The sequence below is a fragment of the Mycobacterium sp. UM_CSW genome (assembly GCF_000455205.1).
Classification (GTDB): domain Bacteria; phylum Actinomycetota; class Actinomycetes; order Mycobacteriales; family Mycobacteriaceae; genus Mycobacterium.
In genome coordinates this window covers 1-96,519 of record NZ_AUWQ01000028.1, presented here as the reverse complement: position 1 = coordinate 96,519, position 96,519 = coordinate 1, and the positions used below count along the sequence as shown (strand labels likewise).

Here is a 96,519-nt window from a genome sequence, read left to right as displayed (position 1 = left end):
ACCCGTGCCGATCAGCCCCGCGGGCCCGCCAGGTCCGCCGGCGTTACCGGCCGCCCCGGAACCGCCGGCCCCGCCGGAACCGAGCAACCAGCCGCCGGGCCCTCCGGCGCCGCTGGTTCCGGGGGCGGCGTTGGCGCCGTTGCCGATCAGCGGCCGGCCGGTAAACGTCAGTGCGTAGGCATTGAACGTGTCCAGCAGGTTCCGCTCCACGGCCCGCAGGCCGGGGAGCCCGAGGATCGCTGCGCTGGTGGCCTCAGCGGCCGCGTATGTGCCGGCGCCGCCGCTCAGGGCCTGCATGAACTGCTGCTGAAACGCGACCGCTTGGGCGCCTAACGTCTGATACGTCTGCGCGTAGTTGCCGAACAGCCGCGCAATCGCGGCGGACACCTCGTCGGCAGCAGCCGGCGCAATCCCCGTGGTCGGCGGGGCCCACGACGCCGTAGCCTCTTTGATCGCCTCCCCGATTCCGTTCAAATCCGCCGAGGCCGCGGCCAACGCCTCCGGTGCTGCGATCAAGTAACTCGACATCTGCGGCTCCCCTCAACGTCATCGGGGTGACTCGAACCGGCAAACTGTATTTAACAAGACCCGGGTCTGTATAGCCCAGGTATTTCCGTATAGAGGTGGGGTTTCTTTGCGCCACGCGGCTGCGATGACCGCTCGACGAGACGCGCTTATGAGCCCGCCGCGTGGGCCAGATCGATGGCGTACTGGCTCACGAAGGTGCCCGCCGGGGGATCACCTTTGTCGCATGTTCCGTCGGACTCGCCGGGACGTTTGATCCACAGATAGGCGTCGGCGTGCGCGCCCGCGGTCGCGGTGGTCGGGGGAGCGCCGAGCCCGCGGCCGCTGGGGTTGCACCAGTTGAGCCCGGAGTCGGGCGCCGGCCCGGCGCCGTTGCGCGACGTGTCGATCACGTAGTGCGAACCGTTCGTCAGCCCCGAAATCGCTTCTCCGTAACCGATTTCGTCCCCGGTGGTGTAGAAGTTGGCGGTGTTGAGGCTGAAACCCCGCGCGCGGGCGACATCGACCTTGTTGAGCCGGGCGGCCATGTCCTCGGCGCTGTGCCAGCGCAAGTGACCACCGTCGACGTACACGGCCGTCGCCGGACTGCGCGTCAGCGTGTCGACGGCATAGCGAATCAAGTCGTAGCGTTCCTGGCGCTGGTCGGCCGACAGGCAGTCGGCCATGGCCAGCGCGTCGGGCTCGAGGATGATCGCCGTCCGCGTACCACCCACCTGGGATGCGATCCCGTCGATCCAGCCGCGGTAGTCGTCGGCCGTCGCCATGCCGCCCGCGGCGAAGCTGCCGCAGTCGCGGTGCGGAATTCCGTAGATCGCCAGGACCGGGATGGCGCCGGCGGCCGCCGCGTCGCCGGTGTACTTCGCGACCGTCGACGCGGACGAGCCCGGGACGATCCAGTACGTCTGCGGCGTGTTGGCGATGGCGGTCAATTCGGAACTCGGCGGATCGGCATGCTGTGCCGCACGCATGGCTGCCGAGTTCGGATTGACGTGAAAGGGCATGCCGGCCAACGGATTGGCGTCATCGACCAACCGCACCGCCGGGGCCCGGTCCCCGAGAAAACCGATTCCGGCAACCGTCGCAACCGTTAGGAGAGGGGCGATCCAGCGCGCGACTGCGCCAGTAGCTGAGAACGTCACCCGAGGAAAATTAGTGCATTGAACGCCGGTCGCCGACGGCAGGTGATGGTGCGGTCGGCGCTTGGCGCGGTGGCGACCCGCCGGGCGGCGGCCGGCGGCGGGCTAAATTACCGGTATGCGCGCTGTTCGCCTGTTCGGTGTGGTCCTGACGATCCTCACGGCGGGGCTGCTGTGGGCGACGCCCGTCGTGGCGCAGCCGCCGTCCAGGCTCACCGAGCACATCACCGACAACACGGGGGCGCTGACGGACTCGGACCGGGCGGCGGTCAGCTCGGCGATCGACCGGCTATACCGCGATCGGCACATTCAACTGTGGGTGGTCTACGTCGACAACTTTTCTAGGTTCAAGCCCGAGAACTGGGCCGACCGAACCCGCAGCACGAGCGCGATGGGCGACTACGACGCCCTGCTTGCGGTGGCAACGAACACCAAGCTGTACGCGTTCACCGCCCCGCCGAACATGGAGGGCCTCACGGCGGCCGAGCTGAACAGCTTGCGCAGCAACAAGATTGAACCAGCGGTGAACGCGAAAGACTGGCGCGGTGCCGCCGTCGCCGCGGCTGACGGGTTGAACAAAGCGCCAAGCTCGTCCAAACGGATCTGGCTGCTGATCGCGATCGGCGTCATCGTCGCTGTGATCGTCGTCGTGGTGGTTCTCGTGCTCTATCGCCGTCGTCGGCGCCGGCGCGCCGTGCAGCGGGTCGACGCCGGCGACGGGCAGGCGAGCATCGAAGCGAGCTCGTTGGCGCAAGCCTTGTCCACCGCGGACGCCAGGATGCGCCAGATCACCGACTACGTGGGCAGGCACCGCCAGAGCGTCGGCACCGAGGCGCAGCGCCGGTTGGAAGAGGCGCAACGGCATTTGCACGCGGCGCACGGCAAGGAAACGACGAACGAACCCGAGGCAATCGCGCATGCCAACAGGGCGTCGACGTTGGCCGCTCAGGCGCAGACGCTGGCCAACGCCGACGTGCAAGCGGCGCATCGCCCGCCACGGCGTCGAGCGTCGACGCGCTGATCCGGGCCGGGCTAACCGTTGCCTGAATAAAGCGCACGTTCCCAGATCGTGGCCAATGTATCTACGAGCGCATGCATTTCCGCGTCGGAGGTGTCGGGCGTCAACGTCAGCAGCCGGTGAACGTTCATGGTCACCAGCGCCGTCGCGACCGCGCGGGGATCGTCAAGCTTGCTGTTCGCGCCGTCAATGATCGCTTCGGCGACGTCGATTACCGGGTCGATCAGCGCCGAGCGGGCCGCGGCCACCTCGGGATCAGTGCCCGACGACCAGAACACCGCACGCAGAATTGACCCGTGCCGGCGGTAGGTGTGCGCCGCGCTCAGCAGCGCCTCACGCCCGGCCGCGACCGGATCCTCAGCCCGGCGCCATTGGGCCAGGGCCGCGTCCGCCTCGAGCCGCAGGGGCCGCACCAGTGCGCCGATCAGTTCGGCGCGGTCGCGGAAATAGACATAAAAGGACTTGCGCGACAGCGTGGTTCGATCCATGATCGCGGCCACGCTGACCGCGTGGGCAGGCTGCTCGGCCAGCAACGCGGCCGCCGCCTCGAGGATTTCGCGGCGGGCCTCCGCTGGAGCGCGACGGCGCCGTCGCGGGGGACCGGAGTCCCGGCCACTCGCCACTCCCGTTACTGCCACAGTGGCAGTATAGTCAAATCCGTTACTGCCGCCGTGGCAGTAACGGATTTGAAAGGAGCTCCCGATGAGCTCTGGCTGGACGGGCACGACGAGCGCACCGCGCTGGTACTGCGTCGTTGTTGGGCTATTTCTCGGGGTGCGCGCCACCTCAACGCTGGTGGCGGGGGCCAGTTTCAACCTGCCCGGAGACGGCTGGCGATCGGTCTGGCAGCTGGCGATGGTCGTCGTGCTCGCGGTCGGTATCGCATACCCCCGAGCCGCCTCCGCGGCAGCGCTGACGGTCGGACTCGTCTATGCCGTGGCGACCGGGCTTGAGGCATTTCATGGCACGGACCTGATGGGCGTGGTGCCGGTCGACATGCGCGACCGCATCGTTCACCCGCTGCTGGCGGGGCTCGCCTTGTTCTGCGTGCTGCTGGGACGCCGGCGCAGCACCAACCGGCAGCCGTCGCGTCGCTGACAGCAACGCCCACAATAATTTTCGTCTGTCCCTGCACCGCTTGGCATTTCGTCCCGGTCCACCGCAGCCGGGACCCGCAAAGTCCGCAGGGGCACGGGTCGATCCGCCATCTACCTCACAGGGCCCGAGTGCCGGTTTGTGATTGGCTTGTAGCAAGTAGGTCATCGCGGGCAAGCCTTGCCGCAACAACACTTTCCTACGGTGCTCGCATGCCGCTACTGACGCGCCAACACACGATCGATGACTGGGACGCCGAAGACGTCGACGCCTGGAACAACGGCGGAGCGAAGATCGCGCGCCGCAACCTGATCTGGTCCATCTTCGCCGAGCACGTCGGGTTTTCGGTCTGGTCGATCTGGTCGGTGATGGTCCTATTCATGCCCCAGAGCGTCTACCACATCGATGCCGCCGGAAAGTTCTTTCTGGTCGCGATGCCGACGCTGGTCGGAGCGATTCTGCGCCTGCCCTACACGTTCGCGACCGCAACATTTGGCGGACGAAACTGGACCGTGTTCTCCGCGATAGTGCTCGTGATCCCAACGGCGTTGACGCTGTATTTCATGGCCCACCCGCACACGTCCTACACCACGTTCATGGTCGTGGCGGCGGTCGCCGGGCTGGGCGGGGGCAACTTCGCGTCGTCGATGACCAACATCAATGCCTTCTATCCCCAGCGGCTCAAGGGGTGGGCGCTGGGTCTGAACGCCGGTGGCGGAAACATCGGCGTCGCGATGATCCAAGTCGTCGGACTGTTGGTGATCGCGACCGCGGGCAACCGTTCCCCGCACTGGGTGTGCGCGGTGTATTTGGTGCTCCTGTCCGTCGCGGCGGTTGGCGCCGCGCTGTTCATGGACAACCTGACCAACCAGCGCACCAACGGCCGCTCGATGATCGACGTGATGGCATACCGCGATTCGTGGCTGATCGCCGTGCTCTACATCGGCACGTTCGGATCGTTCATCGGCTTCTCGTTCGCGTTCGGTCAGGTTCTGCAAATCAGCTTTCTGGCCAACCTCAGTCACGGCGCCAAAGTGACCCCGGCCATGACGGCGCAGGCGGCGTTGCATGCGGCGCAGATCGCGTTCATCGGGCCTCTGCTGGGTTCGATCGTGCGGCCGGTCGGCGGCTGGCTGTCCGATCGCATCGGCGGCAGCAAGGTCACGCTGTACACCTTCGCCACGATGATCGCTGCGGCCGGCTGGCTGGTGGCGTTCGGCGCGATGGGCGACGCCAAACATCGCGCCCCCTCCGGCGGCGTGCTGCTCGCCTATGTTGCGGGGTTCGTCGCGCTGTTCATCCTGTCCGGGATCGGAAATGGGTCGGTATACAAGATGATTCCGTCGATCTTCGACGCCAAGGCGCAGAGCCTCGACGGTCTCAGCCCGGGGGAGAAGGCCGACTGGTCGCGCCGGATGTCGGGCGCGCTGATCGGAATCGCCGGGGCCATCGGCGCGCTCGGCGGCGTCGGCATCAACGTCGTGCTGCGCGCGTCATACCTCTCGCCGGCGAAATCGGCGACGACGGCGTTCTGGGTATTTCTGGGCTTCTACGTGCTGTGTGCGGTGATCACGTGGTTCGCCTATGTGCGCACGCCCGCCGCGCGGCGCGCGGCCAAGACCGCTGTTGGGGCGGAAGCGCTTGTGCAGGCGGCGTGAACTGATTGGTATTCCAACGGGATTGAGCGACCGGCTACAGGAACGGCTTGATCGGCTCCATCCAGATCGGTGAGAGCAGGACGGGGTCGGTCCAGGCCGGCCACAGCAGCGCCGGGTTCGCGCCGGGCGGCGGCCAGTTGTTGTCGTTGGCGTAGGCCCATACCTCCCAAGGATTGTCGTAATACGACGCCGTCTCGACCAGGCTGAACCAGTCCAGGTTCGGGTGCAGTAACCAGTAGCCCGTCCCCACGAAGTAGCCGCCGACCGCCCAAGCGGCGTAACTGGTTTGGAACAGCGGGCCGAAGAGCCTGCTCTGCCAGACGTGGACCTCTTCGTGGTTGACCATGACGTCGTTGGCACCCGGACCGGTTCCGAGATGGGTGGTGACGTTGCCCATCGTGGTGGCAAAGCCGGGCAGCCCGATGCCGCCACGGTAGACGTGGGAACCCACCAGCGCGCTGAAGGCGGCGTCGTAGCCGCCCCCGTTGGGCGTGAACGCATTGAGGGCTTGCACGCCGTAGCCCAGTGCCGTGCCCTCGAAGCCCCACGTGTAGTCCAACAAAAACGCGGCCCATCCGCGCCAGTCGCGAAAGTTGTAGATGCCGAACTCGCGCTGGGCGAGCAGGTTCAGGTCGTTGATCGCCGCGTCGGCCACGCCCGTCCCGGCGGCACCTCCGACGCCGATCAGCGGGCGGCCCAACACCGCCTCGGCGGACGCGTTGACCGCATTAAGCAGTGACGCGCCCGCTTCGTCCGCGGCGACATACGAGCCGGCCGCCGTGTTGAGAGCCTGCGCAAACTGCTGTTGAAACGCGCCGGCCCGGGCGCTGAGCGCCTGATACTCCTGCCCGCAGGCGGCGAATAGCGCCGCCACCGCTTGCGAGACCTCGTCGGCGGCAGCTGCCGCCATCCCCGTCGTCGGAACGGCGGCCGCCAGATGCGCCGCGCTCACCGACGAGCCGATGCTCTCCAAATCCGCGGCGGCCGACGTCAACAACTCCGGGGCCACGATCAGAAGCGACACGCCGTTCCTCCCTTGTCCCTGTGCGGATGAAGCGTATTCACGTCTTGATCCGGCAGACGCGTTTTCGCTGCATCGGTAATCGAGCTGTAGCCAAAACCTTGACAGTGTCATCGTGACAGTGTCAATATCGACTTATGGCCGACGTGGCGTCCTGGACGCTGGACGAGCTGGTTCGGCGGGTGGCCGCCGGGCTGGCCGATCCCGCGTATCCGGGCGCGCCCAACGGGCGGGTCCGGGGGCTGCCCGATCGGCGAGCTGTCCGGTGGTACACGACGACCGGTCTCGTCGACCGGCCGACCACGCAAGGACGTACGGCGCTTTACGGCCCGCGGCACCTGCTGCAGATTGTTGCGGTGAAACGGCGCCAGGCCGAGGGCCGCTCGCTCGCCGACATCCAGGCCGAGTTCGCCGGCGCGACGGACGAGACGCTGCGCAAAGTCGCCGCCGTGCCCGATGAACTCATCGCGGCGGAGGCGACGGAGCCGGCGGAGCCGGTGCGGACTCCCGTTCGCCGACAGCGCTTCTGGGCCGAGCCACCCGCCGCCGCCGAACCGGTGGCCAACGGCGACGGCGCTGACAGTGTCACGAAGCTGGCGGCCGTGAGCCTGCCGGGCGGAGCGCTGTTGCTGCTGCCGACCGGATCGGGGGGCGGCGGCAGACCCGACGACGACGACATCGACGCCATCCGTGCGGCCGCCCGGCCGCTGCTCGAACTGCTGGCCGAGCGTGGCCTGCTGACCCCTGATGAACGGAGCCCCTCATGACCGTCCGCATCACGTCGATGAGCGACGCCGAAACCGATCGGGTGGCCGCCCCGGACGACGAGGCCGGGTTTGGCGCTCTGAGCACCGAGCGCGGCAACCTACCGCTGGAGCGCATCGACGTACGCGCCGAGATCACCGGGCTCACCAGCCTGGTCGAGCTGACGCAGGACTTCGTCAATGCCTTTGACGTACCCCTGGAGGCCAGCTACGTGTTCCCGCTGCCAGATCGAGGGGCGCTCACGCGGATGCAGATGACGGCCGACGGGCGGGTCGTCGAGGCCGAGCTGAGGGAGCGGGAGGCCGCCCGCCAGGCCTACGACGACGCCATCGCGTCGGGCCGGCGCGCGTCCATCGCCGAGGAGGAGCGGCCGGATGTTTTCACCATGCGTGTCGGCAATATCCTGCCCGGCGAACGGGTCAGCATCGCCCTGACGCTCGTCATCCCCCTGGCCTATGCGGACGGCGAGGCGACGTTCCGCTTCCCGCTTGTGGTTGCGCCGCGGTACATTCCGGGCCGCGCGCTCGCGGACATCGCGGTCGGCGACGGGCATGCCGACGACACCGACGCGGTGCCCGACGCGTCGCGCATCACGCCACCCGTGCTGCTGCCCGGTTTCCCACACCCGGTTCCGCTGTCCATCGAGGTCGGCATCGACCCCGCCGGTCTCACGCTGTCCGAGGTGCGTTCGAGCCTGCACGCCGTTTCCAGCGACGACGGGCGGATACGGGTACACCCCGGTGAGCGGGCCAACCGGGATTTTGTCCTGCGGCTGCGGTACGGCGTCGACGACGTCACCGATTCGCTTGTGCTGGTGCCCGATTCGGAGGGCGACGAGGGAACCTATCAGCTGACCGTGTTGCCGCCGGCGTCCAGCGCGCCGCCGCGCCCGCGCGACCTGGTGCTGGTGCTCGACCGCTCCGGCAGTATGGCCGGCTGGAAGATGGTGGCGGCCCGCCGTGCCGCGGCGCGCATCGTCGACACGCTCACCACCGGAGATCGGTTCGCGGTACTGACATTTGACGATCGGATCGACGGAACCGCGGGGCTGCCCGACGGGCTGGTCGAGGCCAGCGATAAGCACCGGTACCGCGCCGTCGAGCATCTGTCCCGCGTCGACGCGCGCGGCGGCACCGAGATGGTCGCGCCGTTGCGGCAGGCCCTCGCGTTGCTGGGCGGGTCGCGCAACGGCGAAGCGCGGGACGCCGTCGTCGTCCTCGTCACCGACGGCCAGGTCGGCAACGAGGACCAACTCCTACACGAGCTTTCCGGCGACCTGCACCGGGTGCGCGTGCACGCGGTCGGTGTCGACCAGGCCGTCAACGCCGGATTCCTTTGGCGCCTGGCCAGTGTCGGGGGCGGACGCTGCGAGCTGGTGGAAAGCGAGGACCGCCTCGACGAGGCGATGGACGCCATCCACCGCCGCATCGGCGCGCCGCTTGCGCACTCGCTGTCGCTGCGCGCGGAGGGGCTGGCAGTCATCGAGGACACCGTGACCCCCGCTCGGCTGCCCGACCTGTTCCCGGGGGTGCCGCTCGTCGTGAGCGGGCGGTACCGGGGGAGCGCGTCCGGTTCCCTGACGCTGCGCGGCACGACGGGGGAGGGCGGGGACTCGTCAGTCACCGTCGCCGGACGGCGCGTTGACGCCCCGGCCGTTACGGCGCAGTGGGCCCGCGCCCATCTACGTGATCTCGAGGACCGCTATGCTTCGGCCCCCACGGAGGACTTGGAGAAGCGAATTGTCGAGACGTCGTTGCGGTTTGGTGTGTTGTGCAGGTTTACGGCGTTCGTTGCGGTGGACAGCCGCGTCGTTGCCGACGGTGAAGTGCCGCACCGCGTGATGCAACCCGTCGAGGCGCCGGCCGGCTGGGAGCCGGTCCGGGCGCCAGACCATGCCGTGTTTGCAGCGGCCCTCCCCCCACCGCCGTTGGCCGGGGCCGCCGTGATGCCGAGCCAACCCGCACCGTCCACGAGGGCGCCGGCGTCGGGGCAATCACAGGCACGAACCGTCAAGCTGCGCAACGTGATTGCGGCGGCGGTGGTCGGTGCGCTGCTCATCGGCGGTGGCTGGACGTGGTCGGCTAGTCGGGACGGTCACCCCGCCCCGACGGCCGACGGCATTGTGAACGGCAAGATTCCAGCATCAGAGGATAGGGGCGCCGCGGGCCAGACGTCCGGGACGAGGGCCGGCGTCCCCGAGAACACCGTCTCGCTACCGGAAGCACCGCCACCACCGCAGGCGCCCGCGGACGCCACCTTCAAACGCGACATCATCACGACGGGCTCGATGCAGATGATCGTCTCCGAGCCTGCCCAGGCGGCCGACCGGCTCGTCGCCGCGGTCACCGATGCCAGCGGGCGAGTGGACTCGCGATCGGAGCGATCAGGATCTTCCTCGCCGACAGTGGATCTCGTGTTGCGCGTTCCCGCCGACAAACTCGATGGTGTTCTGGCAGACGCCAAGAAACTGGGGACCGTCGACTCGATGTCGATCGGGCACAACGACGTGACGTCGCAGCGCGTCGACCTCGATGCCCGCATCGAGGCGTTGCAGACCTCGGTCAATCGACTGCTGCAACTGATGGGCCGGGCCGGGAACGTCGCCGACCTGCTCGCGGCGGAGTCATCGCTGACCCAGCGACAAGCCGAGTTGGACTCGCTGCGGGCGCAGCGTGCCACGCTTGGCGACCAGGTTTCCTACGCGACGATCAACGTCAGCCTCTCGACCAAACCGGCGGCGGTTCCTCAGCCAGGTTTCCTGAACGCACTCCAGCACGGGTGGCAGTCGCTGCTCTTCGCTGTCCACGGCGTCGTGATGGCTGTCGGATTCCTCATCCCGTGGATACCAGTGCTGGCCGTGGTGGCCTTAGCTCTCGTCTTGGTGGTGCGGCGCAGGGCCGTTTCGGCGATCGCCAGGCGTCGCTAGCCAGGCCGATTGAGCTCGTCGAACCTGGCGAGCGCGGCGTCGATGTCTGCCTCGTCGAACAGTTCGCAGCGGCTGATCAGCTCGCCATCTACCGTCAGAATGCCGATCTCGCGCCACTCGGCGTCGAAGCCTTCTTGCGAGGTTCCCTTCATCACGTGGGTGAGGACGACTCCAAAGTCGCTCAGCCGATGCACAGTCTCGATGTAGGTGGGGGTGTCGGGGGTTAGATCCATCCCTGCACGGAGATACGCGGTCATGCCGCCGGGCGCAAACGCTATCCCTTGCCTGTGGTCGGCGTTCACCCAATCAGCCGTTGTCGGATACAGTTCATGCCGGTTGAACGCGGCGAAGATGCGAACGATAGCCGACCACGTGTGCGAGTGGGCGGCCGCTTCGCCGGCGAGGTAGCGCGAATTGAGTTCCTCGAAGGCTGCATCGACCTCGTCGGTATCGAAGCTCACGCCATAGCGCATCAGGCCGTCGTCGTCGACTTCCGCGACTTGCAAGAACTCGACGGTGACCGGGCGATCGGAGTAATCGGTGTCGCGGTAACAGACATGGATCAGCGAAAGGCGAGATCCCCTGATTGCGATAGGGTCTGCCGTCACCCGCACGCTGATTGGTATGGAATCGAACATCGCTTGCACGGCCTTTTGCCGTGCTGGGCCACGGAATTCATCGCGCAGGCCTTTTCGTCGGTCTTCATATCGCAGGTCCGCAGCGGTCAGGGCCAGGAAACCCTCCATGTCGCGGTGGTTGGTTGCGTCGGCCATGCGAGACCATGTACGTGTGGCCTTGTTCTCAAGTGGTGGTGGCCGATTGAGCTCGTCGAATCTCGCCAGAGCTGCGTCGAGATCATCCTCGTCGAACAGCTCCGTCCGTTTGATTTTGTCGCCGTCGTAGATCGAAAGGTCGATGGTGCGCCACTCGGCCTCAAAACCGTGGTGTGAGGTCCCTTTCACAACCTGGGTGACGACAGCTCCTACCTTGCTCAACCGATGCACAGCCTCGATCCGGATGCCGGATTGCGGTGAGAGATCCCATGTCGCGAGGAGGTATGCGCTCAGACCACCGGCCGGGATTGGTGCGAGTCGGCGGTGATCGATATTCACCCAGTCGGCGGCCGCCTCGGGGAGTTGGCGTCTGTTGAGCGCTGCGTATGCGCGTGTGACTAGCCCCAATGTGTGTGCGTGGGTAGCCGCTTCGCCGGCGAGGTAGCGGGCATCGAGTTCCTCGAATGCGGCGTCGGTATCGTCCGGGTCGAACATGATGATGGCCGCGATCCGATTGTCGGCCTCGATCTCGGTGACGCACAGCGCCTCACTGGGGAACGCCTCTGGCCCCTCGTCGTTGGCTGACCATCGGACACAACTGAGGACGAGGCGCCGCCCCCGGGTAGCGATGATTCCTGAAATTGCGATCGCGACACCGTAGTCGGTGGTCTCACGCAATTTTGCGATCACAATGTCGCGGCTTTGCCAGAGCCCGGCGTTCACCACGCGACGGCGATCATCGCTGAAACTGTCGTCGGCCAGGATGTCGGCCATCGGCGCCCAGTTGTGGGTCGCCAAGTATGCAAAGAAGCGCTCAGCCGCTTGGCTCGCGGCGTTCTCCGGCCGTGGGGTCTGCGGTTGCAATTCCTCAAAGTGGGTGAGCGCGGCGCCCAGGTTTTCCTCGTCGAACACCTCGACGCCGCTGATTAGGTCGCCTTCGACTGTGAACATCATGATCATCCGCATTTCCGCGTCGAAGCCCTCTCGCGAGGTCATGTTCAGGACCTCGGTGAAGACGGCTCCGCGTTCGCTCAGCTGATGCACGGCCTCGATGCGGACGGTGGCCTTCGAAGTGAGGTCCCACACGGCACGGATAGATGCGGCAAGATCAGCCCCCTCGATCGATACGAGCGGTCGATGATCGATGTAAATCGGGTCTGGAGTTGTCGCGAAAAGTTCTTTCCGATTGAACGCCGCGCAGATCGGGGCGATAACCGACCACGTGTGCGCGTACGCAGCCGCTTCGCCGGCGAGGTACCGAGTATCGAGTTCCTCGAAGGCAGCGTCGGTGTCGTCCGGGTCGAACATGACCATTGCCACGATCCGTTCGTCCACGTCGATCTCGGCGATACCGAGCGCCTCGGCACCCACCTCGCCGGTCATGCCGCGGTTGAAGGTACGGACGTGGGCGAGGGCGAGGCGCGCCCCGCGGGTCGCGATGACGCTCGAAGAAAAGGTCGGCGCGCTGACCTCGACGGTGGCTTCATTGTCCGCGATGTGCACATCTCGGCCACGCCGAACCCCCGCGTTGACGACATGACGGCGATCGTCCGCGACGATGTCGTCGGCCAGTAGCTCCGCCATGGCGGCCCAATCGCGTGCCGTGAAGCACGCCTGGTACCGCGCGATGATTCGGGTTGCCGCGTTTTCCAGCCGCGGCGCCTGCGGTTGGAGTTCCTCAAATCGGGCGAGGACGGCGTCGAGGTCTGCCTCATCGAAGATTTCGCTGCGGCTGAGCCGTTCGCCGTCCACCGTCAGAATGCCGATCTGCCGCCACTCGACGTGGGAGCCCTGTTGCGAGATCCCTTGCACCGCATGGGTGACGACTGCTCCGAGGTTATTCAGCCGGTGCACCGCCTCGATGTAGATGCTGGCATGCGGCATGAGGTCCCATGTGGCACTGAGGAATGCGGCCAGATCACCCGCCTCAAACGTGGCGACGGGCCGATGATCGACGGTGACCCAGTCCGGCGTCGTCGCGGGAAGTTCGTGCCGGTTGAACCTCGCGCAGGCTCGTGCGATGGCCGACCAAGTCTGCGCGTGGGCGCCCGCTTCGCCTGCGAGGTAACGGCTATCGAGTTCGGCGAAGGCGGCGTCGATGTCCTCGGCGTCGAATATGCCACCGCCGGTGAGCCGGTTGTCGGCGTCGATCTCAAACACGCCAAGCATCTCCGCGCTGATCTCGCCGGCTTCAAGGCCCTCGGCTGAGGACCGAATACGGCTGAGGGCGAGTCGCTCCCCGCGGGTGGCGATGACTGTCGACGTCAGGCCCTCGAACCCGACCTCGTCGACCGCTCGCATGTTTGCGATATTGACATCACGGCCACGCAGAACACCCGCGTTCACAACCCGGCGGTGGTCATGGGATGAAAAATCGTCGGCCATTGTCTCGGCCATCGCTTCCCAGTCACGGGTCGCGAGACAGGTCCAAAATCGTTGAACTACTTGGCTTGCCGCGTTTTCCACGAGCCGTGCTTGGGGTTGCAGTTCGTCAAAGCGGGCGAGCGCGGCGTCGAGGTCTGCCTCATCGAACACTTCGTAGCGGCAAAGCAGGTCACCTTCGACCATGCAGACGGCGATCATCCGCCACTCGGCGGTAAAGCCCTCTCGCGAGGTACCCGTCACCGCCTGTGTGATGACGGTTCCGAGTTCGCTCAGCCGATGCACCACCTCGACGTAGCCCGTGGCGTTCGGCGTGAGATCCCACACGGCGCGCTGAGCGGCGGATAGTTCGACCCCTTCGAGTGACACGACCGGTCGACGATCGATGTAAACCACATCCGGCGTCGTCGCGGCAGCTTCTTGCCCATTGAACCCGGCGTGGCCCCCTGCAATCACCGACCACGTGCGCGAGTACGCGGCCGCTTCGCCGGCGAGGTACCGGGCATCTAGTTCCGCGAACGCCGCATCGATGTCTTCCAGATCGAACACGACGGCAGCCGAGATTCGTCCATCGGAATCGAGCTCGACGACGTTGGGGGCGTCGTTTGCAATCGTATCCGGGTCGCGACCCGACGCTCGCACACGCATAAGGGCAAGTCGCCCGCCACGAGTTGCTATGACGTTCAACATCTTATATGTGAAGCCAATCTGGGCGGCCACCTGCAAATCTGCCACGGCGGCATCTCGACCGGTTCTGAGCCCGGCGTTCACCACCCGCCGACGGTCATCGACGGTGACGTCTTCCGTGCACAAATCGGCGACGGCGTCCCAGTCGCGGGCGTCCAAGTATCTACAAATGCGCTCGTAAGCTTCGCTTGCCGGGTTTTTCAGCGCCGGCCGACTCAGCTCATCGAACCGCTCCAGCGCGGCGTCGAGGTCGGCCTCGTCGAATAGCTCGTTGCGACTGATCAGGTCACCGTCGACCGTGAACATGTCAACCATCCGCCACTCGGCGTCGAAGCCGTTCTGCGAAATTCCGCTTGCGGTTAGGGTGACGACCGCTCCGAGGTCGCGCAGGCTGTGCACGGCCTCGATATGGATGCGGACGCCGGGAGCGAGATCCCGAGTCGCACGGGTAAATTCGTCTAGATCGACCGCCTCGATCGTTACGACCGGTCGATGATCGATGTAAATGGAATCTGGCGTCGTCGCGGGAAGTTCGTGGTGGTTGAACGCTGCACAGGCCCGAGTGATCAGCGACCACGTTTGCGCGTGGGCGGCCGCTTCGCCGGCGAGGTATCGGACCTCGAGTTCTTCGAAGGCGGCATCGATGTCGTCGAGGTCGAACAGGATTCCCGCCGCGATCCGATTGTCGGTGTCAATCTCAATGACGCTCAGCAGCTCGGAGCCGAATGCCTCGGGCCGCTCGTCGCCCGATACGCGAGCACGGGTCAGCACGAGGCGCTCGCCCCGGGTCGCGATGACCGAGGACTCGAAGTTCTTGACCCCGACATCGACAATGGCCCGCAGATTCGCAGTTTGGGCATCCCGACCGCGTTGGATGCCGGCGCTTACCACCCGCCGTCGATCGTCACTCAAAATATCGTCGGTGATCATCTCCGCCATGGCGTCCCAGTCGCGCGCCGCGAGGTACGTGTTGAAGCGGACGTACATTCGGCTAGCCGCGTTTGCCAGTCGTGGCGCGTGCAGTTCCTCGAACCGCGCGAGCGCGGCCTCGAGATCGGCCTCGTCGAAGATCTCGCTGTGGCTGAACTGGTCGCCGTCGACCATCGTGAGGTGAATCTCGCGCCACTCCGCCTCGAAGCCCTCTCGCGAGGTCCCACGCAGCGCTTGAGTGACGACCGCTCCGAGGTTGCTCAGCCGGTGCACGGCTTCGATGCGGAAGGAGATGTCCGGAAGTTGATCAAAGGCGGTACGGGCGAATTCGACCATGTCGCCCGGAGCGAACGCTGCCAGCCGCCGATGGTCGATGTCAACGAAGTCGGGCGTCGTCTGGGGAAGCTCGTGTCGGTTGAGTGTGGCGTAAAGGCCCGCGACGAGCGTCCATGTGTGCGCATGCGGGGCTGCTTCGCCGGCGAGGTATCGTGCGTCGAGCTCCGCGACGGCTGCGTTGGTGGCGTCGAGATCCAACACGACAACCCCCACGATTCGCTCGTCGGCGTCGATCTCGACGATGCTGAGAGAATCGTTTTGAATCGCCTCGGGTTCACGGCCCGAGACGCGAACACGTGTGAGCGCAAGGCGCGTCCCGCGGATTGCCAGGACGCCCACCATCGTCATCGTGAAGCCGACCTCAACCGTCGCCTGCGCAGCTTTGATATTGGCATCTCGACCGTGCAGGATCCCGGCGTTCACCACTCGCCGGCGATCGTCGACGGAGGCGTTCTCGCACGTTAATTGAGTGACGGCGTGCCAGTCGCCGGCCGCCATGTACGAGTAGAGGCGCTCCCACACCCGCGTCGCAACGTTCTCCAGCCGTGGCGCCTGTTGGGTGAGTTCGTCGAACCTCGCGAGCGCGACGTCCAGGTCAGCCTCGTCGAATACCTCGGTGCGGCTGAGCATGTCGCCTTCCACCGTCCCAATGGTGATCACCCTCCACTCGGCGTCGAAGCCATCGTGCGAGGTCTCATGCGATGTGTTGGTGACGACGGCTCCGAGATCGTTCAGCCGATGCACAGCCTCGATGGAATGCCTGAGGTCAGTCGTGAGGTTCCACGCGGCGTCAAGTAACGCAGGCATTTCACCGGACGCGAACGATGCTCCTCGGCGGTGGTCAATGTTCACCCAATCTGGCGTCGTCGAAGGCATTTCATGCTTATTGAGTGCGGCGTAGGCCTGCAAGAGGACAGACCACGTGCGTGCGTGAGCCGCCGCCTCCCCGGTGAGATACCTAGCATCGAGCTCGGCGAAGGCGGCTTCGATGTCTTCTGGGTCATATGCGGCGCGTGCCAGTATCCGTTTGTCGGGGGAGGTCTCGACGATAATGAGCATCTCGATGCGGAATCCCTCAGCGTGGTTGTCTTCGCTCGAGATACACGTGCGGCACAGGACAAGGCGTTCGCCTCGTGTGGCAATAACCGTGGCCGTACTTGTCTTTGCCCCGATGTCGGCGAAGGCGCGCATGTTTGCGATTTCGACATCCCGACCACGCCGGGTTTCGGCGTTGACGACCCGTCGATGGTCGTCGACCGACGTATCGGCGGTCAGTAGCTCCGCCATTGCGGCCCAGTCGCGTGCGGCGAAGTACGTGCGGAAGCGCTCGTACGCTCGGCTTGCCTCGTTTTCCAGCTGCGGTGCCGGCCGGTTGAGCTGATCGAACCTTGCGAGGGCGGAATCCAGGTCCGCCTCGTCGAATACCTCCATGCGGGAGAGCATTTCGCCGTCGACCGTCATCAGCGTAACGCCCCGCCACTCGGCGTCGAAGCCCTCGCGCGAAGTCCCATGTCCCGTCCAAGTGAAAACCGCGCCCAGGTCGTTTAACCGATGTGCTGTCTCGATGTAGATGTTGAGGTTTTGGTCGAGATCCCATCCCGCACGTATGTATTCGAAACCTTCACCGGGCGCGAACGCCGCCCCGCGGCGGTGGTCGATACTCACCGCATCCGGTGTCGTCGCAGGGAGCTCGCGACGGTTGTGCGCCACGAAAACACCCGCGATCACCGACCAGCTGCGAGCGTGGGCGGCCGCTTCGCCGGTGAGGTAGCGGGCGTCGAGTTCGGCGAAGGCTGCGTCGGTGTCATCGAGGTCGAACACGACGATCGCCACGATCCGGTCATCGGCGTCGATCTCGACGATGCTGAGGGCGTCGTTTTGAACCGCCTCGGGGTCGCGGCCCGAAACGCGGACACGCGTAAGGGCGATGCGGTCACCGCGGGTTGCCAGCGCGCCCACCACCGTCATCGTGAAGCCGATATCAACGGTCGCCTGGGTGGCTTCGATCGCGTCATCTCGACCGAGTCGGACCCCGGCGTTGACCACGCGCCGACGATCGTCGACGGAAACGTTCTCGGCCGACGTTTGACCCACCGCGTCCCACTCGTGGGCCGCAATGTCCGCGTAGAGGCGCTCGAATACACGCGTTGCGGTGTTCTCCAGCTGCGGTGTCGAGGGGTGCAGTTGCTCGAACCGCGTGATCGCGGTATCGAGGTCTGACTCGTCGAACATCTCAGAGCGCCTGATCAGGTCGTCGTCGACCGTGAGCAGAACGACTTCCCGCCATTCGGCCTCGAAGCCGTCTTGCGAAGTTCCATGCACCACATGCGTTAAAACGGCACCGAGGTTGTTCAGCCTATGCACGGTCTCGATATGCGTACGGCCGTCCTGTGCGAGATCCCAGCTGGCACGGACATACGCGATGAGATCACCGGGCGCGAACTTTGGTCCCCGGCGGTGGTCGATGCTCACGAAGTCAGCTGTCGTCGCTGCGATCTCACGTCTGTTGAGCGCGGCGTAAACGCCCGTGATGATCGACCACGTGCGGGCATAGGCGCTCGCTTCGCCGGCGAGGTAGCGCGCATCGAGTTCCTGGATGGCGGCTTCGGACTGACTAGAGTCGAATGCGACCAGCGCCGAAATCCGCTCGTCGGCATTGATCTCGACTACATATAGGACGTCCACGCGGAACGCATCGGGTCCGTCGTCGATGCGCGAGAAGAGGGTATGGGTGAGGGCGACGCGATTCCCGCGGGTGGCGACGACGTCTGACGCCGCTCGCGTGACGTCCAGGTCGGCGGCGGTCTTGAACTGCCTGACCATGACATCCCCACCGCGCTGGATTCCGGCGCCAAAAACAGGACGGCGATCGTCGCCGTAGTAGTCGTCGGCAACTAGCGCCGCCATCGCGTCCCAGTCGCGAGTCGCGAAGTGCGCTAACCATTGCTCGAGCGCGTGGCTTGCGGCGTTGTCAAGCCGCGGTGCCGGCCGGCTGAGCTGTTCGAATCTCGCGAGCGCGGCGTCCAGCTCTGCCTCGTCGAATAATTCGGAGCGGTTGATAAGGTCGCCGTCGATGGTGAGCACAATAACTTCCCGCCATTCGGCGTCGAAGCCCTCTTTCGAAGTTCCATGCGCGGCATGGGTGACGACCGCTCCGAGGCTGTTCAGCCGATGCACGGCCTCGACGTGAGTCCTTACCCCCGGCGCGAGGTCCCAGGTGGCCCGCATGTATTCGGTCAGTTCACCGGGCGCGAACGCTCTTGTTCGGCGGTGATCGATGGTTATGCAGTCCGGTGTCAACCGGAGTTCGTGCTCGTTGGCCGCGGCGTACGCCCCTGCGATGACCGACCATGTCTGGCCGTTGGCGGCCGCTTCGCCGGCGAGGTACCGGGTATCGAGCTCGGCGATGGCGGCATCAATGTCGTTGGCGTCGAACATAACGTGGGCAGAAATCTGGGTGTCGGTGATCTCGACAACGCTGATCACGTCGTAAGCCTCGGCCCAGTCGCGGAAAGACACATCGTGACGACAGAGGACGAGGCGCTCTCCACGGGTCGCGATCGTGGTCGGCGCGATGTTTACGATCCCAATGTCGGCAAATGACTGCATGTTCGCGATCTCGGCGTCCCGCCCGCGCCGAACCCCCGCGTTAACCACTCGTCGACGGTCGTCGGTCAGAAAGTCGTCGGTCAGCGTTTCGGCCATGACGTCCCAGTCGCGGGCGGCAAAGCGGGCAAAGTAGCGCTCGAGCATTCGGCTTGCCGTGTTTTCCAGGCGCGGAGCCGGTTGGGTGAGCTGTTCGAACCTCGTGAGTGCAGCGTCCAGGTCTTCCTCGTCGAACAGCTCGACGCGACTGAGCAGATCACCGTCGAAAGTCAGAAGATTGACGTTCTGCCACTCGGCGTTGAGGCCCTCGTGGGACGTCGCGTGCGACGCGTGGGTGACGACCGCTCCGAGCTCGGTCAACCGATGCACAGCGGTGATGTACACGCTGACGTAATCGGTGACGTCCCAGATGGCACGGAGGTATGCCTCGAAACCGCCGGTTTCGACCGCGAGCCGTCGTCGGTCGACGTCCACGAAATCCGATGTCGTCGGCGACATCTCGTGCCGCTTCAGCGCAGCAAATACCGCCGAGACGACGGACCAGGTGTGTGCGTGGGGGGCCGCTTCGCCGGCGAGGTACAGGGTATCGAGTTCCTGGAAGGCAGCGTCCATGTTCTCGGGCTCGAACACGACGCGCGCCGCGATTCGATTGTCGGTGTTGATTTCCACGACGGCGAGGGAATCGACGAGGAAGCCCTCGGGCGCTTGGTCTGGGCCCGAGTGGCGCGTACGTGTGAGGATGAGGCGCGCGCCGCGGGTCGCAATGGTGGTCGACGTCATGTTCGTCCCGCCGAGGTCGTAACCGGCGCGGATGCTTGCGATTTCGACATCTCGGCCGTGTCGGATACCAGCGCCCACCACGCGACGGCGGTCCTCACTGACAAAGTCGTCCGCGAATATCTCTGTCATGGCGTCCCAGTCGCGGTCCGCGAACCGTTCTAGAAAGCGTTCGGCCACTTTGCTTGCCGCATTTTCCAGCCGCCGCGTCGGCCGGCTGAGGTGTTCGAACCGCGCGATTGCGGTGTCCACGTCTGATTCATCGAAAAGTTCACAGCGGCTGAGTAAGTCCCCTTGGACCGCGAGTAGGAAAGCTTCCCGCCACTCGGCTTCGAAGCCCTCTCGCGAGGTCCCGCGCGTCACATGAGTGACAACCGCTCCGAGGTTATCCAGTTGGTGTACGGCCTCGATATAGGTGCTGCCGTCCTGTGCCAGTTCCCAGGTTGCACGGACATATGCGACCAAGTCACCGGGCATAAACTTCGTCCCGCGGCGGTGGTCGATGCTGGCGAAGTCTGTTGTTGTTGCGGCGATCTCGTGTCGGTTGAGCGCGGCGTAGGCACCTGTAATTACTGACCAGGTGCGCGAGTATGCGGCTGCCTCACCGGCGCAGTAGCGTGCGTCGAGTTCCTTGATCGCGGCATCGAAGTCGTCGGAGTCGAAATGTGTCCTTGCAAGGATCAGACCGTCAGCGTCGACCTGGGTGATCGACAGTGCCTCAACCAACAGCTCGTCGGCACCTTGTGCCTCTGACCGGGCATCTTGCCCCTCAAACCGTAGGCGATTCAGACACAGGCGATCACCTCGTATCGCAAGCGGTGTTGCGTCGATCCTTACTGCGCCAAGGTCGGCGATCGCCCGCAAATTCGCGACCTCTGTTGCGCGGTCGTTGCTCTCTCGGCCGAATCCACGCCGACGGTCATCGACTCGGATTTCGTCGGCTAACAGTGCGCCCAACTCTTCCCAGCAGCGGCTGGCGAACAGCGCAATGATCCGATCGTCGGCTCGACTCGCGGCATTCTCGAGTGGTGATCGAGGATGTGCTGCTTCGAACCGGGCGGCCGCGGCATCGAGTTCCGCGAGCGCCGCGTCCATGTCTTCGACGTCGAAGAACATTTGCAGTGCGACCCGACCCTGTTCGTCGATGGCATACAGGTGAAGCAATTCATCGTACGGGGCCCCAGGGCCCACGTCTTCGGTGCCGGCCTGCATTCGAGCGAGCGCCAGGCGCTCGCCTCGCGCCGCGACCATGACGTGTTTGACCCGCATGCCGCTCGTCTCGACTTCGCGCCTCCACCCACGTCGCCACTCCTCGGATGGCAGCGTAAGACCGACGACCTTCCGGCGATTTTCGATCGAGATATCGGGTGCGAAAAGCTGCTCGACCTCGTCCCAGGCCCCGCGGTGAACCGCGGCCATCACGCGTTCGCCCACTCGCACGGCGGCGTTGTCTATTTCGACGCTCGGAGGTTCTGGGGGAGCCTCGGCCACCGGCGGGACGCGCTCGTAAGCTCTGGTCGCCGCATTTTCCAACCGCGGCGCACTCGGCTGCTCCTCCCCAAACCGTGCGTGCGCGACGTCGAGTTCGGTGACCGCGGCATCCATGTCGTCGACGTCGAACCACACCTGCAGGTCAAATCGGCCTTCCTCGTCGATGCCGTAGAGGGAGAGAAATTCGTCATACGGCGCTCCTGGGCTCAGGTCGGCGCTCTCTACCCTGAGTCGGGACAGAGTCAGCAGGTTGCCTCGCACGGCGATAACCGTTTGGCTGATCCGCATGTCGCCGGCTTCGACAAGGGGCCTTTGCGCTGGTACCCAGTCGCCAGACGTGAACCGAGCAAACCCGACTATCTTCCGGCGACTCTCTATGACTGCGTTGGGTGAATACAGCTGCGCGATTTCGTCCCAGGCTTGGCGAGCAATGGCATCGATCATGTGCTCTCCCGCACGCACGCACGCATTGTCCAGCTCGACCGTGGGCGGTTCAGGCGGAGAGAGGGTGGTCGGCCGGCCGCGTTCACCGAGAATGCCACGCGCCTTCTCGGCAAGCGCCGCAGCGCCTTTCCGCTCGTACAGACCGAGGGCGCGCTCGGCTGCGGCGCGCGCACCCGCCGCATCACCGCCAACGCCCAGAACCGTCGCCAGGGAAAGGCACGCGTCCCCGTGATCGACCAAAGCGTCGGTCCGTTCGGCCAGGCTGACGGCTTCCTCGGCGACGCGCCGAGCCTCGCCGTGATGCCCGGCACGCGACAACAGACGCGCCCGCAGCGTTCGCCACGCGATCGATGCTTTCAGCGCATGCCCGGCGAGACGTTCACTCTCCGTACACAATTCGTCGGCTTCGGCCTCTCGATCGAGCAACAGACACGCGCGGCCCAGCAGCGCGGCAGTTTCGGCGGTGTCGGCGTCCAGGCCCATGCGGCGAAAGCCGTTGCAGGCCTTACGCAGATGTGGCTCGGCGGCGGCAGGATCGTCGACGACCAGCTCGACGATGCCAGCGAACTGCTCGACCTCGAGGAGGGCGTGACGGAGGCCGAGCTCGGTAACCGTGCGCCGGGCCGAGTCGATCATCCGCCGGGCCGCCGCGGCGCGTCCTCGGAAGGCCTCCAACACGGCCTGGCACCGCGTCGACGTCGCCTCGACCGCAGGCGAGTCGGTCGTGATTCGCAGCAGTCGTACCACATCAAGGCACCGCCCGCCCGCGCGCGGAACGGGGTTGGGTCCCCAGAGCGCCGCGAGGGGCGCGTTCGCCAAGACCGCGTTCACCCTGCGGTGTTCGCGTGCCCGGCGCGCCGCGGTCAGGGCGTCGTCCAGGGCAATTTCGCAGTCGCCGATTCTCCCGAGGCGGGCGAGGCATCCGGCACGGACGGTGTGCGCCGTGGCTTCCCCTGCGGCATCACCTAACTGGGCCAGCGTGGCGGCGGCCGTACCGACCGCGGTCTCGATCTCGTCCAACCGCTCCGGATCGGTCAGCATCGACAGCTGTCCGTCGAAGCACGTCGCCCAGGCCGCGAGCCGCGCCGAATCGACGGTGGCGCTTTGTAATTGAGAGACCGCACCAGCCGCGGAAGCCACGTCACCTGCGGCCAGCAGGGCCTCGCAGCGCGCGATCAGCAGCTCGGCGATCTGATCGTCGCGGTCGGGCAACTCGTCGTCAATCTCCTCCAGAGCATGCAGCGCCCGATCGTAAAGGTCGGCCGCGCCCTCGTACGCGAGGCGCGCCATCGCCTGGTCTGCCGCACGCCGGCAGTACTCGACGGCCTTGACCGCGTTTCCGGCCCAAGCACATTCGAAGTAGTGGTGGGCCAGCTCGGCGAGCAACTCATCGTCGGCGCCGGGCTCGTTCTCCAGCGTCGTCGCGATGCGCTGGTGCAGCCGCATCCGTCGCACCGAGGGCAGCTCTGCGAGCAGCGACTGTCGGACGAGGGCGTGGTTGAACCGGTAACGACCGCCGGGCTCTTCGATCACAATGCCGGCCTTGCAGGCCTCGTCGAAAGGGTCGACCAGGTCGTCCCCAACCACGCGTTCGACCAGCTCCAAGGCGAACCGACTACCAACCACTGCGGCCGCGGCAAGGGCCTTGTTCGTCTCCGGAGACAGGCGAGAAAGGCGTCGGCTCACCGCCTCCCGGACCCCCTGGGGCAGAGTGCTCGGGTCCCAGCGGCCACCGCTTTCCTCGACGTGGCGCAGGGCCTCGATGAGGAAGAACGGGTTGCCCCCCGTGACGGATGCCAATGCCCGGGCCAGCTCCTCGTCGTTGTAGCCGGCCTCGGCAACGTAGGCGCTCACGTCGTCCTCGTCGAGCCCGCTGAGCTGAAGGCGGTTCGCGGTGCCGTCACGGTGGAGGTCCGCGAGCATGGCCGAAAGGGGGTGCGAGCGGTCGAGGTCGGTGCTGCGATAGGTGCCAATGATCTGTACTCGGGCCCGCTCTCCGAAACGCAGCAGATGCCGCAACAGGAGCAGCGTCGGTTTCGCCGCCCAGTGCAGATCGTCGAGTATCAGGACGACGGGCGCACTCGCTGACGCGACACCCAGCAGCGCAACGACGGCGTCGAAGAGTGCGTAGCGTTCGGTGTCAGGGTCGGCGCGGGTCGGCGTGGCCAGGTCGGGTAGGACATCGGTCAGCCCGGGAACCAGGGGGAGGAGCGCTTCCACGCCCCGCAGCTCACGAAGCCGACTGCTACCAAGGCACGGCACCAGCGAACGCAGGGCTTCCGCGAACGGTTGGTATGGCGCACCGAGGTCCTCGTCGCAGCGGCCGTAAATGACAAGGGCGCCTTGGTCGTAGGCCTGTCGCGACCATTCGCCGGCCAGTCGCGTCTTGCCGACACCCGGTTCGCCGGCGATCAATACGGCGTTCGTGCCGCCCGCGAGCGCCGTCTGCCATGCGGAAAAAAGCCGCTCGAGCTCTTGCCCGCGACCGACGAACGGCCCGGGGCCGGCCAGCACCGCGGGCAGGCCCGGGCGTTCCAGAGGCGCCTCGCCGGGGACTTCCGCACCGTGATCTTCCGCGGTCTCCAGCCGCAGCTCGAAGACGTGCTCGGGGCGTGCGAGGTTGCGCAGCTGGCGCGTGCCGAGGTCGGCGAGCGCGACATCGTCGGGCAGGGAGTCGATCACGAGCTCGGCGGTCGCGCCTGAGCACAGGATCTGTCCGCCCGCCGCCAGCGACCGCAGCCGCGCGGCGCGGTTGACCGCCCTTCCGAAGTAGTCGCCGTCGCGGAACTCGGCCTCCCCGGTGTGCAATGCCACGCGGACGCGCATGGGCTCCCGCAGTGCCCACGGCTCGTGCGTGATCGCGTCCTGCAGCTCCAGAGCGGCGGCGGCAGCAGCGGACGGCCGCTCGAACACCGAGAACGTGGCATCGCCCTCACCGCGGGTCTTGATCAGCCGCCCGCCGCGGGACGTGACCACCTGTTCGACGAGCTCGTCGTGGCGTGCGAGCGCGACCCCCATCGCGCCCGCGTCCGCCTCCCATGCGGCGGTCGACCCCTCGATGTCGGTCAGCAGGAAGGTCACGGCGCGGGTCACCGACGGAACATTTTGCGCGCCAGGTGTTTCCAGCGCCGCGTCCTGCGCCACGATCGCGGCCTCCAGCCGGCGCAGCTCCGGCCCGGGATCGACGCCCAGTTCGTCGGCCAGCAGGGTCCGCGCCCGTTGGTAGGCGCCCAGGGCCTCACCTTGCCGGCCGGCGCGGTAGAGGGCGAGCATCAGCTGGGCCCAGCGCCTTTCGCGCAGCGGCGCGTCGGCCACGGCGGCCTCGAGCTCGCCGATGATCTCGGCGGCGCGGCCCGTCGCGAGCAGCGCATCGGCCCGGTCCTCGACCAGCGCGGCGTGGCCCTCGATCCACCGCGTCTTTTCCGATGTTCCGCGGCGGCCGTCGGGCAGCTCAGGGATGCCGCGCCAGAGCTCGAGCGCCTCCTCGAAGCGGGCTACCGCCTGGCCGGTGTCGCCGGCGGCGGCGGCGTCGCGTCCCCGTCGTGCGGCCGATTTGTAGCGCGAGGCGTCAATCTCGCTCTCGGCCAGGGTCCAACCCGCGCCCTCCGTCAGGACGAAGCCGTCGCCCAGGGTGCGGCGCAGCGAGGAGATATGGGTCTGCAGGGCCTTGGCGGCCGTTCGCGGGGGATCCTCGCCCCAGAGCAGCTCGACGAGCGTGTCGGCCGACACGACCGAACCGACGTGCAGCCCAAGCATGGTGAGGATCGCGCGGGGTTTGGCGCCCGGAATCGTGACCGGCGCGCCAGCTCGCCGGACCTGGAGAGGTCCCAAAACCCCCAGTTCCACCTCTAGAAGACTAGTCACGTCCGCAATCGTCGGTAGGACGATTCAACAAGCGGTCAAGATCGAGTAAAGGCTGGCTCACCTGGGTCTTCTGAGGGGGCGAATCCGCCGGCGCCGGCCGATTAGGGTCGAACAGCAATCGCAGTCCATTGCCATGAGCCAGCTCGGGAGGATCGTCCGTGCCGCGATGAGTTTGCCTCGAGATCGACGGTGGCACGGAAAAGTTCGAGTGACCTTCACCCTCGCGTCGATCTCGCTGTCCGAAACACCCAATTGGCGCAAGCCGTCGCCCGACAGAGTCTCTCGAACTAATGAGTCACAACGCCAGGCACCGACAACCAGGGAAATCGGTCACACCTCGACGGCGGCGGCGATCTTGTTGACCACCTCGCCCGCCTGGTCGGTGGTGTCGAATCCACACCAAAGGGTGTCGATGACGACGTTGTTCCGCACTCCCAACGCGCGTTGGCACGAGAAGCCGCGGCCGGTGTCGAGGGTCTGCACGAGGCTCAACGTGCTGTCGGTGGCCACCAGCCCGCCGAACTTCCAGGCGACGGGGTTGTCACCGGGTTGGGTGATGGTCAACGGCCGGTTGGCGCAGGCGGCCCACCGCGGTTTGGCCTGGCTGAAGAACTGCTGGGCCACCTCGGCGTCGCGGAACCTGACCACGGCCTGCAGCAGCGCGTGCTTGTTCTGGTCGGCTTTCGCGCGAGCGTTGTCGAGGAACTGTCCTTCCAGCGCGACCCAGCTGCTGTCCCGGTAGACGCTGGCCTCGACCGGCGAGTAGGCATCGAGGCAATTCCGATCGGAGACCACGTCGTCGCTGTGCGACATCTCGGAGATCGGCCTGCGCAGCGCCATGGCGGTGGTCTGCCCGACGGCGTTGACGTCCCTGGTGCTCAACAGCAGCTTCGCCAGGCGCGCGTTGAGGATTGGCGCCGGTTGCCAATGGCCCAGGTTCGGCGCCGCCACGGGTCGCCCAGTGGCCGACACCGTGCAGCCGCTCAGCATCAGGCACAGGCCCACCGCGGCGAGAACGATGCGGCGGGTGCGTGTGGCACCGACGGCCGACGCCTTCACTGATGTTGCAGTCATTTGCTGTTCTCCTGCCCGGTCCACTCCCCGCACAACACCACAACTGCGATTTAAATTCACAGTCTCGTCTCATGTCGCAGCGTTTGCGCTCAACTATGAAGTTATGAACAGCAAAAGCGGGTGTGAAATGCCGGTTATGAGCTATCTATGCGTTTTCGCATGAACTCAGACTGTCGCAAAGCCTATTTCCGGCCGGGATAGACGATCGCCTGCGTCACGCTGCCGCCATTGACGGTCGGCCCGAGCAACGCGGTGAACGTGTTTGCCGCGGGGTCGTAGGCCAGCAACGAAGTGCCGGGACCACAGCCGGCCTTGGCCACCAGGACCAACTTGTCGCCGCTCACGCCGTCGACCACCACACTGTCGGACAGGCCCGGCACCTTCACCCGGGTGGCGTACCCGTCGGGAGTCAGCCGGGACAGGAACATGGTGCCGCATCCCCCGATCGACTGCAGGAAGGTGCCGCTCGGCAACTCCCATGCGTCCGTGTCGCCGAGGTCGCCGCTGAATCCGGGATCGTTTCCACCTCCCGAGTTCACCGCTGTCAGCGCGGTCGGTGTTGTGCCGTCGACGGGCACTTGCCAGAGCTGGCCGACGTGGGAGAAACGGCCGGTGTCGGTGCAATGGGCGAGCACCACGGTTGGTGAGGTCCACCATCGGACCGGTGTGCACGCGGTGAGGTTCCCGGGTACCGGCAGCTCCTTTCCGGGCTTCCCCTCGATGCCCATCAGGGCAAGGCCGTTGGTTGTGCCGAGGACCAGCTGTGTGCCGTCGGGTGTCGGCAGCGCTCCGCCCTGATACTCGGGCCCCAGCGGGTAGGTCAGCTCCTGCTTGCCGGAGAGGTCGACCCGCTGCAGCGAGGGTCGATCCGGGTAGTGCCCCTTGCTGATCAACACGGACGTGCCGTCAGGGCGCGCATAGCGGACGGGGCCACCATCGACGACGGCGAACGTGGTCTGGTTGCCACTGTGAAGGTCGACCGCAATGACCGATTCGTCGTACAAGGACCCCGGTTTGGTCGCGTACATAAGGGCGTGGGTCCGATCCCCGGACCAGTCGATCAGACGGGCGGTGGAGCCGGGCGGGAACGTGGTGATCGGGTACCGCCCACCGGCGGGGTCAACCAGGTACAGCGTCGTGGTGACCTTGTTCGCGTCGGGCTCGTTCGGGTCTCGTTTCGCGCCCGGCTGATGGCTGATGGCCGGACTCCACAGGGCGAGCATCCAACCCGGCCCGACCTGCGACCACGGGATGGTGTCAATCGCGGCCTCGACGCCGTGGGCCGCCGGCTGTGCCGACGCTGCCGGGGCGCTGGATGGGCCCTGTGCGGTGGTCGAACCGGTCGACGGCGCGCATCCGGCGGCCAGCACCGCGGCCGCCGCGATCACGCCTACCCGGCCGCGCCACGCGGCGGCTTGTCCTCGAATTCGTTTGCGATTCATGTTAATTCGTCCCTTTCCTAGGTCAGGATTGATGCGAGTTCGATGCGGGGCACCGCGACCTTGTGTGGTCCGGCGTTGTCATGCACCACTTGGTCTTGGCCGAAGAAGAAGATCACCGCGTCGTCGGTTATCCCGAAGTTTTGGTAGGTCGTCTCGTCGAGATCGGCGGCCGGCGCGTCCAATTCGGCCCGCACGATCGGGTTGAGCAACTCCAGTGGTTTTGCGCCGGGCTTGAACAACGTGTCGAACGTGATCGGGACGTGCTTGGCGAGGTCGAAGTTGAACGCCCGAAACGTGGTGTTCGGGTGGCCCTCGTGGGCGAGTCCGGTGTCGTTGTCGATCTTGAGCACCAGGCTTTGGGTGCCGGCGTCCGGCTTTCCCGAGCGGTAGGTCTTGGCGGTGACGGCGTACAGATACGGCCGATCGCGCCCAGCGTGCGGCCCGAACTTGGCGACCCAGTCGACGAAGTCGTCGCGATTCCGTTTCAGGAACGCGGCCACCGCCGGCATCTCCGGGTAGTCGACGGGGAAGCTCATCTGGATCTGGTAGCTGGGGGTGGTGCTCCGCACCTGGCACATCCCGTTGGGGCCAACGTTTCCGCCCAGATCGGTGCATGCCGATTGTCCTTGCACCGCAGCCGATGTGGGCGCCCCAGACGGCGTCGGCGCGCCGGCGGTGGTCGTGGAACATCCCGCCATTGACAGTGCCGCGGCGGCGAGCCCAACCGTCAGGGCTCGGGTGATCAATCTCTTCATGCGTATAAGGCTGCGGGGGAGGCCTTGCGCGATTCTTGCGTGAGCCTTGCGTCAGTTGACGGCCTGAACTCCGTCGCGCGTCATCGTGAGGTCGCCGCAGCTGATGTTCGCCGCCGAAGTCCATGCCGGGTCTTGAGCCGACGTTGCGGTGACGGTATCCGAGCGACCGATCGTCGCGGTCGCGCCGTCGAGGTCAATCTCGGTGCGGCGCACGGCCAACAGGGGTGTGCCGTGTTCGTCGCGAAGCTGCAGCAATCCGACCAGGCGGCGGCCGTCGCCGAGGTCGCTGCAGCCGATGCCGTCGCCATTGCCCATCCGGTGGCCGCGGTCGAATCGGAATTCCGCGCCCTGCGGGTCGACAACGGGAGTGATGGTGCAGCCCGACACCGCATAGAGGATCGCCTCGCGGCCGGCGTCGACGATGATCTGGTGGTTGCCGTCCTGTTGGGCGTCGATCAGCAGCGCGGAGCGCCGAAGAGGACTGGGGCTCTGTATCTTTGCCTCGCCGTAGCCCTGAGCGGTCGTGATGCCGACGACCATGTCGGTGATCCACAGTGTGGCCGGCTGGCCGTAGACATCGGTGACGTCCCTGCTCGCGGCGCCGGGCGGGGGCCCGCCCGGTCCGCACCCGGCGTCGGCGATTGCGGGCGGCGCGATAACAACACCGAGCGACGCCATCGTGATGGCAACTAGGCCCGACAGCTTCGGCTTCATTGGTGCGCTCCTGGATCTAGTTTGAGCACGTTGTGGTTGCCGATGTCGGTGACGTAGACGCTGCCCGCGGCGTCCACCGCGACCGCTACCGGCTGATTGAGGCCACTGAACGGCAGCACGATCGGCTTGTCCGCCCCGGCCGCCAACTTCAGCACCTGCTTGCGCTCGGCGTCGACCACATACACGCCTCCGGCGGAGTCCACCGCCATGCCTCCGACTCCGCCAAGGTCAAGCGGCAGCACCGTTTGGGTGTGTGTGCCCGCCGCCAGCTTCAGCACTTGTCTGAACTCGCCCGCGTACACGTTTCCGGCGGCGTCCACCGCCATTCCGCCGAGGCCGAGGATGTGTGTGAACGGCAACACTTTCGGGGTATGCGACCCTGCCTCGGCCTTCACGACGTCGACACGCCTGCAGCACCCGCCGTCGGGGTACACCCCGCCTCCGTCGGTGCCGTAGGCGCCGCCGGCGGAATCCACCGCGAGAAGTTCGCTGCGCAAGCCGAGATCAGGCAGTGGCAGCACGGTCTGGGGGCGCGACCCCGCCGCCAGCTTCACCAACTGCTCGTGTCCCGCGTCGATGACCCACACGCCGCCCGCGGAGTCCGCCATCAGGTCGGCATTAACGAACTGCGGCAACACCGTTTGGGTGCTCGATCCTGCCGGCAGCTCGATCACGCGGGTGCTCACGGAGGGCAGTCCCGTTTCGCCCTTGGAGTGATGAAGGTCGGTGACGTACACGTTGCCCGCGGTGTCCACCGCCAGGCTGTGCGGACTTTCGAGGCCGATGAACGGCAGCACGGTCTGTCGGGGCGCGGGGGCTGGCGTCCGTCCACTTGGCGAGCTGGTCGACGCCGCGTCGGGGGTGCTCGTTGAGCATGCGGCGCCGAACGTGGCAGTCGCGATGGTCAGCGCCGCTATCAGCAGACGCGTTCTAAGACGTTGGTGGCGTGCGGTTTTGGTCATGTCGGGTCGCCCTTTCTACCGCTGGCCCGGGTAGGGCACCGCGTGGATGACACCACCGCCGTTGACCGGCGGCCCGAGCAACACGGTAGAGGTGCCTGCGGCGGGGTTGAAGTCGATCAGTGCCTGACCGCCCCCGCAGCCGGCCCTGGCTTTGAGCTCGAGGTGGCCGTCGTAGACGCCGAGCACGGCGACGCTGTCGCTTTTCGCCTCGGGCACCGAGACCTTCGACGTGGTGCCGTCGTCGTTGACCTTGGCGAGGAAGATGACGCCGCACGCCCCGGTTGCCTGAACGTACCTGCCGGCGGGGACTTGCCACGCGTTCAAGTCGCCGTAGTCGGGACGGTGCTGCCCGTCGTTCGGCGCGGTGATCGCGGTCGGTGTCCCCCCGTCGATGGGCACCTGCCACAGCTGCGATCCGGCGGAGCCACTGCAGCGCGCGACGGCGATCGTCGAGTCGGCGTCCCAAAAGCGCGTCGGTGTGCACTCCGACGCGCCGGCGACCGGCAGCGCCTTGCCGGCCGCGCCGTCGTTGCCCATGAGAGCCAGGCCGGAGGCCGTGCCGAGCACCAGCTGCGTGCCGTCCGGAGTGGACAGATACCCGTCGAAGTCCTGCCCCACCGGATACGTCATCTGATGGTTGCCGGCGAGGTCGACTCGTTCGAGCGACCCGGGCTTCGACTCCTTCCACTTGTAGAGCAGCACCGCCTTGCCGTCGGGGAGCGTGTAGCGCGGATTGACGCCGATGCGGTCGACGGTGAACGTGGTCTTCGCGCCGCTGCGCACGTCGACCTCCGTGACGACCGTCCGGTCAGTCTCCTCCGTGGAGAAAAGGGCGCGCTTCCCGTCGCCCGACCAATCGACCAGCTTCGGGCTTTGGCCCTTGCCCGGCGCCGGGAAGGTGGTGATCGGGTAGCGGCCACCGGCGGGGTCGACCAGGTACAGCGTGGTCGTTGCCGTCTCCCAGGTCGGTGTGCCGGGCGGCGGTGTCTCGCCGGGATGCAAGCCGGGAACCGGGCTCCACATGGCGAGCATCCAACCGGGCCCGACCTGCGACCAGGGGACGGCCCCGAGCGGGGCTTCGACGCCGTGGGCCGCCATCGGCTGGGCGTTTTCGGGTTCGGCGTGCGCGGCCGGTGCCAGGGTGATCGTGGCGGCAGTGGCCATTGCCATCAGCGCGAACGTCGCGCGGGACGTGGTGGTCATATCGGGCTCCTGAAGTACGTGTCCGGGTCTTCTGCCCGGTCACGTAGAGGCTGCGGCGCCGACCTTGCGCGTTTCTTGCGCCAACCTTGTGCCGGGCCGACGACCCGCCGGTGACGGCTCGCGCAGCAAAGAGCTGCATCGCCCGGCCGCCTCGGGAGATACTGCCTCGGTACCCGAGGAATCGAGGCGGTGGTGGTGGACTCGCGCGTCGGTACGACGTTCGGCAAGTACAACCTCACGCGTCTGCTCGGCAAGGGCGGCGGCGGGGTGGTGTACGAGGCATACGACACCGGCAAAGGCCGGACCGTCGCGCTGAAAATCCTCGCCGACGATCTCTCGACCAACGACACGTTTCGGGCCAGGTTCCAGCGCGAGTCCCAGGCGGCGGCGATGTTGCAGGAGCCGCACGTCATTCCGATCCACGACTGGGGCGAGATCGACGGCAGCCTCTACATCGACATGCGCCTGGTGCAGGGGCAGACGCTGCTCGACCTGATCGCTCAGGGCCCGCTTGCGCCCGCCCGGGCGGTGGCGATCATCGGGCAGGTCGCCGCCGCTCTGGACGCGGCGCACGCCGAGGGATTGATTCACCGCGACGTCAAACCGCAGAACATCATCGTCACCCCGGCCGATTTCGTGTATCTGGTCGACTTCGGCATCGCCCAGACCAAGGGCGACCCCCGGCTGACGACCGTCGGAACTCAGATCGGCACGTTGAATTACATGGCGCCCGAACGGTTTAACGACAGGGCGACGACCCCCGCCGTTGACGTCTACTCCCTCGCGTGCGTGTTGTACGAGGCGCTGACCGGAGATGCCCCGTTCGCCGGCGACAGCCTCGAGCATCTGGTGGCGGGCCACCTCGTCTTGCCGCCCCCGCGACCGAGCGTGGTGAATCGGCGCGTTCCGGCGGCGCTCGACGAAGTCGTCGCCCGCGGCATGGCCAAAGACCCCGACGAGCGCTACGGAACGGCGGGTGCTCTCGCCCGCGCGGCGCAGCGCGCGTTGGGCAGCTCGTCGACCGACGGCGACGGCACCCGCCCGTTTACCACCGTCGGCCTGGCGTCAGGCGGCGCGACGGAAGAGATCGCCACGGGCGAACTCCCGAAGCGCGGTTCGAGCGAGCGCAAGCGGAGATGGCTGCTGCCGACCGTGATTGGGGTCTCGGCCGCCCTGATTCTCGCGGGCATCGGTGTGGCCATCGCGCTCGTCGCCCATGGCCCGAGCGGGCAGCCGCAGACCTCGCCACCGCGCGCCGCGGTGCCCCCGCTGATAACGGGACCGGACCTGAGCGTCCTGCATCAGTCCTGCGACCAAGGCTTCTCCCTGCCGACGGCCACGGGGTTCGGCACCCACGCCGGACGTGGGACTCCGGAAACGTCATGCCTTTTCGCCAACAGCGTCCTGACGTCCTATTGGGCTGAATACGGCAACGCCAGCCCGCTGCCTCGGGCCGTCTCGGCGCCGGGCGCCGTCGACTGCAAGACCGTTCCCGGCGCGCTGTGCAACGGCTCGAACTTCCTCATGCACTGCCAGCAGCACCCGGGTGACAGCTGGATTACCTGCGTCGGGGGCAGCAGCGCCCGCGTATACCTCTGGTGACGGCGAAGGGAGGCGCGATGGCCGATGACGCTCTCCGGTTCGGGGTGTTGGGACCGTTGCAGTTGTGCGCCAACGGCACCGAGATTGCGCTGGGCCCAGCGAAGCAGCGAGCCGTGCTGGCCGCTCTGCTGATCAATCGAAATCGCACCGTTGCCATCGACTCGCTGATCGACGCGGCGTGGCAGCAGGACCCCCCGCCCGAGGCGCGGGCGAGCCTGCACGCGCACGTGTCTCGGCTTCGTCGACTGGTGGGCGGCGCCGGCGTTCTGGTCAGCGCCCAGCCGGGATATCGGCTCAACGTGCCCGACGAGGCATGCGATGTCGGGCGCTTCGCCGTCGAGCAAAAGGCCGGAATCGAGGCAGCCGCGGCCGGCCGGTTCGATCAGGCCAGCCGCCACCTGTCGACCGCGTTGGCCGAGTGGCGCGGCCCGGTGCTGGAGGACTTGCGCGATTTCGAATTCGTGGAGGCCTTCGCCGCCGGGCTGGCGGAGGACAAGCTGGTGGCGCTGACCGCGCGGGCGGAAGCCGAGATCGCGTGCGGGCGAGTCCATTCGGTTATCGCCGAGCTCGAAGCGCTGGTTTCCGAGCACCCTTACCGAGAACCGTTGTGGGCACAGCTGATAACGGCCTACTACCTGAACGAGCGGCAATACGACGCGCTCGACGCGTACGGCCGGCTGAAGACGACGCTCGCCGACGAGTTGGGCATCGACCCCGGTCCGACCTTGCGGACCCTGCACCAGCGGATCCTTCGCCAGGAGCCACTCGACGTCAAACAGGTGGCCCGCGCGACGGCGAAACGTGTTGTCGCGACTATGCGTAGGCCTACCGAGGACTCACGCGACTCCGTCGTGGCGTACCTGCGCGATGCCGCCGGCGGTCGTCATCCGCTGCGCGGAGCGACGACCAGGATCGGCCGACTCTCCGACAATGACATCGTCATCGACGACGACACGGTCAGCCGCCACCACGCCGTGATCGTCGACACCGGGAACAGCTTTGTGATCACCGACCTGCAGTCCGCCAACGGCGTCGACGTCGGGGACCGACGGATCCGCACCAGCGCGACGCTGGCCGATGGCGACCGCATTTCCATCTGCGGCCACGAATTCACATTCGAAATGTGTGACACCTGAACAGCTTCAGGCTTGGGAGGCCGCCTTTGGCCGGTCGGTGAGCTTCACGTCGCGCCCGGCGCCGGCCGCCATCGTCGCGGCCTCACCGCGAGCCAGACCGATGGTCGCAACGATCACCACCACTGCGGCCACCGCCAGCAGGAACCAACCTGTGCCGTCGGCGTTCAAAGTCTCGGCCAGCACGGTGATTCCGAGCACCCCGGCCACGACGGGTTTGGCGACGATGATCGTCGGCAGCGACGCGGTGAGCGCTCCGGCGCGATAGGCCGATTGGTGGATGATCATCCCGGCGACTCCGGTGAACAGCCAGGCATACAGCTCGGGCGTGTGCCACAGGTCTCCCGCGTGGTGTTCGATGACGTCGACGACGCCCTTCATCAGCACCGAGAACACCGCCAGCAACGAACCGGCCACCGCCGCCAACAGCAATGCCGCGGCCGGACGGTTCGACCAGATCCGGGCGCCCAGCAAGAACAGCAGCAGCGGCGGGCCCATCACGATCGCCACCACCAGCCAGGCTGCGAGCGAGCCGCGCTCGTGGCCGCCCGCCGGTTGCCCGACCGCGATCATGACCGCCAATGCCGCGGCCAGCACTATCGCCCACAACCATTCGCCGCGGCTCACCCGATGACGGGTCACCCGCGCGTAGATCGGCAGCGCGAACAACAGCGCCGTCACCTGAAGCGACATCACCAACAGCACCGATCCCTCGTCGAGGGCCCAGGCCAGCAGGAGGTAACTCGAGATGTCGCCCAAACCGCCTAGCCACCAACGCTTGTCGCGCAGCAACATGCCGAACAACGTCAGATGACCGACCTGTTTTTCGGTGACCTCCTGCGCGGAGCGCTGCCGGATCACATTGCCAACCGCGGATGCCAGCGCGGCGCACAGGGCGAGCAGAACCGCCAGGTTCGTATCCGACATGGCATAACCTCCTCACCCGAACTTGTTCGCTGTTAGCTGGCTCGCCGTAGCGGACCCGCGCAGCAAGCTGCTGACTGGCTACCCACAAATCTAACCGCGACTCGTGGGTGGGGCGCGTCGACGCCTGCGCGGTCAGCCTCAGAGCGGGAATTTCGTGCCGGTGAGCTGTTCGGACAGCTCCCAGAGCGCGGCGGCACTGGTTGCGCGCCTGGCCGGCCAATTTCGCCAGGTCGGCTGGCTGCGACCGTACAGGCCGAACCGAGGGCCGACGAACGTATCGCCCGCCAGGTCCTGCGATGCGGCATACAACGTTTGCCGGGCACCGAAGTCGGCGTCGGTGGACACGAGGCGGTCGACGGCCAACACCGCCGCGTCGCCGAACTTGCGACCCGAATTGCCCTGCAGGTTCGTGTGCGACCAACCGGGGTGCGCGGCCAGCGCGCGCAGCGGAGAACCGGCCGCATCCAGGCGCCGCTGCAGCTCGCTGGTGAACAGCAGGTTGGCCAGCTTCGACTGGCCGTAGGCCAGCCACGCCGAGTACGGCCGGGACTGCCAGTTCAGGTCTTTGCGGCTGATGTAGCCGATGTGATGCAGCAGCGAGGACACCGTCACCACGCGATCGGTCAGCCTGGGCAGCAACAGGTTGGTCAACGCGAAATGACCGAGGTGATTGGTGCCGATCTGGCCCTCGAACCCGTCGACGGTGACCGCGCGCTTCGTCGCCATGATGCCGGCGTTATTGACGAGTACGTCGACTCTGTCGACCTGATCGGCGAAGTGTCGCACCGACGAGAGGTCTTGCAGGTCGAGCCGGCGCACCTCGACTTGGCCGGTCATTCGCGCGGCCGCGGCGTCACCCTTGTCGGTGTTGCGCACCGCCAGGATGACGTGGGCGCCGACCCGCGCCAACTCCCGCGCGGTCACCTCGCCCAGCCCGCCGCTGGCACCGGTGACGATGGCGGTCCGTCCCGAAAACGACGGCAGGTCCGCCGCGGTCCAACCTGACATGGCAGCCACCCTAGCCGCGAAGCGGCAGGGGCCGTCCCGGGCAATGCTTTTGCTCCACCGCGACCGTGCGGAGATTCGCGTCGGCGCGCCCACATCGCCATCGCGGGTATCGTCGCGGAGATGGCCAGCGAAATCCCACGTACGCGTTGCGGCCGGGGTGAGTCGGGGAGCCCCAGATGTATCTAGGGGTCATCGTCAATCCGCTTGCGCGCAAGAACCGTGCCGCGCGCCACGATGTCGCCGCCGACATGCGCCGCATCGTCGGCCCGTGGGGCGAGGTGCACGAAACTACCTCGGTGGAGGAGCTGCGCAACGCCGTCGGGCAGCTGTACCCGCGGGTCAGCCACCTGATCAGCGACGGCGGCGACGGTTCGCTGAACTGGTTGATCAACGAAACCCGGCACTGCGTCGACGATCCGGAGCGTTGGCCGGCGTTCGTGCCGAGCAATGGCGGCAGCGTCAACGCCGTCGCGCGCAAGGCGCGGGTGCGAGGCCGGCCCGAAGCGGTTTTGCGCGCGCTGGTCGCCGCGGCCGAGGCGAATCAGCCTCCGCCGGAAACGTTTCTGGACACCCTGGAGCTCGACGGCGAAACCGCGGACGGCGCAAAGTTTTACCGGCTCTGCTTTGGCCTGGCCGCCGGGGGCGTCGGCAACCGGTTCTACGACAAGTACTACGACAACCACACGCATGGCCGGGCGGACGTCGTTCGGGTGATGGCCCGCTCGTTTGGCGACTATGTGACCAACAAGGTGGTCCCCGGACACTCGAACAAGTCCAACTATGCGACCCGCCTGTTCGCGCCGACGCGCGCGCGTGTCGCGATCGACGGCGTCGAGGTCCCCACGCGGACACACACATTGCTGCACGCCGGTGCGATCGACCTGCACATCGGCGCAGGTTTCCGGCTATTCCCGAAAGCGTCTCAACCTGGCGCGCTGCACTTCCAAGCCGGGTACCTGAGGCCGTCGAGGATCATCGCGAACCTGCCCTCGGCGCTCCGCAACGGAACGCTTCCCGGTGATCGGGTGCGGGATGTCAACGGCGAAGAGATGGTCATCGAGGCCGAGGACGAGCCGCTGTCGCCGATCATCGACGGCGAGCGTTTTGACGGCATCGTCCGGCTCGTCGCCCGCGCCGGACCCCGAATCCGCATCGCACAGGTCGGTCGCCAACTATCGGCCGCGCTCGACGCCTCGCCGCTGCGTGACGCGGTGGCACGCGGAATCGATTCGCGGCGTTTGGAATCCTGACGACGGGCGCTACCGCTTGGCCTGGATGGTGCGCGTGATCTGGGCCGCGAGTTTGGGGTCGTTGAGCAGTTGGTCGACGAGCGTGGCGAGAACCTCTTGCCCAGTGACGCGAGCGACGCCGAGGCGGTCGGCGGCCTCTCGCTGCCAGATGTCGAGAGCTCGATGCTGGGCGGGCGTAAGGTCAACCGTTCGTCGGGTGCGGGGATTACGTGTGCGCCCGACCGCGAAGCGATCGGTCGGCGCCGCGGCCATGCGGTCCGGAGTGCTCATGGGTGACTCTCTCGTCGTAGCCGTTGACGGTTGATCAGTAAGTCAGTTTCAGTATATCCGTAGCTTCTGAGCCCCGCCCGGGTCGCCGTCGCCGCTGCGCCCACCTCGCTCACACGTCGAATTGCGGTCGTCATTCGGCCGGTCTTAGGCGTGTTTGGAAAAGCAACTCCGCAATAGCGGCGAATTTGCAAGGGAGCCCTTTCTGGCCGGTTTATCAGAATGCTGTCACGGGTCGGCCACACCCGGGCTGGGTCGTTGCGTACGGAACGTCGCGTGTCCGTAGGTCAGTATTCGCGTATCGTCGCTCCACCAGGGTTTATCGAGGAGCAAGGGTGCACTGAACTACTGAAACCAGTATTCACATAAACAATTCCTGGCTCACGAGAAAATGTCCTCGCTGTGGGATGCGTCACGCGTACCTGTGAAATCCGTGTGTGGCGTCGAAATGGCTTTGCGAGACACCGATTAACGGCGCTACCGTGAGTGAATTACGACGTAAGCAGTTCTTCTTTTGATTTCGGCTAAATCGGGCCACCAACCTGGAAGGGGAGTGACTCCGTGACGGAGACCCTGATCGACTACCTGCAGATGTGGGAAGCGCGGAAACCGGACCAGACCCTCTTCCGGTTCGTCGATGCCGACGGCCACGAGCTCGAGCACTACACATTCCGGAGCTTCGCGGAGCGGACGCGCGAGCTGGCCGCATACCTGTCCACCGAAGCCGGGCTCCGGCCGGGAGATCGAGCACTGCTGGTCTACACGCCCGGTCTGGAGATGGTGGCCGCGTTCTACGCCTGCGCGCGCCTCGGCGTCATCGCCGTCCCGGTAAGCCCCCCGCTGCCCATGGCTTTCGAGTCGGGGCTGGCGAAGCTGAGCTTCATCGCCCGGGACTGCCAAGCCAAGGCGGTGCTGTCGACCAAGCAACTCGAGTCCGACTTCCGTCAGCTGCTCGACCACCGGCAGGGCGCGATGCCTTGGCCTGACGCCGAGAGGCTTCCGGAGCTCCCGTGGGTCGCGACCGACCGGACGCGTAACTTCGGCGGCGCTCCTGTCGCCGACAAGCCCGGCCGAGTGCTCTTCCTGCAGTACACATCCGGTTCCACCAACGATCCCAAGGGTGTGGTGGTGACCCACGCCAACGTCATCGCCAACGCGTCGGCCTTCCCCGACAGCGAGGTGGTGGTCAGCTGGCTGCCGCAGCACCACGACATGGGCTTGATCTCCGCCTACCTGTTCATCGTGGTGATCGGTGGCAGCACGCACGCGATGTCACCGGAGGACTTCCTGAAGCGGCCCGCATCCTGGCTGCGGCTCATCAGCGAGGTGCGCGCCACCCGCACGCCCGCGCCGAACTTCGCGCTCGAGTACTGCCTGCGTGAGGACAAGCTTCCGGCTTCGCATCTCGACGGCATCGATTTGAGCAGCCTCGAGTCGATGCTCATCGGGGCAGAGCCGTTGCGGGCCAAGACGTTTACCCGCTTCCGGGAGCGCTTCGCCCCCTATGGACTGCGGCCCGACGCCGTCACCGGCGCCTACGGCCTGGCCGAGAACACCCTGATCGTGTCCGTGCGGGGTCGCCAGACGCTGGCCGTGAACAAGCGGGCTCTGCAGCAGAACGTGGTTCGGGTTGAAAAGGCCCTGCCGGAGAACAACAACCAGACGCCCCTGGTGAGCAGCGGCAAGCCCGCCGACGGGAACGTCGTTCGCATCGTCGACCCCGAATCCCGGCAGTCGCTGGGCCAGGGCAAGGTCGGCGAGATCTGGCTGGACGGACCGTCCAAGGGGGGCGGCTACTGGCATCGCCCCGAGGCCAGCGCGGAAACCTTCGGCGCGCGCATCGCCGGCGATGACGAGCACACCTATTTGCGGACGGGCGATCTCGGCTTCCTCTACGAGGGCGAGCTGTTCGTCTGCGGGCGGACCAAGGACCTGATCATCGTCCGGGGCGTCAACTGCTACCCGTCGGACATCGAGGCCGTCGTGGAACGATCCGCCCCGCAAGTCCGGCACGGCTGCGTCGCCGCATTCGCGGTCGAACGCGAGGAGTCCGAGGAGCAGGAAGCGCTGATCGTGGTCGCCGAGGTGCGGGATGGTAATGACCTCCCGGACGGCAAGGCCCTGGCGCGAGCGATCCGCCGGCACGGCCACATCGATCCGCACACGATCGTGTTCGCGCCGCCGCGCAGCATCCCCAAGACCACCTCGGGAAAGATCAGGCGCTCGCAGACCCGCCAGCTGTGGCTGGACGGCAAGCTGCCCGCGCTGGCGAGCTGGGTTAACCAGTCGGCCCACCACACCCACAACGGGCCGGACGCCAGCGCGGGCCCGCTCGCGCGCTTCCAAAATCTCATCGAGAGTTACGACCTGACCGGGTACGAAGATTGCTCCTTCGCCGATCTCGGGATTGACTCGCTGGCACTGGCGGAGCTGCGCGCGGACCTACAGGCGCTACTGGAAGAGCACGGGGCGGGGGAGCTGGCCGAGGAGGTCAACACGCGCCTGCTTCAGCGCCTGACCGTCGCCGAGTTCTTCCGGCTCATGCGGCAATTCGGGGATCGGTCCGGGCAGCCCGTGGAGGCACTGCGGCAGGCGCTGGACCAGATCTCCGCCAGGTACGAGGCGCAGGAGATCGAGCAGATGCGCGCCGATGCGCGGCTGCCCCTGCCGGCGCTGCCGATCGCGCAATCGGGGCCGGTGAGCGACATCCTGCTCACCGGGGCGACCGGATTCCTGGGACCGTTCTTGGTGAACAGCCTGCTGGGCCAGACTTCCTACACGATCCACGCGTTGGTCCGCGCCACGGACGAGGCCCACGGGCTGGACCGGATCGTCGCCTCGCTACGCCGCGCCCAGCTGTGGTCCCCGGCTCTGGAAGCCGAGGTCCGGGCGCGGGTGCGAGTGATCTGCGGTGACCTCGCCGAGCCCAACCTGGGCATCGGTGAGGCGGCGTTCCTGCGACTGGCCGAAAGCGTCGACGCGATCGTACACAACGGCGCCTTGGTCAACTACGTCAGGACCTACGACGCGCTGCGCGCGGCCAATGTGATTGGCACACATGAGCTTTTGCGCCTGGCGATGACCGCTCACCGCAAGACCTTCCACCTGGTCTCCAGCACGTTCATCTACGGCTGGAGCACCGAGCCGGTGGTCGGGGAATGGGATGCCAACACCAAGATGAGCGGTCTGGACTTCGGCTACTCGCAGACCAAGTGGGTCGCCGAGCAATTGGTCCTGGCAGCGCAGCGGCAAGGGCTCGACGTGCGCATCTTCCGGCCCTCGCTGATCTCGCCTACCCGCGCGGGTTTCGGCAGCGAGGACGACATCCTGGTGCGCCTGACCGCGTTCATGATCGAGCACGGAGTGGCCGTCAACGCGCTCAACCAACTCAGCATGCTGCCGGCGGACCTGATCGCCGATCACATTGTCGCGCTGATGGACCTCCCCCCCGAGGCCGGCAGCGTCTTTAACATGACCGCGGATGACTACTACAACCTGACCGACATCACGCGGATCCTGTCAGAACGCTACGGCTACCGCTTCGACTACTACGACATCCCGTCCTTCACCGAGCAGCTGAACCGCCGGTGCACGCCGCGCGATCAGCTCTATCCGCTGGTCGATTTCCTCACCCGGTCGGCGGACAAGATCGCGGCGATGCGGGAAAAGCGTTACGACAACACCCAATACCGGCATGCTCGCACGCTGGCCAAGGTTCATCTGCGGGAGCCGGCCCTGACGAAGACGGTCGAGAACCTGTGGCGGTTCTTGCGTCAGGAGGGCCTGATCACCGAGGCTGAGGGGGAGGCGCAACGCAGTGCCTAGTGACGTTGGGGGGTCCACCATGTTCACGGTCGATGACCAGGCGACGGGCCCGCACGACGCATCCCTCGATCACGAGCGGATCGTTCTGCAGGCGCGTGACGTCGACTTCGACTGGGCGACGCTGCCGTTCTACTACGTGCCCAACGAGCCCTTCACCACCCATTTCTGCAACGTCCTGCACCTGCTGCTGCCCGCGGGCGAGGAGTTCATCGTCGAGGCGTTCAAGAGCACCCTGCCGCTGATCAAGGACGATCAGCTGCGGTTGGACGTGCAGGGGTTCATCAGCCAGGAGGCGATGCATTCCCAGGCGCACGCGGGGGTGCTCGGGCACTTCGCCGCCAAGGGCATCGACGTGACACCGTTTACCGACCAGATGGCCTGGCTGTTCCAGCGGCTCATTGGCGACCGGCCCCAGTGGAGTCGGCGGCGACGGGAAAGCTGGTTGCTCGAACGGGTTTCGATGGTGGCGGCCCTCGAGCACTACACCGCCATCCTGGGTGAATGGGTCCTCGACACCCCGCAACACGACGCCTTGGGCACCGACCCGGTGATGCTGGACTTGCTGCGCTGGCACGGCGCGGAAGAAGTCGAACACAAGGCCGTCGCGTTCGACACCATGAAGCATCTGCGAGCGGGCTACTGGCGGCAGGTACGGACCCAGCTACTGATCACGCCGGCGCTGTTGTGGTTGTTCGTCCGCGGCGTCCGGTTCATGTACTCCGTCGACCCGAACCTGCCGCCGGGGACCAAACCGCGCTGGCGGGATTATTTCCGCGCGGCGCGACGGGGATTGGTACCCGGTCCCTTTGAGTTCCTCGGCGTCATCGGCGCGTACTACCGGCCGAGCTTTCACCCTTCCCAACTGGGTGGGGTGGGACGTGCGGTCGACTACTTGGCCAGATCGCCCGCCGCGCGGGCGTCGCACTGAGCCCGCGGAGAACTCGAGCATGACCTATACCAGCACCGTGACCGCCTCCGACGGGGTGGCGCTCGCCGTGCACGCGCACACCGGGATCGACCCCGAGCGGCCGACCATATTGGCGATCCACGGTTACCCGGATAATCACCACGTATGGGACGGCGTCGCCTGGGGACTCGCCGACCGGTACAACTTCGTCGCGTTCGACGTGCGTGGCGCCGGCGAATCCTCAACGCCTGCAAATCGATCAGGCTATCACCTCAACCAGCTGGTCGATGATATCGACTCGGTGATCGACAGCCTGGGTGTCGACGAGGTCCACCTGTTGGCCCACGACTGGGGATCGATTCAGGGTTGGGCCGCGGTCACCGACGACACGGTGATGGGCAAAATCGCCTCGTTCACGTCGATCTCCGGGCCGCACCTGAACTACGCGGGCCGGTTTCTGCGGTCGGCACGTACGCCCCGCGCCGTGCCCGACGTCGTCAAACAGGTTCTGGCTTCGTCGTATATCTGGTTCTTTCTGTGTCCGGGTGCGCCCGAGGTGGCGATCCGGTCCCGGGTGACCGTGAAAGTCTTTGAGGCGGTTGAGCTTATCGGCCGGTCCAGGCGCCGCGGGCAACGGCGTGCGGCGTCGATCCGCTCGATCGATGACTACCTCAACGGGCTCAACCTGTACCGTGCCAACATGCCTGCGCCGATTTTGGCGCCGCCGGAGAAGCTGCCGCAGACCGAAGTTCCGGTGCAGGTGCTGGTGGCTCGCAAAGACTATTTCGTCAGCCCTGCCCTGCAGCGGTTCACCGGCTCGATACCGCCCGAGGGCAGGATCGTCTCTATCGAGGGCGGCCACTGGGTGGTCGCCTCGCATCCCGACGTCGTCGCCCGGTATACGGGCGAGTGGGTCAAGCTGACCTCCGGAGTTCGGCAGGCATAGGAAATTGACTGTGGCAGAGAGCATTTGGGCGAGCAGACCTGTCGACCTCTACGGTCGCCGCAAGCGCGACCGCAGCTACACGGCGTTGTGGGGTGTGGGTTCGCTCTTCGGCGGCTTCGCGTCGGCGTCGCGATGGACTCCGTCGCGGATATCGCCGGTGCAACGGACCATCACCGCGACGGTGATTAAACGTGAGCTTCTCACGCCCGACGTGGTCGCATTGACGTTGGCCGATCCCCAAGGCGGGTTGCTGCCGTCCTGGACTCCCGGTGCGCACATCGACGTTCGGCTGCCCTCGGGTCGCCGCCGGCAGTATTCGCTGTGCGGTCCGCCCGGGCGGCGCACCGACTACCGCATCGCCGTGCGCCGGATCGCCGACGGCGGCGGCGGTTCCATCGAGATGCACGACGCGTTCGACGTGGGCGACACGTTGGAGTTCGAGGGCCCGCGCAACGCCTTCTATCTCGTCACCGACGAACGTGACATCTTGTTCATCATCGGCGGCATCGGGGTGACGCCCATTCTGCCCATGATCCGGCTGGCTCATCAGCACGGAATCAACTGGCGCGCAATCTATGCCGGCAGGCGACGCGACCACATGCCGCTGCTCGACGAGGTGCTGGCGGTAGACGCCGATCGGGTCACCGTCTGGGCCGACGACGAGCGGGGCCGCTTCCCGACCACCGACGAGCTGCTGGCCGGCGCGGGCACGACGACGGCCGTGTATATCTGCGCGCCAACCGCCGTGCTCGAAGCGGTTCGTGCGGCCCGGGACTCTCACGTTGACGCGCCACTGCACTACGAGCGGTTCAGCCCGCCGCCGGTCGTCGATGGTGCGCCGTTCGAGCTCGAGTTGGCGCGATCCAAACGGGTGCTCAGCGTGCCGGCGAACCGGTCGGCGCTCGCCGTCATGCTTGACCGTGAACCGGCGACCGCGTATTCGTGCCAGCAAGGGTTCTGCGGGACATGCAAGGTCAAGGTGCTTGGGGGGCAGGTCGATCGCCGGGGCCGAACCGTGGAAGGCGACGACGAAATGCTGGTCTGCGTGTCCCGGGCGAAAAGTGACCGCGTGGTGATCGACGCCTGACGGCCGGCCACGACCCGGCGCCGAGCGCAACGGCGAACTTTCTCCGGCGACACGTTTCGAACACGCGTGCGACGGTTATCTCTAGTGCATGACTGACGACACGCAACAGGCGCCCCGCGAGACACCCGAGAAGGACAGGTCCGAGTGGGTAACCGGCGACGAGCCGATGACGGGACCCCAGCGCAGCTATCTACATACGCTGGCCCAGGAGGCGGGTCGCGACGTTCCCGACGACATGACGAAAGCGCAAGCCTCGGAGCTGATCGATGAACTGCAACAACAGACGGGACGGGGCGCCCACTAGCCGGCGCGCCGGCTACGGACCGCCGGCGTCTGCTGATCGCCTTCCTTGCGGGTCAGGTCGCGGAACCTGACGCTGACTCGCTGAAAGCCCTTCACCCGCTCGGCTTTTGCCCTCTTGGCGTAGGTCTTCCGGTCGGCCTCCGTGAGATCCGCGTCCTCGACGAACGGGGTGAGCAATGCGCGCGGGTATAGCCGCTCCACGAGAACGACGTTGATCTCGGCGCACAGGACCAGCGTCGTCGAGATGAGGTACAAGAACGCCAGCAGCCCCAGCACCAAAGCGAAGACGCTGTTGGTGGCGCTGGCCGTCTTGACCGTGTGCGCGACGTAACCGGCGCCGAACCGCTGCAGGATCTGCCAAATGAGCGCCGCCGCAAGCGCTCCCGGCCAAACCTGGCGGTAGCTGAGCTGGCGGGCGGTGGTCACGCGAAACGCCACCAGGCAGATCAGCCCGTTGATCGCGATGGCGGCGAGCGTGAGGCCGAGCTTTCCGACGAATCCCAGGGAGCCCGTGGCCTGGCCGATCGCGGACAGGACGGTGGACGCGACGGCAGCCGAACCGAGAACCAACAACAACAGCGCGCTGCGCACGCGCGACAGTATTGGGTTGGGGCGCTTGTTCCTTGGCACGGCCCACACCGAGTCCATCGCGTTCTGCACCGCCTGCCCGACGCCCAGGCCGCCATACAGTGCTCCCACGATGCCGACGACCACCGCGACGGTCCCGCCGCTGAGCCCCTCGGGCTGATGCAATTGGCTTCCGATGACGGGGAATTGGCTCAACGTGCTGTGCAGCACCTGCTCCTGCAGGTCGGGGCGTCCGGCCAGAATCACCCCCAGCCCGGTCGTCAGCAGGAGCAGCAGTGGGAACAACGACACGAACCCGTAGTAGGTGATCAAGGCGGACAGATAGCCGCCTTGGTCGTCCAGGTATTTATAGATGACGGCGATGGTTACGCCGACGGGGCGGTTCCGTCGCTGCAGCCTGTCCAGCCAGCCGACCATGCGTGCTCACTTCATTTCTCAAGCCGACACCCAATCGATGGGATGACCAGGTCATACCCAGATTCTTGAGGGGTCAATCCACCGCCCTGGCTCTTCGCTGACTTCGTGCGGCGCCACTGTTCGTGGACGCAGCGAGCCGAGGCCTGACGGTAAACTTATTGCGTTGGTGCACAAGCGATTCCCGATCCGCCGCGCTCGCCTGCAACGGACATGCACTGATTGCCGTCGGCTGCGGGACCACATAGACTTTTGCCGTCGGTATGCCCGCATGACTTCCCAGAGGCCCGCCGGCTCAAACGGAGGGATCGGCTGATGGCCAAAGTCCTGTTCGTCATGACCGCAACAAGCTTCTGGACCCTCAAGGACGGGACCAGGCACCCGACGGGTTACTGGGCCGAGGAGTTCGCCGCCCCCTACAGCGCGTTCAGCGGCGCCGGCCACGAAATCGTGGTGGCGACTCCCGGTGGCGTGGTGCCCTACGTGGACGTGATGAGCCTCCGTCCCTCGATGGCCGGCAGCGAGGAGATCGCCCGCCAGCTCGAAGAGATCCTGCGGTCCGCCGAAGAGTTGCGCAGGCCAATCGAACTGGCCGACGCGCGTCTGGATGACTACGACGCGGTGTATTACCCCGGCGGGCACGGCCCCATGGAGGACCTGTGGCGGGACGCCGACTCGGGCCGGCTCCTCACCGCCGCGCTCGCGTCGGGTAAACCCCTCGCCATCGTGTGCCATGCGCCGGTCGCAATGCTGGCCACCCGGCGCAACGGCGTCTCGCCTTTCGCCGGCTACCGGGTCACCGCCTTCACCAACGACGAGGAGGACGGTGTCGGCTTGCGTGAGACGGCGCCCTGGACGGCTGAGGACGAACTGGTCAAGATGGGCGTCGACTTCGTCCGCGGCGAGATCTGGAAGCCTTTCACCGTCGTCGACCGAAACCTGTACACCGGGCAAAACCCCGCCTCGGCGGGGCCGCTCGCGCAGGAATTGCTCAAAGTACTCAAATAGGAAGTCCTCAAATAGGAAGTCCTCAACCGGGCGCGGACGCGAGCGCTCGGCCGTCCACGTCGGTGTTCGGTCCGCCCGACGCGCGGCGCCGGCGACCCCACCGTCGTCCCACGCTCAGCCACAGCAGCGATGCGAGCGCGGCCGCCGTCACCACCCACAACCCCGTCACGGCAGACCAGCCGAGGTGCGCGTGGCCGAGCGTGAGCAGGTACGGCACCGCAAATCCGAGGTAACTCAGCGCTTGATAGGCGGACGTCGCGACCCCAAGCCGGGCCGGCTCGGCCACGCGTTGGATGTCGGCCAGGCCCGCGAACTGGGTGACGCCATACGCGGCGCCCAGCACCGCCGCGGCGATCAGCACCGCCCACACGCTGGACGCGGCCGCGGCCCATACGGCGACCATCAACGCGCCGACGGCGATCAGCATGGCCGGCGCGAGGATTCCTGTTCGGGCGTCGGGGCGCAGGCGGGCGGCCAGCGGCTGGACGAGCATCCCGGCCACCGCCGGGATGGCTGTGGCGACCGCGGCGAAGGTCAACGGTTGCGAACCCGCCCGGTCTGCGACCAGAGCCGGCAGGTACGCCAGCGCGATGGCGGCGGTCCCGAATACCCAGGGCGCGAAGGGCGCTGACACCGTCAGCAAATGCCTCGCCAGCGACTCCTCGCGATCGGCACGGGGTTCGATGCTTGCCGTCGGCGCGACGCCGCCCGATGCGTCGCCGTCGGCCCGGTTCACCGCGAAGAGCGCCAGCACCGAGAGCGCGATCTGCGGCACGTAGGGCCACAGCTCGGGACGCGAAACCTGTTGCGCGATAAGCCCCGCGACCAGCGGGCCCCCGGCGAAGCCGATCGTCATCGCGATCGTCGCACGCCGGGCCCCCGCCTGGTGATGAGCGTGCGACGACGACAGCTCCTTGATCCACGCGGCACCGGTGCCGAACGCCAGGCCGCTGCTGATTCCGGCCAGCAGCCGCCCCGGGAACAGGAGGCCATGCCGCGCCGACCCCGCCATCAGGACGGCCGAGGCGGCCAGTGACACCGCCAACGCCGTCATCACCACGACGCGGCGCCCCGCCCGGTCCGACCACCGGCCACCCACCAGGAGCGCCGGGACCAGACCCACCGCGTAGAGCCCGAACATCACCTCCGTCGCCGCGACGGAGACGCCGCGCTGCTGATACAGCACGATCAGGGGTGCGAATTGGTTTGCGCCCCAACCGATTGCCGCGACGGCCGCGGCGGGCCGCAGCCAGTCCTTCGCGGGGGTGCTCCGAGTCATGCCTTCAGCATCAGGCCCACGGCAGCGACACACCAGTGGCCGATATGACACAAACCGTACAATTTCGGTCATGGCCCACGTTGTGGCGATCGCACTGAGTGACCAGGTGCCGATCTTCGAGCTCGCGGCGCCGTGCGCGATCTTCGGCACCAACCGGTCGGACCTGGCGGGGGATTGGTACGAGCTGCGGGTGTGCAGCCCGTACGAGGGCGCACGCGTGGACCGCTGGTTCACCGCGACGACGCCCTATACCTACGCCGACCTCGTCGCCGCCGACACCGTCATCGTCCCCGCCTGCCACGACGACGCCCTGGAGCCGCCGCACGATCTGGTGGACGCGATCAGGCTGGCGTCGCAGCGGGGTGCCCGGGTCGCGTCCATCTGCACCGGCGCTTTCGCACTCGCGGCAGCCGGTCTCCTCGATGGCCGGCGCGCGGCGACCCACTGGATGCACGCGGGCACGCTTGCCGAGCGCTACCCCAAGATCCGGGTGGACTCGGCGGCCCTGTATGTCGACGAGGGCGACGTGCTCACCTCCGCGGGGAAATCCGCCGGCACCGACCTGTGTCTGCACATGGTGCGACGGGATTACGGCGCGACGGTTGCCAATCAGGTTGCGCGACGACTGGTGTCGCCGCCGCACCGCGAAGGACACCAGCGTCAATACGCGAACCCGATACCGGAGACCGCGAGCAATGACGTAGTCGGCGACGCGTTGGACTGGGCGCTAACGCATCTCGACGAACCCCTGACCGTCGAAGGGCTCGCCCGGCGATCCGGCGTGAGCGTGAGAACCCTTCACCGACAACTGGTTACGCGGACCGGAAGTACGCCCCTCGACTGGCTGAACGGCCAACGCGTGCGCCGAGCGCAACAGCTCCTGGAAACTACCGATTTACCCATCGAGCGCATCGCAACCGACTGCGGCTTCGGCAGCGCCGCCACGCTGCGACGGCACTTCCGGGACACGCTTGCCACCACGCCGGACGCTTACCGGCGGACCTTCACCACCGCCGGATGACCTGAAAATCGCAAAAATGCCGGTAAACACGCGTGCAGAGCGATTAAATCGGTAGGCATAGGGCATGAGGAGGCCGACATGACCGAAGCAAGGAACCTTCGAACGCGTTGCGCCATCGGGGCGTTCGCGCTCGCGTTGGTGGGGTTGCCGGCGATCGCGATCGCCGCGCCGGCGCTCAGCAGGGCCGACGATCCGCCCCCTTGCGCGCCGGGGTGGGCGTGGAGCGTCGACTTGAATCAATGCGTGTTCGTGCTCCCCGCGGCAAATGGGCCCGGCGGCCCGGGCGGGCCCGGCGGTCCGGGTGGACCGGGCGGCCCCGGCGGGCCTGGGTTACCGGGCAGTCCCGCCGGACCGGGCGGTCCCGGCCGACACTAGCCCGGCCCGGCGTTTGCGTGTGAATCCAGGTCTTTTCGTGTGCATCCTGGGCGGGAAAGCGGCCGAGATTCCGCCGTGGGTACACACGCAAAGCCGCCAGCGCACACTGACGCGGCGACCAAGGTCATACTGGGCGGATGACGTCAGCTCAGCGCCGCGGGCTCAACGATGCGGTCACCCGGATGTGGAGCTTCCTTGCCCCGGCCTACGACCTGCCTTTTCTGCAGCGGTGGGTGTACCGCCCGCCACACGACGAGGTGATCGCGCAACTGCGCGCCCACAACTGCCGCAAGATCGCTGACATCGCTTGTGGCACAGGAATTCTCAGCGATCGAATCGAGCGTGAACTGCACCCCGACGAGATCTACGGCGTCGACATGTCCGACGGCATGCTGGCCCAGGCGCGCGCCCGGTCCGACCGGGTGCAGTGGCGGCGCGCCCCGGCCGAGCAGCTGCCCTTCGCCGACGGGGCACTCGACGCCGTCGTGACGACCTCGGCCTTTCACTTCTTCGACCAACCCGCGGCCCTGCGGGAATTCCATCGCGTGCTGGGGCACGGCGGGCTGGTGGCCGTCTCCGCCCTGAGCACTCGGCAACCGATGCTGCAGGCTCCCGCGACCAATCGGTGGAAACCACAGCACAACGCGTCGCCGGCCGAGATGCGGACTTTGTTCGAGGACGCCGGGTTCACCATCAGCGATCAACACCGCATTCAACGGCCGCTGTGGACGCGGGTCGTGTCCGACCTGATCACCGTCGGCACCAAAAGCTAGCCGCGCCGCCGGGCGAGGATTTCCCGAAGGGTGGGCAACGTTCGCTGGTCCTTGGGTCGGTTCGCTGCCTGTTTTGACCGGATGACGTCACCGAGCGACGCGATGCGCACGTTTACTCCGTAGAGCGGGGCGTGGACCGCGTCTCGGCGCAAATCACGGTATCCGCCTGTGCCAGAAGGCTTAAAGGTTATGTCTAGATCGCCGGCGTCGGTTGTGAGGTTCCAGGTTTGCGCGTCGGCCAGTGTCTCGCCGTCACAGCTGAAAGGCAGGCCGCTCGGCTCGGACTCGGTGCGGACCTTTGCGTTGAGTTCGCGGAGGGCAGCGGCGAGGTTGTCGAGATTCCGCCGGCCGATGTCGGGGGTGATATCGGCGTCCTCCGTGGGAAAGGGAGAACCGTGGTAGACCGCGGCGAGGCCGCCGATGAGGACGTAGGCGACTTTGTTTCGGTGCAGGGCCCCAAGCATGCGAGGCAAGTCGAGTTCCAACTCAATTCCGCCCCGCCTGTCGCAGCGCCGCGAGTTGCCGGGCCACCCGGGCGTGGCGATCCATCCGTTCCTGGCCACTCAGCCCCGCCAGGCGCGTCGCCTGGGCGATGTCGCTGTCATCGCGCGGTACGAGCATGAGCTCGAGATCGAAGCCGCACAAGCGCGTCAGCCGACGGACGTCGTCGAGGCTGATGGCGGTCCGGCCGGATTCCCAACGCGCGATTGCGGATTGGGTCGTGCCAGCTCGGGTCGCCAACTCGGCCTGCGTAAGGGCGGCCCGGCGCCGGGCCTCGCGGACCAGATCACCGCCGTAAGACGTCATGCCACATTATAGCAGTTCTGCTATGTCATCGACCGCGTGCCATTCGGCCAGTCACAATGCCAGACAGTGGTCGTCGAGCACGCCAGGAGCGCAAATGAAGTTCGCCTTCCCGCTACCGCACATGCTGCGCCTCAAGGCGATCAGCCAGCCCTGGGAGGCCGGCGTCACCGGCGCCGATCAGACCCGAACGGCCAAGTGCGCCGAGGCGATGGGCTACGACATGATCGCGATCCCCGAGCACTACGTCATCCCCACCGACCACGTCGAACTGTCGGGCCCGCATTACCTTTCCTCGACCGTCGCGCAGGCCTACATCGCGGGAGCCACCGAGAAGATCCGGCTGAATTCGTGCGTCACGATACTGCCGCTGCAACATCCGATCGTGCTCGCCAAGGCGCTGGCGACCGCCGACTGGATGAGCAGTGGGCGGATGATGGTGACCTTCGGAGTCGGTTGGCTGGAGCGCGAATTCGACGTCCTCGCGGTGCCCTTCCACGAACGCGGCCGCATCGCCGACGAGTACCTCGAGGCGATCATCGAGCTGTGGACCAGCGACTCGCCCCGTTACGAGGGCCGTTACGTGTCGTTCCGGGACATGGCGTTCGAGCCCAAACCCGTTCAGAAACCGCATCTTCCGGTATGGATCGGTGGCGACGCCGATGCCGCGCTGAAGCGCGCCGCGCGATTCGCCTCCGGGTGGTGGCCGTTTTTGACCCCGCCGGAAAAGATCGCCGAGCGTGTCGACTTCATCAAGGGTCAACCCGCCTACGACGGGCGCCCGTTCGAGGTGATGCACGGGCTGGGCACCAACCGCGTCGGCGAGGGACATCGCGCCGTCAGCGATCCACACGCGCGTCCCGGCATGAGCGCTCAGGAGCTCGTCGACCGCCTGAATTGGCTCGCCGAGCAGGGGGTGACCTTCAGCGCGGTGCCCGTTCTCGCCGTCCGCGGGGTCGACGAGTACCTCGACTACGCCCAATGGGTCATCGAGGAGATCAAACCCAAAGTGGCCTAGGCTCAACCGATCCCGTCAATGCCCGCCTCACCGGCCGGTGAGACGGGCATCGGGCGGGTCGAGCTGTTACAGCGGGATCCAGACCCCGAAGAACCAGAACCCCCACTGGTTGAAGCCGGGATCCCAGACGGGCGTCTCGTCGTAGCCGTAGTAATGGATGGGGCCATACCCCCACGGCCCGCCGGGTGGCGGCAGCGGCCGATCCCACGCCGGCCGCGGCGGTGGACCGTATCCCCAAGGTCCGGGCCCGTCGCCCCACGGGGCGCCGTGGAAGTAGCCGCGCTGCGGGTCGCCATGCCAGGGGCCGCCCGGTCCGCCGGGTCCACCCGGTCCGCCGGGATGGTCGGGACCGCCGGGGCCACCCGGTCCGCCGGGATGGTCGGGACCGCCGGGGCCGCCAGGTCCGCCAGGATGGTCGGGACCGCCGGGGCCACCAGGGCCGCCAGGATGGTCGGGCGCGGGTCCGCCCGGGCCGCCGGGGCCGCCTGGTCCACCGCGGTGATCGGGTCCGCCGGGACCACCCGGAGGACCACCAGGCCCGCCCGGGCCACCCGGTCCGCCCGGGTCATTCGGTCCGGCCGGCCGGTGATCCCCGGGCGCCGGGCCGCCGTGGTTACCGGGCGCCGGCGGGGGCGCTCCCGGAGCGGCAAACGCCGAACCGGCGCCCATGCCCAACGCGGCGGCGGCGAGAGCGCCGGCGATGGTCCCCCCCGCGATCAATTGCTTTAATTTCATAGTCCTTCACCTGTCCATAAGTGAGTTCCTAGAACCCCCCAACAACCCACACGTTAGATAGCGCGTCTATGGATTAGCTGTGACGGGCCCATGCGCAACGTTTGGGCGGCGACAAGTCATCGAGAACCGCGAATGAGGCAAGGCTGCGCTCGCTTTGGCAAGCCTATATTTGCTGGTCGGAAGCCATTTCGCCGTATATGGTTGCGGACGTGTCGACTACCTCCCACCCCGCCGAACCCCATGTGGGTTCGGTCTCGTCGAGGCTGAATTGGCTGCGTGCCGGCGTACTGGGCGCCAACGACGGGATCGTGTCCACCGCGGGCATCGTCGTGGGCGTCGCGGCGGCGACGGTGGAACGCGGCCCGATCTTGACCGCCGGCGTCGCCGGTCTGGTCGCCGGGGCCGTGTCGATGGCGTTGGGCGAATACGTCTCGGTCAGCACGCAGCGCGACACCGAGCAGGCGCTGCTGACCAAGGAAATGCAGGAGTTGCGCGACGACCCGGCCGCCGAATTGGACGAGCTGGCCGAGCTTTACGAGGCCAAGGGTCTGTCACCGGCGACGGCGCGCACCGTGGCCGAGGAACTCACCGACCACAATCCCTTCGTCGCCCACGCCGAGGTCGAACTGGGTATCGACCCCGAGGAGCTGACCAATCCGTGGCAAGCGGCGATGTCCTCGGCGCTGTCGTTCACCGTGGGCGCGATGTTGCCGTTGATCGTGATCCTGGTGCCGCCGACGGCTTGGAGAATCCCGGCCACCGTCGTCGCGGTGCTGCTGGCCTTGGTGCTGACGGGTGCGGTGTCGGCGGGACTGGGCGGCGCGCCGCAGGGCCGGGCGGTCGCCCGCAACGTCATCGGCGGTGGGCTCGCTTTGGCGGTCACCTACGCGATCGGACACCTGGTGGGCGCCGCAATCGCGTAATCCTCTCGGCTGGACTGGAAACAGAAACTGTAATATCAACTGTTGCCGTCCCGACGAGAAAGAGCGTGCTTTGACCGAAACCAATATCGCGCCGGATGACGTTGATTCCGCGGCGCAGGCGCCGTACTTTCTGCGCGACGAAAACCGTTTTGTGCCAAACGGAATCGCGCGGGGCGGCTGGGGCCCGTCGCTGAGTGGACACGTCGTGGGCGGTCTCTTGGGGTGGGCCGCCGAACGCGCGGTGGACGATCCGCAACTGCAACCTGCGCGGCTGACCGTCGACCTACCCGCGCCCACCGCGCTCGAACCGATCGAGGTCCACACGCAGGTGCACCACGATCGCCGGCGACTGCGGCTCGTCGAGATCGTGCTCACCCAGCGCGGTACGCCCGTAGCGCGGGGGAGCGCATTGTTTCTGCGGCGCGGCCCACAGCCAGAGGGGCAGGTGTGGTCACCGGCCGTGGAGATGCCGCCGCTGCCCATCGACGACGGCCCCGCGCCGTCGCTGTTCATGCGCACTTACGGCTGGGGCACCGGGATTCAGAATCCCGATCCCGATTGGCCCGACTCGGGACCGAAATACACCTGGCTGCACGAGACCCGTTCGCTGATCGACGGCGAGCCGCTCACCCCTTTCACCCGCGCGGCCATGGGCGCGGACATCACGGCGTCCCTGGCCAATTGGGGCACAAACGGTTTGCAGTTCATCAACGTCGACTACACCCTGACGCTGACCCGACTGCCCGAAGGGCCCCACATCGGGCTGGCCTCACTCACGCATTACAGCCACGACGGCGTCGCCACCGGGTCGGCCGTCCTCGTCGACCACCACGGCCCGATCGGCAGTTCCGTCTCGGTTGCCATCGCGCACTCCGGATTTCGGCCGATCACCGCGCCACCGGCCGAATGAAGGACGACCCCACCTACTGGGCATTGATCGCCGAGGCCGCCCGGCGAAGACCGGACCTGCCGCTGCTCGCCGACGAGTATGGCCGCAGCCTGACCGCACGTCAATTCCGCGACGCCGCATGCGCGACGGCCGCCGCGTTCGCCGAACGGGGGATAGGCGCGGGAACGGTGGTGTCCTGGCAACTGCCGACGACGCTGGAAACCGCCGTCGTCATGGCGGCGCTAGCCCGACTCGGCGCGGTCCAAAACCCGATCATCCCGATACTGCGTGAACACGAGGTCGGCTTCATCACCGCCCAGCTGTCTACCGAATTCCTTGTGGTGCCAGAGTTTTGGCACCGATTCGACTACGGCGGCCTGGCGCGGGCCCTCGCCACGGACCGGGGCTTCCGCGTCATCACCGTCGACCTGGCGACGCCACCCTCGGCCGGTGACCTTAGGCTGCCCCGCGCGAGCGCCGATGCCCTCGGCCCGCCGCCAGGGCCTACCGGCGACGCGCGATGGATCTACTACTCGTCCGGAACCACCGCGGCCCCCAAGGGGATTCGCCACACCGATGCGTCGGTGATGGCGCCCGCCGCGGGCTTGGCGGAAAAGATGGGCATCACCGCCAGCGACGTGGATCCCATCGGCTTTCCCTTCGCGCACATCGGCGGTGCCGTGATGCTGGCCGTCGGGCTGATGACCGGCATGCGGTTAGCGCTGTTCGAGGTATTCGACCCGGCCACCACGCCGCTGTCCATCGCCGCCCACAACCCGACCTTTCTGGGCATGGCGACACCGTTCTTCCTGGCGTTCCTCGAGGCCCAGCGCAACCACGGCGACGAGCCGCTGTTCCCGTTTGTGCGGGGCTGCCTGGCCGGCGGCGCGCCGATCACCCCCGAACTGGGCCACCAGGTCCGCGAAACCTTCGGTGTGGCCGGCATCGCGAACGCATGGGGCCTCACCGAGTTTCCGGTCGCGACCTCACCGTCGCTGACCGGGCCGCCGGAGGTGCTCGACCACACCGTCGGCGCACCGGGACCCGGCGTCAGGGTCCGGGTCGTCGACGCAGGAATCGAACTGTCCGCTGGGCAGGAGGGTGAGCTGCGGCTCAAGGGACCCCAATGCTTCCTCGGCTACGCCGACGCCGCGCTCGACGCCGACGCGTTCGACGCCGAAGGATGGTTGCGCACAGGCGATCTCGGGCTGATCGACGAGAATGGCAACGTCCGCGTCACGGGCCGGATCAAGGATGCGATCATCCGCAACGCCGAGAATGTCTCGGCCCAGGAAGTCGAAAATGCGCTGGCCACCCATCCCGCTGTCGCCGACGTCGCGGTCGTCGGAGTACCCGACCCGCGCACGGGCGAGCGCGTCTGCGCCGTGGTGGTTCCCGCATCGAGTGACGACGTGTCGCTGGAATCCCTGGTGCAGCACTGCCATTCGCAAGGGTTGAGCCGCTACAAACACCCCGAGCGCCTGGTGATCGTCGATGCGCTGCCGCGCAATCAGTTCGGCAAGGTGATCAAGAAGGAGCTGCGCGAAGCCCTCGCCAGCGGTCGTCTGCAGACTTGATAGTCCGGCTACAACCCCTTGGGCGCGTCGCGGACCGCTTGCACCGCCGCCGGGTCGCCGTCGAACTCGACCCGAGCCTCCCGGCCGACGGAGAACAGCAGCAGCTCCTCGGGCGGACCGGTCACCACGACCGCCGGGCCGGAGCCGGCCGTCAGCACCGTCTTGCCCCCGGGCGTGCGCAACGCCACCCGGCCCGGGACCTTCCCGAGGGTGACCCGGGCCATCAGCGACAGCGTGCGACGCAGCGCCCGGCACATCCCTTGTTCCAGCACGCGGGGCTCCCAGGCCGGCTGCGCGCGGCGCACGTCCTCGTGGTGGATGAACATCTCGGCGACGTTGGCCACCGGGTCGAGCAGGATGAACGGCGAATAGACGGGCGGGCCGGACGCGATTTTGTCCACCAACTCGTCCCAGTCGTTCTTCGACGCCGCCTCCTCCTGCACCTTGGCGGTGTGCGCCGCGAAGAACGGGATCATGATGCCCGCCGCGGCGTCGGGCCGGTACTCCCGGATCACCAGGTGGGCGGCCAGGTCTCGCGTCTTCCAGCCCTCGCACAAGGTGGGCGCCTCGGGGCCGACGGCCCGCATGGTCGCGACGAGGGCGGCGCGTTCGCGCTGAGCAACGGACATGGGTTCAGGGTAGGGCCAGCCCGCGGGCGTGGACCAACCGCACCTCGGTAAATTTGCAACGTCGTCTCAGGAAGGAAAGTGCAGGGAGTGTCATGAACGCGCGTGTCGAGCAGTTGGAGTTTCAGGCCGAGGCCCGGCAACTGCTGGATTTGATGGTCCACTCGGTCTACTCCAACAAGGACTCGTTTCTGCGGGAGCTGATCTCGAACGCCTCCGATGCGCTGGACAAGCTGCGCCTGGAAGCGTTTCGCAACAAGGACCTCGACGTCGACACCTCCGACCTGCATATCGAGATCGACGTCGACAAAAGCGCACGAACGCTGACCGTCCGCGACGACGGCATCGGGATGACGCGCGAGGAAGTGGTGGACCTGATCGGCACCCTGGCCAAGTCCGGCACCGCCGAGCTGCGCCAACAGCTACGCGACGCCAAAAATGCGGCGGCCTCCGAGGAACTGATCGGCCAGTTCGGCATCGGGTTCTACTCGAGCTTCATGGTCGCCGACAAGGTCGAGCTGCTGACCCGCAAGGCCGGCGAGAGCGCCGCCACCAGGTGGGAATCCAGCGGCGAGGGCACCTACACCATCGAATCCGTGGACGACGCGCCGCAGGGAACCTCGGTCACGTTGCACCTCAAGCCCGAAGACGCCGAGGACGAGCTGCACGACTACACCGCGGAGTGGAAGATCAGGCACCTGGTCAAGCGGTACTCCGACTTCATCTCCTGGCCCATCCGGATGGAGGTCGAGAAACGCACACCGGGCGAAGACGGTGGCGAGGAGACCGTCACGCTCGAGACCGAGACCCTCAACTCGATGAAGGCGCTGTGGGCCAGGCCCAAGGAGGAGGTCTCCGCCGAGGAGTACAACGAGTTCTACAAGCACATCGCCCACGCCTGGGACGACCCGCTCGAGGTCATCGCGATGAAGGCCGAGGGCACCTTCGAGTACCAGGCCCTGCTGTTCATCCCGTCGCACGCCCCGCTCGACCTGTTCGACCGGGACTCCCACGTCGGGATCCAGTTGTACGTGAAGCGCGTGTTCATCATGGGCGATTGCGACGAGCTGCTGCCGAAATACCTGCGCTTCGTCAAGGGCGTCGTCGACGCACAAGACTTGTCGCTCAACGTATCTCGCGAAATCCTGCAGCAGGATCGGCAGATCAAGGCGATCCGTCGCCGGCTGACCAAGAAGGTGCTGTCCAGGATCAAGGAGCTGCAGTCCGAGCGGCCGGACGACTACCGCACCCTGTGGACCCAGTTCGGCAGGGCCATCAAGGAAGGGCTGCTGTCCGACGCCGACAACAAGGACATGCTGCTGCAGGTGTCCTCGTTCGCCTCCACCCACAGCGACGAGGAGGCCACCACCCTGGCCGAGTACGTCGAGCGGATGAAGGAGGGCCAGCAGCAGATCTTCTACGCCACCGGCGAGACGCGCCAGCAGCTGCTGAAGTCACCGCACCTCGAGGCGTTCAAGGCCAAGGGCTACGAAGTCCTGCTGCTCACCGACCCGGTCGACGAAGTGTGGGTGGGGGTGGTCGACGAGTTCGACGGCAAACCGCTGCAGTCGGTGGCCAGGGGCGAGGTGGACCTCGACGACGAAGAGGGCAAGAGCGAGGCCGAGCGCGAGGAGCAGGAGAAGGAGTTTGCCGACCTGCTGACCTGGCTCAAAGAGACCCTGAGCGAGCACGTCAAGGACGTGCGGCTGTCGACGCGCCTCACCGAGTCGCCCGCCTGCCTGATCACCGACGCCTTCGGGATCACCCCGACGCTGGCGCGCCTCTACCGCGCCACCGGGCAGGACGTTCCGGTCGGCAAGCGGATCCTCGAACTCAACCCGAATCATCCGCTCGTCACCGGCCTCCGGGACGCGCACAAGGACCGCGCCGACGACCAATCGGTCGCCGAGACCGCCGAACTGCTCTACGGCACAGCGCTTCTCGCCGAAGGCGGCGCGCTCGACGATCCGGCGCGCTTCGCCGAGCTGCTCGCGCAGCGTTTGGCGCGCACGGTCTGAGCGTTTTCCGGTGGCCAGGGTCGGCTAATTGCGATTGAATTTCCCCCGGAAGGGATAATCACAGCGCATGGCCAAGTTCCGGATCATCGATCCACATGGCGGGATTGTGGCGACCAAGGATTTCGACAGCGCCGAGGCCGCATACGTGTGGTTCACCGACGCCGTCGCGGGCAGCACCGAACTGGGCTGGCGCATGGAGGTCGACGACGCGGGGCGCTGGGCATTCTTCGATGACACCGAAGGCTTCACCGCCCCGGCGAGCCGCCGTCCGTTTCGGCGCTGAATTACGCGCCCTTTTCCCGTCCCGATTCCGCATCCGCGGTTGAGCCGACCACATTGGTGTTTTCGCCGAGGACGCGGTGGAGCAGCTCGCCGGTGCCGAGCAGGTGCCGGGTGACCAGCGACTGCGCGCGCTTGACATCACCCCGGCGCACGGCCCGCAGCAGCGCCGTGTGTTCGCGGTCGGACTCGCCCTTGTAGGACGGCAGCCCGAACTTGAGCCGCAGGTAACGCTCGCCGCGCTCATGCAGCATGCCGATCAGCGCCAGGAGTTGTGGGCGCGCGGCCGGCTCATAGAGGCTCATGTGAAAGGCCTCGTTGCGCGCGACGTACAGCGACGGCTCGGTTTCGGCCGCGGCCGCCTTGCACAGCGCTTCGCAGTGGCGCAGCGTGTCCGCCGTGTGAGCGGGTATCGCCAGCCCGATGGCGAGGCTCTCGAGCGCGGCGCGGATCTCGTAGACCTCGCGCGCCTCGCCGGCCGCCAACGGGGCCACCGTCGCCCCCTTGTTCATCTCCACCTTGGCCCAGCCTTCGCTCTCCAGCTGGCGCAGGGCCTCGCGAACCGGGATCGCGCTGACCGAGAAGTGCCGCGCGATGGCGTCCTGGCGCAGCGGTGCGCCGGGGGCGAGGGTGCCGTCGACGATCGCGGCGCGCAGCGCGTTGGCGATCAACCGCGACGTGCTGCCGCGTTCCGCCAGCGAGAGCGCCGTCGGTAACGCGCCCAACACATTGTCCGACGGAGTACGACCTGTTACGCTCATCACTATATTATATACAATGTGATGCCGGCCGACGCTAGACCGGCTCGCGTATGCGAATTCCGATAGTCGCTCTACCAGTGCCAACGGAGGCCAGATGACGTCAACGACGGAGCCGGCAAGCCTCGCTAGGCGTCGCACACCGCTCAATCGCTCCCAGATCGCAGGGTTCTGGGGCGCATGGACGGGCTGGACGCTCGACGGAATGGATTCGTTCATCTACGCGCTCGTGCTCGCGCCCGCGCTGACCGAGCTGTTGCCGCGTTCGGGTTTCGCCGCGACGTCGACCAACGTCGGTCTCGCGGGATCGATCCTGTTCGCCCTGTTTCTGGTGGGCTGGGGCCTGTCGTTCATCTGGGGGCCGATCGCGGACCGCTTCGGGCGCACCAAGGTGCTGGCCGCGACGATCTTTACCTTCGCCATCTTCACCGGGCTTTCGGCCGCGGCGCAAAACGTCTGGGAGCTGGCGATTTTCCGCTTCGTCGCGGGTGTCGGCATCGGCGGCGAATGGGCGCTGGCGGGGACTTACGTGGCCGAAGCATGGCCCGAGGACCGGCGCAAGATGGGGGCGGGCTATCTGCAGACCGGCTACTACGCCGGGTTCTTTCTGGCGGCGGCCCTCAACTACACGATCGGCGTCCATTTCGGTTGGCGCGCAATGTTTTTGACGGGCGCGGTGCCGATCGTCGTCGCGATCCTGATCCTGACGCGGGTGAAGGAAACGGAGAAGTGGGAGAAACTGGAGGCTCAGCCCAAGGTCCGCGTGAAGCCACTGCGCGAGATTCTCGGGCCGCGCTATCGGCGTCGCACCTGGGTGGCCTGCGCGCTGCTGACGATCGCGATCGTGGGCCTATGGGCCGGCGCCGTCTACGAACCCACCGCCGTAACTCAGTTGGCGCAGCACGCGGGCTTCGACAAGGCGGGCGCGACCAGGACAGCGTCCTGGGCCACGGGCCTGTTGTCCATCGGCACCATCCTGGGGTGTCTGATGGTGCCGGTGCTCTCCGAGCGCATCGGGCGCCGAAAGACGCTGGCGATTTACTTTGCGGGGATGGCCGTTTCGATCGTCGGCAGCTTCGGGTGGGCGTTCTATTTGCCCAACGGGCTCGCACCGTTCATCGCATGGTTGTTCGTCCTTGGCTTCTTTGGCGGCAACTTCGCGATCTTCAGCCTCTGGCTGCCCGAGCAGTTCGAGACGCGTGTGCGCGCAACGGCGTTCGCGTTCTGCACGTCGTTCGGCCGCTTCGTCGGCGCGGGCGTCAACTTCCTGCTCGGCGCGGCGGTGCTGCACCTGCATACCCTGGGACTACCGGTCGCTTTGACGGCCATCGCGTTCGTGATCGGGCTTTTCATCATTCCGTTTGCGCCCGAGACGCGGGGCGAGGCGCTGCCCCAATAAGGGGCGGCCCAATCAGTGGCACACCTCGCACGCGATGCCGTCGCCGTCGCGATCAAGGGCAGCCCGATAACCCGGCTGCCCGACGTAAATCGGGGCCGCGCCGGCGGCGCACGCCGCCCTGCAGTTGGGGTAGTAGACGTTCGACCCGGTTGTCGGGGCGGGCGACGGCGTGGTGGTCGACGGGGCCGCATTGGCGACGGGTGCCACGGCTATCCCGACAACGACTGCTCCGACGATGAACGCTCGCTGAAGCATGGTCCAAACCTCCGTACTTGTCGGCCACGTGCTTTGCTGCTGGTTGCTCAGCTAACACTGCGAAGCATTCGGCAGGCAAGCGCTTCGGCCAAACTCAGCGGCCGAGCTGAACGGCTTTGACCACTAGCAGCAGCGCGCCGACGACCAGGTAGCTGCGCAGCGCGATCATGCCGAGCCGGGTGCCGGGGGACCAGATGACGGGTTCGAGCAGCGTCAGCGGCGGCATCCGCCAGGTGTTGCGGTCGACGGGACGAGCCGGCTCCTTGGGGACCGGCGCGGCGGGCTGGCCGCGGGCCATCCAGCGCAGGGCCGGCACCGCGGCGACGGCGAGCATGACCAGCGCCAGGGAAAGGTAACCGGCCACGGCGACCACGTCGATGTGGGGGAACAGGGTGGTGGCCATCAGGATGCCGGACAACAGCAGCAGGATGCCGACGATCAGCCCGGCCACCCAGTTGAGCCAGCGACGATTGACCCAGGGCCCCAACACTTCCCGGTCGTTGCACAACAACAGCAAAAACACGCTGGCGCTCGGCAACAGCAGGCCGGCGAGGGCCTGCACAGCGGTGGTGATCAAGCCCAGCGGGGCACCGGGGATGAGCACGATGGCCGCGGCGAGCGCCACCATCGCGGTGTAGGACAGGTAGAACTGCTTGGCGTCGGCGAACCCGCGATGCAACGAATGCTTGAGGCCGAAGACGTCGCCGAAGGCGTAACTGGTGGCGAGCGTCACGGCGGCCGCGCCGATGATGGAGGCGTCCATGAGCACGATGGCGAAAAACGCTCCGAGCGTGGCACTGTGCTGGCCGAGCAGGTGCGCGATGGCCCCGGCGTCGGTGAAGCCGCCCACCGTGTTGGTCGAGCGCGCCGCCCAATCGCCGGTCATCAACAACGCCGCGGCGCCGACGATCACGACGAAGGCCCCGATCACGGTGTCGGCGCGCTCGTAAGCCATGAACCGCGGTGTGATCCGTTTGTCGACGACGTTGGACTGCTGGAAGAACAGTTGCCAGGGCGCGACGGTGGTGCCGACGATGGCGATGATCAGCAGCACCGCATCCGAACTCACACCACCCGAGATGCTCGGCACCACAAACGACTTCGCCGCGTGCGCCCACTGTGGGTGCGACATGAACAGCATCGGGATCTGCAGCAGGGTGACGGCGATGAAGATGAACATCGCCCGCTCCCAGCGCCGGAAGCTGCCGCTGGCCATGATCGCGACCAGCGCCACCGCCGAGATGGGCACCACAACGTATTTGGAGATGCCGATGTAGTCGGCGGCCAGCGTGATGCCGATGAACTCAGTGACGATCGTCAGGAAGTTGAGCAGGAACAGGTCGCCGACGGAAAACCAGCCCCAGCCGCGGCCGAAGCGTTCGTTGATCAGCCGGGCGTGACCGACGCCGGTCACCGCACCGAGCCGGACCACCATCTCCTGGTTGACGATGAGCACCGGGATGAGCAGCAGCAGCACCCACAACAAGGAGTAGCCGTAGTTCTGGCCGGCCTGGGTGTAAGTCGCCACCCCGCCGGCGTCGTTGTCGCCGACCATCACGATGATCCCGGGGCCGACGATCGCCAGCAGCGTCAGCAGCCGGGTCTTCCACGTCCGCGGGTGGTCGGTCTCGCCGAGTTTGATGCGCCCGAACGCACCCTCGATGTCGCCCAGGTGTGCGGTGTCGAGCACCGCGCTGAGCCCGGGTTTGGTCTCGTCCGCGTCCGACGTCACGGTGCCTGGCCTCCAGGGGCGTGGCTGTCGGTCGGTTCGGTGATTTCACGCACCGGACGGGGGGCGGGCTCGCGTCGGCGCCAGTCCTCCGGGATGGTCGCTTCCAAGACGTCGTCGACGGTCACCACGCCGAGCACGCGGTCCTCGTCGTCGACGACGGGAATGGAGTAGAGGTTGAAGTCGGCCATCAACAGCGCGATGTCGGTCAGGTCGGCGTCGGCGCTGACGCACACCGGGTCCGAATCCATCAGCGCGCCAACACTTTCGACGGGATCCGCCTGCAACAGGGTGATCACCGACACCACACCGGCCAGCCGTTCGCCCTCATCGAGGACGTGCACCTTGATCAGTGCCTCCGGCTGGACGGTGCGCGCGGCCGCGATCAGGGCCAGCGCCGTGCCCGCGGTGGCGGTGGCGGCGCACGAGACGAAGTCGACGTTCATCAACCCGCCGGCGCTTTCGGGGTTGAACCCCATCAGGGTGATCACCTTGGTGCGCTGCGGGGCGGGCATCAGCTCCAGCACGCGCCGACGCCGCGACTGGCGCAGGTCGGCGATCGCGTCGGCGGCGTCGTCGGCGCGCATGCGGCCCAGCAGCGCGGCGACCTCGTCGTCGGGCATGCCGTCGAGGAGCCGGCTGGCCTTGTCGGGATCCAGCTCCTCGAAGACGTCGGCTTCCAATTCCGGGTCGCTGCGCACCCGGTCGAGGATTTCGCCGCCTTCGGTCTTGTCCGCCTCCTCGAGTAGGTCGGCGATCTCGGCAGCCTTGAACTCGCCAAACCGGTCCGACAGCCGCCGCACCGCGTCGGAGCCACCGTGGCCGATCAGCGGTTCGAATGCCTTCCAATCGCGCGCGGCATGCCCGCCGGAATGTTTGATCAGGCCGAACAACGTCGGCGGCCGGCGGGTGTCCAGTCGCGCAACCACCCACCCGTCGCCGGTGTCCTCGAGCTCGACGTCGTACGCGCGCACCAAGTCCGCGGCGGCCACATCGATCAACCGATGGCCCAACACGTCGGCGCGCAACAGCACCTCACCGTCACGGCGCTCGAACCCGCGGAGGTCAACTTTGTTCTTGGTCAAGACGATTCGCTTCGGCGCGAACTCTTCGATGGATTTGGTGCCGATAAATACCCGACGGCCGCCGACCCCCGCCACGATCCCGGTCACCGCCGGATAGTCGTCGGCGCCCCGCAGTCGCACGATCACGTCCTCGACGCGGCCCACGGCCTCACCGGCGCGGGCCACCACCGGCGCGCGCAGCAGTTCGGACAGGTGAATCACCGGCAGCCCCCCGCGGGGCTTGGCCGTGTCGGATGCGCTCACTTGTCCTCCTCAACGCTGTGCGACAGTCGCCCGCAGGATGCCATCTGCGGGTACGGCTTACAACCAGGTTCGGTGATGGCGCAAGTATCGTGTCTCGACGGGTTCGGCCGCCAGAGCGTACGCCGCTGCCGCGGGGGATAGCTACACCCAACAGGTGAACGGCGGGTTGCGATCGGGGAATGCGATCTACCCGAGCTTCCTAAAACCCTTGTACGAGTGGGCTATTGCTTGTCGACCTTGCCGGCGATCTGGTTGGCGACGGTGACGGCCAGGTCCCCGGGGTCCTTGCGGCAGGCGTCGACGTCGATCACGACGTTGTTGCGCACCGTCAGCGCCCGCTGGCAGCTCTGGGACAGCGTGGTGCCGTTCTTGGTCGCGGACACGTTCGTGGTCGTGGTCAAAACCCCGTTGGCGTTGGAGACCGCTCCCACCTTCCATTGGATTTCAGGGGAGTCCGCGTCGGCGGGAATCGTGCCCTGGCGGTTGGCGCAGTCAGGCCAGCGCTGGGTGGAGGTGGTGAAAAAGGCGCTCGCCTCCTTGGCGGAGGGGAACAACACCACCACCTCGGTCACCTCGGGGTCGGGATCGTTCGAATTCGGCGGAAGCGGGGTGGTGCCGCGTTCCCGGTGAACCGCCGTGTTCCCGCTGCCGGCATAGACAGGGGCCTCGCCCGGATGCTGAACGTAAAGGCATTCGGCCGGAAACTTGTACCCCTGCGGGTAGTTCGTCGTGCTGTCGTCCGGCAGCGTGTCGAACTTGTCGCCGACGGTGGTCCCGGTGGCGCCCACCGCGCTGTCGATCTCGGCCGGGGTCAACATCAGATTCGGCAGCGCGGCCTGGGCCAGCGGCGGCTTCGACGGGGTGGTGGTCGTCGTCGACGACGAGGCGGTGCCGCCGTCGCCGCCGCCGCAGGCCGCGGCCAGTATCCCGACGACGGCCACGGCTACCGCGGTTGACTGCTTGCGCATGGTTGAGCGCCCTTCGTGCTTGAGTCGGCTCCTCAAGCGTTCCGCGCACCCCCACGCGTCGGCTATTCAGAGGTGGTTTGCGGGTGGAGCATACGACAGCGCTTTTGCTGCCACACTGGGGTGTGCCCGAAATCGCATTCGACTCTGTGTCCCCGATCGTGCCCGTCCAAGATCTGGACGTCGCGCTCGAGCGCTACCGCAAACTCGGATTCGACGCGCGCGCCTACCAGGGCCCGGAGCGCTACGGGTTCGTCGACCGCGGCTGTGTCTCGATCCACCTCACCGAATGGGCCGAACACGATCCGCTGCGTACGGCGTCCAGTGTGTATCTGTACGTCAGCGACGCCGACGCCCTCTACGCGGAGTGGGCGGCGCTGGAAGGCCTCGCCGGCCGGCTGATCGAACCGCAGGAAACGCCCTACGGGCTAAGGGAATTCGCTTACGTCGATCCCGACGGGACCCTACACCGGATCGGTTCGGGGAGCGTCTGATTCCGTCGCCTGGCTGCGCGCCAGCGCCACCGTCGCGGCGATCATCACCGCGACCGATGCGCCAAGCGCGACCATGCCGACCTTGTTGGTGCGAAGCGTCTCGCCCAGCACCGTCACGCCGAGCACCGATCCGACGATCGGTTCGGCGACGGTGACCGCGGGGAGCGACGCGGTCAGCGAGCCGGCCCGAAACGCCGACTGCTCCCAGGCCGTCGCCGCGAGACCCAGCACCGCCCAGATGTACAGCTCGGGTGCGCGCAGCAGCGCCGGGACGCCGTTGCCGAGCTGGTCGACAACCCCCTTCGTCAGCACCGTGAAGACGCCCCACAGCGATCCCGACATCAGCCCCAGCAGCAGCGCGCTGACCCAACCCGAAAACATCTGGGCTCCAATCACACACAGGAACAGGCAGGGGCCCAGGACCAAGCCCACGACGATCCACGTTCGAACCGACCCGCGCGGCACCCCGGCCTGCGGGTTGCCGACCGTGACCACGACCGTGACCGCCGCGGCCAGCAGAACGGCCCAAATCCCTTGCCACCGAGTGATTCTGCGATGGTTGGCCGCCGCGCTGATGAGCAACGCGAACAGCAGGGAGGTCACCGACAGCGCCTGCACCAACACCACGGAACCCAAGCCGAGCGCCGCGGCCTGCAATCCGAACCCGGCGGCGGCCACCAGGCTGCCCGTCCACCATCGGCGGTCGCGCAGCAGCCGGCGAAACAGCGCGAGGGTGCCGACCGGCTTGTCGGTGACCTGTTGCGCGGATCGCTGCTCGAGGGCATCGCCGATGCCGATCATGAACGCGGCGCCGATCGCGAGCAGCGCCGCGATGCCCGTCCTGCCCACCGGGACCTCCCGTGTAATCGGCCAATCTTCGCCGAGCGTGTCCGGTCAATGCCCCGTGTGCCAGATCTAGCTGTTGCGCCTGATCTTGAGCGCGGTGGTGATCATCGGGATCTGCAGCGGCAGCCGGGCCAGCGCGGCGATCCGCATCGGCCAGGGCTTGCCCCACCACAAGCGGCACATGTTGAGGTTCGCCGGGAACACGCAGACGAACAGCACTGCGGCGGCCAACGCGGCCAGCCGCCGGGTGCGCCGCGGCACCAGCAGCGCACCCACCGCAATCTCGGCGACACCGGATGCGTAGGTATAGAACCGGGCGTCGCCGGGAAGCTCGGCCGGCACGATGTCGTCGAAGGGTTTGGGCGCCAGGAAGTGGACGGTGCCGACGCCCATCAGCATCGCCGCAACCCGATATGCGGTCGTCCGGGTCGTATCACGTTCCACGAGGGGTGTGGTGGTCATCGGCATATTCTGTCGTGCCCACCGATCACTCTCCAACGGCGTGCGCGTCAAGCGGGTTGATCCGGTTGACGATCAGGGGGTCGGCCTTCGTGAACGGGAAGTCGGGCAGGTCGTCGATGTGCGTGCCGAACGTCGCCGCGAGCACCTTGCGCGAGTAGGCGCTTGCCGAGGCGCGATACCCGATGTCGCCGGGGGTCGGTTGGTCGAAGAAGATGCAGAAGTGCATCTCGGGGGCGTCGAAGACCTCGATGTGGTGGGGATAGGCGCGGGGAATGAAATACACATCGCCCTGGCGCAGGTACCACGTGTCGAGGGTGCCGTCCGGATCCATCACCGTCATCCGTGCCGCGCCACGGTTGACGTAGCCCATCTCCGCGGTGATCGGGTGCCAGTGCGGTTCGCGCATGCCGTCCTCGCGGATGCGCAACGAATACATCGACAAGTCCTTCAGCGCAGGCCAGTACTGCAGTCGTGCGGTTCGGGCCGAGCCGACGGCGATGCTGACGGGCGGCGTCATCGCCTCCACCGAGAATTTGTGCGGGTCGTCGAAATACGCAGTCGCCGGCACGTCCGGGTCACCGGCGCGGGCGGCCAGTGCACGGTCGACAGTGCTGCGGCGCATCGCCGAGAAATCAGAGGCTGGGAGGTCGTAGGTGTTGCCCAGCACCGCGTCCGTCATCGCCCCGAACGCGGCGCCCAGTCCGAAATCCTCGGGTCGCTCGCTGCGGAAGGCGATGATGAATTCGGCGACGTCGCCGCCGATGTTCTCGATGTGGTGCAGCGAACCGGAGTCGACGTGGAACATGTCGCCCGCGCGAACCACGAACGACGCGAACCGGCTCCCCGTGTCGAGCACCGAAACCAATGCGGTGCCGGAGACGCAGTAGGTCAACTCGTTGGCGTTGGCGTGCCAGTGGGGGGTCCGCATGGCACCGGGATTGATCAGCAGCCGCTTGATCGACAGGCCCCTCAAGATCGGGAACGCGTCGGCCGTCAGGCGACGGATGGAACCAAGGTCCGATTCCTCGACGATGTCGCCGTCCGTTAGTGAAGCGACGTGTGTGCTCTTCTGGGCTTGCATTTCGCCCTCCTCAACGGGATCGAAATCCGAATGGCTTGTTGCCTACACGATCCCGTGGTCGGGCTGCGCGCGTCCAACACCGGTTCTCGATTTGCTGATCACCGTTGCTTATCAAGTCGCGGCGGGTGACCACTCAACTTATCCCGTTACTATTGCTCCTACAGTATTTGATACGATTCGCGGCGTCTGTCCGCCCACCGCAACGAGGTTGAAAACATGGCCACACCCGTGATCGTCGGAGCCACCAGGACGGCGATCGGCCGCTCCTTCAAGGGCGCGCTCGTCAACACGCCGCCCGAGACGCTCATAACCACGGTGCTTCCCGAGGTGGTGCGCAGGTCGGGCATCGACCCCTCGGCCATCGACGACATCATCTTCGCCGAATCGCATTACGGCGGTGGGGATTTGGCGCGTTACGCGGCCGCCGCGACAGGCATGGAGGACATTCCCGGCCAGGCGGTGAACCGGCACTGCGCGGGCAGCCTGACCGCGATCGGCAACGCCGCGGCCCAGATCGGCTCCGGGATGGAGCGTGTGCTGATCGCCGGCGGAGTGCAGTCGCTGTCCATGACGCCGCTGATGAACCAGCGCATTCCCGGCCCCGAGCTGAAGTTCGAGGAGCGCTGGCTGCCCCCAACGCACGTCGAGACCCCCGACGCGCCGACGAAGGACATGTCGATCACCGTCGGGTGGAACACCGCGCAGACGGTCGGCATCACCCGCGAGGAGATGGACGCCTGGGCGGCTCGGTCACACGAGCGCGCCATCGCGGCCATGGACGCCGGGAAGTTCCTCGACGAGATCGTCCCGCTGAAGATCACCCAGGCCGACGGCTCGGTGACCGAGTTCTCGGTCGACGAGCATCCTCGGCGCGACACCACCATCGAGAAGCTCGCCGCCCTCAAGGTGCTGCACCCCGAGATCGAGGGATTTTCGATCACGGCGGGCAACAGCAGCGGAACCAATGACGCCGCCGCGGCGGTCGCGTTGGTGGACCGCGACTACGCGCTCGCCGAGAAGCTGAACGTGATGGGCACGGTCCGGGCGTGGGCCGCCGTGGGTGTGCCGCCCCGGGACTGCGGCCTGGGCGCGGTCAAGGTGATCGGAAAGGTGCTGCAGCGCGCCGGGTTGTCGGTCGACGACGTGGCCCTGTGGGAGATCAACGAGGCGTTCGCCTCCGTGCCGATCGCCGCGTGCCGCGAGTACGGCATCGACGAGGAGAAGGTCAACTTCTCCGGCAGCGGGTGCAGCCTCGGCCACCCCATCGCGGCCTCTGGCGCGCGCATGGTCACCACGCTGGCCTACGAGCTGGCCCGGCGCGGCGGCGGCATCGGTGTCGCGGCGATGTGCGCGGGCGGCGGTCAGGGCGGCGCGGTCGTCATCGAGGTCTGACCGACTAGTTGCAGAACGTGTAGCCGATGAACTGCGCGTCGCGGGCGTTGGCGACCGAGTAATTGACGTAGTGCACCGCCGGCATCCCGTTGTACTGGGTGTTGGTTTTCTGCGCGGTGGGCGGTGGGACCGCCTTGGGGAAGGCCAAGATCAGATCGGCAAAGATCTTCAGCCCCGACTGACAGACCGCCTCGGGCCGGGGCGGCTGGGCGTTCCACGCGTGCACAACGACCGGATCGGTGAGCTGATATCCCGCGGCGCAATTGGGGTCACAAATCTTGAAGACCGCGGTGCCGGTCCCGTCGGCGCCCTGCGGTCCCCACGAGCTCCACGACATGTCTTGCAGCGCAACGGCAACGCTGGCGCATCCCAAAATGCTGAGCTTCTTCGGGCGCTCGACCGGCGGGACCGACGGGTTGTAACAGCCCGGGATGGCGAAGCTGTTCGGTGGCGACGGCTGGGTGGTGGCCTGGCCCGGAGTGCTCCGGTGGCCGGTTAGAAGCTTCACGCTGACGAAGGCGAGTACACCGACCAGCAGCACAGCCAGGATGACACCCACGACCCCCAGGCGTCCCCCCGGAAACCGCAGCCGACTCGATGACGAGACGTTGCCGCTCACGGTTACCAGGTTATTGCAGAAACGGCCGACCCGGGGGGCGCTGCCGCAAGAATCGTCGCACGGTAAATTTGGTCAACGCTACCAACTTATTGAGGATTACCGATGGATGATCATGCTCTGGCGGCGCGGCTGGCCGCGGAGGCGGGACGGCTGCTGCTCGGGGTGCGCGAGCAATTCGCCGAGGCCGACGCCGGTGAGCGAAAAGCGGCGGGGGACAAGCGGTCCCACGACTTCCTGATGGAGGCCCTCGCCCGCGAGCGGCCCGACGACGCGGTGCTGTCCGAGGAGGGCGCCGACGATCCGGTGCGGTTGCGCTCGCAGCGGGTCTGGATCGTCGACCCGCTGGACGGGACGCGGGAATTCTCCGAGCTTGGGCGCGTCGACTGGGCGGTGCACGTGGCGCTCTGGCAGGACGGTGAGCTCGCTGCCGGCGCGGTGGCGCTGCCGGCCCAGGGAGTCACCTTGGCGACGCCACTCGTCGACGCGCCCCCGGTCCCACCGGACCAGCCGCGGATCGTGGTTTCGCGCACCCGGCCGCCGGCCATCGCACTAGCCGTCCGCGACGCGCTGGACGGCGTCCTCGTCGAAATGGGTTCCGCCGGAGCCAAGGTGGCGTCGATCGTCCAGGGTCTGTCCGACGTGTACGTGCATGCGGGCGGCCAGTTCGAATGGGACTCGGCCGCGCCGGTCGCGGTGGCCCGCGCCGCCGGCCTGCACACCTCCCGCATCGACGGCTCGGCCCTGGCCTACAACCAACCGGACCCCAAGCTGCCCGACCTTGTGGTCTGCCGACCGGAATTGGCTGCGACGGTGCTGGCCGCGATACCGCCAGGCGCCGAGTAGTCGAGACGCCGGCCTCAAAAGGTCAGCCGGCGCCGACGGCCGTTGGCCTCGTTGATCCATTCCTGTTCGACGCGCCCGATCTCCAGCGAGAGCAGCGCGAGAGTCGGGTTGTCGCAATGCACTTCGTGGGCAGTGCGCAATGCCGCCGCATCGCCAGTGGTCGGCAGGTACGGCCGCAAGCCCTCGAACCATTCGTCGCCGACGACATTGGGCGGATCGCCGGCTTGCGTGCCGCAAGCCCATTGCTGGTAGGCGTCCCGCGCGTTCGCCAAGCCGCTCCGCCAGCGTTGGATGGCGTCGCAGCGCTGGGCGTGGATGTGCATCTTCATCTGATGCTTGTTGTTGGTGCTCGAAACCATTCCCGGGAGCAAGTTGTCGGCGGCGGACCTCGCGACGCCCGCGATGCCCATGGCCGACGCACCCACGACCGTGCCCATCAGGCCCATCGTTACCATGTCCATCCGCTGATCGTCGCACCCCGGGCGGCGACGGCCAAGGACTAGCGCACCCACCGCGATCCGGTGAGAGCGAGGGCGATGTCGACGAGACCACCTGGGCGACCACCCACCAGGAATTAGCATCCTAGGGGCACACTCCAGAGGGGCACCACGTGGACGTCGCGCCGACCCTGGCCGGCGCGGGCATTCCAGCCCATTGATCGACAAGGGAGCAGCGATGTTGCGGATCGACACCCACCACCACGCCATCCCGTCCTTCTACCGAGACCTGTTGCGAAAGGCCAAGATCGACGAGGAGAGCGGCCGTGCGCTGCCGGAGTGGAGCCCCGAGGAGTCGCTGCAGACGATGGGCGAACTGAACGTCGCCACCGCGATCCTGTCGGTGTCCACGCCGGGCACCGCGTTCCTGCGGGACGCGAAGGATGCCGCCCCGCTCGCCCGCGATATCAACGACTACCTCGCCGAACTCGTCCGGGCCCAGCCCGATCGGTTCGGGTTCTTCGCGACGGTCCCCATGCCGCACGTCCGAGAGTCCGTCGACGAGGTCACGAGATCCCTTGACGAGTTACACGCCGACGGGGTCGTGCTGCTCGCCAACAACGCGGGAACCTATCTGGGTCAGGACGGACAGAACGATCTGTTTGCGGCGCTGGACGCGCGCTCGGCGGTGGTGTTCATCCACCCCGCCAACCTTCCGGGCCCCGTCGTGGACGGCGTCCCACCGTTCGCGGCCGACTTCCTGCTCGACACCACTCGCGCGGCGTATTTACTTGTCCGCAACGAGATTTGCCGCAAGTACCCCAACATCCGATTCATCCTCAGCCACGCCGGCGGATTCGTGCCGTACGCGTCGCACCGCATGGCGCTCGGCATCCTGAGCGACACCGGACGGAGCCCCACCGACAGCCTGGACGACTTCGCAAGCTTCTACTTCGACACCGCGTTGTCGTCGAGCGCCGCGGCGCTGCCCAGCCTGCTGGCCTTCGCGAAGCCGGGACACGTCACCTTCGGCTCCGACTGGCCCTTCGCTCCCGTCGCGGCCGGCAAGCTGTTCGCCGCGGGCCTGGAAACCTACCCGGGGCTCGACGCGGACGCCCGCACGGCGATCGAGCGCACCAATGCCCTCAGGCTGTTCCCGCGTTTGGGGGCCGCGGAGCCGCCGGGTACCGGGTCCGCCGTCGATCGGGCGCGCCACGCGGCCAGCAGGGCGCTGATGCGCGGCGTCACGCGGCTGATCAACAGCGGCTAGCGCCCGTTCAGTGCAGCGCCTGCTGCCAGGACAGCACGCGTCGGGCCAGTTCGGGTCCGGCGTCTTCCTGGATGAAGTGGCTAGCCTTGATGCGGGCGTGCGGCTGGCCGGCCGCGCCCGGGATGTGCTTGATCAACGGGCGGTCCGCTTGCCCGAGGATGGGATCCCTGTTGCCGAAGATGGCCAGGCAGGGCTTGTCCCACTGGCCCAGCGTCTTCCACGCCGCCCGGTTGGCCGGGATCGCCGGGTCATACGGCGACGTCGGCACCAGCTGAGGGAAAGCGCGGGCGCCGGCCTGATAGGTCTTGTCCGGGTAGGGGGCGTCGTAGCCCGCGCGCACCTTGGGGGGCACCCGGCGGACGGTGCCGAAGGCGACGATGAGTCCGGCGGGCAGCACCGGGGAGTAGCGGGCGAACGCCCGCCACAGGCGGAAGGCCGGCGGCGTCGGGCGCTCGGCGGTGGGCAGGAAACCGTTCGCGACCACCAGCCGCGCGATCCGGTCGCCCTGCTCGGCGGCGATGCGCAGGCCGATCAACGATCCCCAGTCCTGCACGAACAGGGTGACGTCCTTCAGGTTGAGCCGCTCGAACCACGAGGTCACCCACTCGACGTGGCGCAGGTAGGTGTAATCCTCCATCCGGCTGGGCTTGTCGGAGCGGCCGAAGCCGATCAGATCGGGCGCGAGCACTCGGTTGCCGGCGTCGGCCAGCGGCGGAATCATCGTGCGGTACAGGTAGCTCCACGTCGGCTCGCCGTGCAGCAGCACGATCGGTGGGCCGTCGACCGGACCCTCGTCCAGGAAGTGCATGCGCAGCGGCGGGGTGTCGCTTGCAGTCACGTCGATGTAGTTCGCTACGAACGGATAGCCCTCCAGGTTTTCGAATCGGGAGTCTGGGGTTCGCAGCACATCCATATTCGGCTCCTCCGGGGGTGAGACCTCTGCAAGCCTCTCGCGGCAGCGCGATTTCGTCCAGTGGCAGATTCATTGAGACGGTAGCTGGCAACAATTAAACTGCCCCCATCATGGCCATCCGGCAAGCGGTACTGCTCATCGCCGACATCGGCGGATACACCCACTACATGAGCTGGAACCGGACGCACCTGGCGCACGCGCAGCTAACGGTGGCCGGGTTGTTGGAAGCCGTCATCGACGCCGGCAAAGGGCTGAAACTCGCCAAGCTGGAGGGCGACGCGGCGTTCTTCTGGGCGCCCGACGGCAACGCCAAAGTGCTGGTATGCGAGCGGCTGTCGCGGATGCGCGAGGCTTTCCTCGCAAAGCGCGAGCGGTTCAAGGTGGACATCGCCTGTGACTGCGCGAGCTGCGGGCAGCTGGACAATCTGTCGCTGAAGTTCGTCGTGCACCAGGGCGAGGTCGCGGAGCAGAAGGTGAAACGCCACGTCGAACTCGCCGGGGTGGACGTCATCCTGGTGCACCGGATGCTGAAAAACTCGGTACCAGTTGTTGAGTACGTGTTGATGACCGATCCGGTTGCCGCATGCCTCGACGACCCGATGCGGGGGCTGTGCAAGCCGCTGGTCCACCACTTCGAGGGCATCGGGGACACCTCGACGCATTACATCGACCTCGCCACGTCGGAGGTGCCCGTCGTGCGGCCGCGGCGCAGCGGTTTCGGCCGGCTCGGCGCCACGGCCAAGTTGGAGCTGAGCGCGTTGCCGTTCCTGTTGGGCATCAAGAAGCCCGCGGAGGGCTTCCGCAACCTGGACCGCGGTGCCGAGGACGTTCCCGCGTAGCCGAAAGTCGTTCGACGCTATCGGAAATCACATGAGTCACGTGAGCATCGTCAGCCGGTCATAAGGCGACTTCGATTTGCGATATCACCGGCGATATAGAAAATACAACTCACCCATTGGCCCCGTCGCGCAACGGTTTTGCGCTCACCGGTTCAGGGACCTGCCCATTCGCGATATCGCCTCGGTGAGAATGGCTTTCGAAGTGGCGAAGTTCAACCGGACATGCCCGGCGCCGCCGGTGCCGAAGACGTGACCGGAGCTGAGCGCGACGCGGGCGTGGTCGCGGAACCAGCGGGCCGGCCCCGCCATGTCCGCGACCACCGCCAGCCTGCCGCCGGCCTCCTCGTCGAAACCGAGCTCGCGACAATCGAGCCACGCGAGGTAAGTGCCCTGGGGCCATTGGTATTTCACACCGGGAAGGTGCTCGGCGATCAGATTGCCCAGCAGCGTCCGGTTCGCATCGAGGCCGCTCAGCAGTGCGTCGAGCCACTCGCCGCCGCTGCGGAACGCTTCGGCGTGGGCGATGACGCCGAGGTGGCTCGGGCCGTGGCTGACCTCTTCCGGCATCCGGCGCAGGTCCGCCTCCGCCTCCGGGCCGGCAATGGCCAACGCCGCCTTCAGGCCCGAGAGGTTCCACGCCTTGGAGGCGGAGGTCAGGGCCAGCGCGTTCTCGGCGCCGGGCACGGTCAGGTAGGGGACGAATCGCGCACCCGGCAGGATGACCGGGGCGTGGATCTCGTCTGAGACAACCCGAACGCCGAACCGGCGGGCAAGCTCGGCGACGGCGCGCAGCTCCTCGAACGTGTGCACCGACCCGGTCGGGTTGTGCGGATTGCACAGCAGGTATGCGACCCTGCCGCCCGACGCGCCGGCCCGGGTGAACGCGTCCGCCAAGGCGCTCAGGTCAATTCGGCCGTCGACGTCAAGCGGCGCCTCGACCACCCGGCGGCCGTCGTGCGACACGAACGCGTAGAACGGCGCGTACACGGGGGGGTTGACGACGACGGCATCGCCGCGGTCGGTGACCAGACGCAGCATTTCGACGGCGCCGAGCATGACGTCGGGAACGATCGCGGTGCGGCCGACCTGCAGGTCGTGCCATTGCCAGCGCTGCGAAGCGAATTCGCTGACCGCTTCGGCAAACGCCGTACCGCAGGGATATCCGGTGTCGCCGATGTCGATCGCCCGGCGCAGGGCCGCGGCCACCGTCGGCGGCAGCGCGACATCCATCTCTGCGACCCACAGCGGCAACACGTCGTCGGCGTGCGCGCGCCATTTCATGCTGGTGCGCAGCCGGAGTTGCTGCAGCGTGAGTTCCTCGAGCGGGTTAGCGGTCACCTCGGCAGACTAGGTGGCGAAGGCGTGCTTCGGAATCGTCAGGGGTAGATCGACCGAGCTCAGCAGCCCGGGTTCCGCCGCAACGACATACGGCACGGCGTTGACGACACGCATCGCGGTGGCGACCATCGCGCCCGCCCCGGAGGTCATTCCCCCGACCCCGGCCTTGCGGGGATCCTTCAGCGTGGCCGCCAGGGTGCACTCGATGTCGGGGTCGCCGGTGATCGCGATGCGGTAGGACAGGTCGCCGATTCCGGTCGGCCACTCGGGGGCGACATCGTGCGCGAGCCGGGTCACGTGCTCGATGACGATGGCCTCGCGTCCGTCGACCACCCCGATCGCCTGCATGCGCAGCGCGCCGCACGTGCCGCCCTCGACGGTGCCCATCGCAACCTCGAGGGTGCGGTTGGTGACCGCGCGGTCGAAAGTCTCACGGATTTCCCGCACTTCGACGCCGAGCGCATCGGCGATCAATCGGATCTGCCCCTGCCATTCGCCGGCGATCGCGCCCGGATAGCCGATCCAGGGCTGGTAATCCAGTGGGCGGCCGAAACCCAACGCGTCGCTCATGATGTCGGGAACGCCATAGTCGTCGTACAGGCCGATTTCGAACGAGTGAATCTTCTCGATCGACGACGATTGCGTGGACAGCACCAGCGGGAGGTAGTCCGCGGCGAACCCCGGCTCGATCCCCGACGCGTACAGCGACACCTGGCCCTGCTTGGCCGCCGCGACGAGCTGGTCGCGCCACTCCGCGGGTTCGTAGGCGTGCGGGTTGACCAATCGCGTCGTGCTGGTGGTGACGACGTTGATCCCCGCCTCGAGCAGCCTGACGTAATCCGGGATGGCCAGCGCGTCGCGTTCGGGGCCGCTGGCCGCGTAGATCACGCAGTCGGGTTTCAGCGCGATCAGCGCGTCGGCGTCATTGGTGGCTTTCAAGCCGATCGGCTCGCCGCTGGCGAGTTCGCCGGCGTCCTTGCCATCCTTTTCCGGCGAGTGCACCCACACGCCGACCAGGTCGAGGTTGGGACGCCGCTGAATGGCGCGGATGGCGATCGATCCGATGCCGCCCGTCGCCCAGACCACTACGCGATGAGCCGTCATCCTGCTCCTCCTCGAGTGCGCGTACCGAAAGTCGAGACGGCCGTTGCCCTTAAGCCGCTAAGAAAGTGCACACTATCCTAGTGAACAAATCTTAGGTTAACCTGCAGCTGATGTACACGCTCATGTTCGGGTGGCGTGGCCCTACCTCGAACGCGCCGCGGCCGCGGCGAACCGGTAAGGAGAGTGCTCGTGCGCACCGTCGTGTGGTCCACCGGGGGAGTCGGGAAGATCGCGATCGACGCCGTCAGCCGTCGGCCCGACCTGGATCTCGTTGGCGTATGGGTGCATTCGCCCGGAAAGGTCGGCAAGGACGCCGGTGAGCTGGCCGGCATCGGGCCGCTGGGCGTGACGGCCACCGACGATGCCGACGCGCTGATCGCGCTGGCGCCCGACGCCGTCGTCTACGCCGCGAGCGGTCCCGAACGCGACGGCGCCGCCGTGCCCGACTACCTGCGGCTGTTACGGGCGGGCATCAACGTCGTGTCGACGACATCGACCAGCCTGGTGTACCCGCCGTCGTATTTCGCGCCGGACTGGCGCGACCACCTGGAGGCCGCGGCGAAGGCGGGCGGTGCGTCGCTGTACGTCTCGGGCATCTTCCCGGGCTTCGCCTCCGACCAACTTGCGTTGGTGATGACGACGCAATCGAAGAACATCCGCACCCTCACGGCCAGCGAGGTCGCGCTCAACGACCATTACCCGGTGGCCGACGTGATGATGGACGGCCTGGGTTTCGGCCGCCCGTTGGATTTCGAGCCCATGCTCAAGACGCCGGGCTTCATCGAAATGGCTTGGCAGGCACCGATTCACCTGATCGCCAACGGCCTCGGTGTCGACGTCGCGGAGGTGCGGGGTTCGTTCGAGCGCGAACTCACCGATTGCGACATCGACGTGGCGTTCGGGACCATTAAGGCGGGCACCTGCGGCGCGGTGCGCACCCGGGCCGCCGGCGTGGTGTGCGGCCGCGAGGCCATCGTGATCGAGCACGTCATCCGGATGGCCCGTGACGTCGCCCCCGACTGGCCCGCCTCGGATTGCGACGCGACCTATCGGGTCGACATCGAGGGCGATCCCGACGTCCATTGCGTGCTGACTCTCGGCGAGGCCGAGGGCCATGGCGCGGGTCACGCGGCGATGACCGCGACGGCCATGCGGGTGGTCAACGCGATCCCGTATGTGGTCGCCGCGCCGCCGGGCCTGCTCAGCTCGCTCGACATCCCGACGACTTTGCCGCGCCACGTCTTTGACTAACCGTTGACGCAGCTCTCGGCGGGCACGTACCGTACGCGATACAAATATTAGGTTGGCTAGGAGTCGCCTGTGTTCACGCTGCGCTTCGACATGCGCGCCCCCGCGTGGGGGGCGCCGCGAGTAGCGCTGTACGGCGCTGTGCCCGAAATGTGCGCGTGGGCCGAGGATCATGGCGGCCTCGCGGCGGTGTTCTGTGAGCACCACGGGTCCGAGGACGGCTACCTGCCGTCCCCGTTGTTGTTGGCGTCGTCCGTGGCCGCGAGAACGGAGCGCTTAGCGCTGAGCCTCATCTTGATCCTCCCGTTCTACGACCCGGTGCGCCTTGCCGAGGACATGGCCGTCCTCGACATCATCAGCAAGGGACGCGCGTCGTACATCCTGGCCCTGGGCTACCGGCCCGAGGAGTTCGAGCACTTCGGCGTGGCGATGCGCGGTCGCGGTCGGCTCGCCGACGAAAAGCTCGCGCTGCTGCGCTCGCTGCTGTCCGACGAAACGGTCAGCCAGGACGGGCGCCGGATCACGGTCACGCCGCGCCCGCACACCGCCGGCGGCCCGGCGTTGATGTGGGGCGGCGGAACCGTGGCGGCGGCCCGCCGGGCCGGCAGGTACGGGCTGGGCATGCTCGGCAATGCCAACGAACCCGGCATGCGGGAGGCCTACGAGGAGGCCTGCCGCGAACACGGTCACACGCCCGGCCCGACGATGTTCCCCGGCCGCGACACCCCCTCGGTCGTATTCGTCGCCGACGATGTGGACCAGGCGTGGAAAGAGCTCGGCGAGCACCTGCTGCACGACGTGCGGACCTATGCCGCGTGGAATCCCGGGGACGAGACGACGGCCGGCTTCTCGCACGTGAAGACCATCGATGAGCTGCGTGACAATCCGGCGTCGCACGTGATTATCTCGGTCCCGGAAGCGATTTCGCGGGTCCGCGCCGGCGAGATACTCAACCTGTCGCCGCTGTGCGGTGGGCTGCCACCGGAAGTCGCGTGGCCCTACCTCAAGCGCGTGGGCGAGGTCGTGCTGCCGGAGGCGCTGGCGGAGACGAAGACACCGCTATGACCGGGGCGAGCACGGCGAAGGTTTATTACGACCCCTTCGATTTCGAGATCGACGACGATCCGTACCCGATCTGGAAGCGGCTGCGCGACGAGGCGCCGGTCTATTACAACGAGAAGTACAACTTCTACGCGCTGAGCCGCTACGAGGACGTCTCCCGCGAGCTGATGAACTTCGACACCTACCGGTCGGGCCGCGGCACCACGATCGAAATCATCAAGAGCGGCATCGAGGTTCCGCCCGGGATCATCCTCTTCGAGGATCCGCCGATCCACGATCTGCATCGCCGTTTGCTCTCAAAGGTTTTCACGACCCGCCGGATGGAGGCCATCGAACCCTTGACGCGGGCTTTTTGCGCACGCGCGCTCGACCCGCTGGTGGGTACGGGCACGTTCGACTTCATCGAGAATCTCGGCGCGATGGTCCCGATGCGCACGATCGGCTACCTGCTCGGCATCCCAGAAGAGGGCCAAGAAGCGATCCGCGACAAGGGCGGCCGTCAGCTCACCCTGAAAGAGGCGACGTTCCGGCCCGCCACGCAAGAATTCTTCGAACGCAGCTATGAGATGTTCGCCGACTACATCGATTGGCGGGTGGACCACCCGTCGGACGACCTGATGACCCAGCTACTTAACGCCGAGGTCGAGGACGGCGGCGAGGCCCGGCGGCTGACGCGGATCGAGGTGCTGCAGTACACCAGCATGATCGCCGGCGCGGGTAACGAGACGACGACACGTCTGATCGGCTTCCTGGGCCAGCTGCTCGCCGAACACCCCGACCAGCGGCGCGAAATCGTGGCCGACCCGTCGCTCATCCCCATGACCATCGAGGAGACGTTGCGCTACGAGGCGCCCTCGCCGGTGCAGGCGCGGTACGTCGCCCGCGAGGTTTCCTGCCACGGCACGACAGTTCCCGAGGGCTCAATCATGTTGCTGGTCAACGGATCCGCCAACCGGGACGAGCGCAGGTACCCCGACGCCGACAAGTTCGACATCCATCGCGGCGACACCCACCTCAGCTTCGGCCACGGGCTGCACTTCTGCATGGGATCGGCCTTGGCGCGCATGCAGGCCCGCGTCGCGCTCGAGGAGGTCATCAAGCGCTGGCCGGACTGGGAAGTCGACTACGCCAACGCCGCCAAGGCCCACACGACCAGCGTGCGGGGATGGGCGAAGCTGCCGGTGTTCACCGGGTAGGTCGCGGCTACTTGGGCTGGTTCGGCACGCCCGGGAACAACTGTTCGGTCGGCCCCGCGGTCACCCAGCCGCCCAGCTTCGTCACCAGGTGCGGCGCGAAAACAGCGCCGTAGAGCAGGTTTCCGACGACGACGATCGCGGCGATCGACAGCACCGACGACTGCAGGCGAGTCTTCGATCTCTTGTCGGCCCACATCTCGATGACGTTGCGTCCCTGCGCGTCGGTGCGCCCGAGCAGGTAGGTGAAGACCATCATCTGTATGCCCATCGCGAGGGAGTCGTAGAGCGGGTATTGGTGAATGGTGCCCTCGCGTATCGCCAGCCCGGGGATGACGCGTCCGTAGTAGAAGACGCCGAGCTTGGCTCCCAGGAACCCGTTGAACAGCAGCGCCCAGCAGAAGCCGACGACGAGCCCGACGATGAGGAGGGTGGTTGGCCTGCGCCACTGGAACTTTGCGCTCAACCACCGCCCCAGCGCCGCCCCGGTCACGGCCGGGAGCACGAAGTAGGAGATGTAGCCGATGGGAACGAACGAGGGCAACCCACCCCAGGTCACGTTCAGCGGCCACCATGACGGCATCCGCGGAATGGCGGGCGGGAACTGGGCGTACATCGCCCAGTCGTAGGGCGCCTCGATCCACGAGAACGAGATCGCCGAGATGCAGAGAAGCAGCAGCGGGTGTATCCGGCGTTGGCGAATGCTCAGGTAGACACCGATCGCGGTGAATGTGATGCCACCGACGAGGGCGAAGCCGCTGGCCGCCTGCATCACGGGCGTCATCCCGCTGCTCATCGACCGCCCTCGTGTCCGCAGGAGCGGCGCGCCTCGGGATCGAAACGCACCACCAGGCCAAAGATCAGGACGATCAACCCGAACAGCGTGCCCAGCATGATGGCAGCACCCACGTCGGCACCCCTTCCAGCTTCGGGTCGATCCTCAAGATAGTGCATGCTATCTTAAAAGTCGTGCCCCAGCGACCCCCGGTTACCGCGGCCACGCGCCGGCCCCGCGGCGCGCCGCGCAAACTGCTGCTCGACGCCGCGCGGGAGCTGTTCGCGCGGCAGGACTACCGCGGCACCACCACACGCGAAATCGCCCAGGCCGCAGGCGTAACCGAACACCTGCTGTTCCGCCACTTCGGCTCGAAGGCGGCGCTGTTCCGCGAGGCCCTCGTCGCACCGTTCACCAGCTTCGTCGACGAGTTCGGCCGCACCTGGCAGGCGGTCGTGCCCGAGGAGACCAAGGAGGAGGACCTGGCGGGCCATTTCGTCGGGCAGCTCTACGACGTGTTCGTGGAACACCAGGGTCTGCTCTTGACGCTGATGGCGTCGGAGGCGCTCAGCGACGAGGAGAAAGCCGACGCCGGCATCGACGACGTCCGGCGCGCCCTCACGGTGCTCGGCCAGATCAGCGCCGAGGGCATGCACCTGCGCGGGTTGCGGTCGGATCACCCTGACCTGCCGGCGCATTCGACGGTGGCGATGATCGCCGGCATGGCCGCATTGCGATCGACCTACTTCGGCAGAAAGCAGCCGGCGCGGGAAGTGATCGTCGACGAACTCGTCCAGGCGATCCTGCACGGCTTCCTGCACCGAAACGACTGAGAGGCAAGATGTTACGTTCAGCTGAGCTGTATTACGACCCTTACGACGTCGCCATCGACGATGACCCCTACCCGGTGTGGAAACGCATGCGCGCGGAGGCACCGTTGTATTACAACGAGAAGTACAACTTCTACGCGCTGAGCCGGTACGAGGACGTGGCGCGCGAACTGCCGAACTGGGAGACCTACCGATCCGGACGCGGCACCACCGCCGACATCCTGTTCAACAACATCGAGGTGCCGCCCGGCATCCTGCTGTTCGAGGATCCGCCCCTGCACGACCTGCACCGCAAACTGCTGTCCCGGGTTTTCACGCCGCGACGCATGCTGGCCGTCGAGTCCATGGTGCGTGGGTTTTGCGTCCGCGAACTCGACCCGCTGATCGGTGCCGGCGGGTTCGATTTCATCGCCGACCTCGGGGCGATGATGCCGATGCGGACCATCGGCTATCTGTTGGGCATACCCGAGGCGGACCAGGCGAACATCCGGGATCGCAACGGAGCCTTCATCGAAATGGCCGAGGGGCGCAAGCCCGGTGAGGTCAATCCGAATCTGTTCGCGGACACCATCGCGATGTTCGCCGAGTACATCGAATGGCGCGCCGACAACCCCTCCGACGACCTGATGACCGATCTGCTGCGGGCCGAGATCGAAGAACCCGACGGGACCCGACGTCCCCTGTCCCGGACCGAGGTGCTGTCCTACACCGCGATGATCGCGGGTGCCGGCAACGAAACCACCGCTCGCTTAATCGGTTTCATGGGTCAGCTGCTGTCTGATCACCCGGATCAGCGGCGCGAACTCGTCGCCGACCCGTCGCTGATCCCTGGTGCGGTCGAGGAAACGCTGCGCTACGAACCGCCGTCGCCGGTGCAGGCTCGCTACGTCGCCCGCGATGCCGAGCACTACGGCCGCGTGGTGCCGGAAGGGTCGTTCATGTTGCTGCTGAACGGTTCGGCCAACCGGGACGAACGTCGTTTCGCCGATCCGGACCGCTTCGACATTCATCGCCAGGGCGGCCATCTGAGCTTCGGGCAGGGCCTGCACTTCTGCCTCGGCTCGGCCCTGGCCCGGATGGAAGCCCGAGTCGCCTTCGAGGAGGTCCTCAAACGCTGGCCCGATTGGGAAGTCGACTACGCCAACGCCCAGCGGGCGCACACCGCCAGCGTGCGCGGGTGGGCGCGCCTGCCCGTCGTCACCCGGGGATAGCCGGCCCCGCGCCCAATGCCCGGCCAGCCGGGCGCTCGGGCTCGACTACCCGGCCAGCCGGGCGTTCGGCGGGCGTGACGGCTAGGAGAAGCTTTCGTCGACCAGCACGGCGCCGCCGGGCTGATTGCCGAGCGTCTGAAGCGGGATGTCCCCGCCCTGGGCCGTGAGGCGAACGATCTGGGCCAGTTCGCCGGGGGCATCGCACTGCAGGTAGTGGTCGGCGCTGGGCACCACCCAGTAGCGGTTGCGACCGGGCTTGCTCTTCAGATACGTCTGCCAGACGTAGTTGGGAACACGCACAGGTGAGACGTTGTCATGGATGCCCCACACCACCGTGGTGTTGACGGGGTTCTTGGAAAGCGCCTCCAGCCAACCGGTTTCGTCGGCGGCCCGTTCCTTGAGGTATTGAATGGTGTCCGGCAGCACGCGGATGCCGTCGTTGTGGGCGAAGCATCGCGCCAGCGCGGCGATCTCCGGGTCTTCCAGTGTCCGTCGCGGCATGAAGGTGCTGACGCCCAGGCCGGCGGCGAGCATCTCCGGCGTGGTCGCCGCCGCGGTGTCCCGCCCGGTCGCGGCGTCGAGCAGGGCGGTCTGGAACACGGTCAGGTTCGCCAGCGGGAGATAGATGTTGGCGTTGGTCAGGATGAGGTCGACGGGCACCACGGGCGGGTCCTGGGCCGCCAACATCTCCAGCGCGATCATGCCGACGCTGCTGCCGCGATCGTGCGTGAGCATGCGGAATTCGGTCAGCTTCCACACCTGGGTGATCGCGTAGACGAGCAGGCGCGCATCGTCGTACAACGAATAGACGTACGGGGCCGGCGGCTTGTCGGACAATCCGTAGCCGGGAAAGTCGAGCACGAACATGTCGAACTCTGAGGCCAGCTCGTGGGACAGGCCGAAGTAGTCGATGCTCGACGTCGGAAAGCCGTGCACCAGCACCAGCGCGGGTGCCCCGGGGGTACCGCAACGACGGCTGAACACCGTCACTTCCTGCCCGTCGTTGGCGGCCGTCGTCGACCGCCACCGCAGCTCGGTCCCGCCGCTTTGCCACTCCGCGAAGATGTCCAAGCTGACAGCATCGCAGAGGCGGTCGCGGTGGACAACCAGGCATCGATAATTCCCAGGCATCACAGGAAATTTGGGATGCGCCGCTGTGCCAGCCTCATAGCGACAGCTGGTTGCCGTTACCGCTTGTCGCTCTGAGGCGGGCAAAAAGCCACCCAACCTCCTGCGGTGACTCGAGTGACAGATGAGGCCCGAAAAGCAAACTGCGGCAGTTGGTTTAAGGTGTCGCTCAGGGGCAGGTCACGTGAATCCCGAACGTCACCTGGTGCACGTCGCCCTGATTGGGCGACACTCCCTGGCCCGTCCCGGTCACGGTGTAACTCTTGCCGTCCTTCGTCGCCTGCACCTGGGTCGCGGACTGGGGCGCCTGGTAGGGCAGCTGGTACTCACCGGATCCCGCCTTGAGCGACAGGGAAAAGCCGTCGACGCTCGGCGGCTTTTCGTCCGACAGCGCCAGCGACACCGAAGCCGAATCGTCGTGAACGCTGATGCGGGTGGTCAGGTCCCCGGACTCCGCGGGTGTGGCGCTGGGTTGTGCCGCCGTCGCGGTGCATTCGACCTTCGTCATGATCGTGTGTTTGTTGCCGCCGATCATGACGGTCGTGCTCGGCGGGGCCGCGCTGGTGCTCGTGGCAGAAGATGGCTGGCCGCTCTTGCTCGAGCAGGCCGGCAGGGTGGCCGCCACGGCGATCACGCCGAGCGCGGCGGCGAGAACGAGTCGCGAACTGGTCATCTCACGTCCTTTGCTAGAGCTCAGAAGGACTATAGAGGCCGTGCGTTGCGGCGAGGTCTCATCCCTCTGGCGACCCGCCGAACGGCGGATCCGCGCAGTTCACGGCCACGCTTCCCAGCTGACCATCGTTCGTAACGGTCCCGCGAACAGGGGCCGCACCGCGCCCGACCGCCACCGTTCCTCGATGAGCGGAGCCAGCGCGTCGACGGTGGTGAGCGGGTCGGCGTCGAGGTAAACGACGGTGGTGTATTGGTGGTCCGTCAGCCACCCCGCGGGTAGGTGGCTCCACCCGGTACTCGTACCGAAAGTCCAAGCGCCGGCGGTGCCGGGCGCGGCGAGCAGCGCCGGATGGTGTTCGGCGTGCAGCCATTGCAGCCACGTGTCGGGGCGGCCTTCGGTGGGTTCCTCGATGATCAGCACGATGCCGCGGTGCGGCCGAAAGGGCACCACCTCGGGCGAGATGAGGGCGTGCGGCGCGGCCTGCCACTGCAGCAGCCGCAGGCCGGCCACCTGTAGCGACGGGCGCGTGACGGGAAAGCGGCCGTTTTCCCGCAGCGAGCGGCCGAGCGCGACGAAGTCGTCGAAGGTTTGTTCAACGGGGTCACCGATCAGGTAGTGCACCACGTTGCCCACCTGCGCCAGCGGCCCGTCGGCCGCCAGGCGGTGTTCGGGGTAGGCGCCGTCGGCGATCCAGCGCAGCCCGTGGACGATGCCCGGCAGTTGGTATTGCTCGGGCATGTGATCCAGCAGGTGCCAACGCAGATAGCTGCCGTCGTCGTCGGGTGCGGGAGGGGTAAGGCTGAAAAAGCCTGCCTTGACACGGTTCACGTGCCCGGTCCGATCACGAAGCACCGGCCGCTGCTGCTGGTGAGCAACACCTCTTGGACGGCCGACTTGTCGATGGTCGCGAACTCGAAGCGGTGCACCTGTTGCCCGGCTTCGATGTTGGCGTCCTGAGACTCGGTGGTGCCGTCCTTCTTGCGTACCAGGGCCGTGACCTTGTCGGGCTTCGAAATGTTCTGCGGCTCATGGAAGTACCACACCTCGATGCCGGCGCCCGAGCCCTGCCAGCCGTCGGCGTAATAACATCCCGGGTTGCCGTCGGCGTCCGGCGGCGGTGGCGGGCATATCGACAGGCCGACGCATGATGGCGTGCCGGTGGCCGTGGCCGGGGAAACTATCGCATGGGCCCCGGACACCAACAAAAGCATGGCCAGCACTCGGATCGCCTTCGACATGGAAGCCCTTTCCTACGACGTTTTCAGTTCCGCGAGCGCCGCCAGATTGTCCAGATACTGTTGCAGCGAGGCGTCTTTGAAGATCGCGCTGACGATGGTGGCGCCGTGCGCGCCGAGCTCGCCGAGCACGTCGCGGGTGCGTTCCGGCTCGTTGATCGGATCCAGCGGCGCCGACGGCGGCAGCACGACCTCGAAGCCGGGCGGAAGGTCGAAACGGCCCAGCCATTCTCGGACCTGCTGCGGGCTGACGTTGAAGGGGGCCCAGCCGTCGGCCAGGGTCGCGGCGCGGCGCAGCGATCGCAGCGTACGCCCGCCGATCCAGATGGGGACGCGTTCCTGGACCGCGCAGGGATCGACGACCATCCCACCGAACGAATAGAACTCGCCATGGTAGGCGGGTTCGGGGACGGACAGCGAGGCGCGAAGCGCGCGCAGCGCGTCGTCACCGCGTGGCCCGCGGTCGTCGAACGGGGCGCCCAGGAGCTCGAACTCCTCCTTGAGGCTGCCCACCCCGACCCCGAGGATGAGCCGGCCGTTGCTGACCTTGTCCAGGGTGCCGTAGCGCTTGGCGATCTCGAGCGGATGGTGGTACCCGAGCACCAGCACGTGGGTGGCCAACCGGATCCGCCGGGTGCGCGCCGCGAGGTAGCCCAGCGTGGCCAACGGATCCCAGTAGCGGGCACCGCGGCGGGAGCGCTCGGCGGCGGGCAGCGCGATGTGCTCGCTACACGTCAGGTGGTGATAGCCGAGTCGGTCTGCGGCCTCGGCGATCTGGGCGAGATCCTCGATGGACGCGTCTCGGGTCCATTCGCTGCTACCGGGCAGCATGGTCACCACGGGTGTGGCCACCGATAGTTTGACTGCGGCGGTGCTCATCCCTGCATGTATCCTCCGGCGTCGACGGGGATGGATTGGCCGGTGATGGTTCGGCTCTCGTCGCTGGCCAGGAACAGCGCCAGGTTGGCGACGTCCAACGGCGAGGAAATGTCTTGCAGCGCTACCCCTTTGAGTGACCTGGCGCGTTGGGTTTCGTAGTCGACCCCTTGCTCGTCGGCGGTGCGTTGCACCCACTTGCGAAACAGGTCGGTGTCGATGGCGCCGGGCACGATGCAGTTGCACCGGATGCCGTACGGACCGACCTCTAGCGCAACTGCTTTGGTGAACGCGCGCAGCGACGCCTTGGCGGCGACGTAGTGGGTCTTGCGGACCATCCCGCCGTAGCTGGCCGTCGAGGAGAAGTTCAGGATGACCCCTCGCCGGCGTTGCAGCATCGACCGGTTGAGCACCTCGCGGGTGCACAGCATGGCCGCGGTGACGTCGACGGCGATGGTCGCGTTCCAGTTGTCCAGCGTCTGCTCCCAGATCCAGCGGTCCTGGCCGGGCGCGGCGGCGTTGTTGCACAGGATGTCCACCTGGCCGAACTCGTCGACGGCCCGCGCCACCATGGCGGCGACGTCGTCCTCGTTGGTGACGTCGGCGCGCATCGCGACCGCGCCCGGACCCGCCGCTGCCGCGGCGTCGCGGACCAGCTCTTCCCGCCGCGCGGCCAGCAGCACCCGGGCGCCTTCCGCGACGAACAGCGACCCCATCACCGGCCCCAGGCCGCTGCTGGCGCCGGTGATGATCGCGGCCTTGCCGTCGAGCCGCCCGGTCATTTCGGCGACGCCGCCGGACAACGGGTTTCGAGCCAGGCGTGAATTCGCTCGGCCACGTCGGCCCAGCCGGGCTCGAGCATCATGTCGTGCGCCATTCCCGGAATGAACTGCGCCTCGGTGTGATATGCCCTCGCGGTCGCCCGCACTTCCCGTGTCGAGAAAAGGATGTCGTTTTCGGCCCCGAGGACCAAAACCGGGGTGTTGACGAGGGAGGGCGTCGGCAGATCGAGCCACAGCATGCCGAGCACGTGTTTGCCCACATACTCCTCGTCAAGCCCGGCCGCGTAGCGCGCCACGTCGGCGAGGGGAGTCGAGTCGGAAAAGAAGCTTTCCCGGGCCAATTCGGCGGTGCGGCCCATACTCCCCTTGGATTTGGTGATGGCGAGGTGCCGCGCGGTCAGCCACGGGTGCAGCCTGAACCGGCGCAGCAGGAATCTGGCGATCCCGCTGGGCGGCACGGACGCGAGTAGGACGGCGGCCGGCGCGTCGTGCGACTCGAGATACTTCTGCACCACAAAGCCGCCCATGGAGTGCCCGATCACCACCGGCCGTTCGGGCAGGCCGTCGGCGACCGAGGCGACGTCGTCGACGAAGTCCGCCATCGAGCAGAACTGCATGGCTTTGGGCGCGGGGCTCTTCCCGTGACCGCGCAGGCTGACGGCCACCGACCGATAGCCCTTCGCCGCGAAGAAGTCCAAGAAATGCTCGTCCCAGCACCAGGCGCCGTGCCAGGCGCCGTGGACGAACAACAAGGGCGTTTTGCCGGAGCCGCCGTTCGGTCCCTTGTCGATCACTTCAAGCACGCCGTTGAGACTAGCGGCAATAACGACACGAAATCGCTAAACAAAAAGAACGATAACGAATATTCAGCCGCACCCTCGATGCGCGAAAATCAAGCCATCACATTAGCCACATCGATAAGGCAGCGAGTCTCGGCATTCATGACCGACAAAAAACCAGGGGGAGCGTGCTCAAGCCTTTTCGCGTCGCCGCCATGGTGGCGCTCGCGCTGTCGGTGGGCGCCGGCGTGGCCGCCGCCGAGCCCGCAGGCGCGCCGGAGGTGACGACGGATTCCTGCGAACAGCGCACGCTGGTGCTGTCCGCCTTCCCGGCCGAGGCCGATGCCGTGCTGTCGTTCACCGCGCTGGACCCCCACCCGGTGGTGCGGTCCGAGCGCCGGCGCTATTACCTCGGGACGATCGGCGGCAAGAAGGTGATCGTGGCGATGACGGGCATCGGCCTGGTGAACGCCACCGAGACCGCCCAAACCGCCTTCACGCGGTTCACCTGCGCGTCGTCGGTTTCCATTGGGGCGGTGGTGTTCTCGGGCGTCGCCGGGGGCGGCGCGCGCGTCAACATTGGGGACGTGGCGGTGCCGGCCCGCTGGAGCCTGGATCGGGGCGCGACGTTTCACCCCGTCGACCCTGGCATGCTGGCCGCGGCCCAGGCGCTGAGCGTCGACCTGGAAAGCGTTAACTACCTTGGCAATCCGATCTGCCTGTGCGAGAACGCTCCCCGCGTCAAGCTGATCAACCTGAAGCGCCAGCCGAGGCTGGTGGTCGGCGGCGACGGTTCCAGCTCCGACAACAACAACGGCCGCGCGTTCCCGTGCATACCGAACGGCGGCGACGTGTTCGGCTGCCAACCCTGCAGCGCGCCGGATCGCTCGCTTTTCTACACCGGCAACTTCTTTCAGGCGGCGGGGCCGTGGCTGCGAAACTCACTGATCAGCAACCTGAACATCGCGTCGACGGCCAACCCGGCCTTCGACGCGACGGACAACGAGACGGCGGCGGTGCAGGCGGTCGCCGACGCGCACGGCGTGCCGTTCCTGGGCATCCGCGGGGTTTCGGACGGCGCGGGCGACCCGCTGGGCCTGCCGGGGTTCCCGTTCGAGTTCTTCTTCTACAAGCAAATCGCGGCGGAAAACGCGGCCCGGGTAACCGCGGCCTTCCTGCAGAGCTGGGCCGGCGTCTGAGTCACTCGGCGCCGCGGGCAACCGGGCGGCTGGGATCCGAACACCACTCCGACCACGACCCCGGATACAGCGCCGCCTCTCGGCCCGCCGCGGCGAGCGCAGCGATCGTGATGGCCGCGGTGACGCCCGAGCCGCAATAGACGCCCATCGGGCCCTCGCGATCGATGCCGTGGTCGGACAGCAGTTGGTCAAGCGCGTAATCGCCGACGAAGGTCCCGTCGCCCGCCAGGACGGCGCCGCTGGGAAGGTTTTTCGCGCCGGGAATGTGGCCGGCGACGGGGTCGAGGGGTTCGACGTCGCCCCGAAACCGTTCGGGGGCACGAGCATCGAGCAGCGTCATAACCTCGCCAACTTGGGCGGCCGCCAACGTGGGTCGTCCGCCCGCGTACAGATCATCGTGCGGCACAACCACATTCCCGGGCGGCGGATCGACCGGGCCGGTGTCGAGGGCCCGTCCCGACGCGCGCCACGCGGTCAGGCCGCCGTCCAGGATGCGCACGTTTTCCAGCCCCGCCGCCGTCAGCACCCACCACGCCCGCGCGGAGCCGGCACGGTTCCAGTCGTCGTAGACGACGACCAAATCGTCTTGGCCGACGCCCCATCGGCGCGCGGCCGTCTCCAGGCTGCGCCCGGACGGCAGCGGGTGGCGCCCCCGGCCGGCCAGGCCGTGGTCGCTCAGCTCGTCCTCGAGCGACACGTACACCGCGCCCGGCAGGTGGCCCGCCAGGTAGGCCGCGCGGCCGTCGGGTTCGTCCAGGCGCCAACGCACGTCGAGTATCGCGAGCGGGTCGCCGCCCTCCATGGCGGCGGCCAGCTCGGTGGCCGTGATCAGCACCTGGTCGCGGGCCTCCACTAGTGCACCTCCTTGCGTCTCCCGCGAGCCTAGCCGCGGGCCAAGAAGTAAACGCCGTCGGAACCGAAGGTGAACTCTTGCGGTCCCCGACGAGGTCGGCGGCGCGGTCAGAATTAAACTCGACCAGAACTAAAACTGAACGGCGGATTGAAGTTTGGCTTTCGGCGTGCGGTCCCGCGAGAAGACTATTGACCATGGAACCGCTCGCACGCGAGGATTAATTACAGTGGGCTTCCGGCCCGTGTGGTTTTCGAAAGTGATGGGGAAATGAAGAAGAAGCTTACTGCGGTCGCGTTCGGCGCGTTCCTGGCTTTCACGTGGGTGCCCGCAGCCGTCGCGCACGCCGACCAGACGGACCAGGACTTCGCGGAATACCTGGCGGGGCACGGCATCAACTTGGGTTCGCCGTCACAGGTGGTGAACATGGCACGCACCATGTGCAAGGACCTCGAGGCGGGCTACACCCAGAAGGATGAGATCGACCAGCTGACCGGGTCGCACAAGCTGACCCAGGCGCAGGCCGAGACGTTCATCGGCGCGGCCACCGCGGACTACTGCCCCGGCAAGCACCCGGAAAACAAGCCCAGCGGCGGCGGATAGCCCCGGGTCTCTGCTCGCCGAGTCGGCTTGAGCTGCGGTTAGCAGCGCTACGCGCTTTCTTTGGTTTCGCCGGTCCCCAACGACGCCAGCATGCCGGCCGCGGCGCGTTCCCAAGTGAAGTTCTCCGCGCGGCGCCGCGCGGAGCGACGGCGGTGGTTTTCCGGTCGACCGACAATCGCGCCGACCGCCCACGCGATGGCGAAGGGGTCGTTGTCGGCCAGCGCGCCGCTGTCCGGGGTGATGATCTCGGTCAGCGCCGACGTGCGCGACACGACGGCCGGTGTCCCGCATGCCAGCGATTCCAGCGCGGCCAGCCCGAACGTCTCATGCGGGCCCGGCGCCAGCGTCACGTCGGCGGTGGCCAGCAGCTCGGCGACGGTGCGCCGGTTGTTGATGAAGCCGGTGAAGTCGATCGGAAGGCGGGAGGCCTGCCTTTCCAGCCTGGCCCGCAACGGCCCCTCGCCCACGACGACCAGCCGGGCGTCGACGCCGGCATGGCACAGCGCGCCTAGGGCGTCGATGCTGCGGTCGACGCGCTTTTCCACCGACAGCCGGCCGCAGTGCACCAGCAGGATCTGCTCTGGGGTGGCCCAGCGCCGCCGCACCAGATAGGAGTGCCGGCGCGGGTGGAACGTCTGCAGGTCCACGCCCAGGGGCACGGTGACGGTGTTGGTGGCGCCGATCCGGTCGAACTCTTCGCGCGCGAACGCGGTGGTGCACACCACGGTGTCGTAGTTGGCGGCGGTGCGCCGGTTGGCGAAGTCCGCGAACTTCTCCGCGCTGCGCCGCGGAAGTACTTGCCCCACAAGGCGATCCAGGCGCTCGTGGGAGATCATCACCGTGTTGGCGCCGTATTCGCGGCCCCAAGGCCCCAGCGACCGCAGGGTGAGCCGGTCGGAGACCTCCAACGCGTCGGGCTTCAGCGCCGCCAGCAGCGCCTTGACGGGTCCCGGCATCACCGCGCGGTAGCCGCCGGTGAAGGGAATCAACCGGGCGGGCATGGTTATTCGCACCACGCCCGTGGGCAGCTCCGTGCGTTCGGCGTTTCGGCCGGGGACGATCAGGAACACCTCATGCCCGGCGGCGCAGTATTCGGCGCCGAGCCGGTCCACCGCGGTGCGCAGGCCGCCGGAGCGGGGGCCATAGAAGTTGGCGACCTGTGCAACGCGCATAACGTGAGGACACGCGGCGCGTATGTGCATTCATCGATGTGGAACCGTCGCGTGCCTGAACACTCCGTGAATTCGCCTCACCTGCTGTGACGGCGGGCGAGAATCGCGGCGGTTTCCCGGTCGGCGGGCAGGAACGCCTCGAGGCGCAGCTCCGACACGGTGACATCGAGCGCCGTGACGAACGTCGAGATCGTCGCGATCAGCCGCACGTCACCGTCGGGGGAGCGCAGGTGCAGCGGCACCGCGAACCCGAGCGATTCGATCGGCCGCCCGCCCGGCGTCGGCACGCCGTATCCCTCGAGTTCCTCGATCAGCGCGTCGATGCGCGGGTGTGGACCGCGCTCGCGCAGGCCATGCAGAATGTGGCGCCGCCAATCGTCGAGGTTCACGATGCGCGCCGCCATGCCCTCCGGATGCAGCGCGACGCGCAACACGTTGACCGGCGGCTCCAGCAGCCACTCCGCCACCCCGTCGGTCAGGAGTCCGAACGCCCCGTTGGCGGCGACCAATTCGCCGAAGCCGTCCATGACCATCGCCGGATACGGCAGATGGCCGTCGAGCACATGCTGCAACGCCTCTCGCACCGGTTGCAGCAGCAGCGCGTCGGGCGCCGACTCCGGATACGCGGGCGCGAACCCCGCCGCCGATAGCAGCGAGTTGCGTTGCCGCAGCGACAGCTGCAGCGAGTCGGCCAGCCGGCTGACGATGTCGCGCCCCGGCACCGATCGACCCTGCTCCAAGTAGCTCAGGTGCCGTTGGGTGGTGCCGGCATCGTTGGCCAGGTCGATCTGGCTGAGCCGTCGCCGATTACGCCACTCCCGCAGCGCCGTGCCGAAGTCGCCCTGCACCGAAACCGACATGCAAACAGTCAACCCGTTCGCGGCGCTGGCCGCTATTCCCTCGAGGGAATTGCCGCGCGCCAGTGCGGGCGACACGATCGCCGTATGAATCAGCCACTCCGCCTCGGCGTGATGCCTCCCCTGGCCGCCGAACCATGGGCCGGTACCGACCTGCGCCGCCTACTCGACTTTGCCCGCGCCGTCGAGGATCTGGGGTTCGACTCGCTGTGGGCAAACGACTCGTTGGTGCGTCCGCGCATCGAAGCGCTGACGTTTCTGTCGGCGGCGGCCGCGGTCACCGATCGGATCACCCTGGGGACCGCCGCCCTGCAGCCCGTGCTGCGGCGGCCGGTGCAGACCGCGCAGGTCCTGGCCTCCATCGATCGGCTGTCGGGCGGGCGATTGGCGGTGGCGGTCGGCGCCGGCTTCCCGGGCTTGTCCGAGGTGGAGTACGCGGCCTCCGAGGTCCCGTGGCGCCGGCGCTTCGCGCGCCTCGACGACACCGTCGCACTATGGCGCCAGCTGTGGAACACCAAGGAGCCCAGTTCGTTTCACGGGGTTGTGCTGCATCTCGACGACATTCCGGCCGGCATCACGCCGTTCAACGCGTCCGACCCGCCGGTATGGCTGGCCGCGGACACGCCTGGTGCGCGGGCCCGCGCCGGCCGTTTCTACGACGGGTGGCTCCCGTATCCTCCGACACCGCAGGCCTATTCGTCTGGTCTGGCCGAGGTGCGGGCCGCCGCCGAGATCGCGGGCCGCGCCGCCGACGCGGTGACGCCGGCCCTGTTCGTTACCGTGCTGATAACGGATGATCCCGACGGCGGGCGGGCGGCTTCGGATCATTTCGCCACCCAGACTTACGGTTTCGGCATCGATGTCGTCGAGCAGATCCAGACGTTCGCGGCGGGGACGCCCGACGCCGTGACCGCAAGGCTGGCGAGCTATATCGACGCTGGCGCGCGGGATCTGGTGTGCCGAATAGCAGTCCTCGGCCCGGACGGATTCATCGAGCAGCTGCGCCAGCTGCGGACGGTGGCGGAGGCGTTGCGATGACCACGATCGTGCGCCCGGGACCCGATCGAGTCGTGACGACCACGGGCCTCGTCAGCGAATACCGCTCGTTCGCCGAACTCATCGGCCAACTCGATGCGTCGCAGTGGACGCGCGAAACCCGTTGCGTCGGCTGGCAGGTGCGTGACGTGGCCGGCCACGTGGTGGGTCAGGCCGTCGACACCGTCAGCGGCGTGATCGGCACGCGTACACCGGACGACCAAGCGGCGGCCTTGCGCGGCGAATCACCGGCCGCGCTCGCCGGGCGGCTGCAGACCGCGGCGGATTCCGTTGCGCGCCTTGCTGTGGTGATCGACGAAGCGAGCTGGTTGGCACCCAGTCCCGTGCCCGGGCTGACCCTCGGCCAGGGCGTGCACGCGCTGCTGAACGACGCCTACGTGCACGGCGACGACATCCGTTGTGCGGTCGGTCTGCCGTTCGACGCCGGGCCGGCCTTGCACGCCAGCCTCGACTTCGTGCTCGGCGCCCTGCTGCGAGATGACGCGGCCGCCGCGGAACCGGCCGTCGCGCGGCTCTTGGGGGCTTCGGTCGAGCAATTCCCGCGGCAAACCGGCATGGCGGCGCATGAGTTTCTCCTGGCCGCCACCGGCCGGGGCGATCCAGCGCACCTGCGGCTGCCCGATTGCGTGAACATCTACCGCTGAGGAAGCGAGCGACCGACCAAGGCGTCTTGTCACATCCGTCACGCTGGCATCTGGCGGGAAGGATGACCCCTCGTGCCCGCCTCTGAGCGACAATTCGCCGTGATGGAGTGTGCGCCCGCAGTTGTCGCTATGAGGCGGGCACGAAGGGTGCCCGCTCGGACGGAGACGCGTGTGGCGGATGTGACTTCAGCGCGGATCGCCTTTGGGCCCTTCGGCCTTCCCGATCCGCTCGGCGAGATCGTCACCGGCCAGTTGCGCGCCGAGAAACCCGCCGGACGTGGGCAGGCTCAGATGCAACTGCGAGGCGCCGCTGACCGAGACCGTGCCGCGCTCGATGGTGAAGTCGAGGACATGGCCGCCGCCGGTCCGGTCATCATTGAGGAAGTGCAGGTGATATCCGGCCACGGAGATGCCCTGTTCGAAATCGGGTGTGCGGAACCCGACGATCGTGCCCGAAACGTCGGTGAATACCGTTTCGGCCTGGTCCTCGGTCGCTTCCGTCAATGGGGGATAGGGCGCTTTTTGCTCCATCACCGTGCGAGTGTGCAGCTCGGCGAAATCACCGACAATCCGGATCGCGTAAATCAGGTTGGGGCTTTGGATTTGGCGGTCAATCGCCGCGCTCACTTCCGCGCGCCCGGTGCGCGTCCGGACCGGGATCGCGAAGTCGGTGTGGAACCGCGTGACCGCCGCGAATGGTGTGCGGTCCGTTGGCTGTGCCCGGGTGGCGGTTCCGTCCGAGCGTAGTCGGTAGCAAATGCCGTCGAGGATCACCATTTCGCCGTCGAGGTGATTGAAGGTGCCCAGGCCGAAGTCGCCGTGCCGAAGGATATCGGCAACGGTGGCGTCGCCGTCGTACACGCCGTCGAGCAGGGCGCTGATCGTCGAGAACTGATACACCTCCCCGCCGTGGTGATGTCCGAGAAGCGTTGCAGCCCAATGGCGGAAAAGCTCGTATGCGTTACTCATGGTCTCGGCTCATTCGAAGGGGTCGTCGTGCAGGTGCGCGGCGAGATCGGTGTTTCGGCTGTAGTCCACCGGGACGTCGATCAGGGTCGGCCCCTCCTCGGCCAACGCCTGGCGCAAGGTGGCGCCGAACTCGTCGAGC

81 protein-coding genes and 2 pseudogenes are annotated in these 96,519 nt (G+C 67.0%); 38 read left to right on the top strand and 45 right to left on the bottom strand.

Features of this window, described 5'->3' with window-relative positions; all coding sequences use genetic code 11:
- Both N415_RS33215 and N415_RS11755 read right to left on the bottom strand, forming a co-directional pair.
- The coding region (locus N415_RS33215) for a PE family protein (protein WP_152531335.1) at nucleotides 1-528 on the bottom strand (528 nt) is incomplete at its 3' end.
- A 146-nt stretch (nucleotides 529-674) separates the two neighbouring features.
- A complete protein-coding gene (locus N415_RS11755; protein WP_068181329.1) occupies nucleotides 675-1,664 on the bottom strand; it encodes a glycoside hydrolase family 6 protein in 990 nt (329 codons plus the stop codon).
- A gap of 115 nt (nucleotides 1,665-1,779) precedes the next feature.
- Here N415_RS11755 and N415_RS11750 point away from each other — a divergent pair, with 115 nt between their 5' ends.
- Nucleotides 1,780-2,682 carry a TPM domain-containing protein gene (locus tag N415_RS11750; RefSeq protein ID WP_068181326.1) on the top strand — a complete coding sequence of 301 codons (903 nt, stop codon included), beginning with the start codon at nucleotides 1,780-1,782 and terminating at the stop codon, nucleotides 2,680-2,682.
- Nucleotides 2,683-2,693: 11 nt separating this feature from the next.
- On the opposite strand, the gene N415_RS11745 is transcribed toward N415_RS11750, so the two are convergent.
- The gene (locus N415_RS11745; RefSeq protein WP_068181324.1) at nucleotides 2,694-3,302 is read right to left on the bottom strand and encodes a TetR/AcrR family transcriptional regulator; all 609 of its coding nucleotides are present in this window, start codon (nucleotides 3,300-3,302) and stop codon (nucleotides 2,694-2,696) included.
- A gap of 79 nt (nucleotides 3,303-3,381) precedes the next feature.
- Here N415_RS11745 and N415_RS11740 point away from each other — a divergent pair, with 79 nt between their 5' ends.
- A complete protein-coding gene (locus tag N415_RS11740; RefSeq protein ID WP_152531334.1) occupies nucleotides 3,382-3,777 on the top strand; it encodes a hypothetical protein in 396 nt (131 codons plus the stop codon).
- Between the two features lie 209 nt (nucleotides 3,778-3,986).
- Entirely contained in the window at nucleotides 3,987-5,432 is a 1,446-nt protein-coding gene (locus N415_RS11735; RefSeq protein ID WP_068181315.1) for a nitrate/nitrite transporter, read from the top strand.
- A gap of 34 nt (nucleotides 5,433-5,466) precedes the next feature.
- Here N415_RS11735 and N415_RS11730 read toward each other — a convergent pair whose 3' ends face one another.
- A complete protein-coding gene (locus N415_RS11730) occupies nucleotides 5,467-6,456 on the bottom strand; it encodes a PE family protein (RefSeq protein ID WP_068181312.1) in 990 nt (329 codons plus the stop codon).
- A 134-nt stretch (nucleotides 6,457-6,590) separates the two neighbouring features.
- Between N415_RS11730 and N415_RS11725 the strand changes: the two genes are divergently transcribed.
- Together N415_RS11725 and N415_RS11720 are read left to right on the top strand one after the other, a co-directional pair.
- Complete coding sequence (locus tag N415_RS11725) at nucleotides 6,591-7,220, top strand: MerR family transcriptional regulator (protein WP_068181309.1); 630 nt, start codon at nucleotides 6,591-6,593, stop codon at nucleotides 7,218-7,220.
- The gene (locus tag N415_RS11720; RefSeq protein ID WP_068181306.1) at nucleotides 7,217-10,144 is read left to right on the top strand and encodes a DUF4349 domain-containing protein; all 2,928 of its coding nucleotides are present in this window, start codon (nucleotides 7,217-7,219) and stop codon (nucleotides 10,142-10,144) included. The genes N415_RS11725 and N415_RS11720 overlap by 4 nt, the downstream gene beginning before the upstream one ends.
- Here N415_RS11720 and N415_RS11715 read toward each other — a convergent pair.
- The 7 genes from N415_RS11715 to N415_RS11685 form a co-directional block, all read right to left on the bottom strand.
- Nucleotides 10,141-25,416 carry a BTAD domain-containing putative transcriptional regulator gene (locus N415_RS11715; RefSeq protein WP_068181303.1) on the bottom strand — a complete coding sequence of 5,092 codons (15,276 nt, stop codon included), beginning with the start codon at nucleotides 25,414-25,416 and terminating at the stop codon, nucleotides 10,141-10,143. The two genes, N415_RS11720 and N415_RS11715, sit on opposite strands and share 4 nt — an antisense overlap.
- 348 nt (nucleotides 25,417-25,764) lie before the next feature.
- A complete protein-coding gene (locus N415_RS11710; RefSeq protein ID WP_081665197.1) occupies nucleotides 25,765-26,508 on the bottom strand; it encodes a sensor domain-containing protein in 744 nt (247 codons plus the stop codon).
- 182 nt (nucleotides 26,509-26,690) lie between these two features.
- On the bottom strand, nucleotides 26,691-27,950 hold the full coding sequence (locus N415_RS11705; RefSeq protein WP_068181296.1) for a hypothetical protein: 1,260 nt from the start codon (nucleotides 27,948-27,950) through the stop codon (nucleotides 26,691-26,693).
- 17 nt (nucleotides 27,951-27,967) lie between these two features.
- Nucleotides 27,968-28,705 (bottom strand): esterase, encoded by a 738-nt coding sequence (locus tag N415_RS11700; RefSeq protein WP_081665196.1) that lies wholly within the window; start codon nucleotides 28,703-28,705, stop codon nucleotides 27,968-27,970.
- 51 nt (nucleotides 28,706-28,756) lie between these two features.
- On the bottom strand, nucleotides 28,757-29,419 hold the full coding sequence (locus tag N415_RS11695; protein WP_068181292.1) for a hypothetical protein: 663 nt from the start codon (nucleotides 29,417-29,419) through the stop codon (nucleotides 28,757-28,759).
- Nucleotides 29,416-30,381: a hypothetical protein gene (locus N415_RS11690; protein WP_152531333.1), complete on the bottom strand. Its 966-nt coding sequence runs from the start codon at nucleotides 30,379-30,381 to the stop codon at nucleotides 29,416-29,418. The genes N415_RS11695 and N415_RS11690 overlap by 4 nt, the downstream gene beginning before the upstream one ends.
- 15 nt (nucleotides 30,382-30,396) lie before the next feature.
- On the bottom strand, nucleotides 30,397-31,584 hold the full coding sequence (locus N415_RS11685) for a hypothetical protein (RefSeq protein WP_068181285.1): 1,188 nt from the start codon (nucleotides 31,582-31,584) through the stop codon (nucleotides 30,397-30,399).
- A gap of 195 nt (nucleotides 31,585-31,779) precedes the next feature.
- Here N415_RS11685 and N415_RS11680 point away from each other — a divergent pair, with 195 nt between their 5' ends.
- Together N415_RS11680 and N415_RS11675 are read left to right on the top strand one after the other, a co-directional pair.
- Nucleotides 31,780-33,186, top strand: a complete 1,407-nt coding sequence (locus tag N415_RS11680; protein WP_068181359.1) for a serine/threonine-protein kinase — start codon at nucleotides 31,780-31,782, stop codon at nucleotides 33,184-33,186.
- Between the two features lie 17 nt (nucleotides 33,187-33,203).
- Complete coding sequence (locus N415_RS11675) at nucleotides 33,204-34,322, top strand: BTAD domain-containing putative transcriptional regulator (protein ID WP_068181356.1); 1,119 nt, start codon at nucleotides 33,204-33,206, stop codon at nucleotides 34,320-34,322.
- Nucleotides 34,323-34,328: 6 nt separating this feature from the next.
- Here N415_RS11675 and N415_RS11670 read toward each other — a convergent pair whose 3' ends face one another.
- Both N415_RS11670 and N415_RS11665 read right to left on the bottom strand, forming a co-directional pair.
- Nucleotides 34,329-35,246, bottom strand: coding sequence for a DMT family transporter (locus tag N415_RS11670; RefSeq protein WP_068181282.1), 918 nt, complete (start codon nucleotides 35,244-35,246; stop codon nucleotides 34,329-34,331).
- Between the two features lie 138 nt (nucleotides 35,247-35,384).
- A complete protein-coding gene (locus tag N415_RS11665; protein WP_068181277.1) occupies nucleotides 35,385-36,254 on the bottom strand; it encodes an oxidoreductase in 870 nt (289 codons plus the stop codon).
- A gap of 176 nt (nucleotides 36,255-36,430) precedes the next feature.
- Here N415_RS11665 and N415_RS11660 point away from each other — a divergent pair, with 176 nt between their 5' ends.
- Nucleotides 36,431-37,504 carry an acylglycerol kinase family protein gene (locus N415_RS11660; protein ID WP_239645506.1) on the top strand — a complete coding sequence of 358 codons (1,074 nt, stop codon included), beginning with the start codon at nucleotides 36,431-36,433 and terminating at the stop codon, nucleotides 37,502-37,504.
- A gap of 9 nt (nucleotides 37,505-37,513) precedes the next feature.
- Here N415_RS11660 and N415_RS11655 read toward each other — a convergent pair.
- A pseudogene (locus tag N415_RS11655) lies at nucleotides 37,514-37,723 on the bottom strand (hypothetical protein); the annotation flags it as partial.
- A gap of 639 nt (nucleotides 37,724-38,362) precedes the next feature.
- On the opposite strand from N415_RS11655, the gene N415_RS11650 reads away from it, so the two are divergent.
- From N415_RS11650 to N415_RS11630, 5 genes are all read left to right on the top strand, one after another.
- On the top strand, nucleotides 38,363-41,596 hold the full coding sequence (locus N415_RS11650) for a fatty acyl-AMP ligase (protein ID WP_068181353.1): 3,234 nt from the start codon (nucleotides 38,363-38,365) through the stop codon (nucleotides 41,594-41,596).
- A gap of 19 nt (nucleotides 41,597-41,615) precedes the next feature.
- Nucleotides 41,616-42,524 carry a metal-dependent hydrolase gene (locus tag N415_RS11645; RefSeq protein WP_068181275.1) on the top strand — a complete coding sequence of 303 codons (909 nt, stop codon included), beginning with the start codon at nucleotides 41,616-41,618 and terminating at the stop codon, nucleotides 42,522-42,524.
- Between the two features lie 19 nt (nucleotides 42,525-42,543).
- A complete protein-coding gene (locus N415_RS11640) occupies nucleotides 42,544-43,449 on the top strand; it encodes an alpha/beta fold hydrolase (protein ID WP_081665195.1) in 906 nt (301 codons plus the stop codon).
- Nucleotides 43,450-43,453: 4 nt separating this feature from the next.
- Nucleotides 43,454-44,536 (top strand): PDR/VanB family oxidoreductase, encoded by a 1,083-nt coding sequence (locus tag N415_RS11635; RefSeq protein ID WP_068181273.1) that lies wholly within the window; start codon nucleotides 43,454-43,456, stop codon nucleotides 44,534-44,536.
- 88 nt (nucleotides 44,537-44,624) lie between these two features.
- On the top strand, nucleotides 44,625-44,840 hold the full coding sequence (locus N415_RS11630; protein ID WP_068181270.1) for a DUF3072 domain-containing protein: 216 nt from the start codon (nucleotides 44,625-44,627) through the stop codon (nucleotides 44,838-44,840).
- On the opposite strand, the gene N415_RS11625 is transcribed toward N415_RS11630, so the two are convergent.
- Nucleotides 44,837-45,844, bottom strand: a complete 1,008-nt coding sequence (locus N415_RS11625) for a YihY/virulence factor BrkB family protein (protein WP_068181268.1) — start codon at nucleotides 45,842-45,844, stop codon at nucleotides 44,837-44,839. The genes N415_RS11630 and N415_RS11625 overlap by 4 nt on opposite strands.
- A 312-nt stretch (nucleotides 45,845-46,156) precedes the next feature.
- On the opposite strand from N415_RS11625, the gene N415_RS11620 reads away from it, so the two are divergent.
- Nucleotides 46,157-46,849 (top strand): type 1 glutamine amidotransferase domain-containing protein, encoded by a 693-nt coding sequence (locus N415_RS11620; RefSeq protein WP_193376435.1) that lies wholly within the window; start codon nucleotides 46,157-46,159, stop codon nucleotides 46,847-46,849.
- A gap of 22 nt (nucleotides 46,850-46,871) precedes the next feature.
- Here N415_RS11620 and N415_RS11615 read toward each other — a convergent pair whose 3' ends face one another.
- Nucleotides 46,872-48,128, bottom strand: coding sequence for an MFS transporter (locus tag N415_RS11615; RefSeq protein WP_161630297.1), 1,257 nt, complete (start codon nucleotides 48,126-48,128; stop codon nucleotides 46,872-46,874).
- Nucleotides 48,129-48,198: 70 nt separating this feature from the next.
- On the opposite strand from N415_RS11615, the gene N415_RS11610 reads away from it, so the two are divergent.
- The 3 genes from N415_RS11610 (at nucleotide 48,199) to N415_RS11605 (ending at nucleotide 50,297) form a co-directional block, all read left to right on the top strand.
- Nucleotides 48,199-49,149, top strand: a complete 951-nt coding sequence (locus N415_RS11610) for a helix-turn-helix domain-containing protein (RefSeq protein ID WP_068181262.1) — start codon at nucleotides 48,199-48,201, stop codon at nucleotides 49,147-49,149.
- A 78-nt stretch (nucleotides 49,150-49,227) separates the two neighbouring features.
- Nucleotides 49,228-49,524, top strand: coding sequence for a hypothetical protein (locus N415_RS32655; protein ID WP_152531332.1), 297 nt, complete (start codon nucleotides 49,228-49,230; stop codon nucleotides 49,522-49,524).
- A gap of 137 nt (nucleotides 49,525-49,661) precedes the next feature.
- Nucleotides 49,662-50,297, top strand: a complete 636-nt coding sequence (locus N415_RS11605) for a class I SAM-dependent methyltransferase (RefSeq protein ID WP_068181259.1) — start codon at nucleotides 49,662-49,664, stop codon at nucleotides 50,295-50,297.
- Here N415_RS11605 and N415_RS11600 read toward each other — a convergent pair.
- Both N415_RS11600 and N415_RS11595 read right to left on the bottom strand, forming a co-directional pair.
- Entirely contained in the window at nucleotides 50,294-50,761 is a 468-nt protein-coding gene (locus N415_RS11600) for a hypothetical protein (protein WP_068181256.1), read from the bottom strand. The two genes, N415_RS11605 and N415_RS11600, sit on opposite strands and share 4 nt — an antisense overlap.
- Nucleotides 50,762-50,783: 22 nt before the next feature.
- Nucleotides 50,784-51,104 (bottom strand): helix-turn-helix transcriptional regulator, encoded by a 321-nt coding sequence (locus N415_RS11595; RefSeq protein WP_068181253.1) that lies wholly within the window; start codon nucleotides 51,102-51,104, stop codon nucleotides 50,784-50,786.
- A gap of 94 nt (nucleotides 51,105-51,198) precedes the next feature.
- On the opposite strand from N415_RS11595, the gene N415_RS11590 reads away from it, so the two are divergent.
- Entirely contained in the window at nucleotides 51,199-52,119 is a 921-nt protein-coding gene (locus tag N415_RS11590; protein ID WP_068181249.1) for a TIGR03619 family F420-dependent LLM class oxidoreductase, read from the top strand.
- Between the two features lie 66 nt (nucleotides 52,120-52,185).
- Here N415_RS11590 and N415_RS32650 read toward each other — a convergent pair whose 3' ends face one another.
- Nucleotides 52,186-52,854 (bottom strand): chitin-binding protein, encoded by a 669-nt coding sequence (locus tag N415_RS32650; RefSeq protein ID WP_152531331.1) that lies wholly within the window; start codon nucleotides 52,852-52,854, stop codon nucleotides 52,186-52,188.
- A 209-nt stretch (nucleotides 52,855-53,063) separates the two neighbouring features.
- On the opposite strand from N415_RS32650, the gene N415_RS11580 reads away from it, so the two are divergent.
- The 3 genes from N415_RS11580 to N415_RS11570 all read left to right on the top strand — a co-directional run bounded on the left by N415_RS11580 (nucleotide 53,064) and on the right by N415_RS11570 (nucleotide 56,243).
- A complete protein-coding gene (locus N415_RS11580; RefSeq protein ID WP_068181347.1) occupies nucleotides 53,064-53,777 on the top strand; it encodes a VIT family protein in 714 nt (237 codons plus the stop codon).
- 130 nt (nucleotides 53,778-53,907) lie between these two features.
- Nucleotides 53,908-54,687, top strand: coding sequence for a thioesterase family protein (locus tag N415_RS11575; protein WP_161630298.1), 780 nt, complete (start codon nucleotides 53,908-53,910; stop codon nucleotides 54,685-54,687).
- Nucleotides 54,684-56,243, top strand: coding sequence for an AMP-binding protein (locus N415_RS11570; RefSeq protein WP_068181237.1), 1,560 nt, complete (start codon nucleotides 54,684-54,686; stop codon nucleotides 56,241-56,243). The genes N415_RS11575 and N415_RS11570 overlap by 4 nt, the downstream gene beginning before the upstream one ends.
- 8 nt (nucleotides 56,244-56,251) lie before the next feature.
- On the opposite strand, the gene N415_RS11565 is transcribed toward N415_RS11570, so the two are convergent.
- Nucleotides 56,252-56,872, bottom strand: coding sequence for a TIGR03085 family metal-binding protein (locus N415_RS11565; protein WP_068181233.1), 621 nt, complete (start codon nucleotides 56,870-56,872; stop codon nucleotides 56,252-56,254).
- A gap of 92 nt (nucleotides 56,873-56,964) precedes the next feature.
- Between N415_RS11565 and htpG the strand changes: the two genes are divergently transcribed.
- Together htpG and N415_RS11555 are read left to right on the top strand one after the other, a co-directional pair.
- Entirely contained in the window at nucleotides 56,965-58,887 is a 1,923-nt protein-coding gene (htpG, locus tag N415_RS11560) for a molecular chaperone HtpG (protein ID WP_068181230.1), read from the top strand.
- 67 nt (nucleotides 58,888-58,954) lie between these two features.
- Nucleotides 58,955-59,170: a hypothetical protein gene (locus N415_RS11555; protein ID WP_068181226.1), complete on the top strand. Its 216-nt coding sequence runs from the start codon at nucleotides 58,955-58,957 to the stop codon at nucleotides 59,168-59,170.
- A gap of 1 nt (nucleotide 59,171) precedes the next feature.
- Here the strand turns inward: N415_RS11555 and N415_RS11550 are convergent, their stop codons facing one another.
- Complete coding sequence (locus N415_RS11550; RefSeq protein ID WP_068181223.1) at nucleotides 59,172-59,927, bottom strand: GntR family transcriptional regulator; 756 nt, start codon at nucleotides 59,925-59,927, stop codon at nucleotides 59,172-59,174.
- A gap of 94 nt (nucleotides 59,928-60,021) precedes the next feature.
- Between N415_RS11550 and N415_RS11545 the strand changes: the two genes are divergently transcribed.
- Entirely contained in the window at nucleotides 60,022-61,323 is a 1,302-nt protein-coding gene (locus N415_RS11545; RefSeq protein WP_068181221.1) for an MFS transporter, read from the top strand.
- A 12-nt stretch (nucleotides 61,324-61,335) separates the two neighbouring features.
- On the opposite strand, the pseudogene N415_RS32230 reads toward N415_RS11545, so the two are convergent.
- From N415_RS32230 to N415_RS11525, 4 genes and pseudogenes are all read right to left on the bottom strand, one after another.
- Nucleotides 61,336-61,467 (bottom strand): annotated as a pseudogene (locus tag N415_RS32230) (excalibur calcium-binding domain-containing protein); the annotation flags it as partial.
- Between the two features lie 205 nt (nucleotides 61,468-61,672).
- Nucleotides 61,673-63,310 carry an NRAMP family divalent metal transporter gene (locus N415_RS11535; protein ID WP_068181214.1) on the bottom strand — a complete coding sequence of 546 codons (1,638 nt, stop codon included), beginning with the start codon at nucleotides 63,308-63,310 and terminating at the stop codon, nucleotides 61,673-61,675.
- Complete coding sequence (locus N415_RS11530) at nucleotides 63,307-64,599, bottom strand: CBS domain-containing protein (RefSeq protein WP_239645508.1); 1,293 nt, start codon at nucleotides 64,597-64,599, stop codon at nucleotides 63,307-63,309. The genes N415_RS11535 and N415_RS11530 overlap by 4 nt, the downstream gene beginning before the upstream one ends.
- A 257-nt stretch (nucleotides 64,600-64,856) precedes the next feature.
- Nucleotides 64,857-65,603 carry a sensor domain-containing protein gene (locus tag N415_RS11525; RefSeq protein ID WP_068181211.1) on the bottom strand — a complete coding sequence of 249 codons (747 nt, stop codon included), beginning with the start codon at nucleotides 65,601-65,603 and terminating at the stop codon, nucleotides 64,857-64,859.
- Nucleotides 65,604-65,734: 131 nt separating this feature from the next.
- Here N415_RS11525 and N415_RS11520 point away from each other — a divergent pair, with 131 nt between their 5' ends.
- The gene (locus N415_RS11520; protein WP_081665200.1) at nucleotides 65,735-66,094 is read left to right on the top strand and encodes a VOC family protein; all 360 of its coding nucleotides are present in this window, start codon (nucleotides 65,735-65,737) and stop codon (nucleotides 66,092-66,094) included.
- On the opposite strand, the gene N415_RS11515 is transcribed toward N415_RS11520, so the two are convergent.
- The 3 genes from N415_RS11515 to N415_RS11505 form a co-directional block, all read right to left on the bottom strand.
- The gene (locus N415_RS11515) at nucleotides 66,065-66,943 is read right to left on the bottom strand and encodes a DMT family transporter (protein WP_068181204.1); all 879 of its coding nucleotides are present in this window, start codon (nucleotides 66,941-66,943) and stop codon (nucleotides 66,065-66,067) included. The two genes, N415_RS11520 and N415_RS11515, sit on opposite strands and share 30 nt — an antisense overlap.
- A gap of 66 nt (nucleotides 66,944-67,009) precedes the next feature.
- On the bottom strand, nucleotides 67,010-67,402 hold the full coding sequence (locus N415_RS11510) for a MauE/DoxX family redox-associated membrane protein (protein WP_068181341.1): 393 nt from the start codon (nucleotides 67,400-67,402) through the stop codon (nucleotides 67,010-67,012).
- 25 nt (nucleotides 67,403-67,427) lie between these two features.
- Nucleotides 67,428-68,483, bottom strand: coding sequence for a cupin domain-containing protein (locus N415_RS11505; protein ID WP_068181202.1), 1,056 nt, complete (start codon nucleotides 68,481-68,483; stop codon nucleotides 67,428-67,430).
- Between the two features lie 216 nt (nucleotides 68,484-68,699).
- Here N415_RS11505 and N415_RS11500 point away from each other — a divergent pair, with 216 nt between their 5' ends.
- Nucleotides 68,700-69,875 carry a thiolase family protein gene (locus tag N415_RS11500; RefSeq protein ID WP_068181198.1) on the top strand — a complete coding sequence of 392 codons (1,176 nt, stop codon included), beginning with the start codon at nucleotides 68,700-68,702 and terminating at the stop codon, nucleotides 69,873-69,875.
- Nucleotides 69,876-69,879: 4 nt separating this feature from the next.
- Here the strand turns inward: N415_RS11500 and N415_RS11495 are convergent, their stop codons facing one another.
- Nucleotides 69,880-70,494, bottom strand: coding sequence for a hypothetical protein (locus N415_RS11495; RefSeq protein WP_068181195.1), 615 nt, complete (start codon nucleotides 70,492-70,494; stop codon nucleotides 69,880-69,882).
- A gap of 102 nt (nucleotides 70,495-70,596) precedes the next feature.
- Here N415_RS11495 and N415_RS11490 point away from each other — a divergent pair, with 102 nt between their 5' ends.
- Nucleotides 70,597-71,337 carry a 3'(2'),5'-bisphosphate nucleotidase CysQ gene (locus N415_RS11490; protein WP_068181191.1) on the top strand — a complete coding sequence of 247 codons (741 nt, stop codon included), beginning with the start codon at nucleotides 70,597-70,599 and terminating at the stop codon, nucleotides 71,335-71,337.
- 14 nt (nucleotides 71,338-71,351) lie between these two features.
- Here N415_RS11490 and N415_RS11485 read toward each other — a convergent pair whose 3' ends face one another.
- A complete protein-coding gene (locus tag N415_RS11485) occupies nucleotides 71,352-71,774 on the bottom strand; it encodes a hypothetical protein (RefSeq protein WP_239645505.1) in 423 nt (140 codons plus the stop codon).
- Between the two features lie 238 nt (nucleotides 71,775-72,012).
- Between N415_RS11485 and N415_RS11480 the strand changes: the two genes are divergently transcribed.
- Complete coding sequence (locus N415_RS11480) at nucleotides 72,013-73,044, top strand: amidohydrolase family protein (RefSeq protein WP_068181185.1); 1,032 nt, start codon at nucleotides 72,013-72,015, stop codon at nucleotides 73,042-73,044.
- Between the two features lie 7 nt (nucleotides 73,045-73,051).
- On the opposite strand, the gene N415_RS11475 is transcribed toward N415_RS11480, so the two are convergent.
- A complete protein-coding gene (locus N415_RS11475; RefSeq protein WP_068112394.1) occupies nucleotides 73,052-73,957 on the bottom strand; it encodes a haloalkane dehalogenase in 906 nt (301 codons plus the stop codon).
- Nucleotides 73,958-74,067: 110 nt separating this feature from the next.
- Here N415_RS11475 and N415_RS11470 point away from each other — a divergent pair, with 110 nt between their 5' ends.
- On the top strand, nucleotides 74,068-74,796 hold the full coding sequence (locus N415_RS11470; protein WP_068181182.1) for a DUF2652 domain-containing protein: 729 nt from the start codon (nucleotides 74,068-74,070) through the stop codon (nucleotides 74,794-74,796).
- 144 nt (nucleotides 74,797-74,940) lie between these two features.
- Here the strand turns inward: N415_RS11470 and N415_RS11465 are convergent, their stop codons facing one another.
- Together N415_RS11465 and N415_RS11460 are read right to left on the bottom strand one after the other, a co-directional pair.
- Nucleotides 74,941-76,134, bottom strand: a complete 1,194-nt coding sequence (locus tag N415_RS11465) for a MalY/PatB family protein (RefSeq protein ID WP_068181179.1) — start codon at nucleotides 76,132-76,134, stop codon at nucleotides 74,941-74,943.
- 9 nt (nucleotides 76,135-76,143) lie between these two features.
- Nucleotides 76,144-77,238 carry a dihydrodipicolinate reductase gene (locus tag N415_RS11460; protein ID WP_068181176.1) on the bottom strand — a complete coding sequence of 365 codons (1,095 nt, stop codon included), beginning with the start codon at nucleotides 77,236-77,238 and terminating at the stop codon, nucleotides 76,144-76,146.
- A 189-nt stretch (nucleotides 77,239-77,427) separates the two neighbouring features.
- Here N415_RS11460 and N415_RS11455 point away from each other — a divergent pair, with 189 nt between their 5' ends.
- The 3 genes from N415_RS11455 (at nucleotide 77,428) to N415_RS11445 (ending at nucleotide 80,744) form a co-directional block, all read left to right on the top strand.
- Nucleotides 77,428-78,489, top strand: coding sequence for a dihydrodipicolinate reductase (locus N415_RS11455; protein WP_081665199.1), 1,062 nt, complete (start codon nucleotides 77,428-77,430; stop codon nucleotides 78,487-78,489).
- Nucleotides 78,490-78,558: 69 nt separating this feature from the next.
- Nucleotides 78,559-79,551 (top strand): LLM class flavin-dependent oxidoreductase, encoded by a 993-nt coding sequence (locus N415_RS11450; protein WP_068181171.1) that lies wholly within the window; start codon nucleotides 78,559-78,561, stop codon nucleotides 79,549-79,551.
- On the top strand, nucleotides 79,548-80,744 hold the full coding sequence (locus tag N415_RS11445; protein WP_068181167.1) for a cytochrome P450: 1,197 nt from the start codon (nucleotides 79,548-79,550) through the stop codon (nucleotides 80,742-80,744). Before N415_RS11450 ends, N415_RS11445 begins: the two co-directional genes overlap by 4 nt.
- 7 nt (nucleotides 80,745-80,751) lie before the next feature.
- On the opposite strand, the gene N415_RS11440 is transcribed toward N415_RS11445, so the two are convergent.
- Complete coding sequence (locus N415_RS11440) at nucleotides 80,752-81,537, bottom strand: spirocyclase AveC family protein (protein ID WP_068181165.1); 786 nt, start codon at nucleotides 81,535-81,537, stop codon at nucleotides 80,752-80,754.
- Nucleotides 81,538-81,710: 173 nt separating this feature from the next.
- Between N415_RS11440 and N415_RS11435 the strand changes: the two genes are divergently transcribed.
- Nucleotides 81,711-82,349, top strand: a complete 639-nt coding sequence (locus N415_RS11435) for a TetR/AcrR family transcriptional regulator (RefSeq protein WP_193376434.1) — start codon at nucleotides 81,711-81,713, stop codon at nucleotides 82,347-82,349.
- A gap of 8 nt (nucleotides 82,350-82,357) precedes the next feature.
- Nucleotides 82,358-83,557 (top strand): cytochrome P450, encoded by a 1,200-nt coding sequence (locus N415_RS11430; protein ID WP_068181160.1) that lies wholly within the window; start codon nucleotides 82,358-82,360, stop codon nucleotides 83,555-83,557.
- 81 nt (nucleotides 83,558-83,638) lie between these two features.
- Here the strand turns inward: N415_RS11430 and N415_RS11425 are convergent, their stop codons facing one another.
- From N415_RS11425 to N415_RS11395, 7 genes are all read right to left on the bottom strand, one after another.
- Nucleotides 83,639-84,628, bottom strand: a complete 990-nt coding sequence (locus N415_RS11425; RefSeq protein WP_068181156.1) for an alpha/beta fold hydrolase — start codon at nucleotides 84,626-84,628, stop codon at nucleotides 83,639-83,641.
- 226 nt (nucleotides 84,629-84,854) lie between these two features.
- Nucleotides 84,855-85,358, bottom strand: a complete 504-nt coding sequence (locus N415_RS11420; RefSeq protein WP_068181151.1) for a lipoprotein LpqH — start codon at nucleotides 85,356-85,358, stop codon at nucleotides 84,855-84,857.
- Between the two features lie 99 nt (nucleotides 85,359-85,457).
- Nucleotides 85,458-86,186: a hypothetical protein gene (locus tag N415_RS11415; protein ID WP_068181148.1), complete on the bottom strand. Its 729-nt coding sequence runs from the start codon at nucleotides 86,184-86,186 to the stop codon at nucleotides 85,458-85,460.
- Nucleotides 86,183-86,596 carry a hypothetical protein gene (locus tag N415_RS11410; protein WP_081665192.1) on the bottom strand — a complete coding sequence of 138 codons (414 nt, stop codon included), beginning with the start codon at nucleotides 86,594-86,596 and terminating at the stop codon, nucleotides 86,183-86,185. The genes N415_RS11415 and N415_RS11410 overlap by 4 nt, the downstream gene beginning before the upstream one ends.
- A gap of 12 nt (nucleotides 86,597-86,608) precedes the next feature.
- Nucleotides 86,609-87,472, bottom strand: a complete 864-nt coding sequence (locus N415_RS11405; RefSeq protein WP_068181145.1) for an LLM class F420-dependent oxidoreductase — start codon at nucleotides 87,470-87,472, stop codon at nucleotides 86,609-86,611.
- Entirely contained in the window at nucleotides 87,469-88,251 is a 783-nt protein-coding gene (locus tag N415_RS11400) for an SDR family oxidoreductase (RefSeq protein WP_068181334.1), read from the bottom strand. Before N415_RS11400 ends, N415_RS11405 begins: the two co-directional genes overlap by 4 nt.
- Nucleotides 88,248-89,054 (bottom strand): alpha/beta hydrolase, encoded by an 807-nt coding sequence (locus N415_RS11395; RefSeq protein WP_068181142.1) that lies wholly within the window; start codon nucleotides 89,052-89,054, stop codon nucleotides 88,248-88,250. The genes N415_RS11400 and N415_RS11395 overlap by 4 nt, the downstream gene beginning before the upstream one ends.
- 164 nt (nucleotides 89,055-89,218) lie before the next feature.
- Here N415_RS11395 and N415_RS11390 point away from each other — a divergent pair, with 164 nt between their 5' ends.
- Nucleotides 89,219-90,229, top strand: coding sequence for a 5'-methylthioadenosine/S-adenosylhomocysteine nucleosidase (locus tag N415_RS11390; protein WP_239645504.1), 1,011 nt, complete (start codon nucleotides 89,219-89,221; stop codon nucleotides 90,227-90,229).
- 1 nt (nucleotide 90,230) lies between these two features.
- Here the strand turns inward: N415_RS11390 and N415_RS11380 are convergent, their stop codons facing one another.
- Nucleotides 90,231-91,082, bottom strand: coding sequence for a sulfurtransferase (locus N415_RS11380; protein WP_068181139.1), 852 nt, complete (start codon nucleotides 91,080-91,082; stop codon nucleotides 90,231-90,233).
- A 267-nt stretch (nucleotides 91,083-91,349) separates the two neighbouring features.
- Between N415_RS11380 and N415_RS11375 the strand changes: the two genes are divergently transcribed.
- Nucleotides 91,350-91,682 carry a DUF732 domain-containing protein gene (locus tag N415_RS11375; protein WP_068181138.1) on the top strand — a complete coding sequence of 111 codons (333 nt, stop codon included), beginning with the start codon at nucleotides 91,350-91,352 and terminating at the stop codon, nucleotides 91,680-91,682.
- Nucleotides 91,683-91,729: 47 nt separating this feature from the next.
- Here N415_RS11375 and N415_RS11370 read toward each other — a convergent pair whose 3' ends face one another.
- Together N415_RS11370 and N415_RS11365 are read right to left on the bottom strand one after the other, a co-directional pair.
- A complete protein-coding gene (locus N415_RS11370) occupies nucleotides 91,730-92,854 on the bottom strand; it encodes a glycosyltransferase (RefSeq protein WP_068181135.1) in 1,125 nt (374 codons plus the stop codon).
- A gap of 77 nt (nucleotides 92,855-92,931) precedes the next feature.
- Nucleotides 92,932-93,714, bottom strand: coding sequence for a helix-turn-helix transcriptional regulator (locus N415_RS11365; protein ID WP_068181132.1), 783 nt, complete (start codon nucleotides 93,712-93,714; stop codon nucleotides 92,932-92,934).
- An 84-nt stretch (nucleotides 93,715-93,798) separates the two neighbouring features.
- Here N415_RS11365 and N415_RS11360 point away from each other — a divergent pair, with 84 nt between their 5' ends.
- Nucleotides 93,799-94,749, top strand: a complete 951-nt coding sequence (locus N415_RS11360; protein ID WP_068181129.1) for an LLM class flavin-dependent oxidoreductase — start codon at nucleotides 93,799-93,801, stop codon at nucleotides 94,747-94,749.
- Entirely contained in the window at nucleotides 94,746-95,411 is a 666-nt protein-coding gene (locus N415_RS11355; protein WP_068181124.1) for a maleylpyruvate isomerase family mycothiol-dependent enzyme, read from the top strand. The genes N415_RS11360 and N415_RS11355 overlap by 4 nt, the downstream gene beginning before the upstream one ends.
- Before the next feature lie 186 nt (nucleotides 95,412-95,597).
- Here N415_RS11355 and budA read toward each other — a convergent pair whose 3' ends face one another.
- The gene (budA, locus tag N415_RS11350) at nucleotides 95,598-96,380 is read right to left on the bottom strand and encodes an acetolactate decarboxylase (protein WP_081665191.1); all 783 of its coding nucleotides are present in this window, start codon (nucleotides 96,378-96,380) and stop codon (nucleotides 95,598-95,600) included.
- Nucleotides 96,381-96,519 lie beyond the last annotated feature (139 nt).

What these genes read in the sequence shown, in the direction of transcription:
- N415_RS11750 (WP_068181326.1), top strand. Translation starts at nt 1,780, where the DNA reads ATGCGCGCTGTTCGCCTGTTCGGTGTGGTCCTGACGATCCTCACGGCG.
- N415_RS11740 (WP_152531334.1), top strand. Translation starts at nt 3,382, where the DNA reads ATGAGCTCTGGCTGGACGGGCACGACGAGCGCACCGCGCTGGTACTGC.
- N415_RS11735 (WP_068181315.1), top strand. Translation starts at nt 3,987, where the DNA reads ATGCCGCTACTGACGCGCCAACACACGATCGATGACTGGGACGCCGAA.
- N415_RS11725 (WP_068181309.1), top strand. Translation starts at nt 6,591, where the DNA reads ATGGCCGACGTGGCGTCCTGGACGCTGGACGAGCTGGTTCGGCGGGTG.
- N415_RS11720 (WP_068181306.1), top strand. Translation starts at nt 7,217, where the DNA reads ATGACCGTCCGCATCACGTCGATGAGCGACGCCGAAACCGATCGGGTG.
- N415_RS11710 (WP_081665197.1), bottom strand. Translation starts at nt 26,508, where the DNA reads ATGACTGCAACATCAGTGAAGGCGTCGGCCGTCGGTGCCACACGCACC.
- N415_RS11705 (WP_068181296.1), bottom strand. Translation starts at nt 27,950, where the DNA reads ATGAATCGCAAACGAATTCGAGGACAAGCCGCCGCGTGGCGCGGCCGG.
- N415_RS11700 (WP_081665196.1), bottom strand. Translation starts at nt 28,705, where the DNA reads ATGAAGAGATTGATCACCCGAGCCCTGACGGTTGGGCTCGCCGCCGCG.
- N415_RS11695 (WP_068181292.1), bottom strand. Translation starts at nt 29,419, where the DNA reads ATGAAGCCGAAGCTGTCGGGCCTAGTTGCCATCACGATGGCGTCGCTC.
- N415_RS11690 (WP_152531333.1), bottom strand. Translation starts at nt 30,381, where the DNA reads ATGACCAAAACCGCACGCCACCAACGTCTTAGAACGCGTCTGCTGATA.
- N415_RS11685 (WP_068181285.1), bottom strand. Translation starts at nt 31,584, where the DNA reads ATGACCACCACGTCCCGCGCGACGTTCGCGCTGATGGCAATGGCCACT.
- N415_RS11675 (WP_068181356.1), top strand. Translation starts at nt 33,204, where the DNA reads ATGGCCGATGACGCTCTCCGGTTCGGGGTGTTGGGACCGTTGCAGTTG.
- N415_RS11670 (WP_068181282.1), bottom strand. Translation starts at nt 35,246, where the DNA reads ATGTCGGATACGAACCTGGCGGTTCTGCTCGCCCTGTGCGCCGCGCTG.
- N415_RS11665 (WP_068181277.1), bottom strand. Translation starts at nt 36,254, where the DNA reads ATGTCAGGTTGGACCGCGGCGGACCTGCCGTCGTTTTCGGGACGGACC.
- N415_RS11660 (WP_239645506.1), top strand. Translation starts at nt 36,431, where the DNA reads ATGTATCTAGGGGTCATCGTCAATCCGCTTGCGCGCAAGAACCGTGCC.
- N415_RS11650 (WP_068181353.1), top strand. Translation starts at nt 38,363, where the DNA reads ATGTGGGAAGCGCGGAAACCGGACCAGACCCTCTTCCGGTTCGTCGAT.
- N415_RS11645 (WP_068181275.1), top strand. Translation starts at nt 41,616, where the DNA reads ATGTTCACGGTCGATGACCAGGCGACGGGCCCGCACGACGCATCCCTC.
- N415_RS11640 (WP_081665195.1), top strand. Translation starts at nt 42,544, where the DNA reads ATGACCTATACCAGCACCGTGACCGCCTCCGACGGGGTGGCGCTCGCC.
- N415_RS11630 (WP_068181270.1), top strand. Translation starts at nt 44,625, where the DNA reads ATGACTGACGACACGCAACAGGCGCCCCGCGAGACACCCGAGAAGGAC.
- N415_RS11625 (WP_068181268.1), bottom strand. Translation starts at nt 45,844, where the DNA reads ATGGTCGGCTGGCTGGACAGGCTGCAGCGACGGAACCGCCCCGTCGGC.
- N415_RS11620 (WP_193376435.1), top strand. Translation starts at nt 46,157, where the DNA reads ATGGCCAAAGTCCTGTTCGTCATGACCGCAACAAGCTTCTGGACCCTC.
- N415_RS11615 (WP_161630297.1), bottom strand. Translation starts at nt 48,128, where the DNA reads ATGACTCGGAGCACCCCCGCGAAGGACTGGCTGCGGCCCGCCGCGGCC.
- N415_RS11610 (WP_068181262.1), top strand. Translation starts at nt 48,199, where the DNA reads ATGGCCCACGTTGTGGCGATCGCACTGAGTGACCAGGTGCCGATCTTC.
- N415_RS32655 (WP_152531332.1), top strand. Translation starts at nt 49,228, where the DNA reads ATGACCGAAGCAAGGAACCTTCGAACGCGTTGCGCCATCGGGGCGTTC.
- N415_RS11605 (WP_068181259.1), top strand. Translation starts at nt 49,662, where the DNA reads ATGACGTCAGCTCAGCGCCGCGGGCTCAACGATGCGGTCACCCGGATG.
- N415_RS11600 (WP_068181256.1), bottom strand. Translation starts at nt 50,761, where the DNA reads ATGCTTGGGGCCCTGCACCGAAACAAAGTCGCCTACGTCCTCATCGGC.
- N415_RS11595 (WP_068181253.1), bottom strand. Translation starts at nt 51,104, where the DNA reads ATGACGTCTTACGGCGGTGATCTGGTCCGCGAGGCCCGGCGCCGGGCC.
- N415_RS11590 (WP_068181249.1), top strand. Translation starts at nt 51,199, where the DNA reads ATGAAGTTCGCCTTCCCGCTACCGCACATGCTGCGCCTCAAGGCGATC.
- N415_RS32650 (WP_152531331.1), bottom strand. Translation starts at nt 52,854, where the DNA reads ATGAAATTAAAGCAATTGATCGCGGGGGGGACCATCGCCGGCGCTCTC.
- N415_RS11570 (WP_068181237.1), top strand. Translation starts at nt 54,684, where the DNA reads ATGAAGGACGACCCCACCTACTGGGCATTGATCGCCGAGGCCGCCCGG.
- N415_RS11565 (WP_068181233.1), bottom strand. Translation starts at nt 56,872, where the DNA reads ATGTCCGTTGCTCAGCGCGAACGCGCCGCCCTCGTCGCGACCATGCGG.
- htpG (WP_068181230.1), top strand. Translation starts at nt 56,965, where the DNA reads ATGAACGCGCGTGTCGAGCAGTTGGAGTTTCAGGCCGAGGCCCGGCAA.
- N415_RS11555 (WP_068181226.1), top strand. Translation starts at nt 58,955, where the DNA reads ATGGCCAAGTTCCGGATCATCGATCCACATGGCGGGATTGTGGCGACC.
- N415_RS11550 (WP_068181223.1), bottom strand. Translation starts at nt 59,927, where the DNA reads ATGAGCGTAACAGGTCGTACTCCGTCGGACAATGTGTTGGGCGCGTTA.
- N415_RS11545 (WP_068181221.1), top strand. Translation starts at nt 60,022, where the DNA reads ATGACGTCAACGACGGAGCCGGCAAGCCTCGCTAGGCGTCGCACACCG.
- N415_RS11525 (WP_068181211.1), bottom strand. Translation starts at nt 65,603, where the DNA reads ATGCGCAAGCAGTCAACCGCGGTAGCCGTGGCCGTCGTCGGGATACTG.
- N415_RS11510 (WP_068181341.1), bottom strand. Translation starts at nt 67,402, where the DNA reads ATGACCACCACACCCCTCGTGGAACGTGATACGACCCGGACGACCGCA.
- N415_RS11505 (WP_068181202.1), bottom strand. Translation starts at nt 68,483, where the DNA reads ATGCAAGCCCAGAAGAGCACACACGTCGCTTCACTAACGGACGGCGAC.
- N415_RS11500 (WP_068181198.1), top strand. Translation starts at nt 68,700, where the DNA reads ATGGCCACACCCGTGATCGTCGGAGCCACCAGGACGGCGATCGGCCGC.
- N415_RS11490 (WP_068181191.1), top strand. Translation starts at nt 70,597, where the DNA reads ATGGATGATCATGCTCTGGCGGCGCGGCTGGCCGCGGAGGCGGGACGG.
- N415_RS11485 (WP_239645505.1), bottom strand. Translation starts at nt 71,774, where the DNA reads ATGGGCACGGTCGTGGGTGCGTCGGCCATGGGCATCGCGGGCGTCGCG.
- N415_RS11480 (WP_068181185.1), top strand. Translation starts at nt 72,013, where the DNA reads ATGTTGCGGATCGACACCCACCACCACGCCATCCCGTCCTTCTACCGA.
- N415_RS11475 (WP_068112394.1), bottom strand. Translation starts at nt 73,957, where the DNA reads ATGGATGTGCTGCGAACCCCAGACTCCCGATTCGAAAACCTGGAGGGC.
- N415_RS11470 (WP_068181182.1), top strand. Translation starts at nt 74,068, where the DNA reads ATGGCCATCCGGCAAGCGGTACTGCTCATCGCCGACATCGGCGGATAC.
- N415_RS11460 (WP_068181176.1), bottom strand. Translation starts at nt 77,238, where the DNA reads ATGACGGCTCATCGCGTAGTGGTCTGGGCGACGGGCGGCATCGGATCG.
- N415_RS11445 (WP_068181167.1), top strand. Translation starts at nt 79,548, where the DNA reads ATGACCGGGGCGAGCACGGCGAAGGTTTATTACGACCCCTTCGATTTC.
- N415_RS11440 (WP_068181165.1), bottom strand. Translation starts at nt 81,537, where the DNA reads ATGAGCAGCGGGATGACGCCCGTGATGCAGGCGGCCAGCGGCTTCGCC.
- N415_RS11430 (WP_068181160.1), top strand. Translation starts at nt 82,358, where the DNA reads ATGTTACGTTCAGCTGAGCTGTATTACGACCCTTACGACGTCGCCATC.
- N415_RS11420 (WP_068181151.1), bottom strand. Translation starts at nt 85,358, where the DNA reads ATGACCAGTTCGCGACTCGTTCTCGCCGCCGCGCTCGGCGTGATCGCC.
- N415_RS11410 (WP_081665192.1), bottom strand. Translation starts at nt 86,596, where the DNA reads ATGTCGAAGGCGATCCGAGTGCTGGCCATGCTTTTGTTGGTGTCCGGG.
- N415_RS11405 (WP_068181145.1), bottom strand. Translation starts at nt 87,472, where the DNA reads ATGAGCACCGCCGCAGTCAAACTATCGGTGGCCACACCCGTGGTGACC.
- N415_RS11400 (WP_068181334.1), bottom strand. Translation starts at nt 88,251, where the DNA reads ATGACCGGGCGGCTCGACGGCAAGGCCGCGATCATCACCGGCGCCAGC.
- N415_RS11375 (WP_068181138.1), top strand. Translation starts at nt 91,350, where the DNA reads ATGAAGAAGAAGCTTACTGCGGTCGCGTTCGGCGCGTTCCTGGCTTTC.
- N415_RS11370 (WP_068181135.1), bottom strand. Translation starts at nt 92,854, where the DNA reads ATGCGCGTTGCACAGGTCGCCAACTTCTATGGCCCCCGCTCCGGCGGC.
- N415_RS11365 (WP_068181132.1), bottom strand. Translation starts at nt 93,714, where the DNA reads ATGTCGGTTTCGGTGCAGGGCGACTTCGGCACGGCGCTGCGGGAGTGG.
- N415_RS11360 (WP_068181129.1), top strand. Translation starts at nt 93,799, where the DNA reads ATGAATCAGCCACTCCGCCTCGGCGTGATGCCTCCCCTGGCCGCCGAA.
- N415_RS11355 (WP_068181124.1), top strand. Translation starts at nt 94,746, where the DNA reads ATGACCACGATCGTGCGCCCGGGACCCGATCGAGTCGTGACGACCACG.
- budA (WP_081665191.1), bottom strand. Translation starts at nt 96,380, where the DNA reads ATGAGTAACGCATACGAGCTTTTCCGCCATTGGGCTGCAACGCTTCTC.